This is a genomic window from Flavobacterium sp. Sd200 (assembly GCF_009826935.1).
Classification (GTDB): domain Bacteria; phylum Bacteroidota; class Bacteroidia; order Flavobacteriales; family Flavobacteriaceae; genus Flavobacterium.
Genome location: NZ_WUMN01000005.1, coordinates 173,014 through 288,356 on the forward strand (window position 1 = coordinate 173,014; position 115,343 = coordinate 288,356).

Consider the following 115,343-nt stretch of genomic DNA (forward strand, 5'->3'; position numbering starts at 1 on the left):
AGTTTGTCATAGGTTTGTATGGCAACACTGTTTTGCTTTTCTGTTACATACGTGTTACCCAGTTCATACAAGGCGTCATCGGCATATTTAGACTTAGGGTAGTTTTGTATAAAGCGGTTAAGGTCGTCTATTTTCTTTTCATTACGGGCAACAAAACCGTAACTAATTGCCTTTTGGAACAATGCATAATCGCCGTCTATACCATTCATTTCTATAGCTTTGTTATATGCCTCCATGGCTGGCCAGTATTTACCTGCAACAAACTGGCTGTCGCCCAAACGCAGGTAAGCATCGTTCAGCCTTTGCTTATCATCTTTAGAAGTTGTCGCGGCAACATAATTGCCAAAATAAACAGCAGCCTGGCCATACTCTTTCTGTTTAAAATACGTGTAGGCAATATTATAATCTACATGCTTAAACTCCGGTGTTGTTTTAGCATCGGCATATCCGGCAAATTGCTTGTAACTAATAAGTGCTTCGCTGTATTGGTCCAGTATATACTCTGTTTCTGCTTTCCAAAATGTGGCGCGTGCGGTAATGCGCGGGTCTTTAGACTCGGCAACCGACTTTTTGAATAATGCCAGCGCCCCCTGAAAATCGCCATCGGTAAAAAGTTCCATACCACGGTAAAACGTTACCTTTTGATAGGCAGCCCTGTTTTCGGGACTTTTATTTTTATCTAAAAGCGTAAGTGCTTCTTTATAGTTCTTAGAGGTTATGTATGAATTGATAAGCAGTGTTTGTACCTCTGCCCTGAATGGCGAAGCAGGATATTTTTCTATAAATGCACCCAGCACTTCAGGCACACTTTGATAAGGGTTACCAATTTCATAGCTCAATTTAGCATAATTAAGGTAAGCATCTTCCTGAATTTTAGCCTCGAATGTCATTTCAGAGGCATTTTTAAAGGCATTGAGTGCCTGCTGCTTTTTATTGGTTTTAAGGTAGCTTTCGCCCAAATGATAGTAGGCATTTTGTGCAACAGCATCGTTACCTCCAATTATTTTATTGAACTCTGCTATAGCACTCTCAAAATCACCCTGCTTGTAATAGGCATAACCCAATTGATAGAAATCGGTGTTATTCCATTTGCCCTCTGTACCTTTATAATTTTTAAGGTATGGTATGGCTTTATCATACTGGCCAAGGTTAAAGTAGCTCTCCCCTATTATTTTGTTGAGCTGCGATTTTTCGGCAGCATCGCTTTTGGGTAATTGTGGTAAGCCTGAATCTATTGCCTTTTGAAAGTTGCCTTCTTTAAAGGCCATATCGGCCTGAAAGTAGGACATTTTTTCGCTATACTTTTCTTTTTCGCTACCCTGCTTAACCTGCTCAAAATATTGCGTGGCTTTTTTATAGTCGTCGCCCTCATAGGCAAGAAAACCTAAATAGTATTTTGCCTGAGTGCCATAAGTCTTAGAGTCTTTAACCTTACTGAGATATTTATCTGCCTCCTTTTTATCGCCGGCAGTAAAATAGCTGTATCCCTTTTGAAAATTATACCGATCGGTATCATCAGCAGTTAGTGTTCTTTCGTCTACTTTTTCATACCATTCTAAAGCCTGTTTATAGCTTCCCTGGCTAAAATGATAGCCTGCAACCTCGGCATAGGCCTGGTTGAGCCTTGTACTCGACGGATAATCTTCTACAAAATCCTGTACCAGCACATCGGCATTTTTCTGGTTTAGCTTTACTGCGCTAACGGCAATATAATAGGCACAGTCTGCCTGAACCTCTGTATCCTGGTTTCCTTCTTTTGTTTTTTCAAAAAGAATTTGGGCAGCCTGATACTGCCTGTCGTTATAAAGCATTACTGCCTTGTCATAATCTTTAAGCTGATGGGTGTAAATAGCCGATTGCTGTGCCGAAAGGCTTAACCCCATAAAAGGTATGGAGCAGAGCAAAAGCCTGTTAAGTTTACGCATAGGTTATAGTTGTTTTATGGTAAGCCAAATATAGCACTTCTTATTTTTATGAAACGGATGTTTTTGTGCTTTTAGTATTACTGCTCTAATGCAGTAAACAGCAACAAAACCTTATAAAACCTGACATATCATTAAATTAACATTAAAAAACAGCCCTAATTTTAACCAAAGATTAACCAATTTTAAAGTTATTTGGAACAATGCATCTTAAATAAAATTTTGATTACAGGCACATACTTACTACTTTTACCAAATACTAATAATTTTAAATATATGTCTCATCCGGTATTATCATTAAAAAATGTTACAATATATCAGGAAAACAATGTTGTATTCTCAGACATTAACCTTGAGGTAAGCCAGGGAGAGTTTATATATATTATTGGTAAAACAGGCAGTGGAAAAAGCAGCCTGATGAAAACGCTGTATGCCGACCTTAAACTAAAAGAAGGCGAAGGTGAATTTGTAGAATATAATCTTGCTACACTAAGAGAGCGCGACATACCTTACCTGCGCAGAAAAATTGGAATTGTATTTCAGGATTTTAAACTTCTGCCTGACAGAACGGTATATGAAAACCTTTTGTTTGTGCTAAAAGCCACAGGTTGGAGTGAAAAACGCGAAATGGATGTTAAAATAAACGAAGTTTTAGATAAAGTGGGTATGAAAAATGCCGCTCCTAAAATGCCGCATCAAATATCGGGTGGAGAGCAGCAGCGCATTGCAGTAGCCCGTGCACTGCTAAATGATCCCGAAGTGATACTTGCCGATGAACCCACAGGAAACCTTGACCCGCAAACCAGTGTAGAGGTAATGCAACTGCTGCTCGAAATTAACCAAAACGGCAAAACCATTATTATGGCCACACACGATTATGCCCTGATAATGAAGTTTCCTGCCAAAACCCTAAAATGCGAGAATAAAACCCTGTTTGAAGTTGTGCAAAGAACAGTATAATGCTCTCTATACTTATACCTACATATAATTATAATGTTTTTCCGCTGGCTCAGGAACTGCAAACACAGGCTAAACGGGAGCATATAGATTTTGAGATCATTGTAATAGACGATGCCTCTACAGATCAGGAAACTGTTAGCAAAAACCAAAATATTGCTCTTATTGATGATTGTACCTATATTTTACTGCAACAAAATATAGGCAGGAGTAAAATAAGAAACCTGTTGGCACAAAAAGCTAACTATCACTGGCTTCTTTTTCTTGATGCCGACACTCTCCCAATAAATAAACAACTTATAGCTAACTACCTGCAATACCTTAACAGCGAAGAAAAAGTGGTTTATGGCGGAATAGAATACACGTCGCACGTGCCACCGCGCGAAAAACTTTTGCGCTGGGTGTATGGCCGTGAGCGTGAGGCATTGCATGTAGTGCCCCGCCAGGATATGCCCTATCTTTCTTTGCTTACCCTTAACTTTGCTATTACAAAAAGCATTTTTAGTAAAGTATCGTTTAATGAGACAATCCCTAATTTGCGGTATGAAGACGTGCTTTTTTCTTACAATTTGAGCGAAAAGCATGTAAAGATACATCATGTGCACAACCCGGTATGCCATTTGGGACTGGATACCAGCGAAAAATTCATAAAAAAATCTGAAGAAGCCACCGTTGGATTCAAATACCTGATAGACAACCATCTGATACCCGTAAATTATATCAGGCTGGGTGCAGCTTACGATAAAATTAAAAAAACAGGCCTGACCGGAACTGTGGTTTTTATTTTTAACCTCTTTAAAAATAGCTGGAAAAAGAACCTTTTAAGCAAACGTCCGTCATTATTTATATTTGATGTTTACCGTTTAGGTTATCTTTGCTCTTTAAAGTAACACATAACAGATGTACGTATCTGCAAAAAAAATCCTTTCCCGTATTGTAAGCCCTAAGCAGCTCATGAAGCATGAGGTGTTTTTAAGAAACATATACTCTTTATTATACAGTGGCAGCAAGCACCAGTGCAGTGTTTGCAATAAAAAACTTAGCCGCTTTTTACAATTGCCTAATAACGATTTGCTTTGTGCACGTTGTGGCAGCCTTAGCCGCGACAGGCGCTTATGGACATTATTAAACTCCGGTTTTCTCTACAACGGGATTACTGTTTTAGATTTTTCCCCGTCGAGGGCACTGGCAAGAAAAATGAAGTCAATCGGGAATATTAACTATATAAGCACCGATCTGTCCGGTAATTTTATTGCCGATTTTCAGTATGATATTACCAGCCTTGATATTAAAGACAATACTGTAGACCTTATTATTTGCTATCATATCTTAGAACATATCCCTGATGATGCCAAGGCAATGGCAGAACTATATCGTGTACTGAAACCAAATGGCAAAGCAATTATCCAGACCCCTTTTAAAGACGGAGATATTTATGAGGATTTCAGTATAACAAGCCCGGCAGAACGCGAAATTCACTTTGGGCAGGACGACCATGTAAGGATATACTCTGTACAGGGACTGAAAGGCAGGTTAGAACAGGCCGGGTTTGTTGCAGATGCGCGCATTTTTGAAGGAGATGAATATCATGGACTAACGGCTAACGAAACTGTTTTTGTACTAACCAAACCATAGCTTTATGCCTTTTTTTTCGGTAGTAACACCATTATACAATAAGCAGGAATACATTAGCAACACTATAAAAAGTGCCCTTGCCCAAACGTTTACTGACTTTGAAATTATTATTGTAAACGATGGCAGTACCGATAGCAGCGAAGAGGTTGTAAAACAATTTACAGACAACCGTATAAAATATATAAAAACAATTAACCAAGGGGTTTCGGCTGCGCGCAATACAGGTATAGAAAATGCTTCCGGAAAAATTATTGCATTTTTAGATGCCGATGACATTTGGCTTCCGGAACATCTGGAGGTTATACATAAACTGCATACTGATTATCCTGATGCAGGAATGCTCGCCTCAAGATATACCATAAAAATTGCTAAGGGAAATATAATTACCCCACAGTTTATAGGGGTTGAAGAGAACTACAGGGGCATTGTGCCCGATCATTTTGGAGCCAGCCTTAACTACAGGCTTGCAGTAACATCGGCAGTGGCTGTACCCAAAAATGTTTTTAGTAATGTTGGGGGGTTTAATATAAATGTTACACATCCCGAAGATACCGAAATGTGGATTCGCATTGGAATTAAATATCCCGTCGCAGTGAGCAATGCATATACAATGATATATACTTTCGATCTTCCGCACAGTTGGTCGCGCCAAAAAATGAAAGGGCGAAAAATAATGGACTTCAATCAGTTTTTAAAAGAAGAAAAAAACAATCGAAGCCTTAAAAACTTTATAGACATTTACCGCTTAGAGTATGCTTTAAAATACAGGATTGAGGGCGACTATGAAAACTCGGATAAATTATACCGATCGGTATTGCCGCAAAATATAAATGCCAAAACAAAAATTCTTTTTAACGTTCCTCCGTTTATTCTAAGAAAGCTATTGCAATTTAAGCATTGGCTGCATGCACAGGGTATCGAGTTTAGTGTATATAATTAATACCTCCTTTAAACTTTCTTTGAAGATAAAAAATCATCATACTCTCTGATATAATCTTCTTCATCAAAAACATCCTGTGCTATAACAAGGCACACCGCCCCCGATGAAAAATTTTGCAATTCGCGCCATATACCGTCCGGTATATGTAGCCCCTTGCCCGGCCTGTTAAGCGTATACGTTTTCTTTTCGTTACCGTCGTCAAGAATAACATCAAAACTGCCGCTCAAGGCAATCAGTATTTCGTGCTGCACTTTGTGGGCATGCCCTCCTCTCTCTGCCCCACCTGGAACATCAAAAAGATAATAAACCCTTTTAAAGGCATACGGAATTATTCCCTCCTGTATATATGCAAGATTACCCCTGGCATCTTCCACAACCGGAAGGCTAATTATATTTATATTGTTTAGTGTAGTAGTCATTTTATGCTTTCAAGATATTGTTTCCTGCCCTGGGCAGCAGTTTTAATACAATTTTTAATATCGCCAAATTTAATAACCCCGTGCTTAATATGAAAAAACAATTGTATGCCCAGCCACAAATTATAACGGGATTTAAAAATGCGTTGAAAAATGGCCCCTTTAATACGGTAAAGTTCAGATAGGTTGATGTTACCACTGTCCATTACAGGTTTATGGGTTTCAATAACCTTTGGCACATATCCCATTTTATAGCCTTTATTATGCAGGTCGTTTACAAAAACAGGTTCTTCAGATAGCGGAAAAATACTGCCAAGTCCAAACCGTGTATCAAACAGCACTCCCGACTTCTTAATAAGCGCTGTGTTAACGGCTATCTCTATTGACATTATATTTAATCGGTCTATTGCATTGAGGCACTTTTTAATGCCTGATGCATATTTTTGAAAAGGCATGCCCTCAAAAGTTTCTGCTTTAAATTTTATAAGCGCTGCATCAGGCAAAATATTAAAAGCATTTGCTATTGCAGTATCAAAACCTTCTGTAAAAATAACATCGTCATCGGCCAGCATTGCAAGCCTGCCCACAGCATTTTGCAACGCAACATTGCGGCTTTTGCCCAACCCTCTTTCAAAAGAGTTGATGACACGTACAGAAGGATAAGGCGATGTAATTATATTTTGCGCTGTTGTTTGGTTGATAACCAAAATATTGTAGCTGTAAAAAGGTGCATAAGGAAACATAGGCACTAAAAAATCAAGGGTGTTGCGATGCATGGTAGCTACCAAAATTTCAACATCCGATTGTTTAAACGCTTCTGCCAATTGTTATATATTTACAAACACAAATATAAAACTTTAAGGCTCCGGAAATGAAAATACTTTTGGTTGGCGAATACAGCAGGTTGCACAACTCTTTAAAAGAGGGCCTTGAGGCACTTGGGCACATTGCTGTTATTGTTGGCACCGGAGACGACTTTAAAAACTACAGTACAGATTACAGCATTGCAGCAAAGCTTACAGAAAAGTATAAGCCTCTGTTAAAACTAACAAGGGCTTTAAAAAAAATTACAGGAATCGACCTGCAACGCACAGAAAAAGGTTTGCGTTTTTATGGTCTACTACCTAAACTTAAAGGTTTTGACCACATACAGCTCATTAACAGCGATGCCATAGAAACACATCCTGCTTTTGCAAAATGGCTTTTAAAAAAGTTGATAAAACAAAATAAAACCATGAGCCTGCTGGTTTGCGGAGACGAAACTCCTGTTATTGATTATTGCATTTCGGGCAGGCCAAGATATTCTATACTTACACCCTACCTAAAAGACAAAAGCCTGAAGAGCTATTACTCCTACCCCTTAAAATACCTGCAAAACAATCACAGACAGCTTTTTAAATGGGTACAGGCCAATGCTAACTGCATCATTACATCTGACTTGGATTATCAGATACCTATGAGAAGCATGGGTTACAATACGCAACTAATCCCTAATCCTGTAAACACATCAAAAATTAGTTTTATTGATCTGCAAATACCCAATAAAGTGGTTATTTTTTTAGGTATTAACAGGCTGAGCTATATAAAAAAAGGTATTGTTTTTTTTGAAGATGCCTTACAGCAAATACAGCAACAATATGCTGAAAAAGTTGAAATCATAGTCACAGAAAATGTACCTTATGCCCAATATATCGAAATGTATAACCGTGCGCATATAGTGCTCGACCAGGTTTATGCTTTCGACCAGGGATATAATGCCCTTGAAGCCATGGCTAAAGGCAAAGTTGTTTTTACCGGAGCAGAGGATGAATTTACTGACCACTACGATCTTACGGAAAGAGTTGCCGTTAATGCTTTGCCGGATGCCGGTGCAATAGCTGCCGAACTTAGCTATTTAATAGAAAATCCGGACGAAATAATTGCATTAGGCAAACGGGCAAGGGCATTTATAGAAAAAGAGCACGATTACATTAAGGTTGCCAACATATATTTGCAGGCATGGACTCAGTAATTTGTTATCTTTATGATTGAAAACAATCAGCTTAATCATAAAAAAATAAAATTATGGCTATACCGCAAAACTATCTGCCCATAATGCCGTACCTGATATTAGACAAGTCGGCAGATTTTTTAGAATATTCCAAGAAAGTTTTTGGAGCCACCGAGCAAATGATAGTACCCTCTGAAAATGGCACTGCTATTATGCATGGCGAAATAAAAATTGGCGATGCAGTAATTATGTTTGCAAACAGCACCGACGCCTGGAAAGAAAAACCGGCAGGAATGTTCCTGTATGTAACCGATGTTAACAGGGTTTATAATGCCGGTGTAGAACAGGGAGGCACTGCTTTACAAAAACCGGAACAAAAAGAATACGGATTCTCGGCAGGGTTTGAAGATCCATTTGGAAACCAATGGTGGATAACCCAGCTATAAAAAACAATAAATGATCAACATAACAAACATTCATCACACTGCTATTATTTGCACTGATTATGCAGTGTCTAAACATTTTTATACGCATATATTAGGTTGCACCATAATTGCGGAAAACTACCGCGAAGCACGCGATTCTTATAAACTCGACCTTGCGATAAACGGCACTTATGCCATAGAATTATTCTCTTTCCCTGCTCCGGCAAAACGCCCTTCTCGCCCTGAAGCTGCCGGACTGCGCCATCTTGCTTTTCAGGTTCCGGATATAGATGCAACCATAGCGTGGCTCACAAAAAACGGCATTGAAGCAGAGCCCGTGCGCACAGACGAATTTACCGGAAGCCGTTTTACATTTATTGCCGATCCTGATGACCTGCCCATTGAGTTTTATGAGATAAAACCCTGATATAATTTCCTGAAAACATGTTTAGAGATGGAAATAAAAACAGCAAACCAATATATAGCTTCTTTTCCTGAAAATGTGCAGCAAATGCTACAACAGCTTAGGGAAGCCATACTCCAAACTGCACCAAATGCCACGGAGGGTATTAGTTATGCCATGCCTGCCTACAAACTAAACGGCAAACCATTGGTATATTTTGCAGGTTACAAAAGCCATATTGGTTTTTATGCCACGCCAACAGGGCACGAAGCCTTTGCTCCTGAATTGGCGCAATACAAACAGGGAAAAGGTTCTGTGCAATTCCCTGTTAATGAGCCATTACCTTTAGATCTTATAAAACGCATTGTGTTGTTTAGGGTAAAAGAAAACGAAGCCAACACATCTAAAAGTAAAAAAGCAAAAGAAGAACATATTTTTGACGAACTGTCGGCTCCTGCACAACGTGCATTGGCAGAACATAATATTGTGGGAGTTACACAACTAAGCACGTTTACCGAAAAAGAAATACTCAGCATGCATGGCATAGGCAAGAGCAGCATACCAAAAATAATGGCTTTGCTAAACAGCCATGGTCTTAAATTTAAAGGCTAAACGGTAAAACAATACCATTTTTAAACTTTATATTTTTATAATGCAATTAGCATTAATAAATTTTCCGAATTTAATCTGATTGCAATATATTTGCTTTCTGCTAAAATTAGGCAGTTAAAAAACAAAGACCAACTATGAAATTTATAGTATCAAGTTCATATCTATTAAAGCAGCTGCAGGTGCTAAGCGGTGTTATAAACAGCAACAATACCCTGCCTATTTTAGACAACTTTTTATTTGAATTAAATAATACAGAACTTAAAGTTTCGGCCTCTGACCTGGAAACTACAATGTCTGCCGTACTTGAGATCGATTCTGAGAGCCAGGGCAGCGTAGCAGTTCCTGCAAAGCTGTTGCTTGAAACTTTAAAAACTTTCCCGGAGCAGCCGCTTACCTTTACTGTAGAAGATAATAATACTATAGAGATAAGCTCAAACTCGGGTAAATATGCACTGGCTTATGCCGCAGGAGACGAGTTTCCTAAAGCTGTGAGCCTTGAAGACCCGTCAGTAACGTTAGTTCCTGCCGAAGTACTTGCAACTGCTGTGAGCAAAACCATATTTGCAGCAGGTAACGACGATTTAAGGCCTGTAATGTCGGGTGTATTTTTCCAGTTCTCTCCGCAGGGGCTTACTTTTGTAGCTACCGATGCGCACAAGCTGGTAAAATATCAACGAACAGACGTTACAGCTTCTCAGGTAGCTGATTTTATCATGCCTAAAAAGCCGCTTAATATACTTAAAGGTATCCTTGGATCGAGCGATGCAGAAGTTAAAATAGAATATAACGATGCCAATGCAACGTTCTCTTTTGACAACTATGTGCTTACCTGTCGCCTTATAGACGGAAAATATCCTAACTATGAAGCAGTTATACCAAAAGAAAACCCTAATAAACTATTAATAAGCCGCACACAGTTTTTTAGTTCTGTGCGCCGTGTGGCAATCTTCTCTAACAAGACCACACACCAGATACGTCTTAAAATAGCGGGTACAGAATTAAACATTTCTGCCGAAGATATAGACTACAGCAACAAAGCAGAAGAGCGTTTAACCTGCGATTATCAGGGAGACGATATGCAAATAGGCTTTAATTCGCGTTTTCTTACAGAGATGCTGACCAACCTGCAAAGCGATGAAATAATGCTCGAAATGTCGTTACCTAACCGTGCGGGTATCCTTACTCCGGTAGACGGTCTTGACGAAGGCGAAACAGTAACTATGCTGGTAATGCCTGTAATGTTGAACAGCTAAAAGATTACTATAACCACAGCCAAAAGCTGTACTGAGAAAGTCCATTTTACAATTGTAAAGTGGACTTTTCTTTTTGTTCCAACTCAGTTGTTTAGTAAGATAAGAATTTACTGCTTAAAAATGTAAACTCCTAAATTACTGCATAATAAATATTTTGTTAATTTTATATGTAACATTTTAACAAGTTATTCTACTTATATAAAAACAATCACAATCACTTATATGGATTTAGTAATAAAAAACTTAGACAAGAAGTACAGCAACGGTGTACATGCCTTACACGATGTATCGTTAACCATTAACAAAGGAATGTTTGGCCTGCTTGGCCCTAACGGTGCCGGAAAATCATCGCTAATGCGCACGCTTGCAACCTTGCAGGATGCCGACAGCGGCAGTGTGACATTAGGCGATATAGACGTTTTAAACAACAAAGACGCTGTACGTAAAGTGTTAGGCTATTTACCGCAGGAGTTTGGCGTGTACCCACGCACATCGGCAGTAGACCTGTTAGACCACCTTGCACTGCTTAAAGGCTTTGACAATAAAACCGACCGTAAAGAAATTGTGGAGCAACTGCTTACTAAGGTAAACCTTTGGGACATGCGCAAAAAGGCTGTTAGCGGTTACAGTGGTGGTATGCGCCAGCGTTTTGGCATTGCTCAGTCGCTTATTGGTAATCCTAAATTGGTAATTGTAGATGAGCCTACGGCAGGTCTTGACCCGGGCGAGCGTAACCGCTTTTACAACATTCTTAGCGAAATTGGCGAGAATATAATTGTAATACTTTCTACCCACATAGTTCAGGATGTGCGCGAACTGTGTACGCAAATGGCCGTGATGAACAAAGGCCGTGTGCTTTTTAGCGGTAATACAGATGACGCACTTTTATTGGTAAAAGACAGGGTTTGGGAAAAAAGAGTACCAAAACCCGAATTATCAGACTATCAGGCTAAATATCAGGTAATATCGAACAAGCTTGTTGGCGGCCAGCCCATGATACATATTTTCTCTGACGATGAACCGCAAAACGGTTTCGTTAAGGCTGAGGAAAATCTTGAAGATGTGTTTTTTGCTAAGATTAACGAACTAATTTAATCAATATATACCATGTGGAAATTTATACGATATGAGTTAAGGTATTGGTTAAAAACACCAATGTTATGGATATTTTTATTTATCATAACGCTGATCACTTTTTTAAATATAGCATTTGATAACGGTAATTTTGGCGGTGCTATGGGAAGCATTAAAAAAAATGCGCCTTACATTCTTCAGGAATTTTACGCCCAGTTCTCTATTATAGCCCTATTAATGACCACAGCATTTATGAATGCCACGGCAAGTAGGGATTTTCAGCACGGCATGTACCAATTTGTGTTTTCGTCGCCTATAAAAAAGAGGGATTACTATTTTGGCAAATTTATTGGTGCGGCAATTATTTCATTAATTCCACTGCTTGGGGTGTCATTAGGCTTTCTCATTGCCCCAATACTTGCGCCTATATGGCCGGATAGTTTCGAAATGGCAGCACCAGACCGTTTTGGCAATGTAATATGGATGGCGCACCTGCAAAGCCTTATAGTATTTGGTATACCAAATATTATAATCACCGGTGTGTTAATGTATGGGCTTGCCATCATCTTCAGGAACAATATTGTGTCTTTTATTGGCGCCATGGTTATCATTGTATTTTATGCTGTATCTAATAGTTTTATAAGAGATGTACAAAAAGAGTGGATAGCTAACCTACTGGATCCTTTTGGCCTGAACCCGTTTGAGATTATTACCAAATACATGACGGTGGCAGAGAAAAACACACAGGCAATAGGGCTGCACGGTTATTTGTTAACAAACAGGATAATATGGGTTGCTGTAGGTATAGCACTACTTATAGGCATCTATTTTGTATTTTCATTCAATACTAAAAAAGAGAAGGTTAGTAAAAAGAAAAAAAGTGACGAAGCTGTATCTTCTAAAATTGTTATCACAGATAAAGTTTATGAACCAACAAGGGCAAACCGTTTTGCTATAGGTACTTTTTTAAACCTTGTAATTTTTGAAGCTAAGGCTATTATAAAGAACCCTACTTTTATAATTATCATTTCTATAGGGATGATAATACTTATTACCAACCTTACCAGCAGTACCGGTGGTTATGGTGTAGCACAGTACCCTGTTACTTATGAGGTTATAGGCACAATACAGGGCTCACTATCTATTTTTATGATAGCTTTTATTACTTTTTATACCGGTGTACTGGTATGGAAAGAGCGTGATGCAAAACTTAACGAGATACAGGATGCTACCCCTGTTAAAACAGGTGTAATCGTGGCATCTAAAATTGCGGCAATGATAATAGCAAGTGCTGCCGTGTTATGTATAGCAATACTTATAGGTATAATTGCACAAACTGCTTATGGCTACCACAGGTATGAACTGTTGTTATATATTAAATTCCTGCTGTTGTTAAGGCTTTCAGGCTTTGCATTTTTAATAGTACTTTCGCTGTTCCTGCACTACCTGTTTAACAACAGGTATATAGGCTATTTTGCTTTTGTAGCATTTGTAATTGTAGACCCTATTTTATGGAGCACGCTGGAAATAAGCAGTAGTATGGTATCTTTTGGCAGCAGGCCAAAAATTATATATTCAGATATGAATGGCTTTGGGCCGTACATACCATCTACATTATGGTTTACAGCCTATTGGATATTATTCTGTACAATACTATGCTTTATTATTACAGCACTCTATGTTCGTGGTAAAGAACCACAGTTTAAATACCGCTTAATAAGTGCAAAGCGCAGGCTCCGTAACAATGCTTTGGCATTAATCGTAAGCGTTATTGCCTTTATAACCTGTGCTGGTTTTGTGTACTACAATACGCAGGTGTTAAACAAGTACGACTCGGCAGATGATGTAGAGAAAATGCAGGTGGATTATGAAAAGAAATACAAAAAATATGAAAACATTGCTCAGCCACGATATACTGCATTTAACTATAACATAGATATTTATCCTGAAGACAGAAGCCTTACGGCAAAAATTGAAGCATGGGTCAAAAACAAAACGGATCAACCAATGAGCGAAATTCATTTCACATTGCCACAACTGACCGACAGCCTTAAAATTAATGTTCCGGGCGCAAAACTAAAAACAAACGACAAACGTCTTCATTACCGTATTTATAGGTTGTCCAGTCCCCTAGCCCCAAATGATTCTATTAAAATAAATATAGATCAATGGAGTATTACTAAAGGTTTTGAAAATGCCGTGAGCTTTACACAACTTACACAAAACGGTACATTTTTCAACAATATGGACTTATTGCCAATTATAGGTTATAACAGCAATTTTGAAATTGGCGATAAGAACAGACGTAAAAGGCTAAAATTGCCTAAACGCGACAGGATGCCTAAGCTTGATGAAAATAATCTGGTGGCGAGAGGCAATACATATTTGGGTAGTGATTCTGACTGGGTTACTGTAAACACAACAATAAGTACATCAGCAGATCAGACTGCTATAGCTCCGGGTTCTCTAGTAAAAAAATGGACAAAAGACGACAGGAATTATTTCAACTATAAACTGGACCAAAAAGCACTTAACTTTTATTCGTTTATCTCAGCACGCTATGAGGTAGCACGCCAAAAATGGAACGGTATAGACCTGGAAGTGTATTACGATAAAAATCATGCGTATAATGTACCCAACATGCTTAAAAGTATGGAAAAATCGTTGGAATATTATACTGCGAACTTTGGCCCGTATTACCAAAAGCAATGCCGTATAATTGAATTTCCGCGTTATCGAACATTTGCACAGGCTTTCCCGGGAACCATGCCGTTTAGCGAAGGCATCGGATTTATAATAGACCTTAGGGATGTTACTAAAGACGACATTGATCAGGTGTACTACGTAGTAGCACACGAAATGGCACACCAATACTGGGCGCACCAGGTATGTGGTGCCAATATGCAGGGCAGCGAAATGATGAGTGAGGGCTTTGCACAGTACTCGGCACTTATGGTAATGGAAAAAGAATACGGTAAGGACAAAATGAAAAAGTTCCTTAAGTATGAAATGGATGATTATCTTAATGGCAGAAGCAGTGAGAGTGAAGCCGAACAGCCGCTAATGAAAACCGAAAGCCAGCAGTATATACACTATAATAAAGCCAGTGTGGTTATGTATTACCTGAAAGAAATGATAGGTGAAAAGAATGTAAACCTTGCTCTTAAAAACCTTATAGACAAATATGCCTATAAAGAGCCTCCTTATCCTACTTCTATAGCTGCGGTTAATGAGTTTAAAAAAGTTACACCACCGGACATGCAGTATTTAATAGAAGATATGTTCGAGAACATTACCCTATTCTCAAACAGGATGCTGAGCGCCAAATATAAAAAGGTAGGTAACGAGTATGAGGTTACGCTTAAAACAACTTCAGAGAAATTCAGGGCTGATTCTTTAGGCACAGAGACTCCTAAACCTATTGCCGATCTGATTGACATTGGTGTATTTGCAAAACCTGCCGATGATGAAAATATGGGCAAACCATTGGTTTATAAAAGGGTTAAGATCACTAAAAAAGATAACACCTTTACCTTTAGAACCAAAGAGCTGCCTTATGAGGCGGGTATAGACCCTTATAACTATCTGATAGACCGTTTACCTGACGATAATGTAAAGAAAACTGAGGAGTGATTTATTTTTATCTGAAGGTTTTATACAGGGCTGCCATTACCGGCAGCCCTGTTTGTTTAATATAACACTGGCTTAATTTTTTTATGCCGAACTTTACAAACAAAACCATGAAATTTTTATTTGCAGTTGCTTTTATAGTTTTTGGTTATGCCCCTAACCTTTGGGCACAGCCTAAAACAGAAACTAAAATAGCTTTTCTTGCCGATGTACATTTACAGGACTTATACGGAACATTGCAGGAAACCGATTTTAAGGGAATTGTAAACCCAAAGAACGGTAAACATACATTATTGCGCACCATGGATGCACAATTGCATTCTACACGTATATTTAACGAAAACTATTTTGCCTTTATAGCTGCGCTTGAAGACATTGCCAAACGCAACATTCATATTGTTGCCCTGCCCGGTGATTACAGCGATGACGGTCAGCCAATACACATAAGAGGGCTGCAAAAACTGCTTGATGAGTATGAGAGAAAATATAATATACAGTTTTTTATTACTACCGGCAACCACGACCCCGTAGGGCCTTTTGCACAACCTGCCGGAAAAGACGATTTTCTAGGAGAAGGAGGCAAACGTCAGCCCATATTTAGTACAGCAGGAATTTACAAAGCCAATACCAAAGGAGAAAACCCTTTAGTTATATCTCCCGACATTTCAAAAATGGGATATGAAGGCATTACTGAACATCTACATAATTTTGGTTTCTTTCCTAAAAAAGAATATAAATACTGGGCTACGCCTTTTAGCTCTTATAACTCCGAAAATTATTCTTTGGAGAAAGCTATTAAAGAATCTGCACTTGCAAAAAGGGTCTATGACGTTGCCCCGGGATACACCGTTCCCGATGTGAGTTATCTTGTCGAACCTGTAGACGGGCTATGGCTGCTGGCAATAGACGGCAATGTATATTTACCCAAAGCTAATGCAAATGCTGCCAATCCTAAAGCTTATCGCGGTGCTGACCTTGGATATAACAATGTGCTTACAAATAAGAAACACCTGATAAACTGGGTACAAAAAGTTGCTGCCGATGCTAAAAGGCTGGGTAAAACCCTTATTGCGTTTAGCCACTATCCTATGGTAGAGTTTAATGATGATGCTTCCCCACAAATAGAGGCATTGATGGGTAAAGGCAAATGGCAGCTTGACCGCGTTCCTGTTGAAGATGTGGCACAAACCTTTGCCGATGCCGGGTTACAAATACATTTTGGCGGGCACATGCATATTAACGACACAGGCATCCGTACAACAATAAAAGGAAACACACTGGTAAACATACAAACACCCTCTTTAGCGGCATACATTCCCGGTTATAAATTGCTTACTGTTAAACCAAATAACATTTTTGAAATTGAAACCATCACTATTGATAATGTTCCGGATTTTGACAATCTGTTCCCTCTATATGAAGAGGAATATACGTACCTGAAAAGTGTAAACGCGAAAGACATTTGGAATCATGATATACTTAAAACTAAAAGCTACCATGAATTTACCGATTTCCATTTGAAAGAACTGGTGCGTCTGCGCTTCCTGCCGGACGACTGGCCGACAGCGTTTAAAGATTTTATTTTTAATGTATCAGGCTACGACCTGCTTGTGCTGGCAAATACAGAAAATAATATAACTGCCAAAGAATTACTTAGTAGCAAAAATTCAGGTTTATGGAAATCTACAGAAGCCAAAGCCCAAAAACAACTGACAGACTTTAATTTAAAAGCGAAGGATTTTAAAAACTGGACAGGTCTTGATATGTTGATCGATCTTTACCGCATTCGCAGCGCAGATGTACTTGCTTTGCAGGATATAACCCCGAAAAGGATAAAAGAATATCAGTTGCTGTCAAAATATTTTAAGCCAACAATAGATCAGAATAATAATGACAGCCTCAAAAAAAGTGTCGGTCTGTTCTTTAGTATTCTTGATAAATTTTTGAATGGTGCCCCAGCCGATCATTTCAGTATTGATCTTAATAACGGCAAAATAAAAGAGATCAAATAATTAAGAACTATTCTGTATAGATTAATTGTAATAAAATAAATTACAATAAAACCAACTTTGGCACGAAGCTTGCTTTACTATATATAAGATCTCAGGATTTGAGGTTTTAATAATTGGTTGGTTGGTTTGTAAAGTCCTGCTATCTTTTAAGGTGGCAGGGCTTTTTTGTTATGCACAATCCGACCTAATTATTAAAGCTCTTTGAGGAAATCTGCCAGTTGCCCGGTTAGGTTTTTACGCGAATACTGCTGCAACCCAATGGCATTCGACTTTAAATTTCGCTGCTTATACAAGATAAAATAGTCTGTCAATGCTTTTTTAAGCTTCTCCTTTTCAGAATAATTTACACTAATGCCTGTATTGGTAGCTTTGATAATATTGCTAAAGTCAGCTCCCTCCGGCCCTATTGCCACTATTGGGCGTTCCGAAACCATGTATTCAAAAAGCTTACCCGGAATAATACATTTCGTTTCTTCGCTGTCTATTTCAACCAAAAGCAACAACTGGCTTTTACGTTGCTGCACTACGGCTTCGCTATGAGAAACATATCCCAGATTATTTACAAATCCTGTAAGGCCATTGTCATCTATTGCATTGAGTACTTCGCGGCTCACGGCACCTATTAGTTTCAATTCGAAATTTGCCCCGAAATCTTCATTTTCTGCTACAAGCTCTGTAAGTGCCTGCCAAAGTATTTTAGGATTTCGCTCCGAAAGAAAAGACCCTATGTGCGCCAAAGTAAACTTTTCATCCAACGGCTGCTTTTCTACTTTCTCTACATCATAACCGTTAGTTATAACATGTATAGGCTTAGTTGTTAGCGCTTCAAATTCTGTTTTTGTAGTAGGGCTTGTAACCAAAACAGCATCGGCAGTATTGAGTACATTACTTTCTAGTTGTTTGTGCTTGTTGGCCGATGATACCGATAATTTTAGCTGTTTGTGATAGCCGATAGTAGTCCATGGATCGCGGAAATCGGCTACCCATTTTATACCTAACTTTTGTTTTAATCCAAGGCCAATTAAATGCAGGCTGTGTGGCGGCCCTGTTGTTATTATGGTCTCTATACCATTCTCTTTTATATAATCTGAAAGAAATGCAACAGATGGCTTTACCCACAATACCCTTGCATCAGGAATAAAAAGGTTGCCTCTAACCCACAACATGGCACGCTGCAAAAAAGATTGCTTTTTTTGTGCAGGTATAATGCCCGAACTTATTTTTTTAGTACTCCCCTTGCTAAACACCGATGCCCAGGCATAAGGCTCAACTATTTTGTGTTTAATAATAGTGGTTTCAGGTTTTACCTCCTTTAAAAGTCCATTATCCGATAAAGGATATGTAGGATTTTCCGGAATGTAAACTACAGGTTCGATACCATAATCGGGCAGGTATTTTACAAACTTTAACCACCGCTGCACTCCGGGTCCTCCGGCAGGAGGCCAGTAATACGTTATAATAAGAACCTTTTTCAAATGACTAACAATTATTAGATTTTAGGAGAAACCTGAGTTTTAACTCTTTTGTTTTCAAAATAAACTCCGGCCCCCAACAGGCCAAGCATAACAATAAAACTTATTAGAGCAATAGTGCTTCCGGTTTTTACAACCTCTGGCTCAAAAGCAAAAATAATGGTATGCTTTCCTGCCGGAACTTTTAGTGCCCTAAGCATATAATCAGCTTCATAGTGTGGCACCAATTTACCATCAATATATGCATTCCAGCCTTTAGCATAATATGCCTCAGAGAATACCGCAAAGCCATCGTTTTTATTTTGCGAAGTATAACTAAGTTTATTCGGCCTGTATTCATCAAGCTTAATGGTAGCTGTGCTGTCTACTGCAAAAGATGTTTTAGTAGCTGCCTCGGCAAATTTGGTTTTGTTAACCACTGCCTCGGTTTTAGTGTCAAGCTTATCAAGGGCTTTCATTTCCTCATCCGGAGTAGAAACAGCCTTGATAGTGCTCACAAACCAGGCATTTCCGTTAGCCGTATTATTTACAATAGGTATAACCTGTCCCTGCTCATTACGCTGTAATACATATTTAACGTTAAGCATGTCTAAAACCTTAATATTCATTGGGCTTTTGGCTATTTGATAGTCAAATATCTGCTGCATTTTTTGAGGCTTGGCAGCATGATATCCCCCAATAGAATTATGAAAATAAGATGCCTGAGCCCCATTCATGTGATTATCCATATCAAACACACGGTAATGAGCGTCGTCCTGCAGGATCTGTTCATCGGCAGGAGAAGCTGTAAAAGGAATGTCTGCCTCACGTGCACTTACAAAACTATCGGTATTTACATAGTTTTTATCAACTAAAAATAAGTCGGCAACCATAAGGAAACCAGCAAGTATTATAGTGGTAGTTTGTGCAAGCTTTTGTTTGGTATAAAGCCATAATACCGCGGCAACTGCTAGAATAAAAAATGCCGAACGGTATATATCAGACGAATACATGTCTCTTCTGTCTTCTTTAAGCGCATCAATAAAGCCCTGTCCTAATTGCTGGGCATACATTGCGTCACGAGGCCCTGCAAAATCAAACTGTGATTTTAATCCTAATACGACCAGCAATATACCTAAGCAAACGGCTGCTGACTGCCAAAGATATTTCCATTGTTTGTCTTTATCTGTTTTAAAAAATGCATAAAAGCCCATTATTGCCAGTACCGGAATGCAAAGTTCTAACACAACCTGTATAGATGCTACAGCCCTAAACTTATTATACATTGGTACATAGTCTATAAAAAGGTTTGTAAGCACCGGGAAATGCTTACCCCATGACAATAGCAATGACACTATAGCTCCTGCCAAAAAGGCATATTTAAGCTTTCTTTCTTCGGCAAACAAAGCCAGCACAAACAAAAAGAAAACAACAGCACCAATATATGCCGGAGCGGCCACAATGGTTTGGTCTCCCCAATAGGTAACAATGCCGTTTTGTGCAAACTCCATGGCCTGTTCCTGAGTAAGATATTGTCCTTCGCCTACCTGTAGCGTTTGAAGGTATTCAACCACATGGCTGTCTTTATCGAGCTTTTCACGACCCGACGAACCACCATAAAGGCGTGGCGCAATAAGGTTTAACGATTCGCCCAATCCATAGCTGTATTCAGTTATATATTCATAGCTCATGGCATTGGCACTTTCTTTACGGCTTCCATCCGGATTAAAAGTAAGCTGGCTGTCGCTACGGGTACTAAATTTAGCATATTCGGCAGTTGCCATAAGGTTAGTAGCATTCATCCCTACAGCAAGCAATGCAGCACCGGCAAAAACAGCAACAGATATGCCTAAATGCTTATATTCTTTGTTCTTTATTATTTCGACTATAAAATAAATGCCTATAATAAGTAACAATATAAACAGATAATAAGTCATTTGTATGTGGTTGGCGTTTATTTCTAACGCCGATGCCAATAGCGTAAGTAAACCTCCTGCAATATATCGCTTTCTAAATACCAAAAGCACTCCGGCAATTACCATAGGCATGTATGCAATGGCATGAGCTTTGGCGTTGTGGCCTGCTCCAAAAAGTATGATATAGTAAGTAGAGAACCCAAAGGCAAGCGACCCAAAAAAGGCCATTAGTGTATTTATTCTCAGTACTTTTAAGAGTACAAAAAAGCCAAAAAAGTATAAAAACAGGTAATCAGCCGGGCGAGGCAGGAAACGTATTGCCCCATCTATAGCTTTTATAAAGTTGTAAGGATAGTGGGCTCCCAACTGATAGGTAGGCATCCCTCCAAAAGCACTGTCTGTCCAGTAAGACTCTTCTCCGGCATTTTTCCTGAAATCATCTCTTTCTTTCGCCATGCCCGTATATTGGGCAATATCGCTTTGAGATATTTTTTTGCCCTGCAATACAGGATAAAAGTAAATAAGCGATACTATTGTAAAACCTATTATGGCAAGCAAATACGGATAGAACCTGTTAATGTTTTTCATTAAAAAAGTATTGTGAATAAAACGGCGTGAAGATACTTAATTTCTGTAAAACCCCACAAATTCAAATCACAATAAATAGTCAACGAATCAGATAAAACTATATGTATTAGTCTAAAACAGAAAAAACTTAACTTTTATTTTTTCTGCTGATCAACATTGGCCAGGTCATGAGCATACCAACAATGCTGTTACACAAAACAATGATTAACAAACTAATATAAACAGCATGATGAAAACTTAATGTATTTACAAAATCGTCAACTAAGAAATAGATAGCCCCTATAAAAGCCAATATCGATATAATAAATACAATTGCCCTCATCACAAATACTTGTTAAACAATTACAAAAATACTAAACATGTATCATTTAAATATTATAACATTGTGTAAAATATGTTATAGTTAGTTTATAACTAAACTATTAAAAAATAGATTTCGCACAAAATCAACGCTATTAAAAAAAGGTTAAAAAGTTATATCAAAAATTTAAATACTTAATTAAATGCCATACATTTGTTGTATATGCCCGTTTAGTATTATTTTAAATTTCTGGTCTTATGAAGAAGGATCTCACAATATTTTACACTGACGACGACCATGACGACCTTGAGTTTTTTGTTGAGATTGTTAACGAGATCAGCGAAAGCTATAATGTTATAACACAATCTAACGGAAATGAGCTTATACACGCTCTTGACAACCCTCCCCCTACCCCTTATGTAATTTTTCTTGACATTAACATGCCCGGCATTAATGGTCTTGAAGTTTTACAAAAAGTAAGAGAATCAAACAGCTCCAATGTTTTACCTATAATTATGTTCTCAACCTCAAATGACGAGGCAATTATAGAAAAAAGCCGAAACCTTGGCGCAAGTTACTACATGCCAAAATCAGGAATTTTTGACCAACTCAAAAAATCCATCGAACATGCACTTTCAATAAACTGGGATATTTTTAAACCTACCCAGCACAATTTTGTATATACCTATTAAATTTTAAAATGAGTACAACTTTTACAGCGCCTGCTTTTTTAGAAAACCTGCGCAATGCAACATCACAATCACACACTGCCCTTGAGGCTTTACCGGTTTCTGTTTCTATAACAAACCCTAGCGTATCTAATGAAGATTATGCTCTTTACCTTAGCCTTATGCTTGATGTGGTAAAGGATGCAGAAGAAAACATATTCCCTACGGCTCACAAAGCTATTGAAGGCCTTGACATACACCCGAAAGCCCACTTTATTGAGGCCGACCTTAAATATCTTAACTACACCAAGGAACAGTCCTTTAAACCACTTTCTTCTAAATTAGAAAATCTTACACCTGCTTTTGCATTGGGTGTATTGTATGTAATAGAAGGATCGTCTCTTGGTGGCCGCGTTATACTAAAAAACATTAACAATGCTCTTGGCCACGATGCTAATGGCGGTGCTACATATTTTGAAGGCTATGGCGGACAAACAGGCAGCCATTGGAAAGCGTTTTTAGGAAGCCTTATTGGTTATGAAACACAAAACAATGCCGGAGAAGAAATAATTGCAGGCGCAAACTTTGCCTTTGATGCTATTGCTGAACACCTAACAGCAAACGCTCAGTAATTTTTATGCAGATAAAAGATATTGTAAACCGCGATATTGTAAACCTAACCAACTGCGAGCAGGAACCAATACACATTCCGGGCAGCATACAGCCGCATGGATTTTTACTTGGCCTGAAAGAGCAGTCGCTGCTAATAGATTACTGCAGTGCAAACACGGCACAATATTTAAGCCTGTTCCATACACAACTGTTGGGACAAACTTTTAACGCGGTATTTGGCGAAGACCAAAAACAACTTCTTTTACAATATATAAGCGATGAGCTTATGCTCTCGTCATCCCTACTCCGGCTTACACTTGCCGGAGTAGATTTTTTATGCACACTGCATAACAGCAACGGCATTTACATACTTGAAGGCGAACCTGTAAACATACAGACTACACCAGCGCATGAGGCTTATGACCAAACGTCGCAGTTTTTAACCTACATGCACGACACTCATACACTAAAAGAGCTTTGCCAGCTAGTTGCTAATGGAACACGCCAAATTACGGGTTATGACAGGGTAATGATATACCGTTTTGATGCCGATTATAATGGCGAGGTTTTTGCCGAAAGATGCCGCGAAGATCTTGAACCTTTTTTGGGGCTTCATTATCCGCATACCGACATACCGCCGCAGGCAAGAGAGTTATATAAAAAAAATCTGCTGAGGCTTATAACTGACATAGACTACACTCCTGTACCCGTCTTTACTATTGATGATTCACAAAACAAGAACCTCGACCTAAGCCTTGCTATTTTGCGAAGCACATCGCCAATACATGTACAATACCTGCACAATATGGGTGTTGGAGCTACATTAACCATATCGTTAATGCACCAAAAAAAGCTATGGGGTCTTATTGCCTGCCATCATTATTCTCCGAAAAATTTAAGTCCGGAAATCAGGCTTGCAGCGCAACTACAGGGGCATTTTATAACCTCTCAAATCGATGTCCGCCAGGCCTCAGAAGAATATGAAGTTTCAAGAAAGGTAAACATTGCCTTAGAAAAACTGAACAGCAATGTTTTAGACAGTACCTGTGCATTACAAAAAATCGTAGAAAGCAACGACATACTAACGCTGTGCAATGCATCGGGAGTATCGGTTGTATTTAATGGTGAAGTATTTAAAAGCGGGCACACCCCTAATAACGATGACGTATTAAAACTTGCCTCGTGGCTGGCGCTATACAGCAACCACAGTAGTTTTAGTACTAATAAACTGGTAGATTATTTACCTGAATATAGGGAGATGTGCCAAAACACATCGGGAATTATATATCACTCATTAGAAATAGAGAGCGACAATTGTATTATTTGGTACAGGCCTGAAACAAAAACCGAAGTACACTGGGCAGGAGATCCTTCAAAATCTATTATCAAAGACCAAAAAGGATTATCACCCCGAAACTCATTTTCTCTTTGGAAAGAACTTGTAGAGTGCACAAGCAAGCCATGGCTGCAACCGGAACTCGACACTGCTGCATCTTATGCTTACAGCCTGCAAAGGCAAATAACCCTGCTTATTATTACACAGGAAGAGCTTAAATACAGAAAACTGAGTGAACTGCTTAAGCAAACCAACTCTGAACTTGAAAACATAAACTGGATAAGCACACACGACCTACAGGAACCCCTGCGTAAAATACAACTTATAGCTTCGAGGATATTAACCAAAGAAGAGCAAATGTCTATAAATGTACAGGATGCCATAAAACGCATGGATGCATCAGCAAACCGCATGCAAACTTTGCTCATAGACATACTTAAATACACACGAATTAAGCATAGTGCCGATGCCATAGTGCCTGTTGACCTTAATAAGCTGATACAGGAAGTTATTACAGAAATGGGTGAGGCAATACACGAAAAAACTGCTGAGATATTTACAGACAACCTACCGGAAATTCAGGGAATACCGTTCCTGCTAAAGCAACTATTTTCTAACCTCATTGCAAATTCACTAAAATATGCCAAGCCGGAAGTTAATCCGATAATAAAAATTACATCAAACCATCAGCCCGAAATTTTTAGGGCAGACGACAATACGCTTTACCGCATTATATATTTGGCCGATAACGGCATTGGTTTTGAGCAGCATTTTGCCGAATCTATATTCAATATTTTCACCCGTCTGCATTCTTCCCAGGTATACCGAGGATCGGGAGTAGGACTCGCCCTATGTAAAAAAATAATGCAAAACCATAACGGACATATCTCAGCATCAAGCGCGCCTGATGAAGGTACAGTAATAAGCCTATATTTTCCGGTAAACTAAATCAGAGTATGGACGTGCAGTCAATTTTATTAAACAGGATAGAACAGCACGGAAACCTTTGGCAGGAAGAAAAAATACACCTTAAACGGAACCAAACACTTATAAAGGCAGGCAGCATTTGCAGCAACATCTATTTTGTTACTGATGGAGCTTTACGCATTTTTTATCAAACCCCACAAGGAGACAATACCATACGTTTTGCCTATAAAGGATCGCTATTTACTCAACTGGATTCATTATTAACAGAGAAACCATCGGTATATAGTGTTGAAGCATTACGCAAAACTACTTTAATAGAAATGCCTAAAGAAGCCTTTACGGCCTTTATAGATAGTGATATTCAAAATTTGCAATTATGGAACGCCCTACTCTCCTACACTATTGTACAATTACTGGAGCGTGAAACCGATTTACTTGCTACTACCCCAAAAGAGCGTTATGAAAGGGTGTTTATGCGTTCCCCACAGCTTTTTCAGCATATACCACACAAGCACATTGCCGCTTATTTAAGAATGGCTCCCGAGACATTATCGCGCCTGAAAAAATCTTGATTCCAATCAATATTTTTAAAATGGTTAAATTGCAACTTTGCAGCTATTTAATCATTTATCATGAAAACCAACAGTACAATTTTATTAAAAGAGCTACTTTCCATTGCCCGAAAAGGCAACGAAAACATTAATGCATTAAAGCTGCTTAAGCATGATCAACTCAACATGAAGCCACATAGCGGTGGATGGAGCATATTAGAATGCCTTGAACATCTCAACCTTTACGCTGCTTTCTACCTTCCTGAAATCGAAAGCACCCTAAATACAGCCGCAACGCCCCAGCAAGCTTTTAAAAGCGGTTTTATTGGAAATATGCTTGTAAACATGGTAAAGCCAAAAGAGCAACTAAAAAAAATGAAGACTTTTAAAGCTATGGATCCAAAAGGTGAAGTATTAGGTAAAGATGTGGTTAACATCTTTTCAGCGAACCATTCGAAGCTTATTTATTTGCTGCAAAAGGCAGCCAATAATGATCTTAATAAAGCCGGAACAGCAGTTACCTTTACTAAGCTTATAAAACTAAAAACAGGCGATGCGCTCCGTTTTATGACATACCACCATCAAAGACATTTAATACAGGCAATGCGTATAATCAACACTTCCCAATAAAGAACTAATTACAGCATACTACAAATTATCTTTGAAAATGATAATCAATAAAAAAGCCCCTTTGCAGGGGCTTTTAACTTATATGTTATGAACTAATTGTAATTAGTTTTTAACGATTTTTCTTGTTGTAGTACCTTTATCTGAAGCGATAGTTAGCATGTAAACACCAGAAGCAAGATCTGAAACGTTTACAGTAGCTTCACTTACACCATCAAATTTAGCAGTTTTAACTGTACGCCCGTTAAGGTCAGCAACAGTAAGGCTGCTTACAAGAGCGTTAGCGTTTGCAACTGTTACAACATTTGTAGCAGGGTTAGGGAATACAGAGAACTCTTTAAGGTCTGCATTATCAAAGCCAGCAGTTGGAGAAGTAAGAGTAAAGTTGTCTATTGCTAAATACCCACGGTTAGTTTGTGTTTGAGCATCAGCCCTGTAACGGATAGAGAAATAATATACACCTGCATTAGCAAAGGTATAAGTATATGTAACTTGAGTCCAAGCTGTAGATGCAGCAGGAGGAACAATACCAACTGTCCTTATTGCTATAGTTTGTGCAGCAACCGTTTGAGCCGTACCTGCATAAACACCAAAATTAACATTGCCACCACCAGATCCTTCTAAAGCTATTTTTCTAACCCAAAACGACACTGTAACTACTTGGCCAGCCTCTACGTTTATACCTCTTGAAATTGCATAACAGTCTGAAGCTGCACCATAGTTTCCTGCTATAAGAGCAAGATCACCTTCCTGCGGTGTAAATGTTACAGCAGGAGTAGTAGTAGTAGTAAAACCTGCTGACTGAGCCCATAAAGCACCATTAGCACCTGCTGTAGACCTTAAAGGAGTAAAACCATTTAGGTTAGCTGTTTCAAAACCATAAGCATAGTTAAGGTTAGTAGGCTCAAATGGTGTAGTAAAGTTTATTGGACCAGCCCATTCGCTATAGTCACCATTACCACAATTAGTTCTTATGTAAAAATCATAGTCAGTACCTGAAGTAAGACCTTCTAACTGAGCAAGAGCTTCAGAAAGTTCAAGCGAAGTACCTGTACCCTGATCAAAACCATCAACACCATATTCTACCTCATAACCTTCAGGAATACCTGTAGCAGGGTCATCCCAAGTAAGGGATACAGTTGTAAAAGTAGGCGCGTCTGCATAAGTAAATCCTGTAGGAGAGAAACATGATGTTGGAGTTATAGTAACCTCAAAATCAAAACCATCAGCCTCCCAACGGTCATCAAAAGTAAAGTAATAAACTGTACCGGCAACAGCCTGTATAGTAAGATCGCTTAAATAGTTATTATCATCAACATCATCAATACCGTCAACACAGGTAAGAGCTGAACAGTCTCCTGTGTATACAGAAATCCTTGTATCACCACCGGCATTAACCTCCAGGTTAGAGTTAATTCTTATTAAAGCATTTTCAGTAGCTGGATAAATATACCAATTAGCTGCAGTTCCCATCGTTGCCCAGCAACCACCTGCTGTTGGCAAAGATCCTGAAATACCATCTACAGTATAAGTTGTTGTTCCTGTACCTGTTAATTCGATGGGTTCGTCACAGCTAAAACCTGTTTGCGCTTCCATCGTAAAGAAAGAGCCTAATAGCATAGCTCCCAAAAGTAATCGTCTTTTCATGATGATAGTTTTTAATTTTTCCCAAAAATAATAAAAAATATATTCGTTACAATTTATTTATAGTTAATTTAAGACAAAAAAGCTTATTAAAAGCAAAATAATCTTCATAAATAACTGATTTTTATCATCTTGAAACATGTAGTAATTCTCTTATTTAACACTTAGAAATATAATAATACCTTAACAATAAAGCTGGTACACTTTATTAAAGGTATTCAAGACTATATTTAAGCTAAAAAAAAGAGGAAAATTAAATACACTAATATAACTCCTCAATCAAATACTATTTTACTGTATCTGAACTTATCGGGATTACCTCAGCAGGAACATCTACAGTAAATCCATCTTCACTATAATCTCCTGTAATCTGCCCCTGTTGCACAGCCTCTGCTCCGGCAAACATGGTCTTACCATCTTTGCTTAATTTATATCCATTTTGCGCAAACAGCGACCAATGTGCATCTTTATAAGCACCATTTTTAGATTCTTTTTTTAACATTACCGATTTGGTACTATTTGGTAAAAAAAGTTCGGCACGATCGCCGTCTTCTTCAAAAATAACGTAGGCGCTTTTTAAGTCGCTTTCGCTTTCCAGTTGCTCAATACTGTTAAGACGGTAGCATTCCTCTACCGGGCGTATGCACTCCTCTTTAAGAACAGACCACCTGTATCCGGCCGATGTTACACAGCCATTTTCGTCTTTATCGTTGCCAAGCACCACATTTTTGTTACTGTTGGGTGCTTCGCTTCCTGTTTGCCTCTTTTTCATTATGTAATCGCACGAAGAAAACAGGCATAAACAGATTATAACTACTATGGCGGGCTTTTTCATTATCCGGAAATTAAACACAGTACTAAGATACAAAATTTATTAATATGGAGTAAACGGATGCAGGTTTGTAAGGCCGTTTTCGAAGGTTATACTGCCATCGCTTTCTACAAAATACTTTATAATCACCTCGCCCCATTGCATACCGTTCGTAAAATCAGCAATGATCCAGCGGTTATTCAGCACTTTAAATTTGTTTATGGTAAAAGCTCTCCCTTCTGCCGGCGGATATTGCGCCAACGGGTTGCCATTAGGGTTGCTGTTTTGCTTATAAACAGCATCTCTTATAGCTATGTTTAACTTTTTAATATCGGTTCCGGCAAAATACTGCACCGCATTACTGTTGTGTTCTAACGAAAAATAATCCGCCTCATCTATCAGCGCTGCGTTGGCCTTAAGGCTGTCCTGTACGGTTTTTACTTTATGCTGCATATCGGCAATGCGCTTGTCTTCATACTTTTGCTTGTTGGTAAAGTACATGTAAGTAAACACATTGATGATTAACGAAAATATAAACAGGTAAAGAAACAACTGCTTTTTCATGATCTATTTTTATATAGTTTATAAGGTTATTTGAAGATTATCATAAGCTAAAAATACATTTTCAGGCAATGTCGGTTCTACCTCCGCATGGAATCCCATGAGATGACTGATATGAGTAAGATAGGCGCGTTCGGGCTTTACCTGCTCAATAAAAAATAATGCCTCTTCTAAATTAAAATGCGAATGGTGTGGCTCGTGCCTCAACGCATTAACAACCAAAACTTTTAGCCCTTCAAGCTTTTTAATTTCGCTTTCTGCGATGGTTTTAACATCGGTCAGATAGGCAAAATCGCCAATGCGGTAACCAAAGATATCAAGGTTGCCATGCCCAATGGTTATGGGAACTGCTTTTTTATTACCAACAGCAAAAGGCTTATCATGTTCTACTTCATTTATGGTAACGGACGGAGCTCCCGGATACTTATTTTCTTCCTCAAAAATATAATCAAAACGCTTTTTAAGGTTTTCTATTACCCTGCGGTGTGCAAAAATTGGGATGTTACCTTGTTTAAAGAAAAATGGCCGGATGTCGTCGAGCCCAAGTGTATGATCAGAATGTTCGTGAGTGTACAAAATACCGTCTATTTTAGGGCAGGCACTCGTTAGCATCTGCTGCCTGAAATCAGGACCGCAGTCTATAACAAAACTGTAATCTTCCCAATACACCCATACCGACACCCTTAAACGCTTGTCGCGGGGGTCGTTGCTAAGGCATACAGGATGCGTGCTGCCTATTACGGGTATGCCCTGGGAGGTTCCGGTACCTAAAAACCAAACATTCAAAACTGTTTATTTTTTTACACAAAAATAGCATTATTGTTTTATTAAACGCAGTGTTTTCCTAACTTTGCAATATATCTTTCACAGCCATGAAATTAACTGACACTGATATTACCCTTAAAGGCGATAGAATTATTGCCCACGTACCTTCTATAAAGGATAAAGCCCTTCGCATAAACCTCAACGAACACATTTATGGCACTTTTGCCGAAATTGGTGCCGGACAGGAAACCGTTAGGCACTTTTTTAGATCGGGAGGCGCTTCTAACACCATAGCAAAAGCGATGTCTGCCTATGATAAAGATTTTAGTGATGCCATTTATGGTGGAGAAATCGATGGCAGGTATGTTACCGAAAGCAGACTAAAAAAAATGCTTGCGCACGAAGTTCGCATTATGGAGGAAAGGCTAAAACGCGACAAACACCCCAGCAAATTGTTTTTTAGTTATGCCAATACTGTTGCAACCATAGACTTTGCCAAACAATTTAAAGGCCACGGCTGGGTCGGGATAAAATATCAGGTAGAGCCGGACGAAGATTATAACGAAATAACACTGCACATTCGCTTTAAAGAAACCGATGCACGACTGCAACAGGAAACTTTGGGGATATTGGGTGTAAACCTTATATATGGGGCTTTTTATAAATATAACGACCCTAAAAAACTACTACGCTATCTTTATGACCACCTCGATAAAGACCAGCTTGAAATAGATACTATAAACTTTAGTGGCCCGCGCTTTGCCGATGTAGACAACAGGCTGATGAGCCTGCAACTGGTTAAGAACGGCATGACCGATGCTGTAATGTTTGACCCTACAGGGCACAATGTATTGCCTGCTGCTGTACTGTATAAAAAGAACATACTTGCGCTTAGGGGAAGTTTTAGGCCGGTTACGAAAGTAAACATGGACATGTATGAGAAATCATATAAAATGTTTCTTGAAGAGAATAAGGTAGATAAAGATAAAACCCTTGTGGTTTTCGAAATCACGTTGAGCAACCTTCGATCTGAAGGAGAGATCGACGAACGCGACTTTATGGACAGGGCTGAACTTTTGTGCTCGCTTGGACAAAACGTAATGATATCTAACTTTCAGGAATATTATAAGGTAGTAGAATATTTTTCGAGCTACACCAAAGCCCGTATGGGTCTTGCTATGGGGGTAAGTAACCTTATTGATATTTTTGACGAAAAATACTACCGTCACCTGAGCGGAGGCATACTTGAAGCTTTTGGTAAATTATTTTACCGCGACCTTAAAGTGTATCTGTACCCAATGAAAGACGAGCATGGCGAGGTTATAGATTCTCAAAACCTTAAGGTACACCCAAGGATGAAAGAACTTTACAAGTTCTTTAAATTTAACGGCAAGGTTGTAAACATACCAGACGTTAACCCTGACTACCTTGATATCTTCTCTCGCGAGGTGCTAAAAATGATAAGCAAAGGCAAACCGGGCTGGGAAAAAATGCTGCCGCCGGGTATTGCAGAAGTTATTAAACAAAACTACCTGTTTGGTTACGACCCTAAAAAGGTGCTGGTAGAACAGGAAAAATAAACTAAAATAGTATTCAAATACAAAAATCCTCTTTAATGGGGATTTTTTGTTTTTCATATTTTTCGATTATGACTAAACCAATCATAGGCATAATGGGTGCCATGCCGCAGGAAATATCAGGTGTTATTGAACTTTTAGACAATCCTGTAAGCACTACCATTGGCAGCCGCACTTACACTACCGGAACCATTAACAGCATAGATACAGTAGTTGTATTTTCGCGCTGGGGTAAAGTTTCCGCTACAGCTACGGTATCGGCTTTAATACATCATTTTAATATTACCGAACTTATTTTTACAGGTGTTGCTGGCGCTATAAATCATCAGCTAAATATTGGCGATATTGTTATAGGGCAAAAGCTAATACAACATGATATGGATGCCCGCCCGCTAATGAAGCAGTTTGAAATTCCGCTGTTAAGCAAAACATATATTGAAACAAACCCTGACCAACTTACTATCGCCCAAAAGGCTATTGAGCGCCTACTTCAAAACGATACTATTAGTAACGCAGTAGGTAGAGAGGTTTTGAACAGTTTTAATATTATTGCTCCAAAATTTTATACTGGAGAGATAGCCAGCGGCGACCGCTTTTTTGCCAATAACGATCAAAAGGACAATTTACTTGCAGCATTGCCAGATGTTTTGTGTGTAGAGATGGAAGGCGCCGCAGTAGCACAGGTGTGTTATGAATATGATATTCCGTTTACAGTTATAAGAACAATATCAGACAGTGCGAACGATACTTCGCATATCGATTTCCCTGTATTTATAAAAAAGGTTTCAAGCCAGTACTCGGTAGTAATAATACAGGCTATTTACAATATATATACTGATACCCAAGATTAGTTTTTGGGCAATTGATTGAGCAATATCTGATATTTGCGCCCCACCGGAAGGGTTACTCCATTTTTTAAAACAATCTCGCCAACTGTAAAACTTTGCACGTGAGCCGTATTTGCAATATAGGATTTATGAACCCGTATAAATCCTGCTGCATTTACCTGATCGTGTATTGCCAAAAGTGATGCATACACCACAACAGCCCTTGTATCTGATGTTAAATGTATTTTTACATAATTGCCAAGACTTTCAATATAGAGCACATCAGTAAGGGCAATTTCAGGGTCGGTCTTATTTATTTTAAGGTGTGTATTTACGTCCATCGGTGCGCTACGTTTGGCATCACAAAAAATAATAGCTTTTTGCACAGCTTTATTAAATGCCATTAGCGATATTGGCTTTATTAAATAATCTACCGCATCGTGGGTGTATGATTCTAAAGCGAAATCAGTATAGGCAGTAGTAACAATAGTAACAGGCCGCAAAGAGAGTTGCTCCATGAGCTCTACACCATTTAGCAATGGCATGTTTATATCCAGAAAAAGCATATCAAATTCCTGCTCTGCCATAAGTTTTAAGGCCTCGACACCATTGTGTGCACTGGCAGCATACTCAAGTCTTTCGTGTTTTTGTATGTGCGATCTTATTACGTTATGAGCCGGCTGTTCATCATCTACTATCAGGCAGCGGTATGTAGTTTGCATAGCTTAAGTTTATAATTATAAATACTGCCTGTTTTTGTATAAGTGCAGTCATAATCTAAAGACAGTAAATCAAGCCTCCGTTTAAGGTTTGCCAGTCCAAGCCCTGTACCAAAACTTTTAGATCCTTGTGGCAGGCAACTGTTCTGTATAGCAAACACAAGGCAATCGTCGTCCATTTCCCAATCTATTGCTATAAAAGGCTGAGGAGTTTCCATAGAAAACTTTACTGCGTTCTCAACCAATGGCATAAAAAGCAACGGCGGAACGCTAAGCTTTGTGTTTAACGGAATATTGCTATTGTTTGTAACCACTAATTTGGCATTTTTGTAAATACTATAATCCAAATATTTTTTCACAAAATCCATTTCGCTTTTTAAAGATACCGTTGTGGTTTTAGCAGCTTCTATCTGGTAGCGTAAAAGCTCAGATAGTTGCAATATCCTTTCAGGCATATCTTCAGGATGGCTAAGCGATTCGCCATATAAATTGTTCATTGCGTTTAGCAAAAAATGCGGATTTAACTGCTGCTTCAAAAAATCCAGCTCTGTTTGGGTCATTGCCAACTGGCGGTTGGTGGAAATAACATTTTGCGTTATCCATAAATGGATAAAATAAAAACCCGATCCAACAAATGCAGACAAAAATTGTTTCAGCCCTCTTGTAAAAGGAGTAATTTCCGGATTTCTGGAAAAGTCAAAATGATAAGCTATTACAATCATGAGCAACCAATATAAACTGAAGAAAATAACAAAACGTTTGTAATGGTTTGTTTGCAGCATACCTTTTATAAAAAGCAGGTTACTAACAATTATAGCAGCATAGAATGAGAACATGGAATACGTAAGCCTTAATATCCTCTCGTCATCAGGACCTTCAAAATAATTCACCAAAAGTATGGCGCCATAAATAAACCCTACTATAAACAGGTTCCTGAACCATATATTTTCGTACCGAAGGTAATTTTTCATAAAAACAAAATTAAAGCATTTAGGATGCAGCCAATTTTATATTCGGCTTTTTATACAAACGGCGTTAGTATAATAAATGTAACACATTATAATTTTGTAAGACTAATACAGTTTATACATTATAATTTTACCCAAAATCATCAATCAATAAAACATGAACAGGACTTTTTATCTGTATTTTTTAATGGCGCTTTTCTCGGCCATTTCAGGTTTTTCGCAGGAAAAATTTACCCTTAGCGGCACCATTGCCGACGGTGCCAACAAAGAAACCCTAATTGGAGCAAGTGTATATATTAAAGAAACCAAAACTGCAGTTTCTACCAATGCATCGGGCTTTTACACTATTACGCTTCCGGCAGGAACCTATACACTACAGGTTAGCTACGTTAGTTTTGGAACCATCGAGCAAACAGTTGTACTTAACAAAAACACTAAAAAGAACTTTAGCCTTACCAGCAGTACCGAAGAGCTAAACGAAGTTGTAATATCTCAAAACGCTAAACGGGCAAATATTAAAAGTCCCGAAATGAGTGTAAATAAGCTTACAGCACAGGATATTAAAAAGATCCCTGTTGTTATGGGAGAGGTAGATGTTATCCGGTCGTTAATGGCACTGCCCGGGGTTACCAACGGCGGCGAAGGCGCATCAGGATTTAATGTGCGTGGTGGTGCAGCCGATCAAAACCTTATACTTATGGACGATGCCACACTGTTTAATTCGTCGCACCTTTTTGGCTTTTTCTCTGTTTTTAATGCCGATGCTATAAAAGACCTTAACCTCTATAAAGGAGGTATTCCGGCACGCTATGGCGGCAGGGTATCATCTGTACTTGATATTAACCAGCGCGATGGCAGCACCGAAGACTATCATGCCATTGGTGGTATTGGGCTTATATCGAGCCGCCTTGTTGCCGAAGGCCCCATCAATAAAGGTAAAGGATCTTTTCTTGTTGGCGGGCGTACGTCTTATGCGCACCTTTTCCTTAAACTGGCAGACAACGATAATACTGCCTATTTTTATGACCTGAACATGAGGCTTAAATATAACTTTAACGAAAAGAACAAAATATACCTGTCCGGATATTTAGGCCGCGATATACTAAAAATAAACGAAAGCTTTAGCAATGTGTATGGCAATACGGTTTTAAACTTTGGCTGGAACCACAGCTTTAGCGACGCACTTAGCTCAAATATGGCTGTTATGTATAGTGATTATTTATATGGCATGCAGCTTGATTTTGTAGGTTTTGACTGGGACTCCGGCATTGAGAGTTTTACGTTTAAATATGATTTTAAACATAAGTTAAACGACAGGTTTAAGCTTACCTATGGTGCGAGTGGTATATACTACAACTTTAATCCGGGTACGATTACTCCAAGCACGGCAGATTCGGGTGTAAATGCCGACCAGCTTGACCGCAAATATGCGTTTGAAACAGCATTTTATCTTGATGCTACGAACGAAATTACCGATAAGCTTCAGGTAACCTATGGCCTGCGTTACAGCATGTTTAACCGTTTGGGCTCGCAAACATTAAATATTTATGAAAACAATCAGGCAGTGGTATTTAATGACGAGCTTAAAATTTACGAAAAAGCTACTCCTATAGGCACCCGCAGTTATGGACGCAACGAGACTATTGCCCATTTTGGAAATTTTGAACCGCGCGCAGCCATATCCTACCAACTGGCAGAAGAGCAATCTGTTAAGCTTAGCTATAACCGCATGGCACAATACCTGCACCTTATATCTAATACGGCCTCGGCTACACCACTTGATGTGTGGGCACCAAGCGATAATTTTATAAAACCCCAAATTTTAGACCAGGTGGCCATGGGGTATTTCAGGAACTTTAAAAATGATGCCTATGCACTCGAAACCGAAGTGTTTTATAAAACCCTTAAAAACCGCGTAGACTATATAGATGGTGCCGACCTTATTGCCAACGAAGCCATAGAGCAGGTTGTTTTGCCAGGCAAAGCAAGGGCTTATGGCCTTGAGATTTTGGTTAGAAAAAACACAGGCAAGCTTACAGGCTGGGTGGCCTATACCCTATCTCGGGCTGAACAGCAAACACCGGGACGCACCCCTAACGAAAGCGGCATAAACAATGGCAAGTGGTATCATACAGGCTATGACAAACTGCACAACCTGTCGGTAACAGGATCGTATGCCTATACTGATAAATGGTCTTTTTCGGGCATGTTTGCGTTGCAATCCGGTCAGCCTGTAACCTACCCTAACGGTCAATACCAATATGGCGATATCAACATTCCAAGTTATGGTCCGCGCAACGAAGACAGGCTTCCAGCATATCATCACCTTGATATTTCGGCCACCTACAACCCTAAGCCGGAAAAGAAAAAAGGCTGGCAAGGCGAATGGGTATTTAGCATTTACAACCTGTATAACAGGCAAAATGCGGCATCTATATCATTCCGTCAAAACGAAGATACAGGTAATAACGAGGCCGTGCGCCTGTCTATTTTTGGTATGATACCAAGTGTTACGTATAACTTTAAATTTTAAATGGCAATCATCATGAAAAACATACAATATATATCTTTACTTTTCATACTAATGCTTTTTGCATCGTGTGAAGAGGTGGTTAACGTAGACCTTGACACGGCCCCTCCCCGACTGGTTGTTGAAGCCTCTATAGACTGGGTTAAAGGCACAAGCGGCAGCGATCAAACCATTAAGCTTACAAAAACGAGAGGGTATTATGACACTGTTATACCGATTGTTGAGGGTGCTACGGTTTTTGTTACCAACAGCACAGGCGAGGTTTTTAATTTTACTGAAGAGGCCGGAACCGGGAGGTACAACTGCACAAACTTTAGGCCTGTTGTGAACGAAACGTATGTGCTTACTGTAGTTAGCGAAGGACAAACTTATACCGCTACCGAAAAAATGTATGCCGCACCCGATATTACAAGAACCATACAAAATAATGAAGGTGGTATTTTAGGAGAGAATATAGAAATTCGTTTTTTCTATAATGATTTTCCCGGGCAAGACAATTATTACCTTACCCGTTTTGAAGCTCCGGTAATTCCGTTTCCTGAATATGAACTTGCCGATGATGAGTTTTTTCAGGGGAATGAAATGTTTGACTGGTTCTCTGACGAAGACCTTGCACCCGGACATGTGGTTAGCATCAGGCTGCACGGCATATCGCAACGTTATTATGAATATATGAATGTGTTACTTGAAGCAGCGGGCGGTGGCGGCGGACCATTCTCGGCAGTTCCGGTTGCAGCAAGGGGCAATCTTGTAAACCAGGACAACACTGCAAATTATGCCTTGGGCTACTTTAGGCTTTGCGAGGTGTCTGCATTGCAGGTAACGGTTCAGTAAAAAAATCATTAGGTTTAAATAAAGTCCGTTATGGTGCTTAACAGTACTGTAACGGATTTTTTCATTCCCGTTATAAAGTGTCCTGATCTTTTATTTTAAATTATATTTGCGCAACAATAACAATACATGTCATCACACCATATAGTTAGAGACGATCAGGAGCCTGCATTAATAATTGCAAACGGGGCAGCATGCAGCCGGGAACTTTTGGGGCAATTGCTGGAATGGTCTCCTCTTGTAATTGTTTTAGACAGTGCCATGAGCCGTGTTATGGAACTGGGTATTAAAGTAGATGTGCTATTGGGCGACTTTGACCGTGGTTTTAATCCCGAATATTACAGGGAACAGCAATATCCACTGGAAATTGTATATACTCCGGATCAGGATAAAACAGATCTTGAAAAAGCATGCGACTATCTTGTTAGCCGAAACTTCACAGCTGTAAATGTAATATGGGCCACCGGACGCCGCGCCGACCACACTATTACAAACATTACAAATATTGTCCGTTTTAAGGATAAGCTAAAAATTGTAATACTTGATGACAACTCCAAAGTTTTTGTATTACCCCAAAAATATGAAAAGTGGTATCCTGCAGGGACACCAATATCTTTAATACCGGTTGGTATAGTGGAGGGCATTACGTCGACTAACCTTAAATATCAACTAAATAACGATACGCTAACTATAGGCCATCGCACAGGAAGCAGCAATGAAGCACTTACAGATGGCATTGTATCTATTGAATATACTACCGGTGATTTGCTCATGATGGAGTGTTTTGATTAAAAGTTGCTGCATAAAGAAGTTGTAAAATAGACGTATAAATACGGAATCTGTTTTAACAAAATTTTCATTATTATTGCAGCCTTATTAAAAGATCACCATGAAAAAATTTTTACTTACTATTATTTCAATCGGTCTGTTAGCAGCATGCAGTGGCGGCGATAGCGAAAGTGTACCAACATGCAGTGCAGTAACAGCTATAAATGTTGTACAACGTGCAGGAGATATTGATTTCAGCGTTACCACAACCGGAGGCATATATACTGAAATAAGTATAGTACCTGTTGTATCAGGCAATACTAATCCGGATTATGGTAATCTTATAACTCTTGAATCAGCAAGCAAATCTTTTAAAATTTTAGGAGACATCAATACATCCGGTCAGGTATTGTTGTACGCACGTTCAGTTTGCGACGGCAACGTTAAAGGCCCATGGTTTGGCCCTAAGCCTTTTACAATTGCAGATTATTGTGAAACACCAAGAGATCTTAACGTATCTTACGGGCAGTTTACATGGCGATACGATTCTCCTTTAAACAATATTGCAGCCTCAACCTATCAGGTAGAATATGGCATACAGGGTTTTACGGTAGGAACCGGAACTAAAATTACTGTTAACAACCCTATGTGCACAACATTTTCGTTGCTTGCAGGAAACAATTATGATTTTTATGTGAGGGCATATTGTGTAAACAATGTAGGATATGGCAATTATGCAGGTCCGTATACTTATTATGCCGAAAGTAGCTACAATGCATGCCAACCTCCCACAAATATTACATATACTTCTACGTCTAATGGTGCTACAACCCGTAATACACAACTTATATGGAGCGGCAACGGAGAAAGTAGGTTTGAGCATGTATGCGTTGTTCGTGGCAATAGTATTAGCAATGGCACTATACATTTATCTTATAATAATCAGGCTGCTTACAACCTTAGCATTTATAATGACTACGATTTTTATGTTAGGCCTGTATGTGGTAACGGCAATACAACAGCCTGGGTAAAAAGAGAGATCGATTTTTAATACAAAAACTAATTCTCATATCATAAACAAAAACATCCTGCAATTGCAGGATGTTTTTGTTTATGATAAATGCTGTAACGGATTTAACGCGCATTTTTGTAATTATAATATTGCCTTATCGTCATCATGTCTTTTTGGGAATGCTTCCTGCCATAAGATATAAAAGCCAATATGCCTCCAATAACAACACAGCACATAAGGAACACAAATATGCTGCTTATTAAAAAGTTGCTGAAACTTATGTTATCAAAAGAAAAGTTATTAAAAATAAGATAGCCTAAAAATAACAGAACTATCACGACTCCAAAAAAGTAAAGTATTTTCATAGACATTCTTATTAATATTTAAGACTATTGATTTTTAAACTGGCTCAAATTTCTTAAATATATATCTTACCTCCCACAACTTTAATACTATATAACTTTTGATTAAGAAATTTTTAGAAGAAAAAAGCCACAAATTAAGTTTTACAAAAAGCAACAGGTATTTTGATAGATACAAGTCGGTATAAATATTTTTTTTGGTAAGATGGTAATCAAAAAAAACGTTTACATCTTCTTGAATTTAACTTTACATTTAACAAACAAAACACTCTAATAAAACAACAAAAACATCGGTTTAAACATCTAAAAGAAACAAAACAGCAATAAATCATGGTTTAATACAGCTGTTTGTTATAAAAAAGTCAATTTCACCTAAAGGTAACATTAAATATTTCTTAAATATTTCATAAGTAAAAAAGGTAAAACCACAACACCGTTATCAAAAAATCACAAAACCATCACATAAACTGATTTTTATTTAATTAACCATATCCCTCATAATGCTTTTACTGATAATTTGTATTTTTAGAGCACATCAAAATTATTTGTAAAAAATGAAAAAAAACTACAACTTTTTATCACGGGGACACCACGACCAACAGTGGCCACCGGGTCATGACCGGTTCCCTAATGTTAAAAAAACAGTGATGCTTTTAGGAGCATTGCTTTTAATGTTAAATTGGGCACCTGCCTTTGCTCAGGTACCCGGAGATACTTGCGCTACTGCAATTGATCTTGCTACCCTAACAAGCCCTTTTAGTGGCACAACTGTGGGTGCTACTAATGATTTTTTACCAACATGTAATGGTACGAACACAGCACCCGACCTGTTTTATTCAATTGTTGTTCCTAACGGTTACAGGCTAAATATTGGCCAGACAGTAAACAACTACGACTCTGTTCACTCTGTATTTTACGGATCTTGTGGTACACAAACACAAATTCGTTGTACGGATGATCCGGACACACCAACAGATGGTACAACATCTCAGGTTGAATGGACAAACACTACCGGAACAACTCAAACCGTGTACTGGGTTCAGGACGGTTACAACACAAGTAACGGTACATTTACATTACAGTGGACGTTAACCGCTCCACCAGCATGTGTTGTCCCTAATACTTTAAGTGTAGTGTTAAATACAGATGGTACAGCGAATTTTAGCTGGGTAGCCCCTAATGCAGGCGGAACTCCAACAGGATATGAATATGCAGTTACATCATCGGCTACACCACCTGCAAGCGGCACAGGTGTTACTGCTACAAGTGTAACAGGATATACAGACATCCAACCTTCTACACTTTATTACCTGCATGTGCGCACAGCTTGTGGCACAGATGGATTTAGTGAATGGGTAACTTCAACTCCTTTCCAGAATCTTCCCGGAGATTCATGTATCAACGCAATAGATCTTGCTACTCTTACAAGTCCTTACAGTGGTACAACCGTAGGTGCGTTAAACGACAGCAACTATACATGTGCTGGGGGTAACACATCTCCTGATTTGTTCTTCTACATAGAAGTACCTAACGGATATACTTTAGTTATTGGTCAAACAGAAAATGGTTATGATTCTGAAAACTATGTGGCTTATGGCACAACCTGCCCAGGTACAACACAAATTGCCTGTTTTGATGATCCCGATGTACAAAACATCACATGGGTAAATACTACAGGAACTACACAAAATGTTTACTGGATACAGGATGGTTACAATAACAACGTACAGGTAGGAACATTTACCCTTGCATGGACGCTAACAGCACCTCCAACATGTGTTGTTCCGATGAACGTTACAGTAGTTCCCGATGTTGACAATACTGCTAATCTAAGCTGGGTTGCACCAACTGCAGGTGGAACACCTGTAGGGTACGAATATGCTGTTACAACATCTGCAACACCTCCTGCAAGCGGTACTGCAACTACTGCAACCAGTATTACAGATTATACCGGTATTGCGCCAACTACAATATACTACCTTCATGTTCGCACAAACTGTGGCGCAACAGACGGATACAGTGAGTGGGTAACTTCTGCTCCTTTCCAGAGCCTTGTGGGTGATAACTGCCAAAGCGCAATAAACCTTGGTACTCTTACAAGCCCTATAACTGCAAGCACTGTAGGATTTAACAACGACAGCACTTATACATGTGCCGGCGGAAATACATCTCCTGATATATTTTATTACATAGAAGTACCAAACGGATATACTTTAGTAATAGGACAAACAGAAAATGGCTACGATTCAGAAAACTATGTGGCTTATGGTACTACCTGCCCGGGCACTACGCAAATTGCATGTTTTGACGACCCTGATACAACAACCGTTACATGGGTTAACACTACAGGAGAAACTCAAAATGTGTACTGGATTCAGGATGGTTATAATAACAATGCACAGGTAGGAACATTTACACTTGCATGGACACTTACACCTCCACCTACATGTGTTGTGCCTACACAGGTTACAGCAGTAGCAGACCTTAACGGTACTGCCGATCTTAGCTGGGTAGCTCCAACAGCAGGCGGAACTCCAACAGGATATGAATATGCTGTTACGACATCGGCTACACCTCCTGCAACAGGTACTGCAATTACAGAAACATCTGTTACAGATTATCCTGGTATTGCTGCTTCTACAACCTATTACCTGCACGTTCGTACAAACTGTGGTAATGATGGTTACAGCGAATGGGTAACTTCTACCGCTTTCCAAAGCCTTGTGGGCGATACTTGCGAAAGTGCTATAAACCTTGCTACACTTACAAGCCCTATAACAGCAAGTACTGTAGGATTTAATAATGACAGCACTTATACATGTGCCGGAGGTAATACATCTCCAGATATATTCTATTATATAGAAGTACCTGTAGGATATACATTAGTAATAGGTCAGACTTCTAACAACTATGACTCTGAAAACTATGTAGCTTATGGCACTACCTGTCCGGGTACAACACAAATTGCATGTTTTGATGACCCGGATGTACAAAACATTACATGGGAGAACACAACAGGCAGCACACAAAATGTATACTGGATACAGGACGGATACAATGTGATTACACAGGCAGGTACTTTTACACTTGCGTGGACACTTACAGCTCCTCCTGCATGTAACATTCCTACTGTACTTACAGCAAACTTAACATCTACTACTACTGTAAACCTTGCCTGGGGTGCACCTGTAACAGGAACTCCTACAGGATACGAATATGCTGTAACAACATCTAATACACCTCCTGCAAGTGGTACTGCTACTACAGAACTTTCTGTAACAGGTGCTACAGCAACGGCATTTGCAACAAACTATGTATATGTTCGTACTAATTGTGGTAATGACGGATACAGCGAGTGGGTAAGAACTTCATTCTATGCAGGTCACTGTGTACCTGCCCCTACAAGTGTAGACGGCACAGGTATTACAAACTTCTCTTTAGGCACTATCAACAACACTACTGGTACTGAAACTAACAACTATGGCGATTATACTGCTCAGGTTGCTAACGCTGGCCAGGGTACTATACAAACTTTCAGTGTTACTTTTACTACAGGAGCCGCTACTTACGACTCTAAAGTTTGGGTTGACTGGAATAATGACCTTGACTTTACTGATGAGGGTGAAGAAGTATTTGTTGGCACAACCGGCGGAGCAACAAACAACACACTTACAGGTACATTTACTGTTCCTTTAACTGCTGCTTTAGGACCACACCGTTTAAGGGTTGGTGGTGTTGATTTTGGCCCGGCTACACCGTGCTGGACAGCAACATGGGGTAGCTTTGAAGATTATACTTTAAATGTTACAGACCCACCTTCATGTTTTACTCCTCAAACTCCAAGGGGCGAGGGTGTAGCAAGCAATACGGCTAACCTTAGCTGGTCTGCACCTCTTTCAGGTACACCGGAAGGTTATGAATATTATGTATCTACATCTTCAGGTACACCACCGGCATCAGGAACTCCAACAACAGGAACTTCTGTAACAGGCTATACAGGTATAATAGATAATACATTATATTATCTTTATGTAAGAACAAACTGTGGCAATGGCGATTACAGCGAATGGATCGTTTCTCCAGGCTTCAGGTTCTTAATGGGAGATATATGTGCAAGCGCTATAAACCTTGGTGCTCAAAGCAACCCGTATTCTTATACAACTGTTGGTGCCAACCACGACAGCACTTATACATGTGCTAACGGTAACACAGCTCCAGACCTTTATTACTATATTGAAGTTCCAAACGGTTATACTTTAACAATAGGCCAGACTGAGAACGGTTATGATTCAGAAAACTATGTATCGTATGGTACATCTTGTGCATCGACAACACAAATAGCTTGTTTTGACGATCCGGATATCCAAAACATTACATGGGAGAACTTAACAGGAAGCACACAAAATGTTTACTGGATACAGGACGGTTACCTAAACAACACTAATGCAGGTACGTTTACACTTGCCTGGGAATTAGTTGGTCCTGTAACTTGCGACGTTCCTCGCGAGCCAGTTGTATCTTTAACTTCTCCTTCTACTGCTAACATTAGCTGGACAGCTCCTAACACAGGATCTCCTGCAGGCTATGAGTATGCCGTAACAACATCTCAGGCTCCGCCTGCAAGCGGCTATACATTTACTGCCGACCTTGCCGTAACAGGTGTAGCTGTAACTCCAAACGCTACTAACTACCTACATGTAAGGTCTAACTGTGGCGATGTAGACGGCAACAGCCTTTGGGTAAGCACAAGCTTCTTTGGCGGCTACTGTATCCCTACAAACAACGGCAGTACAGCTAACTACATTAGCGGTGTGTCTACAACTACTGCCTTGGTAGATTTCTCTAACACAGGTACTGGTTTTAGCGGATATACAGATTATTCTGCTCAATATTCTGTTACTACGTATGCAGCAGGATCATTTGGTATCGTAGCAACGCACCCAACGGGTACAGCTACTTATTCTGTATGGGTAGACTGGAATAATGACTTTGATTTTGACGATCCGGGAGAAACTGAAATTGTTTCTAACTTCCTTGTATCTCCTGCAGCAATTGGTAACGTAACTGTTCCTGCTAATGCAGCTCAGGGTAGCTACAGGATGAGGATAAGAAATGCAAACCTTGGTACTCCAACTCCTGTTTGTGGTAACTTTACATTTGGTGAGGCTGAAGATTATACTCTGATTGTAGGTCCAACTCCAACATGTTTTGAGCCTTATGGTCTTGAGATTACAACTATTGATGCTACAACAGTAGATCTAAGCTGGGGTGTTCCTGTATTAGGTAACCCACCTGCCGGATATCAGTATGTATTTGGTCCGTCGGCTACTCCACCGGCAGAAGGAAGTAACTACGATTACAGCACAATATCATATGTTGGTGGCGTTACTTATAACCCTGCAGTTTCTAACTACCTATACGTACGTAGCGTATGTGGCGAAGGAGACTACAGCCAATGGGTAAACACTGCAATACTTGATATAGATGCTCCTGAAACTATTGCTAACAGCATTATAGTGTATAAAGAAGGTAATAACATAAACATTACTTCTGCTAATAATACACTAATAACCGGTGTTACTCTTTTTGATACACGCGGCAGAAAACTGCACACAGAAAACGGTATCAATTCAATACAGGCTGTTATAAACGGTATGCAGATACAACAACAGGTAATTATCGTACAGATAAATACTGAAAAAGGTAAAGTAAGCAAAAGGATAGTATTCTAATTCTTTTCTAAACCGAACCAAAATAAAGATCCCCATGCAATTTTTGCATGGGGATTTTCTTTTTAAGGCTAAATCTTATTTTATTTTAAGCTTACCTGTTCCTGAAATAGCCAACTCTTACACCATTGCTATTTACAAGATACCCTCCGTTTGCTACATATACTTTATAAGAATCATGATCAGAAAGCATCATGTTGTATCCCCTTTTATCCGATTTATAAAGGCTTGCCACCAAATATACTTTATCGTTCTCTACCTGGATAAGATTACCCTTATTGGTAAGATAATATTTATTATTGGGATCGGCATTAAAATGCGCCTCGCTAACCACATTGCCTGATTGTATACTTTGTTGTATTTTTTTTGTGCGTGAAGTTGTCGATGCTGTAATTGGTCTTGCCGTTGCTTTTTGCTCAGGACTAACAGTAGCCGGGCTTACCGTTTTTTGTTTTGGAGCAGTATAAGCAATCGCAGCTTTAGACTCGGCAACAACTTGCGTTGGAGGTGCTTTTACTGCAGTGCTCTCAGTTACTGTTGCAGCTACTCCTTTTGCAGGTGCCGCATTGTTCCATCCGGTTGCAATAAACGCCAGCCTGTCCTTTTTGGGAGGATGTGTATGTGACCCTTTAATAGACGATATTAATGCCATAACCGCTTGGGCATCTTTTAACGGGGCACCCATTTTTTGCAGTACAAAACCGCTAAACTCATCGGCATCCAGTTCGGTTTGGGGGCGACTACCCACATTATCAAGCGTATGCCCGTTAAGGTGGTGACCAATTTCGTGGGCAAAAATGCTAATAGCAGCCCAGTTGCTTCCGGTAGCGCCGTTTATTTTATTCATGTAATCCGGGTTATACAATATAAAACGCTTGCCCTGCAACATTACGGCAGCCGCATTGGGCACATTTGCAGCACGCAACTCAAAATTGGCTTTAAGCCCTATAACCGACATGATCTTTTTAACCACCTTTTGAGCAGCACCATCAGCCTCAAAGGCCACGATATCACCCGAAATATCCTCACCAAAATAACTGCACATGTGCGTATATTTTGCCGAACCAAATTGTTTTTGTGCCACAGCAGGCAGCATGCAGCACAAAGCTGCAATAACAGTGCAGAGTTTAATGCTTCTCATTTCATTGACAGGATAAAATGTATTGACTTATAACCCATTAACGCAAAAGAGAGGCCAAAAAGTATTGCGAATTGAAATTTTAGGAAATCTGCTATTCAACAATTCTTAAAACGATGCTTATAGCGAGTACAGCAATGCCTAAGATCAGGATAATCCTGCCGTGTGCCCTGTCAGCCGCAGCATAAGTGTAAACACGTTCTCCATTAGGTAAAGTTTTCTTTACGGTTAAAAGTACATATCCCGTTATAATCCCTAAAAATCCACCTAATAGTGCTGAAATATATCCAAAAACAACCCAAGCCTTTTGATCTTTTTCAGGTTGGGCAAGGTCAGAAATACGTTGTTTACGTAAACTTTTAATAAGGCTGTCATCTATGGCTTTACCCCGTTCGGCTAAAAGTTTACGCGCCAGTACATAATCAAACTCACTCCACTCGTCATGTTTCAATACAACATCATACAACTCATCATTTGTAAATGTCAGCATATAATAATCTTCAGGAAGGTCTTTAATCATATTTTCTGCCTGTTGCTCTAAAAGGATTTCAGCCTTTTCAAAATCCTGCTTTTTAAGCTGTATCTCATATTCTTTGAGTAATTCTCCTGAAAAACTACTTCCCAATCTGGGCGAATTATCTATAAATAAACATTCTATGCCATTCTCTAATAAATACTTTTGTAGGTTTTTAGCCTCTGCAACATCAGTATATTTTTTAAATGTAGTGTAATTAGCCATCATATAGCAACAATGTTAAGTATCAAATATATAAAAACAATGGTAATCTCACTATTTTTGTAAATACAACAGTCATAATACATGTCTAAAATAGTTTTTCATTTTTTGCTGATAACAAACCTTTGCGTAGCCCAGCAAACCATCCTTCCAAAAATAAACTTTACGCAAAATTCAATAACCGCCAATCCTTACATTGGGCTATTAAAACTTACCGATAACAATGCATTAATTGTGAGATCTTACAACAGCGAATTTGCCGTTAGCTATTTGGTGCTGTCATCTGACGGAGCTATGCATCGATATGGGCTGTACAATATTGACGGCAAAAATCTCATACGAAAACTCAACGTAACAGAGAACGAAAAAGCCCGGTTCCTTAAACTAATTTCAGACATCAATACTCTCGATGCAACCCAGCTCAACCTTAAAGAAGTTACCCTTTCAAATGGCACAAAATCAGAAGTAAATTTTAATAATTATCCTGATTATTTTATTGAAATGTATCAGGGCATTAAGTCGGTTACGTTCAATTCACTTCAGGCAGACGGTTTCATTGAAGCAGAGGTATCTGGTTATCGAATGCGCCAAAAACTGGTTTCAATTTTCAAAGACCTTGATTTTTCCGAAACAATTGCAACTCACGCTTATGACGCAGTAAAAGCCAAAGACACCGTCTATATCCGTTTTAAAAAAAGCAATTTTGAACAGAAGCAAACAATAGCGGGAGGCGATAAACTGTATGATATTGCTTTTGGAGGAAAAAACCATGCTTATCTACTTACAAAAAACAACAGTCCGGCATTTGTTGCCGATACGGCTTTTTTAGAAAAACATCAGAGTGAAACCGTAGATTATGATTTCTTTTTAAAATATAATACCCGTATCAGTTTCTTTCATTTCAGGGTACTCTATATAATAGATGAAACCGATGCATCAGGTAAAAAAATAGTAGTTCCCGTAAGCGATTTCTCGGTTATATAGAAACACTATAGATAATGACCGTTGCACGTATAGCCTAAAAATTTTTATTTATTTTTACGGTTATCAAATTTCCTTACAATGCCCGATACCCTTATTTTACTGCTTGCTTTTGTAATTGCCCTTGCCATAGGCATTTTTGTTGGCAAGTCTATATTTTCCGCAAAGGCGTCGGCCGACTCAAAAGTGCTTGAAGAACGCCAAAACAGCCTTCAGCAAACCATAGAGCAGTTAAAACAGCAGTCCATAACAGAACGCAGCACCATAGAAAAACAAATTGTGCTGCTGCAACAGGAACGCAACGACTTGCGCACAACTAAAGACGCCCTTAATGTGCAGCTTACAAAAAAAGAGGCTGATTTTGACAACCTTTTAGAGCGTATGCGCGAACAGCGTGCTGAGACCGAAGAACTTCGCGAAAAATTCACCAAAGAGTTTGAAAATCTGGCGAATAAGATACTTGAAGAAAAATCGAATAAGTTTACAGAACAAAACCGTGAGAACTTAAAGAACATACTTACACCGCTACAGGAAAAAATATATCTTTTTGAAAAAAAGGTAGAAGACACCCATAAAGAAAGTATTGATTATCATGCTGCACTGCGCCAACAAATACTGGGGCTTAGGGAAATGAACGAAAATATGAGCAGGGAAACCCTTAACCTTACCCGTGCTCTTAAAGGCGATACTAAAATGCAGGGCAACTGGGGTGAGTTGGTGCTTGAACGTGTGCTCGAAAAATCAGGTCTTGAAAAAGGGAGAGAATATTACGTTCAGCAAAGCCATGTACTCGAAGATGGTGCCCGTGTGCTGCCCGATGTTGTAATAAACCTGCCCGATGGTAAGAAAATGATTGTGGACAGCAAGGTATCACTTGTAGCTTATGAACGCTATGTTAATGCAGATGATGACCCGCTTAAAATGGTGCATTTAAAAGAGCATGTAAATGCAATAAAGCGCCACGTAGACCAGTTGGGTGATAAAAACTACCATGACCTCTATAAAATAGAAAGTCCGGATTTTGTACTGCTTTTTATTCCTATGGAACCTGCATTTGCACTTGCCCTTAGTGAAGATGCATCGCTTTACAGCAAAGCGTTTGAACGTAATATTGTTATTGTTACCCCTTCTACCCTACTGGCTACCCTTCGCACCATAGACAGTATGTGGACAAACCAAAAACAGCAGGAAAATGCTTATGAAATTGCACGCCAGGCAGGTGCACTGTATGATAAATTTGAAGGACTTATTAGCGACCTTACCAAAGTGGGCAATAAAATGAAAGATGCGCAAAGCGAATATCAAAACGCTATGGGCAAATTGTTCGACGGCCGTGGTAACATTATAGTTTCTATCGAAAAACTTAAAAAGATGGGGGCTAAAGCTAAAAAGTCACTACCGGAAAGCATCGTTAACCGTGCCCTTCAACAAGAGGAAGATGCACTTTTAGAGCAAAACAACGACGAAGGACTATTTAAAGAATAAAAGTATTATGGAAGAAATCTACAGAAGTGTAAACGACTCTAAAGTAACCATATCTGAACTCATGTTGCCGTCTCACACCAATTTTAGCGGCAAAATCCATGGAGGATATATTCTTATGCTTATGGACCAGATAGCTTTTGCCTGTGCAGCAAAATATAGCGGAAGCTATTGTGTAACAGCATCTGTAGACACTGTAGATTTTTTGAACCCTATAGAGGTTGGCGAGCTTGTTACCATGAAAGCATCGGTTAACTATGTGGGCAACAGCTCAATGGTTGTGGGCATACGTGTAACGTCTGAAAACATCCGCACCGGCATAGAAAAACACTGTAACTCTTCTTACTTTACTATGGTTGCAAAAGACAGCAACGGCAAAAATGTAACTGTACCGAAACTCTTACTTACAAGTCCTAAAGAAGTACGCAGGTTTTATAATTCGGTAAAGCGTATAAGCCTTAAAAACGAACGCAACCGCCATGAAGAAACATTTGACCACACCACTCCCGAAGCATTAGACGGATTAAAACATTACAGGGTAAAGCTGGAGTTGTAGTGTTTTGTATATATTTGTCTTTAAACACACAAAGACTAATGATAAAACAATACACAGCTTATTTACTACTCATTTTTACATTTCTATCGTTAATTTCATGTGGTAATGATGATGAGTCTGATTACAGTATCATACCGCAATCGCCTGTAACGCTTAATCTGGAAGAGGCTCCCTACAGCAACCTTTCTGAATATCATTTTTTTGAGGGCGATATTAAAAACCTTCAACCCGTATATGGCGTGTTGCCTTATGATCTTAACAGCAGCCTGTTTACAGATTATGCCCTGAAAAAGAGATTTGTTTACATGCCTTCAGGAACCAGGGCTACTTATACTGCCGATGGCGAAGTGCTGGACTTTCCTGTGGGCACAGCACTCATAAAAAACTTTTATTATGATAATGCGGGTACTGAACGCGCCACAGTTATTATAGAAACCCGCATTATGATACAAAAGGCAGATGGATGGGTATTTGCCAATTATGTTTGGAATAATGATATGACCGAGGCTGTACTGACACCTGCCGCCAGCACAAAACAGATAGGCTGGTATCAGGGGAATATTTACCGCACAATAAACTACAGAATACCGTCAGAAATGCAATGTGCATCATGCCATACACTTAACGATACCCCAAAACCTATTGGCACTAAGCCTCAAAACCTCAACAAAAATTATGTTTACAGCAACGGAGAACAAAACCAGTTGCAAAAATGGATAGAATTTGGCTATCTTAACACGGCACCTTCTTCTATACAAAGTACTGTAAATTGGGAAGACACATCGCAATCTTTAAATTTAAGGGCACGTTCTTATCTCGACATTAATTGTGCACACTGCCATACACCTGGAGGATCCTGCGGTTATACTCCTATGAATCTTGCCTTCAACCAAACACACATAGATACCAATTTAGGAATATGTGTGCCTCCACAGGATTTTGTGACCGGAGATGAGCAGTATATAATTGCTAAACAGGATGCCTTAGGCTCTCTACTTGCCTTTAGAATGAGAACCAGCGACCCAGCCGAAATGATGCCTTTAATTGGCCGTACAATTGCCCATAGGGAGGGCGTGGCTTTAATAGACCAATGGATAAACGGTATGAACGAACCTTGCCCTTAACTAAATTATAATAAAATAGTTACAAAATAAATAGCCTTAACTCACGGGGCTATTTTTTTTTACACTTAATTCACATCGATAACAGTTTTATATTATATTTGTTAATTATTCTTTAAAATTGCTACGATTACCACATGAAAAACCTTTACAAATTACAAACTACATTTTTTCTGTTTACCCTTATTTTATTGACATCCTGCGGCTCTGACAACTCTGATGATTACAAAGAAATCTCACCTGTACATGTAGATCTTTCTACAGTACCCTACCCTACACTTTCGCAGTATAAATTCTTTAAAGGAGACATGAAAAACCTTGAACCGGAACTAAAAGTTATACCTTATGACCTTAGCAGCACGCTGTTTACCGATTATGCCCACAAAAAGAGGTTTGTGTGGATGCCGGAGGGAACAAAAGCGACTTATGACGGTGATGGTAAAGTACTTAAATTTCCGAAAGGGACAGTACTGATAAAAAACTTTTACTATGACAATGTGTTGCCCAACAACACTACCCGCATTCTTGAAACCCGATTGATGATTAAAACGTCCGATGCCAATGGCTGGATCTTTGCCGATTATATATGGAATGACGAGCAAACCGAAGCTACTCTTGATTTGGCTGGCAGGGATGTGCCTATATCCTGGTTGGAAAATGGCGAAACAAAATCCATCAACTACAGGATACCTTCTGAAAACGAATGTTTTACATGTCATAAATCAGGCAATCCGGCTATGGCTATACCTATAGGGCCAAAACCTCAAAACCTCAACAAGAATTATACGTATGCCGATGGCACTCAAAACCAGCTTTCGCGCTGGATAAGCGAAGGATATCTTGAATCTGCACCTCAAAACATTACCTCTGTAATAGACTGGACTGACACCTCCAAACCATTGGAACTAAGGGTTCGTTCATATCTCGACATTAACTGTGCACATTGCCATAGTGAAGGTGCGCACTGCTCCTACCGTTCTATGCGCTTTGCCTTTAGCGAAACCACCACTCCTCAAAATCTTGGCATTTGCATGCGTACAGAAGAGAACATAAACCCTTCTCTAATTTATATCGTTACAAAAGGAGTGCCTATGCGCTCTGCACTTTATTATCGCATGAACAGTGTTTTAGAATCTGAAAGGATGCCGCTTATGGGGCGCACGATTGTTCATACCGAAGCTGTTGCCATGATAAATGAATGGATTACCAACATGGACGGACCCTGCCAATAAAAAACCTAATACAACACAATAAAAAACATGAAAAAGATCTTTACACTTGCCCTATTCTGTTTGGCACCGCTATGCCTTACAGCACAAACAAACTGCGGTAATGCCCCCGCATTGATTCCCGGGTTACACAATGCTACATTTGCCCAGGGAAGCACACCGCCTTCCACTATATGCGTTAATGGAATTAGCAACAACCCTACTATGGGAATTTGGTACAGCTATACTCCTATTGCCAATTATACTGCAACTATCAGTACAAGCGTTCAGGGATACCCTAACAGAGATACCCGTGTTCATGTATATTCAGGAAGCTGCGATAACCTTGTATGCGTAGGCGGAGATGATGACAGCGGCCCCAACCAATCATCTATAGTAAGTTTTACCGCAATCAGGGGAGTAAACTATCATATAGCTTTTGACAATAACTGGGACAGCAATGCATTTGCTTTCAGGCTTAGTGAGGATGCTCTTGTAATTCCGCCCTTTACAGCCCAAAACTTTAGTCTGTTAGGCGATAAAATGTGTGTGGTAGACCTTAACGGCGATTATCTGGACGACATTGTTGCCCCAGGGGGTGCCCAGCAAAATTTCCAGAATGTGTATGTAATGTATCAAAATTACAATGGGGGTTTTACCTCAGCCACCCTTACTACCCCTCCTTTTAACTTCGACCCAAGCTGGAGTATGGCTGCAGGCGATTTTGATAAAAACGGCTATAACGACCTATTGTATGGCGACTATGGCGGAGCCTCTTTACTGCTTGCAAACAATACCGGTACAGGCTTTTCTTCGGTATTGCAGTCAACACAATTCATCTTTTCGCAACGCACTAATTTTGTAGATATCAATAACGACGGTAACCTTGATGCCTTTATATGTCATGACACTGCCCCTAACTGTTATTTTTTAAATAATGGTGCAGGAGGGTTTACTTATCATCAGGGTGGTATAGGCGATTATCCGTCAGGCGGAAATTATGGTTCTATATGGATCGACTATGATAATGATGGTGATATGGATATGTTTATTGCCAAATGCCGTGGTGGTGGAGACAGTGCCTCTATAGACGAGCTGCACCGCAACAATGGCGACGGAACATTTACAAACGTAGCACAGGAAGCTGGTTTTGCCGATTTTCACCAGTCATGGTCGGCTGCATGGGCAGATTTTGATAACGATGGCGACATGGATGTTCTTGTAGGCGGTAGCGCAAGTCCACACAAACTAATGCGCAATAACGGCGATGGTACATTTACAGATATAAGTGCCAACTCAGGCTTTGATGTTGATGCATCTTTAAGCTATGAGCATGTGGCACACGATTTTGACAACGATGGCTTTGTAGATGTATTGGGCGGTGGCAATAAAATAATGCACAACAATGGCGATATGACGTTTAGGGCCATACCCATTAGCGCAGGCAGCGGCCCTATTGGCGATTTAAATAACGATGGCTTTTTAGATATTGTAAACGGCAACTTTATCCATATGGCAAACCCTAACGGCAACAACTGGATAAAAATACTTTTACAAGGGCTTACCAGCAACCGCAACGGTATTGGCGCAAGGATAGAAATTATTGGCGAAGGCAATGGTTGGACAAAACAGATAAGGGATGTGCGCAGTGGCGATGGTTTTGAATATATGAGCTCATTAAACACCCATTTTGGCCTTGGCCTTACCGATGCTCTTGATATGGTTGTTGTAAAATGGCCATCGGGTACTATAGATTATATTACAAACCCAACAATTAACCAGGCACTTGCTGTTGTAGAAGGATCTTTTCCGCTTAGCAGGCTTGATGTAAATGCTGATAAGTTTACATTATATCCTAATCCGGCAAAAGAAACACTTAACATTAAAAGCATAAATAATTTTAGTGCACAGAAAGCCAGCATATACAGCCTTGACGGAAAGTTGGTAAAAACAGAGAATATAAAAGACTCATCTGTATCGGTGCAGCAACTTGCAAAAGGAACCTATCTTATTATACTTCAGGGTAAAGACGGAAAACAATATACGTCTAAGTTTATAAAAGGATAGTTTTATGAAACTTAAAATTGCCATAGTATTATTAACCGTTTGCATTGGGACAAAAGCACAAACAAATTGCGAAAATGCTGTTGCCATACAAGCTGGTTTGCATAATGCGGTTTTTGTAAACGGGAGCACACCACCTGTTATTATTTGTACAAATGGTGTAAATAACATGCTTACAAAAGGTATTTGGTATAGCTACACACCTACTTCTACATACACAACGTCAATACGGTCATCAGTAACCGGATATCCTGATACAGATACCAGACTACATGTATACAGCGGCGTTTGTAATAATCTTGTATGTGTAACAGGAGATGATGACAGCGGCAACGGAACTACCGCTTTAGCAACTTTTACAGCTGTGGAGAACACTACCTATTTCATTGTTTTTGACGATAACTGGAGTAACGAGAATTTTGTATTTAATTTACAGGAAAACACTTATGTACCGCAGCCTTTTACTCCACAATATTTTGAACTTGAAGGTAGCAAATGTGCCATTGCAGACCTTAACGGCGATTATTTAGACGATATAATTTCGCCTACAATCGTAAATTCGGTAAATGTTCTCTATCAGAATCCTGATGGTGGAGCTTTCATACCTCAAACTTTAAGTACTCCCACAATCCGGTACAGACCCTCATGGAGCATTGCAGTGGGAGATTATGATAATAACGGTTATAATGATTTGTTGTATGGAGATAGCGCAGGAGCCTCTTTAGTACTTGCAAACAGTAATGGTACTGCTTTTAATACCTTACTCGAATCTTCACAATATATTTTTTCACAACGCACAAACTTTGTCGACATTAACAACGATGGCCATTTGGATGCGTTTGTTTGTCATGACTTCGAGCCTAACTGTTATTTTTTGAATGATGGCAATAGCGGATTTACTTTTCATCAGGGAGGATTAGGAGATTATCCAACGGGGGGTAATTATGGCTCAATCTGGGTAGATTATGACAATGACGGCGATGTCGATTTATTTATAGCCAAATGTCGGGGAGGATCTAATCAGGCAGCATTAGACGAGCTGTTGAGAAATAACGGAGACGGCACTTTTACCAATGTGGCTCAGCAAGCAGGCTTTGCCGACTTACATCAATCATGGTCTGCGGCATGGGCAGATTTTGACAACGACGGTGATATGGATGTAATGATAGGTGCATATGGCGGATACAATAAATTAATGCGTAATGACGGAAATACCGTATTTACTGATGTATCTTCAGGATCGGGTCTCGGGACGTCTACAAGCAATGAACATATAAGCCATGATTTTGATAACGACGGCTTTGTAGACCTATCCAGCGGTAGCGGCCTAATGCATAACAATGGAGATATGACCTTTAGTCCTGTTAATGTTAGTTTCTATGCAGCAGCTGTAGGCGATCTAAACAATGATGGATTTCTTGACATATTAAATTATAATGCTATATATTATGGAAATCCTAACGGAAACAATTGGATAAAGATACTACTGCAGGGTACTACAAGCAACCGCAACGGCATAGGTGCAAGGGTAGAAATATTGGGTAATGGAGATGGCTGGACAAAACAAATAAGAGATGTGCGCAGCGGCGAAGGATTTAAATATATGAGTTCGTTAAATACACATTTCGGTTTGGGTCAAACAGATGCCTTAGATATGGTTGTTGTAAAATGGCCATCGGGTACAGTAGATTATATCCCCAACCCTACCATAAACCAATCGCTAATGGTAGTAGAGGGTTCTTTTCCGCTAAGCAGGCTTGATGCAAATGCCGACAAATTTACATTATATCCTAACCCGGCAAAAGAAACCCTAAACATAAAAAGCAGCAATAATTTTAGTGCGATAAAAGCAAGTATATATAGCCTTGACGGGAAATTAGCAGCGCAAGAAGATATCTCCAATTCTGCAATATCTGTAAGACATTTAACTAAAGGCACCTATGTTATTGTGCTTCATGATAAAAATCAAAAATCCATTACAACCAAATTTATAAAAGAGTAAAACTATGAAACTAAAAATTACTTTACTTGCTTTACTTGGGTGGCATTTTGCAGGCGCACAGGGCACATGCGCTACCGCCACACCTATTACACCTGGCACTTATAATGCAGTGTTTACGGCCGGAAGCCAGGTACCATCATTAATTTGTACAGGAGAGATAAACAATCCGACTACTTTAGGTATTTGGTTTTCTTTTACCCCCACAGCAACAATCACAGCCACTGTTAACACCAATGTGAGCGGTTATCCCAACAGAGACACACGCGTGCATGTATATAGTGGCAACTGCGAAACATTGATCTGCGTTGCAGGAAATGACGATGCAGGCAACGGGCAACTAACATCTTTGGCAAATTTTACCGCAACTGCCGGAGTTACCTATTATATAGCATTTGATAATAACTGGGACAGTAACTCTTTTCATTTCACCCTTTCGGAGTCAGTACCAAGCTCTACCTCTTTCTCACAACAAAGTATATCCATGACCGGGACACAGTATTGCATTGTAGACCTCAATGGAGACTATCTTGACGATATTGTGGCACCTGTAAACAATGGTGTGAATGTGTTATATCAAAGTGCTAACGGTTCAGGTTTTACCCAAGCGTCACTTACAGCGCCTTCAACTGTATATATGCCAAGCTGGAGTATGGCAGCAGGCGATTTTGACAAGAACGGTTTTAACGACCTGTTATATGGCAGCGGCAGCGGTGCTACAGTAATGCTTGCAAATGCTACCGGAACTGCTTTTGAAACGGCATTTATATCTACACAGTATCTTTTCTCGCAGCGCACCAATTTTGTCGATATTAATAACGATGGTAATCTGGATGCTTTTGTATGCCACGATGTTCAGCCTAATTGCTACTTCCTAAATGACGGTGCAGGTGGGTTTACTTTTCATCAGGGAGGTTTAGGCGATTTTGCATCCGGAGGAAACTACGGGTCTATATGGATAGATTATGACAATGATGGCGACAGCGACCTTTTTATTGCCAAATGCCGTGGCGGAAGTGATGCCGCTATAGACGAGTTGCATCGCAACAATGGCGACGGAACCTTTACAAACGTAGCACAGCAAGCCGGATTTGCAGATTTGCATCAATCTTGGTCGAGCGCATGGGGCGATTTTGATAATGACGGCGATATGGATGTACTGGTGGGTGGCAGCAGCAGTCCGCATAAACTTATGCGTAACAACGGCAACGGCACTTTTACAAATGTAACAGTAGGATCAGGATTTGAAAGTTATACTACCAATATAGAGCATACTGCACACGATTTTGACAATGACGGTTATGTGGATATTTTTGGCGGTGGAAATATCATTATGCACAACAATGGCGACATGACATTTAGTCCAATATCCGTTTCGGCAAGTAACGGTCCCATTGGCGATCTTAATAACGATGGTTTCCTGGATATACAAAACGGCAATACCCTGCACATTAATAACGGTAATGACAATCATTATCTTAAAGTGCATTTACAGGGTGTAGAAAGCAACCGTAACGGTATTGGTGCACGTGTAGTTATTTATGCCAACGGTGCCCCTTGGTCTCAGCAAATAAGAGATGTAAAAAGCGGCGACGGCTTTAGATACATGAGTTCTTTAAATACTCATTTTGGCTTAGGAAGTGTTACAGAGCTTGTTAAACTGGTAGTTATATGGCCATCTGGCACAATAGACATGATAGACTATCCTACAATAGACAGTGCTATACTGGTTGTAGAAGGTTCTACACTTAGTGTGCAGGATAATGTAAACAAGATGTTCACATTGTATCCTAACCCGGCAAAAGAAGTATTGAACATACAGGGAAGTGCATCGTTTGAGCCTGTAAGGGCCACTATTTACAACCTCGAAGGCAAGCTTGTAAAAAAACAGGATATAAAAAATACATCAATCCCGGTACAGCAACTTGCAAAAGGTACTTATATAATTAACCTACAGGATAAAGAAGGTAAAAATTATTCTGCAAAATTTATAAAAGAGTAATAATTCTTATTGAAGTGGTTTAAACTTTTTTAAAATTAAAAAGGGTTGTAAATATTTGTGCCACTAAACATATAACATTAAGACTAGTATATGCTTAAATGTACAGATGCATGTTAGATGGTTTTAGGTCTCTTCTAAATAGATATGACACAACCATAGCTCTTGGAAAGGACGGAATTACTTAGCATTTATAGTGATAGCCTCAAAAAAATAAAAAAGTTTAAATCACTTGAATAAAAAACATCCATTTTTGGCTTACCAAAAATGGATGTTTTTGTAAAGTTATTTAACAATAAACTGATGACTTTCTAACACACCATTATTGTTGATTTTTATAAAATAAACACCTTTGTCGTAGTTGCTTACATCTATGGTTGTACTTTTATCAGTTACTTTCAATTTCTTGACAACCTGCCCTATCATATTATAAATTGATAATTCTACATTTGATGAAATAGAGTCGGAAACTAATTCAATGTTTAAATATGAATCTGATGGAATTGGATACACTTTAAAATTTTTGATACTCACATTTATATCGCTACCTGGATTTGCCATTCTTGGTAGCTGAAGGCAACCTGAACCAATTCCACATTGGCATAATGTTGGCCTGTACAATGTAAACGTTTGTTGATTTACTGCAACACCACAACTATTTACAACTTTTGCGGTTACTACGAAACTATTACCTTGAGGAATATTAAAATCTGAAGCATACAAATGGAATTGATAGTTTGCTACCGGCAGTTTAGTAACAGTAATTCCATTACATGTAAACTGCATTTTTTTAGTTGAGTTGTAGAGGTTTGTATTTTCACTGGAGGTTTTAAATACATAGAATGCATCTGCACAGCCTTCAGGAGCATTAGTATAGGGATAAGAATATGGATATCCAGATGGTGTAGTCAATACAGCAAATAAGCCGTTAACACCGATTGTTAAGTTTTTCACAATAGTGAAGGTTTCTCCACAAGCGTTAGTAATTGTAGCAATAAGATTTATATCTCCATTTCTGTTACCAACCCCCGTAACGGTTGTTGATGTTCCAGTTGTTGAACTTAAAACCCCATTAAGACCAGATAAACTCCAGGTGACTGTTTGATTCGGCAAAAGCCCGTTCAAAGTATAGCTGCTTGATGTACAAAATGTTGAAGCACCTGTTATTGTGGCAGCACTTGTAAATGGTAGCCTTGTTACAGTTTTTGTACTACTTTTAGAATAATTTGGGTTAGCACCAGACCTTTTTACCGTACAGCTAATATTGAAATTTCCCATTAAGTTTGGTTGTACCAAAACAGAATTCCCTGTTGCTGAACCTATTATTGTAGCTCCCGTAACAGACCAAAGTCTTATATCGCTATTGGAACCATTAGCAATAGTATAGGTTTGGTTTGTTTGGCTACAACTTGCTATAGCCGATGGCCCTTGAATTACCGGATTTTCAATTCTTTGAACTGTTACCTGTTTTACAGCTTGTGGTTGAAAAGTGAAATAACCAATATTTTCTCCTGTACTGGCTTTACGATATATCCCACTTATTTTAACCGTTACGTTGTCAGAAGAGCTACTTGATCCATTTCCCCATTGTATTGAAACTGTTTTCGGGTTGGAACCCTCATAAGTTGGGTCACTATAATAATTTTCTTGATTTGCTGTTGACCCAATGTACCCAGGAATGGTGCCATTTGAGCCACCATTCGAATCTGTCGTTACAATCCACTGGGTAATTATATACATGTCTGCCTGAACTCCATTATTAGATGGATATACAGGATTAAAAGTAAAAGTATAATTTTGTGGAACTCCAACTTCAACAGTGGAGGGGCCGGAAATAGAAATTGATTGTTGTGCAAATACTGATGCATTATAAAATAAGCATAGACTAAGCCATAAAAATAATTTTTTCTTCATAATAAATTGTTGATTAATTTGTCTTTTCTGTTTGCACTTTGCCAGGCTGAAAAGTTGACCTGTTTTAAAAATTAGACTATTATACTGTTTTTTTTAAACTTTTCTTTTATGCATAATTTTAAATAAAGGCTTAATACGACCTATTTTCTAAGTGGTGACTTCTGCATTTAAGTTTAGGTAATAATACAATTTTTTTTTACACTTTTAACAAAAATGTTCTTATTTACACATTGAAGTGATGTGAAATTTTTTATAAAATCCAAAAGGGTTTAGAAATAATTCGCTACATACCCAAACCCCGTCGTGGATTTGCCATCAGTGTTGAGTTATCAGATATAATAAACGCTATCAAAGACAATAAAAAAAGGGAGACAAATTAATGTCTCCCTTTTTTTTATTTTAAACTTCTGCTGTTATTATTCAGCAACAGCATCAAGATCAACAGTTGTCCTGCTTGCTATCTCTTTATACGTTCCGTTTTGAAGTTTTTCACGAATAGCCTCATAAGCACTAAGTGTTTCGTTTATATCTTCCAACGTGTGTGTAGCCGTAGGGATCATCCTTAGCAAAATTATGCCTTTCGGTATTACAGGATATACTACTATAGAAAGGAAAATACTGTAATTTTCGCGCAGGTCGTTTACCATTACCATAGCTTCAGGAATACTGCCTTCAAGATATACAGGCGTAACACATGTATTGGTGTCGCCAATATTAAATCCTCTTTCTTTAAGGCCGTTTTGCAGTGCATTTACGTTTTCCCAAAGTTTGTCTTTAAGCTGCGGAGTGGTTTTTAGAAGCTCAAGACGTTTAAGCGCACCTTTAACCAACACCATTGGCAAAGACTTAGCAAACATCTGCGAACGCAGGTTGTATTTAAGGAAGTCTATAATATCTTTATCAGCAGCAATAAATGCACCAATACTTGCCATAGACTTAGCAAATGTACTGAAATAAACATCTATACCATCCTGGCAGCCCTGCTCCTCGCCTGCCCCTGCTCCGGTAGCACCAAGGGTACCAAAACCATGAGCATCGTCTACAAGCAGCCTGAAATTATATTTTTCTTTAAGGGCAACTATTTCTTTTAGTTTACCCTGTTGGCCACGCATACCAAAAACACCTTCGGTAATAAGCAGTATGCCCCCACCAGTTGTTTCGGCCATTTTAGTGGCGCGGTCAAGATTTTTTTCTATACTCTCAACATCATTGTGCTTGTATGTAAAGCGCTTGCCCATGTGCAGGCGAACACCATCTATAATACAGGCATGAGAGTCTACATCATATACAATAACATCGTTTTTAGACACAAGGGCATCTATGGTAGACACCATACCCTGATAGCCAAAGTTTAAAAGATAGGCCGACTCTTTATGAACAAACGAAGCCAGTTCCTGCTCCAATTTTTCGTGCCAGTCTGTGTGCCCGCTCATCATCCTTGCTCCCATTGGGTAAGCAGCTCCATATTCGGCAGCAGCCTCGGCATCTACCTTGCGCACCTCCGGATGATTTGCAAGACCCAGATAATCGTTTATACTCCAGTTTATTACTTCTTTGCCGTGAAACATCATTCGGTTAGAAAGCGGCCCCTCAAGTTTAGGGAACACATAATATCCTTCGGCCTGGCTGGCCCATTTGCCTAATGGCCCTTTATTTTTTTGAATCCTTTCAAACAGATCTTTTACCATAATCCAAGTTTTCTTTTGTTTAAAAACGCACCAAAAGTAACTATTAAATTGCTTTTGTCATAATATTTTTGAATAAAGCCTGTAACAAAAAACACAAAATCATTACTTATATGATATACAATTTAAACAATATAAGATATAACACCTATTAAAGTTTAACCAAAACTTGCACAGCAAAAAATATTTTATAGTTTTACGTAATTATTAACCAATCTTTAACAAAACACCAACCAACGATGGATTCACAAAAAGTAGACATGTACCTGATGAGCAATGCAAAATATTTTCAGGGACAACACCTAAACTACATTCGCGAAAGATTAGCACAGGCAGATGATTCTAAATGGGCAATGATACAGGCTGTAGAACTTAAAGAACCTACAACCATATTAATAGTATCGATACTTGCAGGAAGCCTTGGTATTGACCGTTTTTTAATTGGCGATACTGGCCTTGGAGTAGGCAAACTGTTAACATGTGGCGGCTTTGGTATATGGGCACTGGTAGACTGGTTTCTTATATCTGATGCTACACGTCAAAAAAACATGGAAAAACTACAGGTATTCCTATAATAAACCATGAGCAGGAACAGGCTATATCTTGTACTGTTTTTAGCATTGCTGCTGGGTTATGTTTATATACTCATATCTTATTTAGATTTGATACACAACCAACACACCCTGTGCATGTTTAAAAACGTTACCGGAATAGCCTGCCCGTCCTGTGGCAGCACACGATCGGTATTACTAATTGCAAACGGCGATATTAAAAGTGCCTTATTAATTAATCCGCTTGGCTTTTTAATCAGCATTATAATGATAGCAATGCCACTTTGGCTTTTGCACGACATTATATATAAAAAAGCCTCTTTATACAGCAGTTATAAAAAAGCTGAGACATTTATAAGAATAAAATGGGTAGCTATACCATTAGTGGTTTTAGTATTGGCAAACTGGGGCTGGAATATTTATAAAGAATTATGACACAATACATAGACAAAACAGAACAGCTCTATCCTCACGAAATCGAGCAGGCATCCAACAGCTATTTAATGGCCGTGGTAGCCGTTATTGCCGGAGTTCCGCTACCTATTGTAAATGTTATAGCTTCGTTTTTATTTTATCTTGGGCAGCGAAAATCATCCTACTTTGTACGGTGGCATTGCATACAGGCCATATTGGCTCAAGCTATTATGGTGCCATTTAACAGTATAGCCATAGGATGGACCATAAGGCTTCTGATAGACGAAAACACTCCCGACATGTATTACATAATGTATATATCATTTGTGCTGGTTTTTAATATTGTAGAATTTTTTACGGTTATAATAACTGCTGCCGAAGTAAGAAAAGGCAAAAATGTGCGTTGGTTTTTAATAGCTAACTTAACCGATGCCATTACCAGTAAAGAAAACCGCGATCCTTATAAAATATGAAACTCGTTTTTGCCTCGAACAACAAAAATAAATTACAGGAAATAAGACACCAGTTACCCGAGAGTATTGAACTTTTAAGCCTTGAAGACATTGGCTGTTTTGAAGATATACCCGAAACTGCCGATACAATAGAAGGAAACGCTATACTTAAAGCCGATTATGTTACCAAAAGGTTTGGTTACGATTGCTTTGCTGATGATACCGGACTTGAAGTAGATGCCCTTAATGGTGCCCCCGGAGTATATTCGGCACGCTATGCCGGCGAAGAAAAAAGCGCAGAAGCCAATATGGAGAAACTGCTTACAGAACTTGACGGTAATCCCAACCGCAATGCTAACTTTAAAACTGTTATAGCCCTCAACCTTAAAGGCGGGCAGCATTTGTTTACAGGTATTGTAAACGGCACTATAACTTCAGAGAAGGCAGGAACAGCTGGTTTTGGCTATGACCCTGTGTTTAAACCGGAAGGTTTAGACCTTACATTTGCGCAGCTTTCGCTTGACGAAAAAGCACAACTTAGCCATCGTGGCAGGGCTGTTAAACAACTCATAGACTTCTTAAAAATATAACTAATTGATTTTCAAAATGATTAATTAAAATAAAACTGCAACACCAATTAGTTTATATCGCTAATTAACAGTACCTTTGCAGCTATTTTAAAATCATATATGAATAAATTTGAACAATTAGGATTGAATGAATCGCTTCTGAAGGCGATAACCGATCTAGGATTTGAAAATCCGTCAGAAGTACAGGAAAAAGCGATTCCCCTATTATTGGAAAAAGATACAGATATTGTGGCTCTTGCACAAACTGGTACAGGGAAAACCGCTGCGTTTGGTTTCCCCCTAATCCAGAAGATAGATGCCGACAACAGATATACACAGGCTCTTATATTATCTCCTACCCGTGAGCTTTGCTTACAGATTACAAACGAAATTAAACTTTACTCTAAATACATAAAAGGCGTTAATACCGTTGCCGTTTATGGAGGTGCCAGCATTACAGAACAGGCAAGGGAAATTAAACGTGGTGCACAAATAATCGTGGCTACACCGGGCCGTATGCAGGACATGATCAACCGTGGGCTTGTAGACATCTCTAAAATAGATTTCTGTATACTTGACGAGGCTGATGAAATGCTTAATATGGGCTTTTATGACGATATCGTTAACATCCTGTCTACATCGCCGGATGATAAAAGCACCTGGTTATTCAGCGCAACAATGCCGCAGGAAGTTGCACGCATTGCAAAAGAGTTTATGCGCAAACCGTTAGAAATAACCGTAGGTCATAAAAACTCCGGTTCATCTACCGTATCGCACGAGTTCTATGTAGTGAATGCACGCGACCGTTATGAGGCTTTAAAACGCCTTGCCGACGCTAACCCTGATATTTTTTCGGTAGTATTTTGCCGCACCAAAAGGGACACTCAGGCAGTTGCCGAAAAGCTTATTGAAGACGGATACAGCGCGGCTGCATTGCACGGCGATCTTTCTCAGGCACAACGTGACGGGGTAATGAAGTCATTCCGTGGCAGGCAGATACAAATGCTTGTTGCTACCGATGTTGCTGCAAGGGGTATTGACGTAGATAATGTTACACACGTTGTTAACTACCAGCTTCCGGATGAAATAGAAACCTACAACCACCGCAGTGGCCGTACAGGCCGTGCCGGCAAACTGGGTACATCTATAGTTATTGTAACTAAGAGCGAGATACGCAAAATATCGGCTATTGAAAGAATCATCAAACAAAAGTTTGAAGAGAAAACAATTCCTTCAGGAATTGAAATATGCGAGATACAGCTTTTCCACCTTGCAAATAAGATCAAGGATGTAGAGGTTGACCACGAAATAGACTCTTACCTTCCTGCTATTTATGAGGTTATGAAAGACCTTACTAAAGAGGAACTTATCAAGAAAATGGTATCGGTTGAGTTTAACAGGTTTATAAGCTACTATAAAAAGAACAGGGATCTTTCTGCACAATCTGCAGGAGACAGACGCGATGGTGCAACACGCGGCGGTAACAGCGATGGCGGTGCAACACGTTACTTTGTAAACATAGGAAGCCGTGACAACTTTGACTGGATGAGCCTTAAAGATTTTCTTCGTGACACGCTTGGACTTGGCCGCGATGACATCTTTAAAGTTGATGTTAAAGAAGGTTTCTCTTTCTTTAATACTAATGCAGAACACACTGATGCGGTTCTTGACACGCTTAATGCAATGCACCTTGAAGGCCGTCGCATAAACGTGGAGGTTTCTAAAAATGACGGAGGTTCTAACAGCCGACGCAGAGACCATAACGGACGTGGAGGTAACAGCTACGGCGGACGCAACGAATCGTTTGGCGGACGTGCACCACGAGGTGAAAACAGAGGCGAAGGCGCGCCAAGAAGAGATTCAGGCAGAGACTCAGGCAGGCCACCACGCAGGTCTGATTCTTCTCAGTCAAGAGAAAGAAGGCCAAGAAGAAGCTAAGACTAAAAAAATATTTTAGCATACTTATATACTAACTACAAAATATCGCGTTTGTTTACTACCTTTACAAGCATATAAACAATCGATGAGATATTTTGTAGTTTTTTTATTTTCAATACTTTCCTTTTCAGTTGCTTTTGGACAAACTAAAGAAACCAAGAAGAAAGAAACTGTATCGGGCACAATTGTGTCTGATATTACTTTACTGCCTGTACCCGGCGTAAACATTATTAACATCAATAAAGTAAAAGGTACTACTACCGACGAAAAAGGTAACTTTACTATAGAAGCCAGTACCAACGACACGCTTCACGTTTCGTTTATTGGCTATCAGGCCATTAAAGTTCGCGTTACTAACGACTGGATAAACAACGCTACGAACACTAAAATTCCGCTTACCGAAAGATCTCAAACCCTTGAAGAAGTTGTAATTAACAAATACAGCCTTACAGGATATTTACAAATAGACAGTAAACTTGCACCTGTGCGAGAAAACTATCGTTACAGCATAGCAGGATTGCCACAGGGATATGAAGGCGGTGAGAATTCGCCTAATGCGTTTAAAAAGATCGTGAGTTCGGTATTTAACCCGGCCGACTTTTTACACAATACTTTTGGTAAAAAACCTACTGAAATGCGCAGGCTTCGCGACATGAAAAAAGATGATACTGTGCGTAATTTGCTTGCCAACAAATTTGACCGCGAAACACTTTCGGCTTTATTAGGCATTAGCAAAGATGAAATAGCCGATATACTTGAGCGTTGCAATTACAGCGAGCAATTTATTACAACTGCCAACGACTTACAGATAATGGATGCTATTAGCGGCTGTTATGAAGAATATAAAGCCCTGAACAGGAAATAGCTTTATTTTGGCACTAATAATCTCAGGCAATGAGATAAAACTTAAGGTTTTAAGACTCTTTTTCGTCAAGGTATCTCTCAGTGATAAAATCGATGTCTTTTATTGATTTTCGTGACCAGTCTATACGCTTTTCCAAAACCTCTTCTTCCGTTAACTGCCACTCAATATCTGATTTTTGTAAACGGCTGCTTAGATTTTGTATTACAATAGCCGCTGATGACGATATATTTAAACTCTCAGTAAAGCCAAGCATTGGTATTTTTATAAAGCCGTCAGCCTCTTTGAGCACCTCTTCGGTAAGGCCCAATTTTTCAGTACCAAAAAATATAGCTGCCGGTTGCGATATATCGAAATCGTCCAGAAAACATGACTCGGCATGTGGAGACGTTGCTATAATTTTATAGCCTTTGGCACGTAATGCATCAATGCAGGATACAGTATTGTCATATCGCGTAACGTCTACCCATTTTTGAGCACCCAGTGCAATTTCCTTATCGATCTTTTTTCCATATTTTTCTTCGATAACACTCAGCTCCTGTATCCCAAAAACCTCGCAGGTACGCATTACAGCGCTGGTATTATGCAACTGATACACATCTTCTATTGCTACTGTAAAATGTTTGGTGCGGTGTTTGAGTATCTCCATAAACTTTGCGCAACGTTCCGGAGTAAGAAAAGTTTCAAGGTAGTCTAGGTAATCTGTATCGTGAATGTTTTTCATTTTAAGGCGTCGGTTCATTTTAGCGTGGGCGCAAATTTACAAAAAACTATAGATTTCAATATAAAAGTATAACTGCTACTGTAAAGTATAAGCTTATCGTAAAAGTTAATATATTTACAAAATGGCCGCTACAAAGCCTAAGTGTTAAGGATGAAAGATTATTACAAAATATTAAAAGTTCCGGCAAATGCTCCGCAGGAAGAAATTAAAAAGGCATACCGCCTGCTGGCATTAGAGCATCATCCTGACAAGAACAATGGCAACGAAGCAAGCGAAGAGCGTTTTAAAGAAATTGCCGAAGCTTACGTTATATTAGGCGATCATGCCAAACGAAATGCTTATGACTACACCAAAAGCCTTAACAAAAACTATCGTAGCCAGCACACCGGGGCAAAGCAAACACCTGTTACCTACCTTATACTTTTTAAAAGAATTAAAGACAAGGTTTTAAATGCAAACTGTAGGGTAAACGAAGGTTCTTTATTTAAGATTATTGACGATTTACTGAGCGAGGAGAACATTATTTTTTTAATAACCTTTGGAGATAATACTACAAATAATCTTATTACTGACGAGATACTGACGTGTAGTATATTTCTTGACAGCACAATGAAATCACACCTGTACAACAAACTTGAAAAACTTGCCAACGGCGACCCCCGTTTTGCAGAAAAGATAATTTTAATGGAGAAAAAAATAAGTTCCCTCTCTCCTATCGAACCCGATGCAGAAAGCGAACCTCTGAGCAAAGCTTCTATACTACTGTTTGCGTTGTTCCTTATCTTTTTTATAGCACTATGGTTTGTAGCAAATAAAAATTAAGATAAAACAAAAGGCAGTTTTGCGAATTTGCAATCTTTTACACACAAATTTCAATTATTAAGCAATTGTTTGGACTTACTTAAACCATTAATAGCTATGGGAGTCATAGAATATAATTAAAATATTTTCTATGGCATCATCAAACCAACTGTGGCACCGCCGCAAATTTGTGTCTACTTTAGCAGGTGTAGGTTCTTTAATAGCATTAAATCCGTCGTTAGGCTGGTTAGCCGAAAATTTTGACCCAAGAACTGCAGCACTCGCGGCTAAAATTATGGGCATAGACACACATAACCATATCGATGTGCCTCTTATTGCTTCAGAACTTCCAGGGCCTGATTTAAGCCTTTCGGATGACCTTAAAAAATCCGGACTATCAGCCATCTGTATGACCTTCGCGGTAGATTATAAACAACCGCTTGCACCGGGGGAATCGTACACCCGATTTATTACAGGACTTGACTCAATGGACACGGTACTTAAAAAGAATAGTATTGAACGTGCCCTAAACCTGACCGACCTTACAAAAGCTTATAAAGCGCAAAAGCCAATAGTAATACAATCTGTAGAGGGATGCCACTTTCTTGAAGGCGACGCAAAACGAATGGAAGAGGCCTATAAACGCGGACTGAGGGTTATTGGGCTGCTGCATGATAATGATGCGTTAGTGCCCTTAGGAGATGTATATACAAACACACCACAGTTTGGCGGACTGACACAACTGGGTATTGATGCCATAAAAGAATGCGAACGTTTGGGCATTTTAATAGACTTAGCACACGGAAGCAACGAAATGGTTAACAAGGCTCTTAAAATCACATCTAAGCCTGTAATTATTTCGCACACGGGACTTGACACCCAGTTAGGTCAAAACCCAACAATGGCAAAGATGATGAGACCAAGACTCATTAGCAAAGAGCAGGCAAAAATAGTAGCCGATGCTGGCGGAATAATAGGCGTTTGGACACATTTAGCAAACTCTCCCGGTGAATACGCACAAAACGTCCGTGCAATGGTTGATGTTGTTGGCATAGACCATGTGTGCATTGGTACAGATACTAAGCTTACACCTGCATACCGTTCGCCAGGCCAACAATGGGGCAAGCCAAAAGACAAGGAAGGTAATGAACCTAAAGACAGTAATAAAAAAAGTACAAACCGTCCGGGCGAGCGTACTAATTATGCCTGGGAAGATCAAAAAACAGGATTTTACTATGCTGTAACGGATGCTATGTTAAAAAATGGATTTACGGAAAATGAAATATCTAAAATAGGTGCAGAAAACTTTTGCCGCGTATTTGATGCCGCAACAAAGCACGGATAGATTTGCCTCTCCATTAACTTAAATTCAAGTGTTATTTCTGAGAATATATAATCAGAAATAACACTTTCTGTTTTTACAACTTATATTCCTCAAAACAGATACTAGAGAAGGCAATTGCAAAGTTTACTTTTCAACACAGTACTTTGATTTGCAACTGTTAAAACAATAAAAAAGACATTGTGCTGTTATATGCTTTAACAGAGTTAACAGCTTATTAACGCTTCATTTAAAAGGATTAACAGCATGAAATTAAAATTTTTAACGCCTTTGGTATAAATTACGTTGTGTTTATTTAGTACTATTGTGTAACAAAAGTTTCATTAAAAAGTCTTATTTATAAAATGAGAGACTAAAAACGGTATGAACAACACTACTATCTGGAAAAAAAGCTATACACTCGTGCTGTTGCTTAACATTATATACATAGCATTGTTTTATTTTATAATGCAAATTTACGCATAGCATGCAGTTAATAGACTGGATAATACTTTGCTCTACACTTATATTTATTGTTGCCTATGGCGCACTGAAAACCCGTGGCAGCAAAAATGTTGAAGAATACATACTGGGCAGTAACGAAACACCATGGTGGACAGTCGGCCTATCTGTAATGGCCACACAGGCAAGTGCCATTACTTTTTTATCTACACCGGGACAGGCCTATCATGACGGTATGGGGTTTGTGCAGTTTTATTTTGGGTTGCCACTGGCCATGATCGTCATCTGCATAACTTTTATACCTATCTATCATAAATTAAAGGTTTTTACTGCATACGAATTTTTAGAACAGCGTTTTGATGTTAAAACCAGAACTCTTGCTTCTATAATATTTATGATACAGCGCGGCCTGGGCACAGGCCTTACGATCTATGCACCTGCAATTATACTATCGTCTCTATTAGGCTGGAACCTGAACATAATGAACCTTGTGATAGGTTTAATGGTTATTATATATACAGTATCGGGTGGTACGCGTGCCGTAAATGTTACACATAAACAGCAAATGTTTGTGATAATGGCCGGAATGATCATTACCTTTTTTATCATTTTAAATTACCTGCCGGAAGAGCTTAACCTTAACAACGCCCTCCATATTGCCGGTGCAAACGATAAACTTAATGTGCTTGATTTTTCATTTAATCCGGATGAAAGATATACGGTATGGTCAGGAATTGCAGGAGGTTTCTTTTTAGCATTAGCTTATTTTGGTACCGATCAAAGCCAGGTTCAACGATATCTATCGGGCAAATCAGTTCGCGAGAGCCAAATGGGTTTAATAATGAACGGGCTTTTAAAAGTACCCATGCAGTTCTTTATACTGCTTATTGGAGTAATGGTGTTTGTATTTTTCCAGTTTCACCATGCGCCATTGCACTTCAATCCAAACAATACACAAATAGTTAATAACTCAAAATATAAAGACGAGTATAAAAATCTTGAAAAACAACTGCATGAGCTTGCTGCCGATAAACAGGAAATAAGCATGTTGTATGTAAGCCAGCTCAATCAGGATTATGATAATAAAGAGCTTCATAACCGCATGATAGCCCTTAACAACAGAGAAAAAGACCTAAGAGACCAGGCGAAGGACATTATTAATACTATTGATAAGAGTGCTGAGACAAATGATAAAGACTATGTATTTTTATACTTTATACTCAACTTTTTACCTAAGGGAATGATAGGCCTGCTGCTTGCGGTCATAATTTCAGCAGCCATGTCTTCGTCGGCATCAGGGTTAAATGCACTTGCTTCGACAACCGCAATAGATATTTATAAACGTTTTGTAAAAGGAGAGAAATCAGAAAAACACTTTGTTAATGTTACCCAGATCTTTACATTGTTTTGGGGCGTTGTAGCAATACTCTTTGCATGCGTAGGTACATTGTTTGAAAACCTTATACAATTGGTAAACATTGTTGGCTCTATCTTCTATGGTACTGTTTTAGGTATATTTTTAGTGGCATTTTATATAAAATACATAAAGGCCGAAGCAATATTTTGGGGAGCCCTTATATGCCAAATAGCTGTTATATATATATGGTATATAGAAGCCGTAAGCTTTTTATGGCTAAATGTTATTGGTGCATCTTTAGCAATTGTACTTTCTTATCTGCTTCAATTATTGTTCTTTAACAATAAAAAAATGCCCGATATAGAGGAAGCATAAAGTTACAATCACTTAAATAAGTAACTATATTTTTTGTTAAATACAAAACATACATAGATGTGTTTTGTGATATTTTTGTAGATTAATTTTAACACTTTAGTGGTTTAAATCATTTTTTAACAAAAAATTAATCTAAAAAACGGCTTTTTCATACAAATCAGCAATAAAAAAACAATATAGAATCAGTGGGATAAACGAGTTTTAGTAAAAAATTGGTAGTATCTTACCTATATCTTCCCCTCTGAATAGAAGATACCTTAATAAAATCTTCTATAAATCAATTTTTGCTAAATATTTAAGCATAATACAATTCAGTAATTAATATTTGTACCTTAGGAAAACAAATATTAATTCTTTTTATGAAAAAAAACTACAACTTGTCATTAAAAAGGTCTTTAAGCTTTTTAAGGCCACCGGAAGGCAATAGCTGGGCTATTGATTTTCCAGATGTTTTGAAAATGAGCTGTATGCTCTTTACTACCATCATGTGTTTGTTTACTACAACTAAAACATTCGCCCAAGATGGAGACACTTGCGAAACTGCCATAAATTTGGCAACACTTACAAGCCCTTACAGTAGCACTACTGTTGGAGCTAACGACGATTACAGCATATTATGTGCTAACGGCAATACCTCTCCTGATTTGTTCTTTTACATTGAAGTACCGAATGGCTATACCTTAGTTATTGGACAAACAGAAAATGGTTACGACTCTGAAAACTATGTTGGCTATGGCACTGCGTGTCCGGGTCAAAACCAAATTGCCTGTTATGACGACCCGGATGTACAAAACGTAACCTGGGAAAACACTACAGGAAGCACTCAAACAGTATATTGGGTACAGGACGGATGGAATACTGCAGCAAATGAAGGTACTTTTACACTTGCCTGGACTCTTACTGCACCACCTCCATGTAATATCCCACGTTCAGTGACTGCTGCATTTACAACATTAACATCGGCAAATATTAGCTGGGAAGTGCCAGTAACAGGTACACCTACCGGATATGAGTATGCTCTTACAACATCTCCAACACCACCTGAAAGCGGTACTACTACTACAGCATTATCAGTAACGGGTGTTGCTACAACTGCCAATGCTTACAACTATGTGCATGTGCGCACAAACTGTGGGCCTGACGGATATAGCGAATGGGTAACTTACAGGTTCTACTCGGGACATTGTATACCTAACTCTCTTTACACTGGCTATAATATACTTAGCTTTATTACTACAGTAGGTTTTTCTAACATAGCAAATACTACAGCTCAAACGGCTTTTTATGCTAACAATTATGACGGAATGACTGTTAGCCAGGCATCAGGCGGAAGCTTTGACTTCTCTGCTGTTGTACCCGGTTATACAGGCATTGATATTTGGGTAGACTGGAATAACGACCTTGATTTTGACGATGAAGGCGAGCATGTAATTGACAACAACAATTATGGTTTTGCTAACACTACATACACAGGAACAATAAACGTACCCCAAGGCATTGCATTGGGCAGTTACAGAATGAGGGTTCGCTCACACTACTATTACTATGCTGATAACGGCCCTTGTATGGAATACACTTATGGTGCCGCTCAGGATTACAGAATTTTAATTACTACACCTCCTAGCTGTTATACACCTATAAACTTATTAGGTGTAGGCGTAGCATCTGGCGTTGCAAACCTTAGCTGGGCTGCACAGGATCTTGGTACAACACCTGTAGGATATGAATATTTTGTATCTACATCTACAACTTCTCCTGAATCAGGAACACCTACAACAGAAACTTCTATAGAAGGATATACTCCTATTGTAGACAACGAATGGTATTACCTGCATGTAAGGGCAAACTGCGGCAGTGGCAGCTATAGCGAATGGGTGGTTTCTCAGCCGTTCAGATACCTTCAGGGAGATACCTGCGAAAGTGCAATAGACCTTGCAACACTTACAAGCCCATACAGCTATACTACTGTAGGAGCAACGGCCGATTACAGCATTGCCTGTGCAAATGGCAACACCGCACCGGATCTTTTCTATTATATTGAGGTACCACACGGCTACACCTTAACCATAGGCCAAACAGATAACGATTATGACTCTGAAACGTATGTAGCTTATGGTGGTGCATGTCCTGGTGAAACAGTAATTGCATGTTATGACGACCCGGATATACAAACACATGTTTGGGAAAACACTACAGGAAGTACACAAACCGTTTATTGGGTACAGGACGGATGGAACACAGAAGCAAACGTTGGTAACTTTACTTTAGAGTGGAGCTTGATTGCGCCTCCTGCATGTAATATTCCAAGGGATGTTGTAGGTACTATGACTTCTCTTACAACTGCAGACATTAGCTGGGCTGTGCCAAACACAGGTACACCAACAGGTTATGAATATGCCGTTACATCATCTGAAACACCACCGGCAACTGGTACAGCTACAACTGAATTATCTGCAAGTGGCGTTACAACAGTTGCAAACGCTTACAACTATGTACACGTTCGTACTAACTGTGGCCCTGACGGGTACAGCGAATGGGTAACTTACAGATTCTACTCTGGCCACTGTATACCAAATTCAAACTGGACAGGCTACAACATTCAAAGTTTTAGCACTACAGTAGGTTTCTCTAATATTTCAAACACAACAGCACAAACTGCTTTCTACACAAACAACTACGACTCTATGACCGTAAGCCAGGAGCCGGGAGGTAGTTTTACCTACTCTGTTGCTGTACCGGGATGGACAAATCTTGAAATATGGGTAGACTGGAATAACGACCTTGATTTTGACGATGAGGGCGAACTTATGGCAAGCCACACTGCATATGGTTTTGGTAATACTGTTTATACAGGTAACCTTACTATACCTGGAGCAACAGCCGAAGGTGACTACAGAATGAGGGTTCGTTCACGCTACTATTACTATGCTGCAAGCCCTTGTAACGTTTACGAATATGGAGCAGCACAGGATTATAAATTATCTGTTACTGCACCGCCATCATGTTATACTCCAATAAACCTTTTAGGTGTAGCCGTAGCATCTGGCACAGCTAACCTTAGCTGGGAATCACAAGCGCTTGGCACTACTCCTGTAGGATATGAATATTTTGTATCTACATCTACAACTTCTCCTGAATCAGGAACTCCTATTACAGGAACATCTGTAGAAGGATATACTCCAATTACAGATAACACATGGTATTACCTTCATGTAAGGGTTAATTGTGGTGATGGAGACTACAGCCAATGGGCTATATCTGCTCCATTCAGATATTTACAGGGAGATACTTGCGACAGCGCTATAGACCTTGCAACGCTTACAAGCCCATATACTTACAGCACTGTAGGAGCAAGTAACGATACAAACCTACCTTGTAACACTAATACTGCCCCTGATTTGTTCTATTACATAGAAGTACCTAATGGTTATACATTAACTATCGGGCAAACTACTAATAACTATGACTCTACAAACTATATAGGTTATGGTGGAGCGTGTCCGGGAGAAACATCAATAGCATGTTGGGATGATGTTGACGAACAAACACACTCTTGGGAAAACCTTACCGGAAGCACACAAATTGTACACTGGGTTCAGGATGGTTTTGGAACAAGCACTGGTGGCAGCTTTACTTTAGAGTGGACATTAATTCCACCTGTAACATGTGATGTTCCAAGAGAACTTGATGTAAACCTTACATCGCTTACAAGTGCAGATATTAGCTGGATAGTGCCTAACACAGGATCTCCTGTTGGATATGAATATGCTATTACAACATCGGCAACTGCTCCTGCAAGCGGAACTTATACTACAGGTTTAAGTGCTACAGGTGTAGAAGTAACTCCAAACGTTGCAAGCTACCTTCATGTACGTTCTATTTGTAGCGAGGAAGACGGCAACAGTGTTTGGGTTACTTATGAGTTCTTTAGCGGCTACTGCCCTGCCGGCAATACAAACGCTACGAACCGCTACATAAGCAGTGTTACATCAACTTTGGGTGAAACCAACTTTGCCAGCACTTCTACATTTACTGCCGGTGGATATGCTGATTACACATCAGAATATGCAGTATCTACTTATGCCGGTGGTTCATTTGCCCTTACTGCAACACACCCTTCGGGAACCTATGCATACTGCGTATGGATCGATTGGAATGGTAACTTTGACTTTACCGATGCAGGTGAAAGACCTATTGCAACTCAATATGTTAACTCTCCGGCAGAATTAGGAACTATAACAGTGCCACTTGGAACTCCTGTAGGCACTTACAGAATGAGGATTAGAAACTCATTTAATACAGCACCAATACCGGTATGTGGTAACTTAGGTGATGGCGAAACAGAAGATTACATTATCAATGTAGTTGAAACACCTACTTGTTTTGCTCCTTATGGTGTAGAAATACTACCTCAGGATGAAACTATTGCAAACCTTAGCTGGGGTGCACCTATGTTAGGAAATCCACCTACTGGATATGAGTATGTGCTTTCATCATCTGCTACGCTTCCAACAGAGCCGGGTACAATAACATCATCTACCTATATTTTTGATGTACCTTTTAACCCTGCTACAGACACTTACCTATTTGTTCGCAGTATATGTGGTGAAAACGAATACAGCAACTGGGCAAGTAACGTTGTGATGGGTAATGGTAATAACGAGTTTAACGCCAACAACGTTATGGTATATCAGGAAGGTAAATCTATCAGTATTACAGCAGGTACAACACTTATAAAAGATGTAACTGTATTTGATATTCGTGGAAGAAAACTTTACTCTGAGAAAGATATTAACGCAACTCAGGCTGACATTAGCAACCTGCAGGTACAGCAACAGGTACTTATACTTGAAATTAATACCGAAAAAGGTAAAGTAAGTAAAAGGATAGTTTACTAAACCGTAAACTGTTCTATAATTTTAGAATCCTCACGCCAAAAGCGTGAGGATTTTTTTATAGCTTCTAATACAACTGTAGCTTTAAGATTACTAAATAGAATTAAAACTATTCTGAAAACATCTTAAAAAGAGGATTATAGCAATTAAATTATTTTTTTAACTAAAATAAATAATATCGTAAATAGCTGTTTATGATGAGAATAAAATTAAAAACAAGCTCAAAACTTGGTGATTTTATTAATTTAACAAACAATTAACTCAATTTTAGCAACGCAAAAGAAAGTACCTCAAAATTAACAATTTAAAAACATGCAGTTTATCGGCAAAATACATACTTTTGTCGGATATTTTAATTCCCCCTATAAAATACACTAAATTAAACATGCAAAAACTATTACACACACAGTTTTCTAAGCTACTGGTACTGTTAGTACTACTGTTTGGAGTTAATGCCTGGGCACAGACAACCAATTACGTTAGATGGAATTTTACATCTGCATCGGGTAATCACGTTACCGACTACACCTTACAGGATTCAGAAAGATCATCTGAACTTACAAGCCCTACCCTTACTTCATTTGTTAGGTCAAATACTACAATTGGCTTCGTGACCAGCGTTAGTTATCATGCAACTAATGGTTATACTGCAGCGTTGTCTGAAACTAAGTATCTTGAATTTTCAATAACTTTAGGCTCCGGACAAACTTTTAGAAGCGAAGCATTAACATTAGCATTAGCAGCAGCGGTTAATAGTACAAGCACGGCAGCAAGAAATTATCAGGTAAGATATGCTTATGTAACAGGAACTGCCACACCAACTTTTGCAACGGCAGGAACTGTTACCAATTTAACTACAACACAAACATCTTATCCTACTACTATACCGGCACCGTCAACCACTACCACAAATAAATTAACAATAAGAATTTACATGTATGGTAATGATGGAGGAAACACGCGTATTTACACAATGGGATTAACAGGTAGTAACCCACCTTTATCTACAACTCCTGCGTTTACTACTACTCCTTCATCATTAACGGGGTTTAGTTATAACCAGGGTTCAGGACCTTCAACAGCACAACCATTTACCTTAAGCGGGGCTAACCTAGCTAACCCTTCTGCGAATAGTAATGTAACAATTACTGGTAGTGACCATTATGAAGTATCGAAAACAAGTGCTACAGCAGGTTTTGCATCTTCAATAACAGTTCCTTATACAACCGCTACTTTAGCAAATACAACTATATATGTAAGACTTAAAGCTGGTGTTACGGGAGGAATTTATAATTCAGAATCAATCACTATCTCAGGAGGTACAGCAACGGCAACTGTTACCGCAAGCGGTAGTGTAATAGCACCTCCACCAGTAAACGACAATTGTTCGGGAGCCATTTCATTAACTGTAGATGCTGCAACTCCAACTTCAGGTACGTTTGTAGGAGCAACTCCAATGACCGGTGCTACACGCAATGATGTGTATTTTGAATTTACACCTACAGTATCCGGTGCGCATACAATTACAGTAAATAATTTTAGTGTAGCCACTGATAAAGATTTCAGAGTATATAACACCTGTATTCCTACTTATGTTACATCTGGAAGTACTTTTGTATTATCCGCCACAACTTCTTCAACTACTGAAGAGGTAGGAACATCTACAAATTTCACTGCCGGTACTTCTTATAAAATTTTGGTACAGGATTTTGGCGAAGGCGGAGGTACATTTGATATTCGTGTTGCAGGCCCTCCAGCTACATTAACAACAAGTACTGCTTCAATAACTTTTCCTGAACAAAATATTAGTACCATATCAGCATCACAAACATTTACAGTTTCAGGATCATCATTAACGGGAGTTCCTGGGAATATAACTGTTCAATCTTCTAACAGCAATATTTTTCAGGTATCATTAAATGGCACTGACTGGGCAGCGAACGCTACTATACCATATTCAACACGCACATTAACCGCTACAAACGTATATGTTCGCTTTACTCCATCAACTGTTACACCATACAATGCCAGCCTCACCATTAGTGGTGGTGGCGCAGCTACTTCACAAACAGTTACAATATCAGGAGCGGGTATAATATCTGCTCCAGAGACCATAGCGGCTACGGGAACGTCCTCAACATATTTTGACGCACACTGGAATGCCGTAGTTGGTGCTGACAGCTACAGACTGGATGTTAGCAGCACGCCTTTTGGTACAGGAGGTTCAGATATTGTAGCATGGAATTTCCCGGCTGAAGATCTAATTGCAGACGGAGGAATATCTGCTAATAGCTCAAAGACAATAAGTACAAACACAGGAGGAACAGTATCATACTTAACCGTTACCAACGCGACATATGCTGTAAACAGTACTGGTTGGGATGGAGGCATGAATACCAAATACTGGGAGGTAGAGTTTAGCACTACTGGATATTCTTCTTTGACACTATCTTCTGCGCAAAGATCATCAGCAACAGGACCAAGAGATTTTAAAGCCCAATATAAAGTAGGAAGCACTGGCACATGGACCGATATTGCCGGTGCTACAGTAGTTTGTGGAAATGCAGCGTGGGTTGCATCTGGAGTTCTTACAAACGTAGCACTCCCTGCAGAATGCGAGAACAAACCCTCAGTATATATTAGATGGGTTATGACATCGAACACCAGAGCCAATGGGGCGGCAGATGTTCCTTCAACTGGTACAAGTGCAATTGACAACATATCTATAAAAGGGTCAAGTGGAACTTTTGTTGGTTTATTTAATGATCTTAATGTAGGCAATGTGACAACTTATCCAGTTACAGGCTTAACACCAGGCACTAGCTACTACTATAGAGTAAGAGCCATAGCGGGACCAGCTACATCTGCAAATTCAAATGTTACATTGGTAACAACAGGACTATCAAAAAGATGGACGAGTGATGGATGGGTTCCAAGTACTCCAAGTATAATTGATGATGCAGTTATTGAATACCCGTATGCAACAAATCTGAATGGTGGTAGTTTTTCTTCTTCAAACCTAACCGTAGCCCCAACCGGATCTGTAAACGTAGCTACAGGTACTACAATTACAGTAGCAAACGGTATTACAAATAATTCTACTTTATTAGAAGAAGGCTTTAAAGTGCAAAACAATGGTGCTGTTGTGCAAACTAATGCAACTGCAAATAGCGGATCATTTAAAGTTATTAAAAACAGTAATCCTTTATTCAGGCTTGATTATACCATGTGGTCTTCTCCGGTTAGCGGTCAAACGCTTGGCAGTTTCTCGCCTCAAACAACCACAGGCCGTTTTTATGAATACAAATATGATTATGATGCCACTTTAGGCACAAACGTAGAGCAATACTTTATTGTTGACCCTGCTACAAGTTTTACCACTGCAAAAGGCTACCTTATCCGTATGCCAAACTCAGACAGCACCCCTAACTACAACAGTGGCGGCGCAACTCTTAGCTATGAAGGCAAGTTTACCGGTGAACTGAACAATGGTACTAAAACCGTAACAGCATCTGTTCAGGGTAACCGCTATACAGCTGTGGGTAACCCTTATGCATCTCCAATAAGTGTGGTAGATTTCTTTGCGGCAAACACTAACGTAATAGATGCTACATCGGGTATTTATTTCTGGAGAAAAAAGAACAGTTCAACAACATCTTCATATGCTACATTAACACTTGCTGCTTATACGGCTAATGGAGCTTCTTCAGGCTTTACTCCTAACCCTGTAACAGGAGGCGGATCAGAGCAGGGGGTATATTTCCAGGGTTCTGAAACCAACTGGCTTATCTCTCAGGGACAAGGTTTTATTGTTAAAACAAAAGCTGCCCCAACAGAAACCGATATTAAATTTACCAACAGCATGAGACGCAGTGCTCCTACCAATGGTAATCAGGCATTTTTACGCACATCGGCACATGCACAGCCTTCACGCCTTTGGTTAAACCTTAGTAACAACAACAGCTTTAGTCAGGCTGCAGTTGCCTACTTAGAAAACGGCACAATAGGTATAGACTATGGTTATGATGGCCGTCAATTGACAGATAATAACAATGTAGTATTGTACACGCTTAGCGATAATATTAACCTGGCAGTACAGGCAAGGCCTTTGTTTACAGATACAGATGTTGTTCCTGTGGGCTTTACAGTAGCGGTGGCAGGCGAATATAAACTTGCGCTTGATCATTCAGAAGGTGTGTTTGATAATGGCCAAACTGTTTATATTAAAGACAATACAACCGGACTAACGCACAACCTTACTGATGCTGATTACACATTTACTGCTGAGGCCGGTACTTTTAATGGAAGATTCCAAATTGTTTATACAACACAGGCTTTGGGCAATCAAGATCCTGTATTAAACCCTGCCAGTGTAATTGTTTATAAGAGCGAAAATGTACTTAACATCAACTCTGCGACAGCACAAATTAATGCTGTAGCGGTTTATGACGTTCATGGCAGAAAACTTTACAGCAGTACAAACATCAATAAAAATGATGTTGCTATTTTGGGCTTACAGGTTTCAAATCAGGTAATTATTATTGAAATATCTACCGAAAAAGGCACTGTAAATAAGAAAATAGTTTACTAAAAAACAGTTAATTTTCATTAAAATTCCCTGGTAACTTTTTTATCAGGGAATTTTTGTTTTGTTAAAGGATTGCACTTGACCGATAAATCGTTCGTTTTGACCGATAAAAAATTTTATTAGCTTATAACAGTCTGTAAGTCAAGGTTACTTTGTTTCATAAAATGGAGAAATTATGAATACAAAACGACTCTTTAGTGTATTAAACACACTATTAATTACAGGAATTTTGTTTGTTGCAAACTATTCAACTGCACAAACAAGGCAGTATGCTACAACGGTATCGTCATCTGCAACATCTGTGACCAGTACCACGTACCCAATTAGCAGAGCTGTAGACGGAACAGGAAGCAGTGATTTAACAACAGCTGCACGAATTACCACAACAACAATATTAGGTGTAGGAAGTTTAATTATTGAATCTCCCAGCCATATTGAATTACAGTTTCCTACTTTAAACGGAAACGTAAATGTCGCTGCCAACACTACCGTATATGTAAAAATAAATATGGAGCAGGCCAATGCACTACAAGCTCTTGTAGGTGGCGCACTTGGAAGCCTGCTTAACAACTTACTAGGGCAACAATATCTTCAGGTAAGTGCAAGGAACTCAACAGGAACTACAGTTTTCAACAGTGCTACCTTTACTGATTTTGCTCAGGAGCGTTTAAGGATTGTTAGGGATAATGTTGGAAATTATTATATAAAAGTAACTCCAAATGCTGCTTTTAACCGTATTCGTATTGATAACAGAATGAACGGCATTGTATCTACACGCTGGTTAGACGTTTATGGTGCGTTTTATGTACAGGGAAATACAGGCTGTGCTTTAGGTTCTTATACCTCTTACACTGCAAGCGGAGTAGCTTCTATAAGCCTAACAACACCCGAAGGTGTTACCAACCCTCAATATGCAATAGATGGCAATGCCACAACCTATTCAAACATTAGCTTAGGCACTTTGGGTGTAGCATCTTACATTGAACAAACTGTTTATTTTGAAGGGGTGCCACCCGTAGCTACAGATGAATATACAATTAAACTAGGTATAAACAGTTCCTTGCTCTCGTTAGGAATATTAAATGGTGTCCAGATATTTGCTTACAATGGCGGAAATTCTACCCCGGTTTACAGCAGGCGACTGGATGACAATGCTTTTATTAATCTGAACTTAAATACAGCAATAACCAATGGGCAGCCAATTTCGATACCTATATTGCCAGGGCAGGTTATAGACCGAATAACGATCAGGCTAAACGGTCTTGCAAACTTAAATGCACTTACAAACAGCATACGTTTGTATGAAGTAACTAAAGGCAGTTTTGCGGTTAACGTTACAGGTGGCGGCAGTTTCCATCAGGGAGTAGCAACCACACTTACTGCCACAGTAACCGGATGTAATGGTCCTTTTACCTATTCATGGAGTGGCAATGGCCTTTCAGGAACAGGAACTACACTAAACGTTCCTAACACATCGGCTCCAGGCACATATACTTATACTGTTACAGTAACCGATAGTTATGGTGTTGTAAAAACAGGCACGGCAACGGTAATTATAGAACAGCCTCCAATTCCCGGTTCTATTACAGGTGCTACCACAGTTTGTACAGGCGATACTCCCCCTACCCTGACCCTTACAGGTTATATAGGAAGCATTGTGCGTTGGGAACGAGCTTCTACCTATGGCTTTGCGAGCCCAACTACCATTGCCAACACTACAGCGACACTTCCGGGCTCTTCTATTGGAGCAATAACTTCTACCGTTTATGTTAGGGCATTAGTACACAGCGCTACTTATGCAGATGAATATACAACCCCTGTAGCACTGATGGTAAAAAGTACTACCTGGGATGGTACAGCATGGAGCAATGGTGTACCTGATATTGCAACAACAATATACATTAACGGCCCATATAGCGAAAATGTTGACTTATACGGATGTAGCCTTGAGGTTAATAACAATGCTGTGGTAAGCATACCAACAGGCAGAACCGTAACACTTAATAAATTTATAAGGGTAAACGCAGGAAGCAGCGTTACTTTCCAGAATAATGCACACCTTATTCAGCAAACTAATGCTGTAAACATAGGAAACATTACATTAAAACGTAACAGTTCATCACTTTTCAGGTTAGATTATACATTATGGTCTTCTCCGGTAGTAGGCCAGCAACTTTTGGCTTTCTCTCCTAATACAACCCTTGGAAGGTTCTATGAATATAAATATGGATATGACGCTACCTTAAATGCAAACGTAGAGCAGTATTTTATAATAGACCCTAATACAAACTTTGAAACTGCAAAAAGTTACCTTATACGTATGCCAAACTCAGATGTTACCCCTGGTTATAATGCCGGTAGCACTGCAATAACATATCCTGGTAGTTTTACAGGTGTTCCTGTAAACGGAATAGTTACAAAAGCACTTTCAACCCAGGGAGACCGTTATACGGCAATTGGTAACCCATATCCTTCTCCAATAAATGTGCATGCATTTTTTGATACAAATCAAACAATACTTGATCCTACGGCAGCATTGTATTTCTGGAGAAAGAAAAATAATACCCAGGCTTCATCTTATGCTACCCTGACCCGAGATGCCTATGCATACAATCATGCAACAGGAGGCCATACAGGCGAAGATCAATATGGTGGTGCGCAATGGGCTACGTTCTTTAGCACAACCCCAAGCAATCAATGGGTTATTAATCCGGGGCAGGGCTTTATTGTAAGAACAGCATCGGGCGCAACAACCCCTGTGGTTACTTTTAATAATGCAATGCGAAGGGGCGATGTACACAACCCTCAGTTTTTCAGGACTGCAACCCCAGATCTTATTTCGCGTCTTTGGGTAGATATGAGCAATGAAAACACCTACAGCCAGGCTGTTCTTGTATACAGCAACACTGCTACTTTAGGTATGGATACCGGAAGGGAAGGTTTAGCCCTTAATAATGGCGGACTGATTTCTTTCTACAGTGTGGCCGAAGACAACAACCTTACCATACAGGCAAGGCCGGAGTTTAGCACAGCCGATATTGTTAGAATGGGATATACCGGAACAGCAGCAGGACAATATACTATAGCGGTTCGTAATAAAGATGGTGTATTTGAAAGTGGTCAGAACATATATCTGAACGACAGGCTGCTTAATCAGATTACCGATATTACTGTTAACGGATATACTTTTACCACAGATGCCGGAACATTTAACGACAGGTTTGAGATTATTTACAGCACTCAGGCACTTGGCACAACATCTAATATATTCGATGCAAACAGCCTCATAGTTTATAGAGAAAACAACGAAATAAACATATCTGCTGGCAATACATTGATTAATGAGATAAATGTTTATGACATTAGAGGCAGCAAACTGTATAGTAAAAATGGTATCAACGCCACTACTGAAAAAATTACAGACCTGCAATCATCTCAGCAAATGCTGATCATAGAAGTTAACACCGAAAAAGGTAAAGCATCTAAGAAAATCATTTTCTAAAAAGATATTTAAACCCCTCCATGTTGAAGTCTCCGTTGCAATGCAGCGGGGATTTCTTTTTTTAAATAAAACCCCCACTTACAAGCAGTCAGTTACTTTTATATCATTATTCAGAGTATATAATAGAAATAACTATCCTATATATACTGTTTTTACATTTACAAACTCTTTAATGCCATTCTCTGCAAGTTCGCGCCCATAACCAGAACGTTTAATACCACCAAACGGAAGTGCCGGATCAGATTTTACCATAGCATTTATAAACACGGCACCTTCCTCAAACAAATGCAGCTTACTTTTAATGCCGTCAACATTTTTAGTAAATATAGAGACCCCAAGACCAAACTGGGTTTTATTACTTAGACTGACAGCTTCATCAAAAGTTTCAAAGGACATTACAGGAACAGCCGGGCCAAAAGTCTCTTCGGTAAAAACAGGCATATCTGTAGTAATATCTGTCAAAATGGTAGGCTCATAAAAAGCCTCACTCCTATTTCCTCCGTAAACTATCTTTGCCCCCATGGCTACCGATCTGTTTACCTGATCTTCGATATCTTTTGCCAGATCTGTACGGGCCAATGGTCCCAAATAGGTATCTTCATTAAGCGGATCCCCAACTTTCAGTTCTTTTACTGCCTCTGTAAACTTTTCTATAAAGGCCTTAAAAAGGCTGCTGTGTACAAAAAAACGTTTGGCAGCTATACAACTCTGTCCCGCATTTTGAAAACGTGCATTAACCGCAATAGGAATAACCTCATCAAGATCAGCATCACTGCAAACAATAAGGGCATTACTGCCGCCAAGCTCCAATACTGCCTTTTTTATTTGCGCGGCTGCAATAGAAGCTACAGAGGCTCCGGCTTTTTCGCTACCTGTTAATGATACGGCTTTAACATCCGGATTCTCGATTACCTTTTTAACCCTATCGCCACTTATAAGAAGGTTTTTGTAAATCCCATCCGGGAAACCAGCCTCGGCAAATATATCTTCAATTAACAATGCGCAGCCGGCCACGTTACTGGCATGTTTAACCAATACTGTATTACCGGCAATAATAGCAGGAATCGCAAACCTGAATACCTGCCAATAAGGAAAATTCCATGGCATAACACCTAAAATTACACCTAATGGTTCATAAACAACAAAACTTTCAGATCCATCAGTATCGATTTTTACCGGTGTCAAAAAAATTTCTGCGCTATTAATATAATATTCGCATAATTTTTTGCATTTTTGTACTTCAGCTAATGACTGAGAAATGGGTTTCCCCATCTCTAAAGTACATTGTTTTGCCAGTAAATGTTGTTTATTTGTTAACACATTTACTAATCTTTTTATAAAATTTAGCCTGTCAGACATTGGTTTAGCCCTCCATGCTGCATAGGAATTAGCGCTTATTTTTGCTATATCAGCAGCCTCCTCATCCGTAATATACTGATGTTGAGACAAAAAAGAAGAATCATAAGGATTATTTATAAAAAACATTTTTTATTTTTGTTTAAATTATTTATAAAAATAACACATATTTTCTTAACTTTATTTTACTATTTTTACAGAAAAATTTCAACGTACTGATAAACAAAACAATTATTTATGAAGAAAGCTGTACTCCCCCTATTACTGCTTTGCCTATGCTCGGCAAATTTGAGCGCCCAAAAAGCAAAGGCTGCCAAGAAAGCCAAAAAACAAACTACAAAAGAAGTTACTAAAGCAGCTTCAGACTATGACAAATGGTCTATAGACTTTGGTGGTGGTTTTGTAAAAGCATCTAACCCGATGTCTCCTGGCTATAACACAGACGCTACTAATTTGTTTAATGCAAATTTAGGTGCAAGATATATGTTCAACACTAAATTTGGTTTAAAAGTAGAAGCATACTACGATGTACTAAACAATGGTGATAACAGTCAGGAATTCGAAAGCCAGGTATATGGCGCATCACTACAGGGTGTTGTAAACCTTGGGCGCGTTCTTGAGTTCGAATCATGGACTAAAAGAATCGGTTTGTTCGGTCATGCTGGTGTTGGTATATCTCAATTGGCAAATGATCAAATAAAGGATAACGACCAACTTGGAAATTTCCTTATTGGACTTGGTGGACAAATACGTTTGTCTAACAGTGTGGCATTAACTGCTGATTTCACTATGATTAACAGTTTCTCTCAACAGAGAACCTGGGATGGTGGCGATTATTTAGATACTGAACTAAGAAGAAAACAAGGTTTTGACAGTACTCTTTATCATGCTACAATAGGTCTTTCGATCTATCTTGGTAAACACGAAGAGCATGCTGACTGGTATGTGTACAATGCTGACGATAAAATCGACAACCTTGACAGCCGTATAGGTGATCTTGAGACTATGATGAACGACTCTGATAAAGACGGTGTGCCGGATTACTTAGATACAGAGCCTAACACTATTGCTGGTGTTGCTGTAGACAGTAAAGGTAGAAATATCGACAAAAACGGTAACGGTGTTCCAGATGAGCTTGAGTCTTACATAGACACTAAAGAGAAAGAAGTTAAACAAACAATGAGTGCAGAGATTGGCGACCTAATCAACGGTGGTTATGTTAATGCTTACTTTGATTTTGGTAAAGATCAGCCTAACGCACAATCTGTAGGCGGTATTAACTTCCTTATCAAATACCTGAAAGAAAACCCATCTGCTTCTGCTGATGTTGTTGGTTATGCTGACGAAGTTGGTGATACTGAATACAACAAACTGCTTTCTGCCAGAAGGGCCGAAAATGTTAAGAAAATATTGATTGATGCTGGTATAGATGGTTCTAGACTTACTATTAAAGGTAATGGCGAAGATTCATCTGTAAATAAAGAGTCTGCTTTTGCCCGTCAAACGGTTAGAAGGGTAACCTTTATCATCAAATAATAAAAAATCATAAAGTTTTTAAAACCTCTGCAAATGCAGAGGTTTTTTTTTATCTTTAAGAGAAACAAACATACTAATGGACCATCGCGACTCAGGCATACTTTCGTTGAGAGAAGAAAGTATTGGAGCTATCCACCCGCAATCTTCTAAAGAGGAAATTTTTCAAAACAAAACCTTACGACCGGTAATTAAATTGCAAAGCAATTTGTTAGCCGAGGCTTTTGTAAATTATGCTAATAAACAAAAGAATTATTTTTACACGCTGTCTGTGGAAAAAAAATTACTCTACATAGAAAACGCTATACATAAGGATATAAAATTTAGAAACGCCTTAAAAGGAATGATAATAGGAATGTTTACTGTTGATGAGTTTAAAGAATATACACTTAACTCTTCAAACCTAAACAAACGTATGATGAATTTGGTTATAGATAGGCTAAAAGACCAGGTTCAGGTATTGGTACCGGAAACACTTTAACAGCTATATCGATATAAAACTACTATTATATCGATATAGGTTAAACCTGATTGAGGTATTATTATTTTTAACGATTTATTTTGCTAATTCGTTAAATAGCAGTACCTTTATATATATAAATCAAACAATTATGGCAACTGTTACCAATTACCACACCGGTTCGATGAACATGGGTGGACATCAGGAAACGAGCCATCCATACGGCTACCTGCCTTATGATGACCCGGCGATTACGAACCCTCAAGAGCTTGCCACTTTTCCTAAAAAGACAAAAGCTCAGGACGACTACCATCATCACGATCATGAAAGCCACCTTGTAAACAGGCGGACCCCGGTTAGAAACGGTGTGAACATTACGCGAACAGATGGACAACCATAACTAAAAAATTATATCTAAAAAAACTAAGGGCTGCCATATGGCAGCCCTTAGTTTTTTATACTGTACCTTATTGCTATTGCTTAGGCTTAAAGACCAAAACTTCATCCACTCCATTAAGCAATACAAGTTTATCTTTATCTACCATAGCAGCATTTGCGGTTTCTAAAGCTTTCATGTACTCACCCTCACCATCGCCCGGGCAAAACATCTTCGTAGCAATAACCTGGCTTATATTTATGCCTCCCTCTTCGTTAAGGTTATAAGAGCCGCTGTAACGGTTGCATCCGCCATTGCCTGATATTTTGTTGTCTTTAGAAAAATTAGCCACAGGAACGCCGCTATTGTATTTAGAGGCATCTACAGGCTGGCCATTAATAGTAGTTAACTCCCAATCTTTAGTGGTCAGGACATCTAAAGACGACACTGCCTTTGTACTGTTGCATGACTGTAAAAAAGTTATTAAAACTAATGTAGTTACAAAAGATAATATTGTTTTCATGATAATCTTTAATTTGTTATTCGTTCAAATGTAAAGATTAAATGAGGGTGGGCAATGTTATTTATAATTCCTTTAAGTAAATAAAGACTTACAGCAAACCATTATATTTTCTTATAAACCATTCGGCACTTAAAGCCACCGCAAGTATCACTAACAGCCATATCCAGTCTATGAGTGGCGATTGTTTGCTTATCTCTTTTTGTACTGCCTTATACATTTCATTATCTGAAAGGGCTTTAATAAGTGCATCGGCATTATCAGGATAATATACCTTGCCATTTGTATTTGCCGCCACCTGTTGCAAACGTGCAAGATCCGGGTTTACAAACTGTTTTTCTATCTCAAAATCCAGCACTTCAAACCTGCCGGAATAGGAGGTGTTAGAACCTGCTTCCTTAACCGTAAAGCTATATTGTCCGGCTTCAAGCCCGTCAAGGTTTACTTTATACTCATTGGTTCCCTTAAGAAAATCATAGTTTTTAGAAGCATTGGTTTGCTTATTTTTTAGCTGAATGGTTAAACGGGCATTATCGTCAAACTCGTAGTTTTTATTAAAATACTGAGCCGTTATAGTTATTAACTCACCGGAATTATAAAAACTTTCATGGTTTACCACCAACGATTTACGTTTAGAATTAGAACTAAGGAACTGAATCGTCTTATCTAAAAAAACATCAAAATCAACAAAAGACTTTGTATTTATATGGCTTTCCATCCTCCATTTCCAAATGTTCTCACCTAACAAAAACGCACTGCGGGATGCTCCGTTTTCAGAAAACGCCATGATAGGATTTTCAGTCTCAACATTACGAATACGTGCTTTTAGCAATACATTTACATTGCTTTTAGCCGTTATTGTACCAAACGGGTGCTGTAATGGCGGAAACTGCCCAAAACCAATATCTGTAAGGGCAAATAAATTAAACTGGCTATTAAAATCGGCTAGATAATCTTCGCGCTGTGTGGTCATCCTAAAATTTAGCTGGCTTTGATACTGGTTTAGAAGATTGAAATCCGTATTCAATCCGGTAACGATAAAAGTATTTAATCCTGCATTTTTATTTATATCCAACAACTGTTTAAACGATGTATCAGGCTGATACAGGATCAACACATTATAATCCTGCAACGATTTTACTTCAGTAGGCTTGAGTATGGTAACCTTGCGCTGCTGGTTGGTTTCTATAGAACGTTTTATAGCACCCAGATCCGGATGGTTTATGGCAGATACCAAAGCGATTTCAGAGCGCTGGTCTATAACCTCAACAGCAAAATTCTTAGTATTGTTGTATTTGTTTTTTTCGGCTTCGCCAGATGTTATAACTGCCTTATAGGTTTGCACTCCCACTTTATCAGCATCAAGTAATACTGATAATGATTGCGCTTTCTTGTCTTTAGAAAATGTTATGTTTTGTTTATACACCACACTGCTGCCGCGCATAATATTAAAAATAGCATTCACTGTTTTATTACCGCTGTACTGAACAAATACCTCTGCAGGAAATTTATTCTTTAAAAAAGCATATTTGTTGACATTAACCTGTGTTACCCTAAGATCGGTAAACGTGGTTGTATCGCCCAAAACCAAAGGATAAACCGATGTGTTTTCGCTAAAACTGTACACATAGTCGTTACCAATGGTTTGATTGCCGTCAGTAATCAATACCACCGGATAAGTGGTGTTCCTGTATAACTGTTTAAGGTTTTGCGCTGCCTGGTCTATATGGGTTTGCTTACCTTTAAAATCGGGCGTGGCACTGCCTTCAAAACCCTCGGCAAAAGTGTAAGGCTGCACATCATACTTATCTTTTAGTGCAGCATTACCCAATATTTTTTCAACAAGCTGCTTAGCTGTATTGTCCTGCCCCAGTTCTTTTACAGATATAGAATTATCAATAAGTACCGGAAGCGGCGTCTTTACTGTTTCGAGTTGCCTGCGCGTAATTACAGGATTTATAAGCAGTACAAATATTGAAAACAACGTAATAAAACGCAAAAAAGCCAAAACAAAGTAAATCTTTCCCTTTGTTTTGGCCTTAAAAAGATATTGGTAAAACGACAAACCGAAAGCTGCAAGTGCAGAAAGTACTAATAATAAAACCGTAGATGCAGTCATTTGTAAGCCGTTAATCCGAAAAATTAATAATTAGGTTAGCATACCACCGTCTACATTAAGGGTTTGCCCTGTAACGTAAGCCGATAGGTTAGATGCTAAGAACACACAGGCATTGGCCACATCTTCCGGGCTGCCACCTCTTTTTAATGGAATACCCTCTCTCCAGCCCTTAACCACCTCTTCAGATAGTTTGGCCGTCATTTCGGTCTCAATAAAGCCCGGCGCAATAACGTTGCAACGAATGTTGCGCGATCCAAGCTCCAACGCTATAGATTTAGAGAAACCAATAATACCTGCCTTAGAAGCAGCATAGTTAGACTGCCCTGCATTGCCGCTCACACCAACTACAGAGCTCATGTTAATAATAGAGCCACTGCGTTGTTTAAGCATTGTTTTTTGTACTGCTTTTGTCATGTTGAAAACCGATTTAAGGTTTACCTCAATAACGGTATCAAAATCAGCTTCAGATATTCTCATTAGCAGGTTGTCTTTAGTTATACCTGCATTGTTTATAAGTATGTCGATTGTACCAAATTCTGCAACAACATCATCTGCCAGTTTTTGAGCCTCATTAAAATCGGCTGCATTGCTCTGATATCCTTTAGCTTTTATACCAAAAGCATTAAGCTCCTCTTCGAGTGTTTTAGCTGCCTCTGCCGATGCGCTGTAAGTAAAAGCAACATTAGCACCATGCTGTGCAAATACAAGGGCTATGCCACGGCCTATACCCCTGCTTGCGCCGGTAATTATTGCCGTTTTTCCTTCTAATAATTTCATCTTTTTGTTTGTTTAGGTAAAGAACGCCACAAATATATAAAAATGTTTGTGGTTTACCTTGTTGTAAATGGATGCCTAACAGCCGAGCAATTAAATTATAGCCATGAATTATACAAATTAAACGAATTTCTATTGAATGCTGTTAAATTTAGGTTTCAATATATACTATTGTTCCTGATTTGTGAAATTAGCAGCTAATATCTCTAATTATACTTATTCAAAAAGTCCTGTAAGCCCCCTTTAAGCCCGGAGCCTACAGCTTCGAATTTCCATTCACCATTACGTTTGTACAGCCTGCCAAATTCTACGGCCGTTTCTATAGAAAAGTCTTCGTCAAGTTCATATTTAACCAACTCTGTATTGGCAGTGTCTACTATACGGATAAATGAATTGCGGATCTGCCCGAAGTTTTGCCTGCGTTCAGCGGCCTGATGTATGGTTACCACAAAGCATATCTCGGCTACATCCTGCGATATCCTGGCAAGGTCTACTGTTATTTTTTCGTCGTCGCCATCTCCGGCACCTGTAAGGTTGTCTCCTGTATGTTCTACAGCACCGTCAGGAGATGTCAGGTTGTTGTAAAACACAAAATGGCTGTCGCTTATCAGTTTGCCGTTTGCCCCTAAAATAAATATCGATGCATCCAGGTCGAACGCCTGACCTGTAGCACTTGTGTTTGTATCCCACCCAAGGCCTACAGTAAACTTAGGTGCTGCTATATTTTGTCTCTGACCTTTTTCTAAATTAATTGCCATTACTTATTTTGAATTGATGTTAATATTTAGCATCGCCCTTAAAATATTGGTTTGCTCGTCTACATTTTGCAGTTCTTCGAGAAAATCTACCCCCGAAATTTTTTCGAGGTATGTCGCGAGTACAGCCTCAACATCCTGAGGCAATGCTGTTTTTAATGCTGCCTGCCTGTCGCGGAGCATATCATTTTTATGTTGCAGGCCAGTAATAATATCAGCCTTGTTTGATGTGTTTTTAGAAAGATCAATACCTTTGGCGACTTCTTCATTTAAAAAACAAAACGATTTACTGCCATTTATAAACACAAACCTGTCGTTACTGTCTATAAAGTCAAAAACCTCTGCATATTGATTATTATGACTTAATCCGCAAACAAATTTAACCCTGAAATTAAGTATATTTAGCCTGCCTAAAAGCTTTCGCTCTATAGCCACATAATTATTTTGGTAGACATTTTTATCCGTCACAGCAGTAAGTTCAGCAAAGTCTGCTTCGGGAATTTCGCGATAATACTCAGACGCAAACTTTACCGAAAATTGTGTAATATCGTTCCAGCTAAACATGGCTTGGCTGTTCTCAGCAAGCATGGTGTACAATTGTTTTAATGCTACGCCCATTTGCCGTCCATGACTGCGGCATTCTCCAATAAAATTGCGTTGTTCACTTTCTTTTTGGAGCTTGTCTATCAGATCAGTGTTTATATGCACTTCATCTTCCATTAGCAGATATTGCTGCTCTTTGGCTTTTTTAAGCTTTTGAAACAGGTCGGTAAGACTGCTGGTGTACTGAACATGAAAGAGTTCCAGTTTATGCACATCAAGATCTTTATTAGCCTCAAAAAGGTTGTGGATTACTTTAGTGCGCACATAAACGGCAAAAAGGTCTTTGTGGTTAAAAAAGTTAGACAACATTTTTACCATCAATAACCTTTTTTGGCTCTCTTTTATAATCTGAGCATATATATCTTCCAGCTCATCCATGCGCATTACTTCCTCCCCTGCTATTCCTAATACTCTCTATTCCTTTTTTATTTATTAAATGCTCCAAAATGCCACAGCACCCCTGATGGATCGTGCACAAAGCACTCTCTGCCCCACTCCAGGTTTTTTATAGGCACTAACCTTACATCTTTATATTTATCTGTAAGATTTAAAGCCAGGAGCTGCCCCCAAAACTCTTCAACATTTTCTACCTCCATAAAAACCATGGTATTGTCTACCCAGTCTTTATTGTAATAGTTTTGCAGATAGAATGCATTAGACCCCGTTTCGAAAACAGAGAGGTCTTTTCCTAATACCGTTTCAGTAAACCCAAGGTCGCGATAAAAGCTTCTCGAAACCTCAAAATCTTTTGAACCTATAAATGGCCTGATCGACCTGGCTTTGTGCTCCATACTTTTGTATTAGCTAATAACTCCTTTTTTAAGTTCGGCTTCAAGGTTTTGAAGTCCGGCATCAAGCTCGCGCCTTGTTTTGGCTCCCTGCTCATGTATCTGCTTCACTTCGGTAAGTGTGTCAATAAGCGATTGCGTAGTGGTTTTAAGCGTATCTAAAGAAACTATGGTATTCTCATTCTCTCTTGCCACCTCTATACTGTTTTGCTTAAGCATTTCGGCATTCTTTTTCAGAATTGTATTGGTGGTTTCCGATACTTTCTTCTGAACCTCAATATTTTGTTTTTGCCTTTGCAGGGCTACAGCAAGCGTTAGCTGATTTTTCCATACCGGCATGGTAGTAGTCAGTATGCTTTGTGCTTTTTCGGCAATAGAGGTGTTATTGTTTTGCACCACCCTTATTTGTGCCAGCGACTGTAGCAAAATAAACCTAACCACCTTCATATCGGCAAGGCGCTTATCGAGCCTGCTTATAAACGTACGTTTATCGGATATTTCATAATCCTGATAATTGGCAGGGTTAGCTTCCATAACGGCAAGCTCCTCATTAAGTTCTTTAAACTTAAGCTGTCCTGCAATTATATATTTTTCGAGCTCTTTGATAAGACTAACATTACTGTCGAACATGGTTTGGAGCGCAGTATTGTCTTTAACCGAATTGATCATACCAGCTTTAACCTTATTGCTGATACGGTCTACGTTTGCCGTTATCTTATCATATTTCTGGAATAGTTGTTTTACATCTACAACAAGCTTTTTAAGCAAAGGTATTCCTGAAAGAAACCTCTGAAAGCCGCTTTTGTTAAGCTCATCTACATCAATATAGTTAAGCTCTGTAAGCAACTCATTTATAAGCACACCTACTTCGCCACCCTGCTGTACCCTCACGTTATTCAGGAACGTGTCACTCTGCTTGGCGATAGAGTTTTGTATCTCTGCACCAAAGTTTAATATAGAATTGGCATCAGTTTCTGTGAGTTGGCCAGATATGGCTTTATACTGAGGCAGGTCGGCTTCCTGAATGTTAGCCAGCGTTACATTGCCCTCTTTATCTATAGGGGCAAGCGACGCACCTGCCGGAATATTTTCTAAATTTTCCATATATTACAGATAACTGTTTTGAATAGTAATAACGGTCTCTTCTATCTTCCTGTCAGGTGTTGGAGCACCAATAGCATTAAACTTCCACTCACCGTTCTTTTTATAGAACACGCCAAGCACCATAGTAACACTTCCGGAAAAAGCACTGTCGTTAGCAATATCATATTTTGCAAACACTTCGTTTACACGCGTAGGTGTACCTTCGTATATTCTTATCGATGCAAACGGAATATCTTTAAAATCCTGGCCTCTAAAGCTGTTTATATAAAAAGCCACATAGCTTGCTGCAGGGTTAAGCCTTGAAAAGTCTACAGTGATCACTTCGTTGTCAAGACCGTCATCGCCGCTCATGTCGCCTGTAAGGTCGTCGCCGCTGTGCCTTATAGCCTGATCGTTACTTTTTAACTGCCTAAAGCTTACCGTGTCTATAACTCTTTTATTTTCGTCATATACAGAGCAGCTTGCATCAAGGTCTACTGCAATTTTGCTGGTACTAAAAAAACCTTTTTTTACTATCGCACCCCAGTTAACACCCACACATATATTAAGTAGTTTGGTACCATTACTTTTTTCAAGGCTAATGCGCTGCCCTTTTTCTAAATTTATTGCCATGATATTTTTAGTTGTATTTGTTTAAATAATCCTGTAAACCACCGCGCTGGCCCATGCCTACAGCTTCAAATTTCCACTCGTTGTTTCTTTTATAAATCCTGCCAAACTCTACAGCAGTTTCTATAGAAAAATCTTCTTCAAGTTCATATTTTACAATCTCAGTGTTATTTGACGCATCTACTATGCGAACAAAAGAGTTACGAACCTGTCCAAAATTTTGCTTTCGTGCATCGGCATCGTGTATGGTAACCACAATGCAAAGCTCGCTTACACGTGGGTCTATCTTGCTAAGATCGACAAGTATTTGCTCATCGTCTCCATCTCCGGCTCCGGTAAGGTTATCACCTGTGTGCTGTACAGCCTCATCGGGTGAAGTAAGGTTATTGTAAAATACAAAAAATTCGTCAGCAATTAGCTTTTTATTCTCACCCATAATAAATACAGATGCATCAAGGTCAAACTGCGCGCCTGTAACAGATGAGTTCGTATCCCATCCCAGGCCTATTGTAAATTTAGGTGCATTAAGCGTTTCGCGCTGGCCCTTCTGTAAGTTGATAGCCATAATCTATTGTTTTATTGTTGATTAAAATTTTATTGATATAGTTAAGATTCTCTTTATAGTCGTTTATTGTATGGTAGTTGTTACTTACGGCAAGATTAAAAAGTTCCTGCAGCAAATTAGTCGCAACCTGTGCCAGCAATGTTACAAGTTCGCTGTGGTTTAATTTTAAAATATACTTTACAGTGCGGGTATTAAACACAAACTGAGGACTGTTTATTACGGTTGCAAGGCTTCCGGCATCTTTTACATAAAAGTAATTATAATAGTTTTCTATGTTAGGATGGATATCCTTATTTATAAGCTCGGCAAAATACACAAATACAAATTCGCCCTGTGCCTCATGTTCATTCAGTATTTTTTTTACAATATGTTCATGGCTTCCTGTAATTTTAATATCGTCCATAAACAGGCATAGCTTGCCCTGTATATAATAACGGTCTATGTAATATGTATCGTTCGCAATCAGTTTTACACGGTCGTTAAAATCAAGGTTACCATAATCAGTAGTATAAGTTTGGTTTCGGTAAATTTTGCTTTCGGCTAAGGCCTTTTTGCCATGAGAATACAAAAATTGGTTCATCCTTGTCTTAAAATGAAAACTCAAATAATTACTTGCTGTGGGTATGGCAAGGTATGGACTTGGCAGTATAACCACTTCGTCATGCGCCAATATAAGGTCTTTATGTGCTGCAATGAAACCTTCAAAAAGTTCATCGGCAAATTTTTGTGCCAGTGCATTATCGCCAAATTTAAACTTACTGTATTCTACCTCAGAAAAAGGGCAGCAGTTTTTATCGTATATTTTATGCAGGCTGTAACTTAGATTCATTTGTTGTGGTGTTTATAATTAAGTGCGCATTAAAACCAAAATTCATGGCTCCGTAATAGTCACTAAGACGGTTATCGCCCACGTGCAGCACTTCGTTTTTTGCTATGGTATTAATTTTTTGTATCTCGTTGTAAGCATATCCATACATTTCGGGCGCCGGTTTAGAATATCCTGTCTCGTCAGAATATAACTGAAAGGCAAAATACTCATCCAGGCCATAATGAGATATAATATTCCTGAGTGAATTCCCTTTTATAAAAGCCGTATTACTGAGAATATTCAGCGACTTACCATTATCATAAATCTCTTTTAAAAAAGCAGGAATAGTATCATGAAGCAATACAGGTTTATACTGCATTAAAATTTCGTCGTTCAGGTTATAAAATTCCTGAAGCTCTTTCTGTCCGTAATTGGAAATATTTACCGAGAGTCCATCAAGTATAAGATAAAATATTTCGAACGTATCAAAATTGCGGCCTACCTTTTCGTTAATACTATTGGTTAACAGATCGAATTTCCTGATAACAGAAGCCACCTCTTCTATAGGCTTATCTATTTTAAAATAATCTTTATAAAGTTGATTTCGTTTAGGCTTAAATTCAGGATGTGATTTAATAAGCGTAAGCCATAGATCAAATGATATATGCCTGTATTTATCAAATTCCGGTATCCAGTCCGCAGCGTTTTTATACATCATGAAAACATAAGGATGGTAAATATAAAATTTAATATTTCTCTAAGCAATTTATTTTTATGGTAACATGTATCTTTAACCTACACTTTAAATTTGATTAACCAATAAACAGCTGATTATTATGAGCACCACCCTACTTGGCCTTCGCACTACTATTTATAAAGTTGGCGATATTACCGCTGCAACAAAATGGTATGCAGAAGCTTTTGCAACCGAACCCTATTTTAACGAACCTTTTTATGTAGGCTTCAACATTGCCGGATATGAGCTTGGCCTGCAACCCGATGACACACCTGCTAACAGCAAGACTGAAAACGTAGCCACCTACTGGGGTGTTAATGATATTGATGCAGAGTTTAAGCGTTTTCTCAGCCTTGGAGCCACAGCCTTTGAAGAACCGGAAAATGTAGGCGGAGAAATAATGACCGCTACCGTAAAAGACCTTTGGGGCAATTTGATAGGGTTGATTTTTAATCCTGAATTCTCGCTTCCAAAAAAGGATGCATAAATTATATGCACGCATTGCAGTTAAAACATTAGGCATTTATAAATTTCGTTACACGAAACACCCTTTTCATTGCATATTCGCAATTTTGATATTAAAATTTTCCTAAAAAATTTTACCAAAAACTATTTATTTGTAATTTCAACTCATAATAATAAAGAAAAGTACAAAATAACAACATGAAACCAATAATTAACCCAAAAAACGTAAACGACATGAAACTGCTAAAATTTTGCCTCGCAGCTCTTGCCGGATTTGGGCTTGTAAAAATGTTCGGTTACTTTACCGAGGAGGATGAGCTTAATGAAGAAATGGAGAATGACACTTATGATGGAGAAGAATTCCCTCTTTTTGTTTAAAACTTGCCAGAATACCCACACACATAGAGCTTAGCACCCATAACGGGTGCTATGCCGCTTTGTAGTTGTATCAACTTTTCTTTTAATCGGTTATTACGATTTTTCGAGTATTTTACCTGCCACTTTACCAATAGTCAATCCCTGCACTATTATAGAGAACACCACCACAAAATAAGTAATGGCAATAATAGTATCTTTATAAGGCCCGTCGTTTATAGAGAGCGCCAATGCAATAGACACACCGCCCCTTAAACCACCCCACACGAGTATTTTTATAGTTCCGCGGCTAAACCTTTCTTTAAAAGGTATAAACGTGGTAGGGATCCATATGGATATAAATCTTGCAAATAATACCAGCACAATACAGGCAAGGCCCGGAAACCAATATTCGTTAAGGTTTTTAATCACTAAAAGATAAAAACCAATGAATAAAAATAGTATGGCATTTAAGATTTCGTCGTTCAGTTCCCAAAATTTATCCAGATAATCTTTTGTAACCGTAGACATTATAAACCTGCGTTTAAAGTTGCCTATAATAATACCAGCAATAACCATGGTTAACGGACCCGAGATGTGCAGGGCACGTGCAATAAGATAACCTCCCATAACTACCGATAGCGTTATCAGTACCGATACTTTATAATCGTCTATTTTGCGCAATGCACGCGATGCTGTTACACCCAGTATAATACCCAGTAAGAAACCTCCTCCGGCCTCTTTGATAAACAACCAAACTACATTTAACGGAGTAAGATCGGCAGATGCCCCCTGGGCAAGCTGTAGTAATACTGCAAACACCACAACGGCAACACCGTCGTTAAACAACGACTCACCTGCAATTTTGGTTTCGAGTGATTTGCGCACTTTTGCCTCTTTAAGGATGCTGAGTACCGCAACAGGATCTGTAGGCGAAATAAGTGCCCCAAACAACAGACAGTATATGTACGGAATATTAAGATCGGCAATAGGGATAAAATAAACCAGTGTACCCACCACAAACGTAGAAATAACAACACTAACAGATGAGAAAACCATAACCGGTGCCCGCTGCTCCCTTAGGTCTTTCAGGTTGATATGGATAGCACCTGCAAATAGCAGAAAATTAAGCATTGCTCCCATGAGCAGTTCTGTAAAATCAAAACCGTGTATAAGGTTAGAAATACGATGCAGTGTATTAGGCAAAAATTTACTGAATACTACCAAAAAAATAGATACTGCCATAGCAATAACCATTACACCAATGGTAGATGGTAATTTTAAAAAACGAACATTTAAATAGGCAAAAAATGATGCCAAAACTATGAGTACAGATAGTGAATAGTATAACTCCATAGGCTTATATTAAGGGAATTTGAAAAAAAAGCGGATATTTACAAACATAGCAAAAAACAGCCTTAAAACCTAATATTAACATTGTTAAACACAAAAAAACTCCTACAAATGCAGGAGTTTTATTAGTTTCAAATTGTATTTTATAGAAGCATTAAAGCCCGTATTCTTTAACCACTTTTTCATCAAAAACCTTTACCATAAGCCCATGCCCTGCCCTGTTCATATACTTCCACTTGTTTGCAGTTAACTTGTTGGAAACAAAAATCACATCGGCTCTTTTATTAATAAGGAACGAATTAGACTTTGCCTCAAAAGTAACCTCATTGGTTTGCATGGCTTTTTTAAAATTCTCTATCATGGCTTTGCTCTCAGCATCACCTACAGGCTCTTTAAAAGTCATTTTTGTAAGCATGTCATATTTTACAAGACAATAATTGCCATCATTTATTTTCTTAACAGGACCAAATTCAAAAGCCGGGTCTCCCTTAAGCAGTTTTATGCTGTAGCCATCACCGTTGAGCATGCCTTTTAGCATTTCCATCATTTTTTCTTTGGGTATAAACTCAAAAACCTTCGGATACGTTCCTGCTGCAACTGCCTCATAATTTCCGGCAACGGTGTTTTCATACATTTGCAGGGCAACACTTTCTAAAGACTGTATGTCCTGGGCAGTTGCATTTAATAAGACAGCAAAGAAAACTACTGCTGCTAAAAAATATTTTTTCATAATTAAAATTGCTTAAGAGCATGTTTAAATTTAATAGCTAATTTACCTTGTTTGACAAAAACGTAAGCTTTGTCAATTATTAAGCTAAATATTTTATCACGCAAAGGCGCAGAGGCGCAAAGCTGAATTCTGATTAACCCTTATTTTAAGCGACTGTAAGTCGCAAAGCTTTGCGACTTACAGTCGCTTGTATAATTTAATAGGTTTCCAGCTTTGCGCCTCTGCGCCTTTGCGAGAAATCCAATCAAACTAAGATTTAGCAAAAAAGTATATACATTCTCAAAAATAAAATTTAAATAGGCTCCGAGAATAAAAATACAAAATCCCCGAGATTTACTTCGGGGATCCTGCTTTATAACTTTTCGGATTACTCGTTAACAATTATCCATTCGCCGGTAGCTAAAAGGCCCTCGGCTTTTTTAAACTTCATTGTTTCAGTTTTGCCACTCATTACATGTTTAAGCGTAACGTTGTCATTACGGTTAATTTTTGGAGCATCCCTAACAATAGTTTCAGTTACTGACGGCTGTTGCTGGCTTTGCTGAGACACCTCACGGGCTTTGGCTGCCATTTCGTCGGTATTTAAAACTTCGTCCTTAGTCTCAACATATTGCTCCCTTTGTCTTATCTGCTCTCTCGCCTCATGTATTTCCTGAGCATTTTGCGATGGCAATGCCGCTTTGAACAAGAACGAAACCACATCTTTGTTTATACCGCCAAGTGTACGTTTAAACAATTTATAAGCTTCTTCTTTATAAATAAGCAACGGGTCTTTTTGTTCGTGCACGGCAAGCTGTACCGATTGCTTTAGCTCGTCCATTTTTCTAAGGTGTTTTTTCCAGGCCTCATCTACAATGGCAAGCATGATATTCTTTTCAAAATCATCTACTAATGATGCACCTTCTGTAGTGTAAGCCTTTTCAAGATTAGTAACTACATTAAGTGTTTTAATACCGTCAGTAAACGGAACCACTATGCGCTCATACTGGCCGTTGTTGTTTTCAAACACACCCTTGATTACCGGGAAAGCCTCTGCTGCATTGTGCTTATTCTTTTCAGTGTATGCCTCATAAGCGGCTTTATATATTTTTCCGGCAAGCTCATTTTCGCCAAGCCTCTTAAAGTCGGCCTCGCTAATTGGAGAGCTTATAGAAAATATCCTTATCAGGTCGAACTCAAAGTTCTTAAAGTCCTGTGTAAACTTATTGTTGCTTACAACCGTCTCAGACATTTCATAGATCATATCGGCAATATCCACTTTTAGCCTGTCGCCAAAAAGGGCATGCTTTCTCTTTTTATATACGTTTTCACGCTGCTTGTTCATAACGTCATCATATTCAAGCAAACGCTTACGCTGACCAAAGTTGTTCTCTTCAACCTTTTTCTGAGCACGCTCAATAGATTTTGTCATCATAGAGTGCTGTATAACCTCACCCTCTTTAAGCCCCATGCGGTCCATAACTTTGGCTACCCTTTCAGAACCAAACAAACGCATAAGGTTATCTTCCAAAGACACATAAAACTGTGAGCTACCCGGATCTCCCTGACGTCCTGCACGACCTCTAAGCTGGCGGTCTACACGGCGGGAATCATGGCGCTCTGTACCAATAATAGCAAGACCACCGGCTTCTTTAACTTCTTTAGTAAGCTTAATATCGGTACCACGGCCTGCCATGTTGGTAGCAATGGTTACCACTCCCGGCTTACCTGCTTCGGCTACAATGTCAGCCTCTTTTTTATGAAGCTTGGCATTAAGCACGTTGTGCGGAATGTTCCTCATTTTAAGCATACGGCTTAAAAGCTCAGATATTTCAACTGATGTAGTACCAATAAGCACCGGACGCCCTGCTGCCGAAAGAACCGTTACATCTTCAATAACCGCGTTGAATTTTTCGCGCATAGTTTTATAGATAAGATCTTCGTGGTCTTTACGGGCAATGCCCCTGTTGGTTGGTATCTCTACCACATCAAGCTTATATATTTCCCAAAACTCTCCTGCTTCAGTAACCGCAGTACCGGTCATACCGGCAAGCTTGCTGTACATCCTGAAATAGTTTTGCAGTGTAATGGTAGCAAATGTTTGTGTAGCGGCTTCAATCTTAACGTTCTCCTTAGCCTCTATTGCCTGGTGTAAACCATCACTGTAACGGCGCCCGTCCATAATACGGCCGGTTTGCTCGTCTACGATCATGATCTTGTTTTCCATAATAACATACTCCACATCTTTTTCAAAAAGCGTGTAGGCTTTTAAAAGCTGTGTAAGTGTGTGTATACGCTCGCTCTTAATAGAGAAATCCTGGAACAACGATTCTTTTGCTTCGGTTTCCTGCTCCTTGTCAAGCTTTTTCTTTTCGATGTTGGCAATTTCAGTACCAATATCCGGAAGAACAAAAAAGTCGCTGTCAGTATCCTGTGAAAGGAATTTTATACCATTATCAGTAAGTTCAACCTGATTGTTCTTTTCTTCGATAACAAAATACAGAGCCTCGTCTATTTTGTGCATGTCACGATTGTTGTCGGCCATGTACTGGTTCTCTGTTTTTTGAAGCAGCTGCTTAACACCTTCCTCACTAAGGAATTTAATAAGCGCCTTATTTTTAGGCAAACCGCGGTGCGCTCTTAAAAGCATAACACCACCATCTTTAGTATTGCCTTCTTTTATAAGCTTTTTAGCTTCGGCAAGCACACCGTTTATAAGTGTACGCTGAAGCCCTACAAGATGGTCTACTTTTGGTTTAAGCTCGTTAAACTCGTGGCGGTCGCCCTGTGGCACCGGACCCGATATGATAAGCGGTGTACGGGCATCATCTACCAATACAGAGTCTACCTCATCCACAATAGCATAGTTGTGTTTGCGCTGTACCAGGTCTTCCGGCGAATGCGCCATATTATCTCTAAGGTAGTCAAAACCAAACTCATTGTTCGTGCCATAAGTAATATCAGCAGCATAGGCTTTGCGTCTTGCATCGCTGTTTGGCTGATGGTTGTCTATACAGTCTACAGTCATGCCATGGAACTCAAACAGAGGAGCTTTCCACGTGCTGTCCCTTTTGGCAAGATAGTCGTTCACGGTTACAAGGTGTACACCGTTGCCAGTTAGTGCATTTAAGTAAAGCGGCAACGTAGCCACAAGGGTTTTACCCTCACCCGTTTGCATCTCAGATATTTTACCCTGGTGCAATACAATACCGCCTATAAGCTGAACATCATAATGTATCATGTCCCAGGTAATTTCATTACCTGCTGCATTCCACTTATTCGCCCATACGGCATTATCTCCCTGTATGCTAATGTAAGGTTTTGCAGCACTCAACTCAAGGTCTTTAGGTGTTGCCTTTACAGTAATTGAAGTATTTTCTTTAAAGCGGCGTGCGGTTTCTTTAACCACTGCAAAAGCCTCCGGAAGGATCTCAAGCAATGTTTTTTCAGAAATCTCATAAGCCTCTTTTTCAAGCGCATCTATAGAAGCATAGATATCCTCACGGGCATCTATATCGGCAGTTTTTTCTACCTCTTCAAGATATGAAGCTATTTTGGCGTCTTTATCTGCGCGTGCTTTTTTGATAGTTTCTTTAAAATACACGGTCTTTTCCCTAAGCTCATCGTGCGATAGCTGTGCCAAAGCACCTTCAAAAGACTTTATCTTGTTTACAAGCGGCTGGATGGCCTTTACGTCTTTTTGCGACTTATCGCCCACAAAGGCTTTAAGAATGCTGTTTATTAAACTCATTATATTTGTAATTACTTAATTTCTACAATTTAGCTGTAAATTTAACCAAAAAAAAAGCCTCCAGAAAGAGACTTTTCAATTGATCTTTATCTTTACTTAGTATTCATCCTCGTTCCAAAGATAGTCTTCGTCCGTAGGATAATCCGGCCAGATCTCTTCCATCGACTCATAGATCTCGCCTTCATCCTCTATAGACTGAAGGTTTTCTACTACCTCGAGTGGAGCCCCGGTCCTGATGGCATAATCTATAAGCTCATCTTTTGTTGCCGGCCACGGTGCATCACTTAAATAAGATGCTAATTCTAATGTCCAATACATCTTTTAAACGATTAAAGTTTATGCAAAAATAAATTTTCTACTGAAATAGTCAAGTAAAAAGTTGTTTATTTTATATTAAAAGTTAAGAACGTGTCTCAGTTTTTAGTCATAGCCGCAGTATATAGTCCTATAAGCCAGTTTCAAAACTGCTCATTGAGACTAAAAACAGTAACTAAAGCTTTTCAGGCATCCATTTTACCTCATCGGCCTGCAAATCATGAGACAACTTTCGTGCCAGTACAAAAAGATAGTCAGAAAGTCGGTTCAGGTAGGTCAATACCATAGCATCTGTGGGTTCCAACTCATGCAAATGCACTGCTAAACGCTCTGCACGACGGCAAACACAACGTGCAATATGACAGTATGACACTGTAGTATGCCCTCCCGGAAGCACAAAATGTGTCATGGGTTCCAACTCAGTTTCCATAGCGTCTATCTCGTTTTCAAGGAGTTCAACATCCGCATCGCTAATTTTAGGAATATTAAGCCTCTCCTTACCGTTCTTTAAAACACTCTTTTCCGGGTCGGTTGCCAATATGGCACCTGCCGTAAACAGCCTGTCCTGTATTCTTTCCAATATTTTTTTATAATTTGGGTTAATTTGCTGGTCGCGTATAAGCCCAATATGCGAGTTAAGCTCGTCTACGGTGCCATAACTATCTATACGGATATGGTGTTTTGGCACACGCGTGCCGCCAAAAAGTGCAGTCGTGCCACTATCGCCTGTTTTTGTGTAAACTTTCATTTTGTAGTTTTTGATTGTAGAGTCTATATTTTTGATCAAACTTCACTCATACTCTATCTATAAGTTATTTAAATTAATTATCCCATAAAGATAGCTGATCGATTAGAATCCATTTTTCACTTTTCTTTTCAAATATCAATGCTATTCCGAAACCACAGCCTAAACAGCTGTATCTTACCTGGATGATTGCTTTAGTATGATCTGCAGAAATTAAAGGTTTAGAAAACTTATAATAGTTAAAATCAAAGGCACTGTCTTTAAAGGCTGCTTGTTTTACCTCCATTAATTTATCATCAAATAACACTACTCTTTTCTCTTTAAGTTGTTTATCAGTAATATTAAGATGCTGTAAATTCTTTTTTTGCTCATTGAAATAGAGACTGTCAGTTTTAGAGAAAAATGCCTGTTTATAATTAATCTTCATTAATACTAAGTCAAGATCCGACTCATTAGTCAATTCCTGACTCACGTAAACAGTATCCTGATACTGTCTAAAATTAAATTCTTCCCTAACTTCTGGAGAGGTAATAACATCATTAAAAACCGCAAGAGTTAATGAATCTGACGGGATTTCAGGCACCTCTAAACTTTCAACACTATTATTTTTACAAGAACAAAATACAATAAATAAAAACAGAAAAATATACTTCATAGTTATAACATTTCTATTTTATAAATCAGATCATAATTAATTTAAAAATTAGAGTGAAGCTCAATCTTAAATCTAATCCCTTAAATCTGAAATTACTTCTTAGGTTTGGGATTTATATTATCGGTCTCTATTACGCCATCGCGAAGGCGTATAACACGGTGGGCATATTCGGCAATATCCTCTTCGTGGGTTACCAGTATAACAGTATTACCATTGGCATGTATCTCATTAAAAAGCCCCATAATTTCTACCGATGTTTTACTGTCAAGGTTACCCGTAGGTTCATCGGCCAAAATTATAGACGGGTGGTTTACCAGCGCCCTTGCAACTGCCACCCTTTGCCTTTGGCCGCCCGAAAGCTGGTTAGGCTTGTGGTCCATCCTGTCCTGCAGGCCTACCTGGGTAAGCACCTTGGTAGCGCGGTTGTTGCGTTCCTGTTTTTTGTAGCCCGCATATACCATGGGCAGGGCAACATTATCTAAAGCTGTGGTACGCGGCAAAAGGTTGAACGTCTGGAAAACAAAACCTATCTCTTTATTGCGAATGGTTGCCAATTCATCATCCTTCATAATACTCACGTCTTTTCCGTTAAGTACATAAGAGCCCGATGTTGGCGTGTCAAGACAGCCCAAAAGGTTCATGAGCGTACTTTTGCCCGAACCCGACGGCCCCATAAGTGCCACATATTCGCCTTTGTATATGGTGAGATCTATGCCTTTTAGCACTTTTACCACTTCGCTGCCCAACGGAAAATCGCGGGTAATGCCTTTAATTTCTATTATGGGTTTTACCATGGTTTTATTTTACAAAGTATAAAAGTAATGTTTAGCCACGAATTTCACTAATTGAACTGATTTAAACTTTTTCGCTTCAATCAAAAAAGTTTAAATCAGTTCATTCATACAAATTAATTAATCGCGAATTAAAATTAATAAAATTCACAGCTAAATCTTCAATCATCATTTAAGTATATTTACCACTACAAACCAAACCTTTATGGAAACCGTTACTAGACGCATACAAAGCATAGATGTGCTGAGGGGTATAATTATGGCCATTATGGCATTAGACCATACCCGCGATTACTTTCATATCAATGCTATGAGCCAGGACCCTACCGATCTTGAAACTACTACTCCCCTGCTGTTCTTTACACGATGGATAACGCATTTTTGTGCGCCAACATTTGTGTTCCTGTCCGGCACTTCCATATACCTGCAAAGCCTGCGCAAAACAAAAAAAGAGCTGGGGTGGTTTTTACTTACGCGCGGTTTGTGGCTGGTAGTGGCCGAGTTTACCATAGTAGGGTTTGGGTGGAGTTTTGACCCGTTTTTCAGCTTTCAGTTCCTGCAGGTAATGTGGGCCATTGGGTGCAGCATGATAATCATGTCAGGGCTTGTGTTTTTCAGTTACAGGACTTTGGCCGTATTAGGCATATTGATCACCCTATTGCATAACCTGATGGATTTTATTGTAGTGACCGATCCTGAAATTAACAGCACGCTAAATGTATTTTTAATAACCGAATTTAAGGTGTACAGCCTTTTAGGATTGAAAGTAATGTTTGCCTATGCCATACTGCCCTGGACAGGTATTATGCTGCTGGGATATGCCGCCGGAAAATGGTACAATACCAAAAAAGTTACTTTTGAACAAAGGCGCAAATTTTTGCTTACTTCCGGATTTGGGCTTATTGGACTATTTGCAGCACTTAGACTTATAAACCTTTATGGCGATTTGCAGCCGTGGTCAAACCAACCTACAATAACATACACAGTGCTTTCTTTTTTTAATGTAACCAAATATCCTCCATCATTGCAATATGCCTGCATGACCCTTGGGGTGGCACTTTTGGCACTGGCTTTTATAGAGAACATTAACAACCGGTTTACTGCCATTATGAACGTATTTGGGCGCGTACCTTTCTTTTACTACCTGCTGCACATTTACATAATTCATTTATTGTGCGTAGGCTTGTATTTTATAGAAGGATATACCATAGCCGACCTTTTTACTAAACCTATGGCATTTGGTTTTCGCCCACGACAAGATTTTGGGCTTGAACTTGGGTATGTATATTTAGTATGGCTGCTGGTTTTGGTACTGTGTTATTACCCAAGCCGTTGGTACAACAACTATAAAAGCACCCACACCCAGTGGTGGCTGGGGTATATTTAGCATGTTATTAAATAGTATTCATCATTTCTTACTATTATACCATTAATTGATATAAAACAGTCCGATTAAATTGTCTCGCAAAGGCGCAGAGTCGCAAAGTTCAATGGTAATATCCTCATTCCGAGCTGCTGTTAAGCCGCTAAGCTTTGCGACTTACAGTCGCTGAAGAAAATTGCTAATTAAGACACTTCTTTGCGCTTTCGCGCGAAAAAAACAGAGCCGTTCAGGCCACTATTTAGATTAGCAGATAGCTCTTGGAGAAAAAATTACGATTTAAACAGAAAACCCAAACCAAGAGACCTAAGCATTTTTTTTTCGAAAGCCCAAAAGAATTTTCCCTGCCCGGATATAAACCCAAAGGAAACAAGCAATACCTGGTAGATAGGAAAAATAAGAATGATGTATAGCGGATAGTACAACCATAAAGAAATATCGTCTTTACTAAGACCCAGCCATGCCAGCACAGGTTTAGATAAATATGCCGATGTAGAACCGGTTATGGCAAAAACAATAAAAATAACCACCAATTGGTAATTATGCTGTATGCCCCATCGTTGTTTGAACTTCTCCATTGCTTTGTGTGAGCCACAAATATACCTGATTTACTTTTGCCACACAACACAGCCTGTACGTTAATACTGCAGTTTTAACCTATTAATTACAAAGAAATTTGGCACAGCGATAGAGAAAAATTTACTGCGGAATTATACCTCCAAGCCTTTGGCGGTTAGTTACCTGAAAATAAACAAGGTAGTTAAAAAGCAAATAATTTACTTCATAACCATAATCAATATCAGGATGATAGTCTATACTCATTTGATACATGTCGCCATAGCGTTGCGGCTGGTTTACCCTTATGTTCCATTCGGTTACCCAAAACCTGTTCTTATTTTCAAGATATACCTGCCCGTAATAATTGCGCGGCATGGCCCTTGACTGAAGCCAGGAATTAAAACCGGGGTCTATAATTATAATTTCATATTCAAGTGAGTCGTTAGCAATGCGCACCGTATCGTTTGCCGTAGCTGCAGCAACTTCATTTTCGGTTTTGCCATGAATGGTGTTTGCCATATTAGTATCCTGACCTGTTTTACAGCCCAATATAAAAGCGAACACAATGCACAAAGTGAATAGATAACTTTTCATTGCTTTTGTTATTTATATAAAAATAAACAATAAAAGGCACCCTATAGCAATAAGGTACCTTTTATTATGCTTTAAAATTAAAGCTTTTAAGCTGTTGGCTGATTGGCCGTAGCATTATTTATGGCCGCAGATGTACTTTCGCCCGATTTTATCCTGTCGGCGATCTCTGTACCTTTTTGGATAGCCTCATCAAACTTTTGACGGGCAGTCTCTTTCACCGATTTGTATTTCTCGGCTATCTCTTCGCCATAGCCTTCTGCTTTTTCGATAATTCCGTCAAGATATCCTTTTCTTTTCAAAATAATTCCTACTACTGCAAGGGTTGCAACTCCCGCCGCAACACCTATAATTAACTTTTTGTTACTCATAACTTTTTAATTTAGTGATTATTTTATTCGATGTTGTTTATTACTTATCAATATTTCTTTGCGGATTTTTTCTGTCCGGCCTCTGTTCCTGATTAGGATTCAGCTCATTTCGTTGATGAGGCACTGCCTTTTTTTGAAGATTGGCACTCGTATGATATTTTTCGTTAGACTGACTGCTTTGATATCCTTCCGGCACCGGAGAATGCTGATTGAATTCATCTTTTACAATAGCAATATCCTCTTGTCTGCTGTTATTTTCTGATGTTGTCATAGCTTATATTTTTTAATTATTTTCTCCCCTGTCAGGGTTTATCATTCTTTCGTGAGATGAAGTATGGTTATCAGGCTTTTTGCGGCCTTCGTCTTTTTTTAATGTACCTGCCGAATTAGCATAACGATTAGGACTGGTTCCAGAAAGATCCGGTTTTGGCAACGATGCCGGCATGCTCAGCGGGCTATCGTTAATGGGTTTGCTTATTGTTTTCATGGCACTCTCGTTTAATAAATAAAGTAGTAAGCCTTATTTGTTTACACTAAGTTAGCCAATGTAAAAAGGGCGGTATATTAAGGTTGTCTTAAAATTGAGGTGTACTGCGATGGTTTAACTTTTTATTAATGAACCATCTAAATTTTAAGCACTTAACGTTAAAGTTATTATGATAATTAAATCATAAGAAGAAAAAAGAGAGGTCGTCTAAGAACTAAAAAATCGAAAAATTAGATGTGAATTCTGCAAAAGGATTTAGTATGATAGCCAAATTATAAAAGAAAATGAATGATTCATTGACGGTTTTCTGTTAAATAATAAATCAAAGGAAAGAATCTCATAGATTTGAGACTCCCTCTTTTTATTAGTATTAAAGCCTGCTATACTTGTTTTAATTAAAATACGTTAGTAGTAAACCAATTCACTTTATAATTTATGAAGAGTATACTTACTACTGTTTTATTTTGTTTTGCATTAATTTCAAGTGCGCAGACTATAATTCGAGGTGCAATTAAAGACGGAATAACTGATAGTCCATTGCCGTATGTTAACATAGGAATAAAAGACACACGGATAGGGACAGTCTCTGATAGTAAGGGTCTTTTTACGCTTACTATTCCCGAAAACCTTAATGAAAATACTTTGATTGTATTTTCGTACGTGGGTTATAATACACGACAGTGCAGTGTTGGAGAACTCATGAAAATAAATAACATTGAAATGAAACCATCGATACAATCTTTAGAAACGATTGTTTTAAATTTAAAAGCTCCAAAGTTTAAAAAAGTTGGGCGTACATTTAAGGGGTTTGGTTTAACCCATGTTAATTTTTATACCGCTCAAGAAGCTGAAGTAGATGATAGGCTAAGTAAGGAGTTGGGAATGAAATTCAATATTAAAAAAGACTGTAGAATCACCGGGTTGAACTTTAATATTACTTCTAACGACTTTAAGTCGGTTAAATTCAGAGTCAACTTTTATTCGATTAAAGATGGTTTGCCAAATGTACTCTTAATTGAAGAAAATATTATTTGTGAGGTCAATGATCGGCAGCTTGGTTGGTTTAATATAGATTTGAAGCCTTATGAGGTGTATTTAAGTAAAGATGTTGGTGATATAGCTGTAACACTGCAATGGATCGAAAGTAAAAAAGCGCGCGAAAACAGTAAATATTTTTCATTATCTGCCGCCAAAGCGCCTTTTAGCAACTTGTACTATAAAGAAAAGGCAATGAGTGCTTGGGTTAGTAGTGGCAACAACCTTAGTTTTTATCTTGATGTACTGGAAGCGCAGTAGTGTTTATGTAACCAATTACCAAAAATGAAAAAACCGCCTCAATTGAATATTGAGACGGCTTCTCTAAAATATTGACCATAGAAATTCTTTAATCTGCTAAAATTCAAAAACTTTACCGTCGTCGGCAATGTCTGTGTTCTCAAAAACGGTTTTGGCCTCTTCTTTAAAAGGCTCAATGCTTCCATAGCGTGTAGAAAAATGCCCGAGGATCAGGCGGCCTGCGTTCGCCTTTTTAGCAATGGTGGCGGCTTGTATGGCAGTACAGTGCATTGTTTTTTCGCAATACTGTAACTCGCTTTCTAAAAAAGTACTTTCATGATACAGTACACTAACATTGTTTATAATAGGCAAAATACTTTCGGTATAAACGGTGTCGCTGCAAAAGGCATAACTTTTTGGCGGAAGCGGGTCAAAAGTAAGCTCGCTGTTAGGTATTACCCGCCCATCATCGAGAGTAATATCTCCGCCACCTTTTATCTTGCGATAATATACCTCATCAATATCATAGCCTTCTACGGCTTCGATATTCAGCTTGCGTTCATCCGTTTTCTCTTCAAATAAATAGCCATTGGTGTACACCCTGTGCTTTAGCGGAATGGTGCTTACCTTAACCTTATCGTCTTCATACACCACTACAGATTCATCCGATTCCAGTTCATGAAAAAACAGGTTATAGGTTGTCCACGAATTAGACAACCTTAGCTGCAACACTATAATTTCTTTAATGCCTTTAGGGCCATAAATGTGCAAATCTGTCTTGCGCCCAAGTAATGCAAAAGTAGATATAAGGCCAATGAGCCCAAAAAAATGGTCGCCATGCAGGTGCGATATAAACACATGGTTTATACGGCTAAATTTTAGTTTATGCTTCCTGAGCTGTACCTGTGTACCCTCGCCGCAGTCTATTAAAAACATCCTGCCTTTCATTTCCAGTAACTGAGAGGTAGGATTAGTTAATGTTCGGGGAGTGGCGGCATAACAGCCAAGTATTGTTAATGTCATTATTTACAGATAATAGATTTGGGACATTAGAGAACAGATGAAAGACATAAGATAACAGACTTTATGACTTTACGACATTTAGTTTAAAAACCTAAATCACGCTCTATTTCTTCCATTTCTATAATGTCATGGGCCTCTAACAGGGTGGGCACAATTACCATTTCGTCAGGGGCATCGTCATAGTCAAAACCCGGGGCTACCAATACAAACGATTTTTTAGCTTTGCGGTGTTTATTGCTTAGCGGCAAAAAAGCAAGCATACCTTCAAGGCTGAGGCTGCCATCCTGGCTAAGGTCTAATATAAGGTTTTTACCTTTAAAGCTGTTATACTCTGTTGTAACTTTTTCAAGAAAAGCACTGCTGCTGCCCTGCGTATCTTTTATGGTAATGGTATGTCCTTTTTCTTCTACTTTCATTTTTTTAAGGTTCTTAGGCACTTAAATGCTTAGGTGCTTAGAGAGTAACTAAGTTACATTTTTTTTCTTAGGTTTTTAGGCATTTAGCTTCTAAGAGTCTAAGAACCTAAGTCTCTAAGCTCCTAATTATTGTTTAATTTTTGAAGCAAGTAAATAAATAACCGCCATACGGATGGCAACGCCATTTTCTACCTGGTCTAATATTACAGATTGCTGAGAGTCGGCCACATCGCTGGTAATTTCTACACCGCGGTTTATAGGTCCCGGGTGCATAATAACGATTTCTTTATTGAGCGAGTCTAACAACTCTTTATCAAGACCATATTGCTGTGCATACTCGCGCGTAGACGGAAAATAGTTTACATCGAGTCTCTCGTTTTGCACACGAAGCATATTGGCAACATCTGCCCACTCCAAGGCCTTGCGAAGGTTAGGCTCTACCTTAACCCCAAGCGAGTCTATATAGCGCGGTATAAGCGTTTTTGGTCCGCATACCCTAACTTCCGCACCCTGCATTTGCAGCGCAAAAATGTTAGACAGTGCCACGCGAGAATGCAATATATCGCCTACAATAACCACTTTTTTGCCTCCCACTTCACCAAGCCTTTCCCTAATGGTATAGGAGTCTAAAAGCCCCTGTGTAGGATGCTCGTGCGCGCCATCGCCCGCGTTCACTATACTGGCCTTTACATTTTTAGATAAAAAGTGGGCTGCCCCCGGCCTTTCGTGCCTCATTACAACCATATCTACCTTCATGGCAAGTATGTTGTTTACAGTGTCTATAAGGGTCTCCCCTTTTTTAACAGACGACTGTGCTGCCGAAAAACTGATAACATCGGCACTAAGCCTTTTTTGTGCCAGCTCGAACGACAGCCTTGTTCGGGTGCTGTTCTCAAAAAATATATTGGCTATGGTAATATCCCTTAGCGACGGGACTTTTTTAATAGGACGGTTTATAACTTCCTTAAACTGGTCTGCGGTTTCAAAAATAAGGTCGATATCGTTTTTATTGATATACTTTATGCCTAATAAATGATCAACGCTTAATTCTTTCATCGGTTTGTTGTGTGTTGCAGTTACCCCTTAAATTATATATACAGTATCTTCCCCTTCATTCTCTGTCCAGGATACCTTTACTTTTTCGCCGTTAATAGCATCTACCTGACGCCCCCTGTAATCAGGTTGTATGGGCAAATGGCGGCTAAAACGACGGTCTATGAGCACCATTAGCTCTATTTCGGCCGGACGCCCGAACGATTGTATGGCAGTAAGCGCGGCACGAATGCTGCGGCCGGTGTAAAGCACATCGTCTATAAACACCACTTTTTTATTCTCTACTATAAAATCGATCTCGGTTTTGTTGGCTTCGATTATCTTTTCAGTACGGCGAAAATCGTCCCTGAAAAACGTAATATCAAGGTTGCCCAACTGTATGCCGGGCACGTTATACTCTTTTTCCAGTATGGCCTTAATGCGCTGTGCCACAAAGCCGCCGCGGGGCTGAATGCCAATAAGCACGGTGTTTGAAAAATCGAGGTGTTTTTCTATTAACTGGCAGGCCAAACGGTGCAGGATGATATTGACCTCACGCGAGGTTAGCAATATTTTATGGCTCATAAATGCATTGTTGTGTTTGGATTGTAAAAGTAAGGCATAATGTTTAAAAAATAAAAAATCTTTTAATAAATAGACCCACCATTACTTTAACATTATTTTAATAAGATTATATTTGCTTGAAATCACCACACCAACATGAAAATAAAACTGTTATGTTTTTTATTGCTGCTATCGACAGCATGTTTTGCACAGGAAATTTGCGACAATGGCATTGACGACGATGGCGACGGATTGATCGATTTGAATGATAGCGATTGCCGTTGCGGAAACCAAACACCTGTACCGTCTATTATACCCAACGCCTCTTTGAAGACCATAGCGACTGCCCTTCGAGTT

97 protein-coding genes (2 of these 97 only partly in view) are annotated in these 115,343 nt (G+C 39.0%); 52 read left to right on the forward strand and 45 right to left on the reverse strand.

What is annotated here, in order from left to right; translation table 11 throughout:
• Positions 1-1,925, reverse strand: the 5' portion of a protein-coding gene (locus GR160_RS14275; RefSeq protein ID WP_160750566.1) for a tetratricopeptide repeat protein. The gene continues 1,105 nt to the left of window position 1, outside the view; only the first 1,925 of its 3,030 coding nucleotides appear in the window; its start codon is at positions 1,923-1,925; the stop codon falls past the left edge of the window.
• Between the two features lie 273 nt (positions 1,926-2,198).
• Between GR160_RS14275 and GR160_RS14280 the strand changes: the two genes are divergently transcribed.
• The 4 genes from GR160_RS14280 to GR160_RS14295 are packed head-to-tail and all read left to right on the forward strand — an operon-like array spanning position 2,199 to position 5,454.
• Positions 2,199-2,882 carry a cell division ATP-binding protein FtsE gene (locus GR160_RS14280; RefSeq protein WP_160750567.1) on the forward strand — a complete coding sequence of 228 codons (684 nt, stop codon included), beginning with the start codon at positions 2,199-2,201 and terminating at the stop codon, positions 2,880-2,882.
• Positions 2,882-3,769 (forward strand): glycosyltransferase family 2 protein, encoded by an 888-nt coding sequence (locus GR160_RS14285; protein ID WP_160750568.1) that lies wholly within the window; start codon positions 2,882-2,884, stop codon positions 3,767-3,769. The genes GR160_RS14280 and GR160_RS14285 overlap by 1 nt, the downstream gene beginning before the upstream one ends.
• Before the next feature lie 10 nt (positions 3,770-3,779).
• Complete coding sequence (locus tag GR160_RS14290) at positions 3,780-4,514, forward strand: class I SAM-dependent methyltransferase (protein WP_160750569.1); 735 nt, start codon at positions 3,780-3,782, stop codon at positions 4,512-4,514.
• Between the two features lie 4 nt (positions 4,515-4,518).
• Complete coding sequence (locus GR160_RS14295; RefSeq protein WP_160750570.1) at positions 4,519-5,454, forward strand: glycosyltransferase family 2 protein; 936 nt, start codon at positions 4,519-4,521, stop codon at positions 5,452-5,454.
• 8 nt (positions 5,455-5,462) lie between these two features.
• On the opposite strand, the gene GR160_RS14300 is transcribed toward GR160_RS14295, so the two are convergent.
• Together GR160_RS14300 and GR160_RS14305 are read right to left on the reverse strand one after the other, a co-directional pair.
• A complete protein-coding gene (locus tag GR160_RS14300; RefSeq protein WP_160750571.1) occupies positions 5,463-5,873 on the reverse strand; it encodes an FdtA/QdtA family cupin domain-containing protein in 411 nt (136 codons plus the stop codon).
• Entirely contained in the window at positions 5,870-6,694 is an 825-nt protein-coding gene (locus tag GR160_RS14305; RefSeq protein WP_160750572.1) for a glycosyltransferase family 2 protein, read from the reverse strand. Before GR160_RS14305 ends, GR160_RS14300 begins: the two co-directional genes overlap by 4 nt.
• A 47-nt stretch (positions 6,695-6,741) precedes the next feature.
• Between GR160_RS14305 and GR160_RS14310 the strand changes: the two genes are divergently transcribed.
• The 8 genes from GR160_RS14310 (at position 6,742) to GR160_RS14345 (ending at position 17,269) form a co-directional block, all read left to right on the forward strand.
• A complete protein-coding gene (locus GR160_RS14310; RefSeq protein WP_160750573.1) occupies positions 6,742-7,881 on the forward strand; it encodes a glycosyltransferase in 1,140 nt (379 codons plus the stop codon).
• 53 nt (positions 7,882-7,934) lie between these two features.
• Complete coding sequence (locus GR160_RS14315; RefSeq protein ID WP_160750574.1) at positions 7,935-8,306, forward strand: VOC family protein; 372 nt, start codon at positions 7,935-7,937, stop codon at positions 8,304-8,306.
• A 10-nt stretch (positions 8,307-8,316) separates the two neighbouring features.
• On the forward strand, positions 8,317-8,712 hold the full coding sequence (locus tag GR160_RS14320) for a VOC family protein (protein WP_160750575.1): 396 nt from the start codon (positions 8,317-8,319) through the stop codon (positions 8,710-8,712).
• Positions 8,713-8,739: 27 nt separating this feature from the next.
• The gene (locus GR160_RS19595) at positions 8,740-9,300 is read left to right on the forward strand and encodes a DUF1801 domain-containing protein (protein ID WP_202390794.1); all 561 of its coding nucleotides are present in this window, start codon (positions 8,740-8,742) and stop codon (positions 9,298-9,300) included.
• A gap of 134 nt (positions 9,301-9,434) precedes the next feature.
• A complete protein-coding gene (dnaN, locus tag GR160_RS14330) occupies positions 9,435-10,553 on the forward strand; it encodes a DNA polymerase III subunit beta (protein WP_160750576.1) in 1,119 nt (372 codons plus the stop codon).
• 222 nt (positions 10,554-10,775) lie between these two features.
• The gene (locus GR160_RS14335) at positions 10,776-11,648 is read left to right on the forward strand and encodes an ABC transporter ATP-binding protein (protein ID WP_160750577.1); all 873 of its coding nucleotides are present in this window, start codon (positions 10,776-10,778) and stop codon (positions 11,646-11,648) included.
• 60 nt (positions 11,649-11,708) lie between these two features.
• On the forward strand, positions 11,709-15,260 hold the full coding sequence (locus GR160_RS14340) for a M1 family aminopeptidase (RefSeq protein ID WP_160750578.1): 3,552 nt from the start codon (positions 11,709-11,711) through the stop codon (positions 15,258-15,260).
• A gap of 107 nt (positions 15,261-15,367) precedes the next feature.
• Positions 15,368-17,269, forward strand: coding sequence for a metallophosphoesterase (locus GR160_RS14345; protein ID WP_160750579.1), 1,902 nt, complete (start codon positions 15,368-15,370; stop codon positions 17,267-17,269).
• A gap of 191 nt (positions 17,270-17,460) precedes the next feature.
• Here GR160_RS14345 and GR160_RS14350 read toward each other — a convergent pair whose 3' ends face one another.
• Together GR160_RS14350 and GR160_RS14355 are read right to left on the reverse strand one after the other, a co-directional pair.
• Positions 17,461-18,744, reverse strand: coding sequence for a glycosyltransferase family 4 protein (locus GR160_RS14350; RefSeq protein WP_160750580.1), 1,284 nt, complete (start codon positions 18,742-18,744; stop codon positions 17,461-17,463).
• A gap of 14 nt (positions 18,745-18,758) precedes the next feature.
• Positions 18,759-21,224 carry a YfhO family protein gene (locus GR160_RS14355; RefSeq protein WP_160750581.1) on the reverse strand — a complete coding sequence of 822 codons (2,466 nt, stop codon included), beginning with the start codon at positions 21,222-21,224 and terminating at the stop codon, positions 18,759-18,761.
• A 558-nt stretch (positions 21,225-21,782) separates the two neighbouring features.
• Between GR160_RS14355 and GR160_RS14360 the strand changes: the two genes are divergently transcribed.
• The 5 genes from GR160_RS14360 to GR160_RS14380 are packed head-to-tail and all read left to right on the forward strand — an operon-like array spanning position 21,783 to position 26,249.
• Complete coding sequence (locus GR160_RS14360) at positions 21,783-22,217, forward strand: response regulator (protein WP_160750582.1); 435 nt, start codon at positions 21,783-21,785, stop codon at positions 22,215-22,217.
• A gap of 8 nt (positions 22,218-22,225) precedes the next feature.
• On the forward strand, positions 22,226-22,825 hold the full coding sequence (locus tag GR160_RS14365; protein WP_160750583.1) for a biliverdin-producing heme oxygenase: 600 nt from the start codon (positions 22,226-22,228) through the stop codon (positions 22,823-22,825).
• Between the two features lie 5 nt (positions 22,826-22,830).
• A complete protein-coding gene (locus tag GR160_RS14370; protein WP_160750584.1) occupies positions 22,831-25,089 on the forward strand; it encodes an ATP-binding protein in 2,259 nt (752 codons plus the stop codon).
• An 8-nt stretch (positions 25,090-25,097) separates the two neighbouring features.
• A complete protein-coding gene (locus GR160_RS14375; RefSeq protein ID WP_160750585.1) occupies positions 25,098-25,640 on the forward strand; it encodes a Crp/Fnr family transcriptional regulator in 543 nt (180 codons plus the stop codon).
• A gap of 60 nt (positions 25,641-25,700) precedes the next feature.
• Positions 25,701-26,249 carry a DinB family protein gene (locus GR160_RS14380; RefSeq protein WP_160750586.1) on the forward strand — a complete coding sequence of 183 codons (549 nt, stop codon included), beginning with the start codon at positions 25,701-25,703 and terminating at the stop codon, positions 26,247-26,249.
• Between the two features lie 102 nt (positions 26,250-26,351).
• Here GR160_RS14380 and GR160_RS14385 read toward each other — a convergent pair whose 3' ends face one another.
• The 4 genes from GR160_RS14385 to GR160_RS14400 form a co-directional block, all read right to left on the reverse strand.
• Positions 26,352-27,893 (reverse strand): T9SS-dependent choice-of-anchor J family protein, encoded by a 1,542-nt coding sequence (locus GR160_RS14385; protein ID WP_160750587.1) that lies wholly within the window; start codon positions 27,891-27,893, stop codon positions 26,352-26,354.
• A 283-nt stretch (positions 27,894-28,176) separates the two neighbouring features.
• Positions 28,177-28,662 (reverse strand): hypothetical protein, encoded by a 486-nt coding sequence (locus tag GR160_RS14390; protein ID WP_160750588.1) that lies wholly within the window; start codon positions 28,660-28,662, stop codon positions 28,177-28,179.
• A gap of 102 nt (positions 28,663-28,764) precedes the next feature.
• On the reverse strand, positions 28,765-29,265 hold the full coding sequence (locus GR160_RS14395) for a hypothetical protein (protein ID WP_160750589.1): 501 nt from the start codon (positions 29,263-29,265) through the stop codon (positions 28,765-28,767).
• Positions 29,266-29,283: 18 nt separating this feature from the next.
• The gene (locus GR160_RS14400) at positions 29,284-30,048 is read right to left on the reverse strand and encodes an MBL fold metallo-hydrolase (RefSeq protein WP_160750590.1); all 765 of its coding nucleotides are present in this window, start codon (positions 30,046-30,048) and stop codon (positions 29,284-29,286) included.
• 86 nt (positions 30,049-30,134) lie between these two features.
• On the opposite strand from GR160_RS14400, the gene GR160_RS14405 reads away from it, so the two are divergent.
• Positions 30,135-31,607 carry a TonB-dependent receptor gene (locus tag GR160_RS14405; RefSeq protein WP_160750591.1) on the forward strand — a complete coding sequence of 491 codons (1,473 nt, stop codon included), beginning with the start codon at positions 30,135-30,137 and terminating at the stop codon, positions 31,605-31,607.
• Positions 31,608-31,675: 68 nt separating this feature from the next.
• On the forward strand, positions 31,676-32,455 hold the full coding sequence (locus GR160_RS14410; RefSeq protein WP_160750592.1) for a 5'-methylthioadenosine/adenosylhomocysteine nucleosidase: 780 nt from the start codon (positions 31,676-31,678) through the stop codon (positions 32,453-32,455).
• Here GR160_RS14410 and GR160_RS14415 read toward each other — a convergent pair.
• Positions 32,452-33,153 carry a LytTR family DNA-binding domain-containing protein gene (locus GR160_RS14415; RefSeq protein ID WP_160750593.1) on the reverse strand — a complete coding sequence of 234 codons (702 nt, stop codon included), beginning with the start codon at positions 33,151-33,153 and terminating at the stop codon, positions 32,452-32,454. The genes GR160_RS14410 and GR160_RS14415 overlap by 4 nt on opposite strands.
• Complete coding sequence (locus GR160_RS14420; protein WP_160750594.1) at positions 33,129-34,121, reverse strand: sensor histidine kinase; 993 nt, start codon at positions 34,119-34,121, stop codon at positions 33,129-33,131. Before GR160_RS14420 ends, GR160_RS14415 begins: the two co-directional genes overlap by 25 nt.
• 154 nt (positions 34,122-34,275) lie before the next feature.
• On the opposite strand from GR160_RS14420, the gene GR160_RS14425 reads away from it, so the two are divergent.
• The 4 genes from GR160_RS14425 (at position 34,276) to GR160_RS14440 (ending at position 39,298) form a co-directional block, all read left to right on the forward strand.
• Positions 34,276-36,651, forward strand: a complete 2,376-nt coding sequence (locus GR160_RS14425; protein ID WP_160750595.1) for a TonB-dependent receptor — start codon at positions 34,276-34,278, stop codon at positions 36,649-36,651.
• 12 nt (positions 36,652-36,663) lie between these two features.
• The gene (locus GR160_RS14430) at positions 36,664-37,482 is read left to right on the forward strand and encodes a DUF4249 domain-containing protein (RefSeq protein WP_160750596.1); all 819 of its coding nucleotides are present in this window, start codon (positions 36,664-36,666) and stop codon (positions 37,480-37,482) included.
• Positions 37,483-37,608: 126 nt separating this feature from the next.
• On the forward strand, positions 37,609-38,271 hold the full coding sequence (locus GR160_RS14435; RefSeq protein ID WP_160750597.1) for a thiamine diphosphokinase: 663 nt from the start codon (positions 37,609-37,611) through the stop codon (positions 38,269-38,271).
• A gap of 97 nt (positions 38,272-38,368) precedes the next feature.
• Entirely contained in the window at positions 38,369-39,298 is a 930-nt protein-coding gene (locus GR160_RS14440) for a hypothetical protein (RefSeq protein ID WP_160750598.1), read from the forward strand.
• A gap of 83 nt (positions 39,299-39,381) precedes the next feature.
• On the opposite strand, the gene GR160_RS14445 is transcribed toward GR160_RS14440, so the two are convergent.
• Positions 39,382-39,624 (reverse strand): hypothetical protein, encoded by a 243-nt coding sequence (locus tag GR160_RS14445; protein ID WP_160750599.1) that lies wholly within the window; start codon positions 39,622-39,624, stop codon positions 39,382-39,384.
• Positions 39,625-40,175: 551 nt separating this feature from the next.
• Between GR160_RS14445 and GR160_RS14450 the strand changes: the two genes are divergently transcribed.
• On the forward strand, positions 40,176-45,353 hold the full coding sequence (locus GR160_RS14450; RefSeq protein WP_160750600.1) for a GEVED domain-containing protein: 5,178 nt from the start codon (positions 40,176-40,178) through the stop codon (positions 45,351-45,353).
• Positions 45,354-45,444: 91 nt separating this feature from the next.
• Here the strand turns inward: GR160_RS14450 and GR160_RS14455 are convergent, their stop codons facing one another.
• Together GR160_RS14455 and GR160_RS14460 are read right to left on the reverse strand one after the other, a co-directional pair.
• Positions 45,445-46,491 carry a hypothetical protein gene (locus tag GR160_RS14455; protein WP_160750601.1) on the reverse strand — a complete coding sequence of 349 codons (1,047 nt, stop codon included), beginning with the start codon at positions 46,489-46,491 and terminating at the stop codon, positions 45,445-45,447.
• A gap of 91 nt (positions 46,492-46,582) precedes the next feature.
• Positions 46,583-47,230, reverse strand: coding sequence for a hypothetical protein (locus GR160_RS14460; RefSeq protein WP_160750602.1), 648 nt, complete (start codon positions 47,228-47,230; stop codon positions 46,583-46,585).
• Between the two features lie 78 nt (positions 47,231-47,308).
• Here GR160_RS14460 and GR160_RS14465 point away from each other — a divergent pair, with 78 nt between their 5' ends.
• The 8 genes from GR160_RS14465 (at position 47,309) to GR160_RS14500 (ending at position 58,637) form a co-directional block, all read left to right on the forward strand.
• Entirely contained in the window at positions 47,309-48,208 is a 900-nt protein-coding gene (locus GR160_RS14465) for a hypothetical protein (protein WP_160750603.1), read from the forward strand.
• 78 nt (positions 48,209-48,286) lie between these two features.
• Positions 48,287-49,690 (forward strand): DNA recombination protein RmuC, encoded by a 1,404-nt coding sequence (rmuC, locus tag GR160_RS14470; RefSeq protein WP_160750604.1) that lies wholly within the window; start codon positions 48,287-48,289, stop codon positions 49,688-49,690.
• A gap of 7 nt (positions 49,691-49,697) precedes the next feature.
• On the forward strand, positions 49,698-50,243 hold the full coding sequence (locus GR160_RS14475; protein ID WP_160750605.1) for an acyl-CoA thioesterase: 546 nt from the start codon (positions 49,698-49,700) through the stop codon (positions 50,241-50,243).
• 38 nt (positions 50,244-50,281) lie between these two features.
• Positions 50,282-51,367: a hypothetical protein gene (locus tag GR160_RS14480; RefSeq protein WP_160750606.1), complete on the forward strand. Its 1,086-nt coding sequence runs from the start codon at positions 50,282-50,284 to the stop codon at positions 51,365-51,367.
• Positions 51,368-51,501: 134 nt separating this feature from the next.
• Positions 51,502-52,596 (forward strand): hypothetical protein, encoded by a 1,095-nt coding sequence (locus GR160_RS14485; RefSeq protein WP_160750607.1) that lies wholly within the window; start codon positions 51,502-51,504, stop codon positions 52,594-52,596.
• Between the two features lie 27 nt (positions 52,597-52,623).
• Complete coding sequence (locus GR160_RS14490) at positions 52,624-54,639, forward strand: FG-GAP-like repeat-containing protein (RefSeq protein WP_160750608.1); 2,016 nt, start codon at positions 52,624-52,626, stop codon at positions 54,637-54,639.
• A gap of 4 nt (positions 54,640-54,643) precedes the next feature.
• The gene (locus tag GR160_RS14495) at positions 54,644-56,638 is read left to right on the forward strand and encodes an FG-GAP-like repeat-containing protein (protein ID WP_160750609.1); all 1,995 of its coding nucleotides are present in this window, start codon (positions 54,644-54,646) and stop codon (positions 56,636-56,638) included.
• A gap of 4 nt (positions 56,639-56,642) precedes the next feature.
• Positions 56,643-58,637, forward strand: coding sequence for an FG-GAP-like repeat-containing protein (locus tag GR160_RS14500; RefSeq protein WP_160750610.1), 1,995 nt, complete (start codon positions 56,643-56,645; stop codon positions 58,635-58,637).
• 282 nt (positions 58,638-58,919) lie between these two features.
• Here GR160_RS14500 and GR160_RS14505 read toward each other — a convergent pair whose 3' ends face one another.
• Together GR160_RS14505 and GR160_RS14510 are read right to left on the reverse strand one after the other, a co-directional pair.
• On the reverse strand, positions 58,920-60,548 hold the full coding sequence (locus GR160_RS14505) for a T9SS type A sorting domain-containing protein (RefSeq protein WP_160750611.1): 1,629 nt from the start codon (positions 60,546-60,548) through the stop codon (positions 58,920-58,922).
• Positions 60,549-60,964: 416 nt separating this feature from the next.
• Positions 60,965-62,236: an aminotransferase class I/II-fold pyridoxal phosphate-dependent enzyme gene (locus GR160_RS14510; RefSeq protein ID WP_160750612.1), complete on the reverse strand. Its 1,272-nt coding sequence runs from the start codon at positions 62,234-62,236 to the stop codon at positions 60,965-60,967.
• Between the two features lie 236 nt (positions 62,237-62,472).
• On the opposite strand from GR160_RS14510, the gene GR160_RS14515 reads away from it, so the two are divergent.
• The 6 genes from GR160_RS14515 (at position 62,473) to GR160_RS14540 (ending at position 67,022) form a co-directional block, all read left to right on the forward strand.
• The gene (locus tag GR160_RS14515; RefSeq protein ID WP_160750613.1) at positions 62,473-62,808 is read left to right on the forward strand and encodes a TM2 domain-containing protein; all 336 of its coding nucleotides are present in this window, start codon (positions 62,473-62,475) and stop codon (positions 62,806-62,808) included.
• 6 nt (positions 62,809-62,814) lie between these two features.
• A complete protein-coding gene (locus GR160_RS14520; RefSeq protein ID WP_160750614.1) occupies positions 62,815-63,219 on the forward strand; it encodes a DUF2752 domain-containing protein in 405 nt (134 codons plus the stop codon).
• On the forward strand, positions 63,216-63,671 hold the full coding sequence (locus GR160_RS14525; protein ID WP_160750615.1) for a DUF4870 domain-containing protein: 456 nt from the start codon (positions 63,216-63,218) through the stop codon (positions 63,669-63,671). The genes GR160_RS14520 and GR160_RS14525 overlap by 4 nt, the downstream gene beginning before the upstream one ends.
• The gene (locus GR160_RS14530) at positions 63,668-64,240 is read left to right on the forward strand and encodes a non-canonical purine NTP diphosphatase (protein WP_160750616.1); all 573 of its coding nucleotides are present in this window, start codon (positions 63,668-63,670) and stop codon (positions 64,238-64,240) included. The genes GR160_RS14525 and GR160_RS14530 overlap by 4 nt, the downstream gene beginning before the upstream one ends.
• 99 nt (positions 64,241-64,339) lie before the next feature.
• Positions 64,340-66,157 (forward strand): DEAD/DEAH box helicase, encoded by a 1,818-nt coding sequence (locus GR160_RS14535; protein WP_160750617.1) that lies wholly within the window; start codon positions 64,340-64,342, stop codon positions 66,155-66,157.
• An 85-nt stretch (positions 66,158-66,242) separates the two neighbouring features.
• Positions 66,243-67,022 (forward strand): carboxypeptidase-like regulatory domain-containing protein, encoded by a 780-nt coding sequence (locus GR160_RS14540; RefSeq protein WP_160750618.1) that lies wholly within the window; start codon positions 66,243-66,245, stop codon positions 67,020-67,022.
• A 49-nt stretch (positions 67,023-67,071) separates the two neighbouring features.
• Here the strand turns inward: GR160_RS14540 and GR160_RS14545 are convergent, their stop codons facing one another.
• On the reverse strand, positions 67,072-67,743 hold the full coding sequence (locus GR160_RS14545) for an RNA methyltransferase (RefSeq protein WP_160750619.1): 672 nt from the start codon (positions 67,741-67,743) through the stop codon (positions 67,072-67,074).
• A gap of 150 nt (positions 67,744-67,893) precedes the next feature.
• On the opposite strand from GR160_RS14545, the gene GR160_RS14550 reads away from it, so the two are divergent.
• From GR160_RS14550 to GR160_RS14575, 6 genes are all read left to right on the forward strand, one after another.
• Complete coding sequence (locus GR160_RS14550) at positions 67,894-68,565, forward strand: J domain-containing protein (protein ID WP_160750620.1); 672 nt, start codon at positions 67,894-67,896, stop codon at positions 68,563-68,565.
• 130 nt (positions 68,566-68,695) lie between these two features.
• Complete coding sequence (locus tag GR160_RS14555; protein ID WP_160750621.1) at positions 68,696-69,889, forward strand: dipeptidase; 1,194 nt, start codon at positions 68,696-68,698, stop codon at positions 69,887-69,889.
• A 463-nt stretch (positions 69,890-70,352) separates the two neighbouring features.
• On the forward strand, positions 70,353-72,059 hold the full coding sequence (locus tag GR160_RS14560; RefSeq protein ID WP_160750622.1) for a sodium:solute symporter: 1,707 nt from the start codon (positions 70,353-70,355) through the stop codon (positions 72,057-72,059).
• 359 nt (positions 72,060-72,418) lie between these two features.
• On the forward strand, positions 72,419-76,957 hold the full coding sequence (locus GR160_RS14565; protein WP_160750623.1) for a GEVED domain-containing protein: 4,539 nt from the start codon (positions 72,419-72,421) through the stop codon (positions 76,955-76,957).
• A 382-nt stretch (positions 76,958-77,339) separates the two neighbouring features.
• The gene (locus GR160_RS14570) at positions 77,340-81,545 is read left to right on the forward strand and encodes an S-layer family protein (RefSeq protein WP_160750624.1); all 4,206 of its coding nucleotides are present in this window, start codon (positions 77,340-77,342) and stop codon (positions 81,543-81,545) included.
• Positions 81,546-81,717: 172 nt separating this feature from the next.
• The gene (locus tag GR160_RS14575) at positions 81,718-85,044 is read left to right on the forward strand and encodes a T9SS sorting signal type C domain-containing protein (protein ID WP_160750625.1); all 3,327 of its coding nucleotides are present in this window, start codon (positions 81,718-81,720) and stop codon (positions 85,042-85,044) included.
• Positions 85,045-85,176: 132 nt separating this feature from the next.
• Here GR160_RS14575 and GR160_RS14580 read toward each other — a convergent pair whose 3' ends face one another.
• Positions 85,177-86,529, reverse strand: coding sequence for an NAD-dependent succinate-semialdehyde dehydrogenase (locus GR160_RS14580; RefSeq protein WP_160750626.1), 1,353 nt, complete (start codon positions 86,527-86,529; stop codon positions 85,177-85,179).
• A 108-nt stretch (positions 86,530-86,637) separates the two neighbouring features.
• Between GR160_RS14580 and GR160_RS14585 the strand changes: the two genes are divergently transcribed.
• From GR160_RS14585 to GR160_RS14595, 3 genes are all read left to right on the forward strand, one after another.
• Complete coding sequence (locus GR160_RS14585) at positions 86,638-87,936, forward strand: OmpA family protein (RefSeq protein ID WP_160750627.1); 1,299 nt, start codon at positions 86,638-86,640, stop codon at positions 87,934-87,936.
• Between the two features lie 76 nt (positions 87,937-88,012).
• Entirely contained in the window at positions 88,013-88,414 is a 402-nt protein-coding gene (locus GR160_RS14590) for a glyoxalase (RefSeq protein WP_160750628.1), read from the forward strand.
• Positions 88,415-88,577: 163 nt separating this feature from the next.
• Complete coding sequence (locus GR160_RS14595; RefSeq protein WP_160750629.1) at positions 88,578-88,793, forward strand: hypothetical protein; 216 nt, start codon at positions 88,578-88,580, stop codon at positions 88,791-88,793.
• Positions 88,794-88,866: 73 nt separating this feature from the next.
• Here the strand turns inward: GR160_RS14595 and GR160_RS14600 are convergent, their stop codons facing one another.
• The 11 genes from GR160_RS14600 to GR160_RS14650 form a co-directional block, all read right to left on the reverse strand.
• Positions 88,867-89,292 (reverse strand): META domain-containing protein, encoded by a 426-nt coding sequence (locus GR160_RS14600; RefSeq protein WP_160750630.1) that lies wholly within the window; start codon positions 89,290-89,292, stop codon positions 88,867-88,869.
• Between the two features lie 88 nt (positions 89,293-89,380).
• Positions 89,381-91,408, reverse strand: a complete 2,028-nt coding sequence (locus GR160_RS14605) for a hypothetical protein (RefSeq protein ID WP_160750631.1) — start codon at positions 91,406-91,408, stop codon at positions 89,381-89,383.
• A gap of 30 nt (positions 91,409-91,438) precedes the next feature.
• The gene (fabG, locus tag GR160_RS14610) at positions 91,439-92,185 is read right to left on the reverse strand and encodes a 3-oxoacyl-[acyl-carrier-protein] reductase (RefSeq protein WP_160750632.1); all 747 of its coding nucleotides are present in this window, start codon (positions 92,183-92,185) and stop codon (positions 91,439-91,441) included.
• A gap of 203 nt (positions 92,186-92,388) precedes the next feature.
• Positions 92,389-92,940: a TerD family protein gene (locus GR160_RS14615; RefSeq protein WP_160750633.1), complete on the reverse strand. Its 552-nt coding sequence runs from the start codon at positions 92,938-92,940 to the stop codon at positions 92,389-92,391.
• 3 nt (positions 92,941-92,943) lie between these two features.
• On the reverse strand, positions 92,944-93,858 hold the full coding sequence (locus GR160_RS14620; RefSeq protein ID WP_237421231.1) for a hypothetical protein: 915 nt from the start codon (positions 93,856-93,858) through the stop codon (positions 92,944-92,946).
• A 107-nt stretch (positions 93,859-93,965) separates the two neighbouring features.
• Positions 93,966-94,331, reverse strand: a complete 366-nt coding sequence (locus GR160_RS14625; RefSeq protein WP_160750635.1) for a glyoxalase — start codon at positions 94,329-94,331, stop codon at positions 93,966-93,968.
• A gap of 9 nt (positions 94,332-94,340) precedes the next feature.
• On the reverse strand, positions 94,341-95,432 hold the full coding sequence (locus tag GR160_RS14630; RefSeq protein ID WP_160750636.1) for a toxic anion resistance protein: 1,092 nt from the start codon (positions 95,430-95,432) through the stop codon (positions 94,341-94,343).
• Between the two features lie 3 nt (positions 95,433-95,435).
• On the reverse strand, positions 95,436-96,044 hold the full coding sequence (locus tag GR160_RS14635; protein ID WP_160750637.1) for a TerD family protein: 609 nt from the start codon (positions 96,042-96,044) through the stop codon (positions 95,436-95,438).
• 7 nt (positions 96,045-96,051) lie between these two features.
• Complete coding sequence (locus GR160_RS14640; protein ID WP_160750638.1) at positions 96,052-96,606, reverse strand: TerD family protein; 555 nt, start codon at positions 96,604-96,606, stop codon at positions 96,052-96,054.
• A complete protein-coding gene (locus GR160_RS14645; RefSeq protein WP_160750639.1) occupies positions 96,566-97,435 on the reverse strand; it encodes a phosphoribosyltransferase family protein in 870 nt (289 codons plus the stop codon). The genes GR160_RS14640 and GR160_RS14645 overlap by 41 nt, the downstream gene beginning before the upstream one ends.
• A complete protein-coding gene (locus GR160_RS14650) occupies positions 97,410-98,132 on the reverse strand; it encodes an HAD family hydrolase (protein WP_237421232.1) in 723 nt (240 codons plus the stop codon). The genes GR160_RS14645 and GR160_RS14650 overlap by 26 nt, the downstream gene beginning before the upstream one ends.
• Positions 98,133-98,250: 118 nt before the next feature.
• On the opposite strand from GR160_RS14650, the gene GR160_RS19325 reads away from it, so the two are divergent.
• Positions 98,251-98,637: a VOC family protein gene (locus GR160_RS19325; protein WP_202390795.1), complete on the forward strand. Its 387-nt coding sequence runs from the start codon at positions 98,251-98,253 to the stop codon at positions 98,635-98,637.
• A gap of 176 nt (positions 98,638-98,813) precedes the next feature.
• Positions 98,814-98,993 carry a hypothetical protein gene (locus GR160_RS14660; RefSeq protein WP_160750641.1) on the forward strand — a complete coding sequence of 60 codons (180 nt, stop codon included), beginning with the start codon at positions 98,814-98,816 and terminating at the stop codon, positions 98,991-98,993.
• A 93-nt stretch (positions 98,994-99,086) separates the two neighbouring features.
• Here GR160_RS14660 and GR160_RS14665 read toward each other — a convergent pair whose 3' ends face one another.
• From GR160_RS14665 to GR160_RS14695, 7 genes are all read right to left on the reverse strand, one after another.
• On the reverse strand, positions 99,087-100,325 hold the full coding sequence (locus tag GR160_RS14665; protein ID WP_160750642.1) for a sodium:proton antiporter: 1,239 nt from the start codon (positions 100,323-100,325) through the stop codon (positions 99,087-99,089).
• 151 nt (positions 100,326-100,476) lie between these two features.
• Positions 100,477-101,052 carry a hypothetical protein gene (locus GR160_RS14670; protein ID WP_160750643.1) on the reverse strand — a complete coding sequence of 192 codons (576 nt, stop codon included), beginning with the start codon at positions 101,050-101,052 and terminating at the stop codon, positions 100,477-100,479.
• Positions 101,053-101,419: 367 nt separating this feature from the next.
• The gene (gene secA / locus GR160_RS14675) at positions 101,420-104,782 is read right to left on the reverse strand and encodes a preprotein translocase subunit SecA (RefSeq protein ID WP_160750644.1); all 3,363 of its coding nucleotides are present in this window, start codon (positions 104,780-104,782) and stop codon (positions 101,420-101,422) included.
• 96 nt (positions 104,783-104,878) lie between these two features.
• Complete coding sequence (locus tag GR160_RS14680; RefSeq protein ID WP_002986941.1) at positions 104,879-105,100, reverse strand: DUF2795 domain-containing protein; 222 nt, start codon at positions 105,098-105,100, stop codon at positions 104,879-104,881.
• Positions 105,101-105,272: 172 nt separating this feature from the next.
• The gene (locus GR160_RS14685; protein ID WP_160750645.1) at positions 105,273-105,845 is read right to left on the reverse strand and encodes a cob(I)yrinic acid a,c-diamide adenosyltransferase; all 573 of its coding nucleotides are present in this window, start codon (positions 105,843-105,845) and stop codon (positions 105,273-105,275) included.
• A gap of 73 nt (positions 105,846-105,918) precedes the next feature.
• Positions 105,919-106,497 (reverse strand): hypothetical protein, encoded by a 579-nt coding sequence (locus GR160_RS14690; protein ID WP_160750646.1) that lies wholly within the window; start codon positions 106,495-106,497, stop codon positions 105,919-105,921.
• Between the two features lie 92 nt (positions 106,498-106,589).
• Positions 106,590-107,291 carry an ABC transporter ATP-binding protein gene (locus GR160_RS14695; protein ID WP_160750647.1) on the reverse strand — a complete coding sequence of 234 codons (702 nt, stop codon included), beginning with the start codon at positions 107,289-107,291 and terminating at the stop codon, positions 106,590-106,592.
• A gap of 202 nt (positions 107,292-107,493) precedes the next feature.
• On the opposite strand from GR160_RS14695, the gene GR160_RS14700 reads away from it, so the two are divergent.
• Positions 107,494-108,675 (forward strand): DUF1624 domain-containing protein, encoded by a 1,182-nt coding sequence (locus GR160_RS14700; RefSeq protein ID WP_160750648.1) that lies wholly within the window; start codon positions 107,494-107,496, stop codon positions 108,673-108,675.
• Positions 108,676-108,941: 266 nt separating this feature from the next.
• Here the strand turns inward: GR160_RS14700 and GR160_RS14705 are convergent, their stop codons facing one another.
• From GR160_RS14705 to GR160_RS14725, 5 genes are all read right to left on the reverse strand, one after another.
• Positions 108,942-109,247, reverse strand: a complete 306-nt coding sequence (locus tag GR160_RS14705) for a DUF6787 family protein (protein ID WP_160750649.1) — start codon at positions 109,245-109,247, stop codon at positions 108,942-108,944.
• A 121-nt stretch (positions 109,248-109,368) separates the two neighbouring features.
• Positions 109,369-109,821 (reverse strand): DUF6146 family protein, encoded by a 453-nt coding sequence (locus GR160_RS14710; RefSeq protein ID WP_160750650.1) that lies wholly within the window; start codon positions 109,819-109,821, stop codon positions 109,369-109,371.
• A gap of 86 nt (positions 109,822-109,907) precedes the next feature.
• Complete coding sequence (locus tag GR160_RS14715) at positions 109,908-110,189, reverse strand: hypothetical protein (protein ID WP_160750651.1); 282 nt, start codon at positions 110,187-110,189, stop codon at positions 109,908-109,910.
• Between the two features lie 40 nt (positions 110,190-110,229).
• Positions 110,230-110,460 (reverse strand): hypothetical protein, encoded by a 231-nt coding sequence (locus GR160_RS14720; protein WP_160750652.1) that lies wholly within the window; start codon positions 110,458-110,460, stop codon positions 110,230-110,232.
• A 12-nt stretch (positions 110,461-110,472) separates the two neighbouring features.
• Positions 110,473-110,676: a hypothetical protein gene (locus tag GR160_RS14725; protein WP_160750653.1), complete on the reverse strand. Its 204-nt coding sequence runs from the start codon at positions 110,674-110,676 to the stop codon at positions 110,473-110,475.
• Positions 110,677-111,111: 435 nt separating this feature from the next.
• Between GR160_RS14725 and GR160_RS14730 the strand changes: the two genes are divergently transcribed.
• A complete protein-coding gene (locus GR160_RS14730) occupies positions 111,112-111,972 on the forward strand; it encodes a carboxypeptidase-like regulatory domain-containing protein (protein ID WP_160750654.1) in 861 nt (286 codons plus the stop codon).
• Between the two features lie 96 nt (positions 111,973-112,068).
• On the opposite strand, the gene GR160_RS14735 is transcribed toward GR160_RS14730, so the two are convergent.
• From GR160_RS14735 to pyrR, 4 genes are all read right to left on the reverse strand, one after another.
• A complete protein-coding gene (locus GR160_RS14735) occupies positions 112,069-112,974 on the reverse strand; it encodes a ribonuclease Z (protein ID WP_160750655.1) in 906 nt (301 codons plus the stop codon).
• Between the two features lie 83 nt (positions 112,975-113,057).
• Positions 113,058-113,390 carry a ribonuclease Z gene (locus GR160_RS14740; protein WP_160750656.1) on the reverse strand — a complete coding sequence of 111 codons (333 nt, stop codon included), beginning with the start codon at positions 113,388-113,390 and terminating at the stop codon, positions 113,058-113,060.
• A gap of 126 nt (positions 113,391-113,516) precedes the next feature.
• Positions 113,517-114,446 (reverse strand): aspartate carbamoyltransferase catalytic subunit, encoded by a 930-nt coding sequence (locus tag GR160_RS14745; RefSeq protein ID WP_160750657.1) that lies wholly within the window; start codon positions 114,444-114,446, stop codon positions 113,517-113,519.
• 27 nt (positions 114,447-114,473) lie between these two features.
• Positions 114,474-115,007: a bifunctional pyr operon transcriptional regulator/uracil phosphoribosyltransferase PyrR gene (pyrR, locus tag GR160_RS14750; RefSeq protein WP_160750658.1), complete on the reverse strand. Its 534-nt coding sequence runs from the start codon at positions 115,005-115,007 to the stop codon at positions 114,474-114,476.
• 135 nt (positions 115,008-115,142) lie between these two features.
• Between pyrR and GR160_RS14755 the strand changes: the two genes are divergently transcribed.
• Positions 115,143-115,343: the 5' portion of a hypothetical protein gene (locus GR160_RS14755; protein ID WP_160750659.1), read on the forward strand. It continues 12 nt past the right edge of the window; only the first 201 of its 213 coding nucleotides appear in the window; its start codon is at positions 115,143-115,145; the stop codon falls past the right edge of the window.

Bases quoted from the DNA above. Each gene is read 5' to 3' on its own strand.
- GR160_RS14280 (WP_160750567.1), top strand. From the start codon at position 2,199: ATGTCTCATCCGGTATTATCATTAAAAAATGTTACAATATATCAGGAA.
- GR160_RS14285 (WP_160750568.1), top strand. From the start codon at position 2,882: ATGCTCTCTATACTTATACCTACATATAATTATAATGTTTTTCCGCTG.
- GR160_RS14290 (WP_160750569.1), top strand. From the start codon at position 3,780: ATGTACGTATCTGCAAAAAAAATCCTTTCCCGTATTGTAAGCCCTAAG.
- GR160_RS14295 (WP_160750570.1), top strand. From the start codon at position 4,519: ATGCCTTTTTTTTCGGTAGTAACACCATTATACAATAAGCAGGAATAC.
- GR160_RS14300 (WP_160750571.1), bottom strand. From the start codon at position 5,873: ATGACTACTACACTAAACAATATAAATATAATTAGCCTTCCGGTTGTG.
- GR160_RS14310 (WP_160750573.1), top strand. From the start codon at position 6,742: ATGAAAATACTTTTGGTTGGCGAATACAGCAGGTTGCACAACTCTTTA.
- GR160_RS14315 (WP_160750574.1), top strand. From the start codon at position 7,935: ATGGCTATACCGCAAAACTATCTGCCCATAATGCCGTACCTGATATTA.
- GR160_RS14320 (WP_160750575.1), top strand. From the start codon at position 8,317: ATGATCAACATAACAAACATTCATCACACTGCTATTATTTGCACTGAT.
- GR160_RS19595 (WP_202390794.1), top strand. From the start codon at position 8,740: ATGGAAATAAAAACAGCAAACCAATATATAGCTTCTTTTCCTGAAAAT.
- dnaN (WP_160750576.1), top strand. From the start codon at position 9,435: ATGAAATTTATAGTATCAAGTTCATATCTATTAAAGCAGCTGCAGGTG.
- GR160_RS14335 (WP_160750577.1), top strand. From the start codon at position 10,776: ATGGATTTAGTAATAAAAAACTTAGACAAGAAGTACAGCAACGGTGTA.
- GR160_RS14340 (WP_160750578.1), top strand. From the start codon at position 11,709: ATGTTATGGATATTTTTATTTATCATAACGCTGATCACTTTTTTAAAT.
- GR160_RS14345 (WP_160750579.1), top strand. From the start codon at position 15,368: ATGAAATTTTTATTTGCAGTTGCTTTTATAGTTTTTGGTTATGCCCCT.
- GR160_RS14355 (WP_160750581.1), bottom strand. From the start codon at position 21,224: ATGAAAAACATTAACAGGTTCTATCCGTATTTGCTTGCCATAATAGGT.
- GR160_RS14360 (WP_160750582.1), top strand. From the start codon at position 21,783: ATGAAGAAGGATCTCACAATATTTTACACTGACGACGACCATGACGAC.
- GR160_RS14365 (WP_160750583.1), top strand. From the start codon at position 22,226: ATGAGTACAACTTTTACAGCGCCTGCTTTTTTAGAAAACCTGCGCAAT.
- GR160_RS14370 (WP_160750584.1), top strand. From the start codon at position 22,831: ATGCAGATAAAAGATATTGTAAACCGCGATATTGTAAACCTAACCAAC.
- GR160_RS14375 (WP_160750585.1), top strand. From the start codon at position 25,098: ATGGACGTGCAGTCAATTTTATTAAACAGGATAGAACAGCACGGAAAC.
- GR160_RS14380 (WP_160750586.1), top strand. From the start codon at position 25,701: ATGAAAACCAACAGTACAATTTTATTAAAAGAGCTACTTTCCATTGCC.
- GR160_RS14385 (WP_160750587.1), bottom strand. From the start codon at position 27,893: ATGAAAAGACGATTACTTTTGGGAGCTATGCTATTAGGCTCTTTCTTT.
- GR160_RS14390 (WP_160750588.1), bottom strand. From the start codon at position 28,662: ATGAAAAAGAGGCAAACAGGAAGCGAAGCACCCAACAGTAACAAAAAT.
- GR160_RS14395 (WP_160750589.1), bottom strand. From the start codon at position 29,265: ATGAAAAAGCAGTTGTTTCTTTACCTGTTTATATTTTCGTTAATCATC.
- GR160_RS14405 (WP_160750591.1), top strand. From the start codon at position 30,135: ATGAAATTAACTGACACTGATATTACCCTTAAAGGCGATAGAATTATT.
- GR160_RS14410 (WP_160750592.1), top strand. From the start codon at position 31,676: ATGACTAAACCAATCATAGGCATAATGGGTGCCATGCCGCAGGAAATA.
- GR160_RS14415 (WP_160750593.1), bottom strand. From the start codon at position 33,153: ATGCAAACTACATACCGCTGCCTGATAGTAGATGATGAACAGCCGGCT.
- GR160_RS14420 (WP_160750594.1), bottom strand. From the start codon at position 34,121: ATGAAAAATTACCTTCGGTACGAAAATATATGGTTCAGGAACCTGTTT.
- GR160_RS14425 (WP_160750595.1), top strand. From the start codon at position 34,276: ATGAACAGGACTTTTTATCTGTATTTTTTAATGGCGCTTTTCTCGGCC.
- GR160_RS14430 (WP_160750596.1), top strand. From the start codon at position 36,664: ATGAAAAACATACAATATATATCTTTACTTTTCATACTAATGCTTTTT.
- GR160_RS14435 (WP_160750597.1), top strand. From the start codon at position 37,609: ATGTCATCACACCATATAGTTAGAGACGATCAGGAGCCTGCATTAATA.
- GR160_RS14440 (WP_160750598.1), top strand. From the start codon at position 38,369: ATGAAAAAATTTTTACTTACTATTATTTCAATCGGTCTGTTAGCAGCA.
- GR160_RS14445 (WP_160750599.1), bottom strand. From the start codon at position 39,624: ATGAAAATACTTTACTTTTTTGGAGTCGTGATAGTTCTGTTATTTTTA.
- GR160_RS14450 (WP_160750600.1), top strand. From the start codon at position 40,176: ATGAAAAAAAACTACAACTTTTTATCACGGGGACACCACGACCAACAG.
- GR160_RS14455 (WP_160750601.1), bottom strand. From the start codon at position 46,491: ATGAGAAGCATTAAACTCTGCACTGTTATTGCAGCTTTGTGCTGCATG.
- GR160_RS14460 (WP_160750602.1), bottom strand. From the start codon at position 47,230: ATGATGGCTAATTACACTACATTTAAAAAATATACTGATGTTGCAGAG.
- GR160_RS14465 (WP_160750603.1), top strand. From the start codon at position 47,309: ATGTCTAAAATAGTTTTTCATTTTTTGCTGATAACAAACCTTTGCGTA.
- rmuC (WP_160750604.1), top strand. From the start codon at position 48,287: ATGCCCGATACCCTTATTTTACTGCTTGCTTTTGTAATTGCCCTTGCC.
- GR160_RS14475 (WP_160750605.1), top strand. From the start codon at position 49,698: ATGGAAGAAATCTACAGAAGTGTAAACGACTCTAAAGTAACCATATCT.
- GR160_RS14480 (WP_160750606.1), top strand. From the start codon at position 50,282: ATGATAAAACAATACACAGCTTATTTACTACTCATTTTTACATTTCTA.
- GR160_RS14485 (WP_160750607.1), top strand. From the start codon at position 51,502: ATGAAAAACCTTTACAAATTACAAACTACATTTTTTCTGTTTACCCTT.
- GR160_RS14490 (WP_160750608.1), top strand. From the start codon at position 52,624: ATGAAAAAGATCTTTACACTTGCCCTATTCTGTTTGGCACCGCTATGC.
- GR160_RS14495 (WP_160750609.1), top strand. From the start codon at position 54,644: ATGAAACTTAAAATTGCCATAGTATTATTAACCGTTTGCATTGGGACA.
- GR160_RS14500 (WP_160750610.1), top strand. From the start codon at position 56,643: ATGAAACTAAAAATTACTTTACTTGCTTTACTTGGGTGGCATTTTGCA.
- GR160_RS14505 (WP_160750611.1), bottom strand. From the start codon at position 60,548: ATGAAGAAAAAATTATTTTTATGGCTTAGTCTATGCTTATTTTATAAT.
- GR160_RS14510 (WP_160750612.1), bottom strand. From the start codon at position 62,236: ATGGTAAAAGATCTGTTTGAAAGGATTCAAAAAAATAAAGGGCCATTA.
- GR160_RS14515 (WP_160750613.1), top strand. From the start codon at position 62,473: ATGGATTCACAAAAAGTAGACATGTACCTGATGAGCAATGCAAAATAT.
- GR160_RS14520 (WP_160750614.1), top strand. From the start codon at position 62,815: ATGAGCAGGAACAGGCTATATCTTGTACTGTTTTTAGCATTGCTGCTG.
- GR160_RS14525 (WP_160750615.1), top strand. From the start codon at position 63,216: ATGACACAATACATAGACAAAACAGAACAGCTCTATCCTCACGAAATC.
- GR160_RS14530 (WP_160750616.1), top strand. From the start codon at position 63,668: ATGAAACTCGTTTTTGCCTCGAACAACAAAAATAAATTACAGGAAATA.
- GR160_RS14535 (WP_160750617.1), top strand. From the start codon at position 64,340: ATGAATAAATTTGAACAATTAGGATTGAATGAATCGCTTCTGAAGGCG.
- GR160_RS14540 (WP_160750618.1), top strand. From the start codon at position 66,243: ATGAGATATTTTGTAGTTTTTTTATTTTCAATACTTTCCTTTTCAGTT.
- GR160_RS14545 (WP_160750619.1), bottom strand. From the start codon at position 67,743: ATGAAAAACATTCACGATACAGATTACCTAGACTACCTTGAAACTTTT.
- GR160_RS14550 (WP_160750620.1), top strand. From the start codon at position 67,894: ATGAAAGATTATTACAAAATATTAAAAGTTCCGGCAAATGCTCCGCAG.
- GR160_RS14555 (WP_160750621.1), top strand. From the start codon at position 68,696: ATGGCATCATCAAACCAACTGTGGCACCGCCGCAAATTTGTGTCTACT.
- GR160_RS14560 (WP_160750622.1), top strand. From the start codon at position 70,353: ATGCAGTTAATAGACTGGATAATACTTTGCTCTACACTTATATTTATT.
- GR160_RS14565 (WP_160750623.1), top strand. From the start codon at position 72,419: ATGAAAAAAAACTACAACTTGTCATTAAAAAGGTCTTTAAGCTTTTTA.
- GR160_RS14570 (WP_160750624.1), top strand. From the start codon at position 77,340: ATGCAAAAACTATTACACACACAGTTTTCTAAGCTACTGGTACTGTTA.
- GR160_RS14575 (WP_160750625.1), top strand. From the start codon at position 81,718: ATGAATACAAAACGACTCTTTAGTGTATTAAACACACTATTAATTACA.
- GR160_RS14580 (WP_160750626.1), bottom strand. From the start codon at position 86,529: ATGTTTTTTATAAATAATCCTTATGATTCTTCTTTTTTGTCTCAACAT.
- GR160_RS14585 (WP_160750627.1), top strand. From the start codon at position 86,638: ATGAAGAAAGCTGTACTCCCCCTATTACTGCTTTGCCTATGCTCGGCA.
- GR160_RS14590 (WP_160750628.1), top strand. From the start codon at position 88,013: ATGGACCATCGCGACTCAGGCATACTTTCGTTGAGAGAAGAAAGTATT.
- GR160_RS14595 (WP_160750629.1), top strand. From the start codon at position 88,578: ATGAACATGGGTGGACATCAGGAAACGAGCCATCCATACGGCTACCTG.
- GR160_RS14600 (WP_160750630.1), bottom strand. From the start codon at position 89,292: ATGAAAACAATATTATCTTTTGTAACTACATTAGTTTTAATAACTTTT.
- GR160_RS14605 (WP_160750631.1), bottom strand. From the start codon at position 91,408: ATGACTGCATCTACGGTTTTATTATTAGTACTTTCTGCACTTGCAGCT.
- fabG (WP_160750632.1), bottom strand. From the start codon at position 92,185: ATGAAATTATTAGAAGGAAAAACGGCAATAATTACCGGCGCAAGCAGG.
- GR160_RS14615 (WP_160750633.1), bottom strand. From the start codon at position 92,940: ATGGCAATTAATTTAGAAAAAGGTCAGAGACAAAATATAGCAGCACCT.
- GR160_RS14620 (WP_237421231.1), bottom strand. From the start codon at position 93,858: ATGGTAAAAATGTTGTCTAACTTTTTTAACCACAAAGACCTTTTTGCC.
- GR160_RS14625 (WP_160750635.1), bottom strand. From the start codon at position 94,331: ATGGAGCACAAAGCCAGGTCGATCAGGCCATTTATAGGTTCAAAAGAT.
- GR160_RS14630 (WP_160750636.1), bottom strand. From the start codon at position 95,432: ATGGAAAATTTAGAAAATATTCCGGCAGGTGCGTCGCTTGCCCCTATA.
- GR160_RS14635 (WP_160750637.1), bottom strand. From the start codon at position 96,044: ATGGCAATAAATTTAGAAAAAGGGCAGCGCATTAGCCTTGAAAAAAGT.
- GR160_RS14640 (WP_160750638.1), bottom strand. From the start codon at position 96,606: ATGGCTATCAACTTACAGAAGGGCCAGCGCGAAACGCTTAATGCACCT.
- GR160_RS14645 (WP_160750639.1), bottom strand. From the start codon at position 97,435: ATGAATCTAAGTTACAGCCTGCATAAAATATACGATAAAAACTGCTGC.
- GR160_RS14650 (WP_237421232.1), bottom strand. From the start codon at position 98,132: ATGATGTATAAAAACGCTGCGGACTGGATACCGGAATTTGATAAATAC.
- GR160_RS19325 (WP_202390795.1), top strand. From the start codon at position 98,251: ATGAGCACCACCCTACTTGGCCTTCGCACTACTATTTATAAAGTTGGC.
- GR160_RS14660 (WP_160750641.1), top strand. From the start codon at position 98,814: ATGAAACCAATAATTAACCCAAAAAACGTAAACGACATGAAACTGCTA.
- GR160_RS14665 (WP_160750642.1), bottom strand. From the start codon at position 100,325: ATGGAGTTATACTATTCACTATCTGTACTCATAGTTTTGGCATCATTT.
- GR160_RS14670 (WP_160750643.1), bottom strand. From the start codon at position 101,052: ATGAAAAAATATTTTTTAGCAGCAGTAGTTTTCTTTGCTGTCTTATTA.
- secA (WP_160750644.1), bottom strand. From the start codon at position 104,782: ATGAGTTTAATAAACAGCATTCTTAAAGCCTTTGTGGGCGATAAGTCG.
- GR160_RS14680 (WP_002986941.1), bottom strand. From the start codon at position 105,100: ATGTATTGGACATTAGAATTAGCATCTTATTTAAGTGATGCACCGTGG.
- GR160_RS14685 (WP_160750645.1), bottom strand. From the start codon at position 105,845: ATGAAAGTTTACACAAAAACAGGCGATAGTGGCACGACTGCACTTTTT.
- GR160_RS14690 (WP_160750646.1), bottom strand. From the start codon at position 106,497: ATGAAGTATATTTTTCTGTTTTTATTTATTGTATTTTGTTCTTGTAAA.
- GR160_RS14695 (WP_160750647.1), bottom strand. From the start codon at position 107,291: ATGGTAAAACCCATAATAGAAATTAAAGGCATTACCCGCGATTTTCCG.
- GR160_RS14700 (WP_160750648.1), top strand. From the start codon at position 107,494: ATGGAAACCGTTACTAGACGCATACAAAGCATAGATGTGCTGAGGGGT.
- GR160_RS14705 (WP_160750649.1), bottom strand. From the start codon at position 109,247: ATGGAGAAGTTCAAACAACGATGGGGCATACAGCATAATTACCAATTG.
- GR160_RS14710 (WP_160750650.1), bottom strand. From the start codon at position 109,821: ATGAAAAGTTATCTATTCACTTTGTGCATTGTGTTCGCTTTTATATTG.
- GR160_RS14715 (WP_160750651.1), bottom strand. From the start codon at position 110,189: ATGAGTAACAAAAAGTTAATTATAGGTGTTGCGGCGGGAGTTGCAACC.
- GR160_RS14720 (WP_160750652.1), bottom strand. From the start codon at position 110,460: ATGACAACATCAGAAAATAACAGCAGACAAGAGGATATTGCTATTGTA.
- GR160_RS14725 (WP_160750653.1), bottom strand. From the start codon at position 110,676: ATGAAAACAATAAGCAAACCCATTAACGATAGCCCGCTGAGCATGCCG.
- GR160_RS14730 (WP_160750654.1), top strand. From the start codon at position 111,112: ATGAAGAGTATACTTACTACTGTTTTATTTTGTTTTGCATTAATTTCA.
- GR160_RS14735 (WP_160750655.1), bottom strand. From the start codon at position 112,974: ATGACATTAACAATACTTGGCTGTTATGCCGCCACTCCCCGAACATTA.
- GR160_RS14740 (WP_160750656.1), bottom strand. From the start codon at position 113,390: ATGAAAGTAGAAGAAAAAGGACATACCATTACCATAAAAGATACGCAG.
- GR160_RS14745 (WP_160750657.1), bottom strand. From the start codon at position 114,446: ATGAAAGAATTAAGCGTTGATCATTTATTAGGCATAAAGTATATCAAT.
- pyrR (WP_160750658.1), bottom strand. From the start codon at position 115,007: ATGAGCCATAAAATATTGCTAACCTCGCGTGAGGTCAATATCATCCTG.